The sequence below is a fragment of the Burkholderia sp. NLJ2 genome (genome assembly GCF_049487195.1).
Taxonomy (GTDB): domain Bacteria; phylum Pseudomonadota; class Gammaproteobacteria; order Burkholderiales; family Burkholderiaceae; genus Burkholderia; species Burkholderia pyrrocinia.
This window is the reverse complement of record NZ_CP137810.1, coordinates 57672-173014: the sequence shown is the minus strand read 5'-3', so window position 1 is coordinate 173014 and position 115343 is coordinate 57672. Positions and strand designations below refer to the sequence as shown.

97 protein-coding genes and 1 pseudogene (2 of these 98 cut by a window edge) are annotated in these 115343 nt (G+C 65.8%); 35 read left to right on the top strand and 63 right to left on the bottom strand.

Annotated elements, in window-relative coordinates:
* Both R9B84_RS23090 and R9B84_RS23085 read right to left on the bottom strand, forming a co-directional pair.
* Nucleotides 1-339: the start of a diguanylate cyclase domain-containing protein gene (locus R9B84_RS23090; protein WP_423762411.1), read on the bottom strand. Its footprint begins 930 nt before the window's first position; only the first 339 of its 1269 coding nucleotides appear in the window; it begins with the start codon at nucleotides 337-339; the stop codon falls past the left edge of the window.
* Nucleotides 336-1031, bottom strand: coding sequence for a YfiR family protein (locus R9B84_RS23085; protein WP_423762410.1), 696 nt, complete (start codon nucleotides 1029-1031; stop codon nucleotides 336-338). The genes R9B84_RS23090 and R9B84_RS23085 overlap by 4 nt, the downstream gene beginning before the upstream one ends.
* Nucleotides 1032-1628: 597 nt before the next feature.
* On the opposite strand from R9B84_RS23085, the gene R9B84_RS23080 reads away from it, so the two are divergent.
* The 4 genes from R9B84_RS23080 (at nucleotide 1629) to R9B84_RS23065 (ending at nucleotide 6924) form a co-directional block, all read left to right on the top strand.
* Nucleotides 1629-2516 (top strand): LysR family transcriptional regulator, encoded by an 888-nt coding sequence (locus tag R9B84_RS23080; RefSeq protein ID WP_423762409.1) that lies wholly within the window; start codon nucleotides 1629-1631, stop codon nucleotides 2514-2516.
* Between the two features lie 172 nt (nucleotides 2517-2688).
* The gene (locus R9B84_RS23075; protein ID WP_423762408.1) at nucleotides 2689-4143 is read left to right on the top strand and encodes an N-acyl-D-amino-acid deacylase family protein; all 1455 of its coding nucleotides are present in this window, start codon (nucleotides 2689-2691) and stop codon (nucleotides 4141-4143) included.
* Nucleotides 4144-4216: 73 nt separating this feature from the next.
* Nucleotides 4217-5557, top strand: coding sequence for an MFS transporter (locus tag R9B84_RS23070; RefSeq protein ID WP_423762407.1), 1341 nt, complete (start codon nucleotides 4217-4219; stop codon nucleotides 5555-5557).
* Between the two features lie 26 nt (nucleotides 5558-5583).
* Nucleotides 5584-6924, top strand: coding sequence for an amidase family protein (locus R9B84_RS23065; protein WP_423763559.1), 1341 nt, complete (start codon nucleotides 5584-5586; stop codon nucleotides 6922-6924).
* 78 nt (nucleotides 6925-7002) lie between these two features.
* On the opposite strand, the gene R9B84_RS23060 is transcribed toward R9B84_RS23065, so the two are convergent.
* Complete coding sequence (locus R9B84_RS23060) at nucleotides 7003-7500, bottom strand: PIN domain-containing protein (protein WP_423762406.1); 498 nt, start codon at nucleotides 7498-7500, stop codon at nucleotides 7003-7005.
* A complete protein-coding gene (locus R9B84_RS23055; protein ID WP_423762405.1) occupies nucleotides 7497-8669 on the bottom strand; it encodes an ImmA/IrrE family metallo-endopeptidase in 1173 nt (390 codons plus the stop codon). Before R9B84_RS23055 ends, R9B84_RS23060 begins: the two co-directional genes overlap by 4 nt.
* Nucleotides 8670-9085: 416 nt before the next feature.
* On the opposite strand from R9B84_RS23055, the gene R9B84_RS23050 reads away from it, so the two are divergent.
* Nucleotides 9086-10327, top strand: coding sequence for an NAD(P)/FAD-dependent oxidoreductase (locus R9B84_RS23050; RefSeq protein WP_423762404.1), 1242 nt, complete (start codon nucleotides 9086-9088; stop codon nucleotides 10325-10327).
* Here R9B84_RS23050 and R9B84_RS23045 read toward each other — a convergent pair.
* The gene (locus R9B84_RS23045) at nucleotides 10306-10857 is read right to left on the bottom strand and encodes a MarR family winged helix-turn-helix transcriptional regulator (protein WP_423762403.1); all 552 of its coding nucleotides are present in this window, start codon (nucleotides 10855-10857) and stop codon (nucleotides 10306-10308) included. The genes R9B84_RS23050 and R9B84_RS23045 overlap by 22 nt on opposite strands.
* A gap of 43 nt (nucleotides 10858-10900) precedes the next feature.
* On the bottom strand, nucleotides 10901-11347 hold the full coding sequence (gene mobB, locus R9B84_RS23040) for a molybdopterin-guanine dinucleotide biosynthesis protein B (RefSeq protein WP_423762402.1): 447 nt from the start codon (nucleotides 11345-11347) through the stop codon (nucleotides 10901-10903).
* 317 nt (nucleotides 11348-11664) lie between these two features.
* Here mobB and R9B84_RS23035 point away from each other — a divergent pair, with 317 nt between their 5' ends.
* The 9 genes from R9B84_RS23035 to R9B84_RS22995 all read left to right on the top strand — a co-directional run bounded on the left by R9B84_RS23035 (nucleotide 11665) and on the right by R9B84_RS22995 (nucleotide 24758).
* Complete coding sequence (locus tag R9B84_RS23035) at nucleotides 11665-12300, top strand: nitroreductase family protein (protein ID WP_423762401.1); 636 nt, start codon at nucleotides 11665-11667, stop codon at nucleotides 12298-12300.
* Between the two features lie 145 nt (nucleotides 12301-12445).
* Nucleotides 12446-13717: an MFS transporter gene (locus tag R9B84_RS23030; protein ID WP_423762400.1), complete on the top strand. Its 1272-nt coding sequence runs from the start codon at nucleotides 12446-12448 to the stop codon at nucleotides 13715-13717.
* 31 nt (nucleotides 13718-13748) lie between these two features.
* The gene (locus R9B84_RS23025; RefSeq protein ID WP_423762399.1) at nucleotides 13749-15128 is read left to right on the top strand and encodes a NarK family nitrate/nitrite MFS transporter; all 1380 of its coding nucleotides are present in this window, start codon (nucleotides 13749-13751) and stop codon (nucleotides 15126-15128) included.
* A gap of 215 nt (nucleotides 15129-15343) precedes the next feature.
* On the top strand, nucleotides 15344-19069 hold the full coding sequence (locus R9B84_RS23020; protein WP_423762398.1) for a nitrate reductase subunit alpha: 3726 nt from the start codon (nucleotides 15344-15346) through the stop codon (nucleotides 19067-19069).
* Nucleotides 19066-20619: a nitrate reductase subunit beta gene (gene narH, locus R9B84_RS23015; RefSeq protein ID WP_423762397.1), complete on the top strand. Its 1554-nt coding sequence runs from the start codon at nucleotides 19066-19068 to the stop codon at nucleotides 20617-20619. The genes R9B84_RS23020 and narH overlap by 4 nt, the downstream gene beginning before the upstream one ends.
* A 19-nt stretch (nucleotides 20620-20638) precedes the next feature.
* Nucleotides 20639-21286 carry a nitrate reductase molybdenum cofactor assembly chaperone gene (narJ, locus tag R9B84_RS23010; protein ID WP_423762396.1) on the top strand — a complete coding sequence of 216 codons (648 nt, stop codon included), beginning with the start codon at nucleotides 20639-20641 and terminating at the stop codon, nucleotides 21284-21286.
* A 40-nt stretch (nucleotides 21287-21326) separates the two neighbouring features.
* Nucleotides 21327-22013, top strand: a complete 687-nt coding sequence (gene narI, locus R9B84_RS23005; protein ID WP_423762395.1) for a respiratory nitrate reductase subunit gamma — start codon at nucleotides 21327-21329, stop codon at nucleotides 22011-22013.
* Nucleotides 22014-22088: 75 nt separating this feature from the next.
* Nucleotides 22089-24014 carry a type IV pili methyl-accepting chemotaxis transducer N-terminal domain-containing protein gene (locus R9B84_RS23000; RefSeq protein ID WP_423762394.1) on the top strand — a complete coding sequence of 642 codons (1926 nt, stop codon included), beginning with the start codon at nucleotides 22089-22091 and terminating at the stop codon, nucleotides 24012-24014.
* Between the two features lie 12 nt (nucleotides 24015-24026).
* Nucleotides 24027-24758 carry a response regulator gene (locus R9B84_RS22995; protein ID WP_423762393.1) on the top strand — a complete coding sequence of 244 codons (732 nt, stop codon included), beginning with the start codon at nucleotides 24027-24029 and terminating at the stop codon, nucleotides 24756-24758.
* A gap of 13 nt (nucleotides 24759-24771) precedes the next feature.
* Here R9B84_RS22995 and R9B84_RS22990 read toward each other — a convergent pair whose 3' ends face one another.
* The 9 genes from R9B84_RS22990 to R9B84_RS22950 all read right to left on the bottom strand — a co-directional run bounded on the left by R9B84_RS22990 (nucleotide 24772) and on the right by R9B84_RS22950 (nucleotide 34003).
* A complete protein-coding gene (locus R9B84_RS22990) occupies nucleotides 24772-25533 on the bottom strand; it encodes a FadR/GntR family transcriptional regulator (protein ID WP_047902565.1) in 762 nt (253 codons plus the stop codon).
* A 68-nt stretch (nucleotides 25534-25601) separates the two neighbouring features.
* Nucleotides 25602-26492: an amidohydrolase family protein gene (locus R9B84_RS22985; RefSeq protein WP_423762392.1), complete on the bottom strand. Its 891-nt coding sequence runs from the start codon at nucleotides 26490-26492 to the stop codon at nucleotides 25602-25604.
* Nucleotides 26493-26577: 85 nt separating this feature from the next.
* Nucleotides 26578-27519, bottom strand: a complete 942-nt coding sequence (locus R9B84_RS22980; protein ID WP_423762391.1) for an ABC transporter substrate-binding protein — start codon at nucleotides 27517-27519, stop codon at nucleotides 26578-26580.
* Nucleotides 27520-27590: 71 nt separating this feature from the next.
* Nucleotides 27591-28628, bottom strand: a complete 1038-nt coding sequence (locus R9B84_RS22975) for an ABC transporter permease (protein ID WP_423762390.1) — start codon at nucleotides 28626-28628, stop codon at nucleotides 27591-27593.
* A 19-nt stretch (nucleotides 28629-28647) separates the two neighbouring features.
* On the bottom strand, nucleotides 28648-30186 hold the full coding sequence (locus R9B84_RS22970) for a sugar ABC transporter ATP-binding protein (RefSeq protein WP_423762389.1): 1539 nt from the start codon (nucleotides 30184-30186) through the stop codon (nucleotides 28648-28650).
* A gap of 21 nt (nucleotides 30187-30207) precedes the next feature.
* The gene (locus R9B84_RS22965) at nucleotides 30208-30984 is read right to left on the bottom strand and encodes an SDR family oxidoreductase (RefSeq protein ID WP_423762388.1); all 777 of its coding nucleotides are present in this window, start codon (nucleotides 30982-30984) and stop codon (nucleotides 30208-30210) included.
* Between the two features lie 67 nt (nucleotides 30985-31051).
* A complete protein-coding gene (locus R9B84_RS22960; protein WP_243566799.1) occupies nucleotides 31052-32329 on the bottom strand; it encodes an L-fuconate dehydratase in 1278 nt (425 codons plus the stop codon).
* 23 nt (nucleotides 32330-32352) lie between these two features.
* Nucleotides 32353-33195, bottom strand: coding sequence for an ureidoglycolate lyase (locus R9B84_RS22955; RefSeq protein ID WP_423762387.1), 843 nt, complete (start codon nucleotides 33193-33195; stop codon nucleotides 32353-32355).
* 43 nt (nucleotides 33196-33238) lie between these two features.
* Nucleotides 33239-34003, bottom strand: coding sequence for an SDR family oxidoreductase (locus tag R9B84_RS22950; RefSeq protein ID WP_423762386.1), 765 nt, complete (start codon nucleotides 34001-34003; stop codon nucleotides 33239-33241).
* A gap of 663 nt (nucleotides 34004-34666) precedes the next feature.
* Between R9B84_RS22950 and R9B84_RS22945 the strand changes: the two genes are divergently transcribed.
* From R9B84_RS22945 to R9B84_RS22935, 3 genes are all read left to right on the top strand, one after another.
* Entirely contained in the window at nucleotides 34667-34957 is a 291-nt protein-coding gene (locus tag R9B84_RS22945; protein WP_423762385.1) for a DUF3331 domain-containing protein, read from the top strand.
* A gap of 138 nt (nucleotides 34958-35095) precedes the next feature.
* Nucleotides 35096-36082 (top strand): oxidoreductase, encoded by a 987-nt coding sequence (locus tag R9B84_RS22940; protein ID WP_423762384.1) that lies wholly within the window; start codon nucleotides 35096-35098, stop codon nucleotides 36080-36082.
* A 214-nt stretch (nucleotides 36083-36296) separates the two neighbouring features.
* Nucleotides 36297-36599: a DUF4148 domain-containing protein gene (locus tag R9B84_RS22935; RefSeq protein WP_047902558.1), complete on the top strand. Its 303-nt coding sequence runs from the start codon at nucleotides 36297-36299 to the stop codon at nucleotides 36597-36599.
* Nucleotides 36600-36798: 199 nt separating this feature from the next.
* Here R9B84_RS22935 and R9B84_RS22930 read toward each other — a convergent pair whose 3' ends face one another.
* From R9B84_RS22930 to R9B84_RS22905, 6 genes are all read right to left on the bottom strand, one after another.
* Nucleotides 36799-37995: a TauD/TfdA family dioxygenase gene (locus R9B84_RS22930; RefSeq protein WP_423762383.1), complete on the bottom strand. Its 1197-nt coding sequence runs from the start codon at nucleotides 37993-37995 to the stop codon at nucleotides 36799-36801.
* A gap of 22 nt (nucleotides 37996-38017) precedes the next feature.
* Nucleotides 38018-39010 (bottom strand): alpha/beta hydrolase, encoded by a 993-nt coding sequence (locus tag R9B84_RS22925; RefSeq protein ID WP_423762382.1) that lies wholly within the window; start codon nucleotides 39008-39010, stop codon nucleotides 38018-38020.
* A 29-nt stretch (nucleotides 39011-39039) separates the two neighbouring features.
* Nucleotides 39040-39528, bottom strand: a complete 489-nt coding sequence (locus R9B84_RS22920; protein ID WP_423762381.1) for a thioesterase family protein — start codon at nucleotides 39526-39528, stop codon at nucleotides 39040-39042.
* A 10-nt stretch (nucleotides 39529-39538) separates the two neighbouring features.
* The gene (locus tag R9B84_RS22915) at nucleotides 39539-40504 is read right to left on the bottom strand and encodes an L-carnitine dehydrogenase (RefSeq protein WP_047902554.1); all 966 of its coding nucleotides are present in this window, start codon (nucleotides 40502-40504) and stop codon (nucleotides 39539-39541) included.
* An 84-nt stretch (nucleotides 40505-40588) separates the two neighbouring features.
* Nucleotides 40589-41518 (bottom strand): 3-keto-5-aminohexanoate cleavage protein, encoded by a 930-nt coding sequence (locus R9B84_RS22910; RefSeq protein WP_423762380.1) that lies wholly within the window; start codon nucleotides 41516-41518, stop codon nucleotides 40589-40591.
* A gap of 79 nt (nucleotides 41519-41597) precedes the next feature.
* On the bottom strand, nucleotides 41598-42551 hold the full coding sequence (locus R9B84_RS22905) for a choline ABC transporter substrate-binding protein (RefSeq protein ID WP_423762379.1): 954 nt from the start codon (nucleotides 42549-42551) through the stop codon (nucleotides 41598-41600).
* Nucleotides 42552-43264: 713 nt separating this feature from the next.
* On the opposite strand from R9B84_RS22905, the gene R9B84_RS22900 reads away from it, so the two are divergent.
* Entirely contained in the window at nucleotides 43265-44845 is a 1581-nt protein-coding gene (locus R9B84_RS22900; protein ID WP_423763558.1) for an isocitrate lyase, read from the top strand.
* Between the two features lie 6 nt (nucleotides 44846-44851).
* Here R9B84_RS22900 and R9B84_RS22895 read toward each other — a convergent pair whose 3' ends face one another.
* From R9B84_RS22895 to R9B84_RS22860, 8 genes are all read right to left on the bottom strand, one after another.
* Entirely contained in the window at nucleotides 44852-45046 is a 195-nt protein-coding gene (locus R9B84_RS22895) for a hypothetical protein (protein ID WP_423762378.1), read from the bottom strand.
* Between the two features lie 113 nt (nucleotides 45047-45159).
* Entirely contained in the window at nucleotides 45160-46665 is a 1506-nt protein-coding gene (locus tag R9B84_RS22890; protein ID WP_423762377.1) for an aldehyde dehydrogenase family protein, read from the bottom strand.
* Between the two features lie 33 nt (nucleotides 46666-46698).
* A complete protein-coding gene (locus tag R9B84_RS22885; protein WP_423762376.1) occupies nucleotides 46699-47214 on the bottom strand; it encodes a c-type cytochrome in 516 nt (171 codons plus the stop codon).
* 32 nt (nucleotides 47215-47246) lie between these two features.
* Nucleotides 47247-47747, bottom strand: coding sequence for a c-type cytochrome (locus R9B84_RS22880; RefSeq protein WP_423762375.1), 501 nt, complete (start codon nucleotides 47745-47747; stop codon nucleotides 47247-47249).
* Nucleotides 47744-48292: a methylamine dehydrogenase light chain gene (locus R9B84_RS22875; RefSeq protein ID WP_423762374.1), complete on the bottom strand. Its 549-nt coding sequence runs from the start codon at nucleotides 48290-48292 to the stop codon at nucleotides 47744-47746. Before R9B84_RS22875 ends, R9B84_RS22880 begins: the two co-directional genes overlap by 4 nt.
* Nucleotides 48293-48331: 39 nt before the next feature.
* Nucleotides 48332-48958 carry a methylamine dehydrogenase accessory protein MauD gene (mauD, locus tag R9B84_RS22870; protein WP_423762373.1) on the bottom strand — a complete coding sequence of 209 codons (627 nt, stop codon included), beginning with the start codon at nucleotides 48956-48958 and terminating at the stop codon, nucleotides 48332-48334.
* Entirely contained in the window at nucleotides 48955-49509 is a 555-nt protein-coding gene (locus tag R9B84_RS22865; protein ID WP_423762372.1) for a MauE/DoxX family redox-associated membrane protein, read from the bottom strand. Before R9B84_RS22865 ends, mauD begins: the two co-directional genes overlap by 4 nt.
* A 7-nt stretch (nucleotides 49510-49516) precedes the next feature.
* Nucleotides 49517-50674 carry an amine dehydrogenase large subunit gene (locus R9B84_RS22860; protein WP_423762371.1) on the bottom strand — a complete coding sequence of 386 codons (1158 nt, stop codon included), beginning with the start codon at nucleotides 50672-50674 and terminating at the stop codon, nucleotides 49517-49519.
* A gap of 262 nt (nucleotides 50675-50936) precedes the next feature.
* Here R9B84_RS22860 and R9B84_RS22855 point away from each other — a divergent pair, with 262 nt between their 5' ends.
* The 5 genes from R9B84_RS22855 (at nucleotide 50937) to R9B84_RS22835 (ending at nucleotide 57099) form a co-directional block, all read left to right on the top strand.
* Complete coding sequence (locus R9B84_RS22855) at nucleotides 50937-51881, top strand: helix-turn-helix domain-containing protein (RefSeq protein WP_423763557.1); 945 nt, start codon at nucleotides 50937-50939, stop codon at nucleotides 51879-51881.
* 127 nt (nucleotides 51882-52008) lie between these two features.
* Nucleotides 52009-52953 carry a GlxA family transcriptional regulator gene (locus tag R9B84_RS22850; RefSeq protein ID WP_111018779.1) on the top strand — a complete coding sequence of 315 codons (945 nt, stop codon included), beginning with the start codon at nucleotides 52009-52011 and terminating at the stop codon, nucleotides 52951-52953.
* A gap of 477 nt (nucleotides 52954-53430) precedes the next feature.
* On the top strand, nucleotides 53431-55143 hold the full coding sequence (locus tag R9B84_RS22845; protein ID WP_423762370.1) for a peptidase: 1713 nt from the start codon (nucleotides 53431-53433) through the stop codon (nucleotides 55141-55143).
* Between the two features lie 79 nt (nucleotides 55144-55222).
* Nucleotides 55223-56461, top strand: coding sequence for a M20/M25/M40 family metallo-hydrolase (locus tag R9B84_RS22840; RefSeq protein WP_423762369.1), 1239 nt, complete (start codon nucleotides 55223-55225; stop codon nucleotides 56459-56461).
* 275 nt (nucleotides 56462-56736) lie between these two features.
* A complete protein-coding gene (locus R9B84_RS22835; protein WP_047902547.1) occupies nucleotides 56737-57099 on the top strand; it encodes a YbjQ family protein in 363 nt (120 codons plus the stop codon).
* A 6-nt stretch (nucleotides 57100-57105) separates the two neighbouring features.
* Here the strand turns inward: R9B84_RS22835 and R9B84_RS22830 are convergent, their stop codons facing one another.
* The 3 genes from R9B84_RS22830 to R9B84_RS22820 form a co-directional block, all read right to left on the bottom strand.
* Nucleotides 57106-58356: an MFS transporter gene (locus tag R9B84_RS22830; protein WP_423762368.1), complete on the bottom strand. Its 1251-nt coding sequence runs from the start codon at nucleotides 58354-58356 to the stop codon at nucleotides 57106-57108.
* A gap of 362 nt (nucleotides 58357-58718) precedes the next feature.
* Nucleotides 58719-59003 carry a cupin domain-containing protein gene (locus tag R9B84_RS22825; protein WP_423762367.1) on the bottom strand — a complete coding sequence of 95 codons (285 nt, stop codon included), beginning with the start codon at nucleotides 59001-59003 and terminating at the stop codon, nucleotides 58719-58721.
* 105 nt (nucleotides 59004-59108) lie between these two features.
* Nucleotides 59109-59936: an SDR family NAD(P)-dependent oxidoreductase gene (locus tag R9B84_RS22820; RefSeq protein WP_423762366.1), complete on the bottom strand. Its 828-nt coding sequence runs from the start codon at nucleotides 59934-59936 to the stop codon at nucleotides 59109-59111.
* A gap of 99 nt (nucleotides 59937-60035) precedes the next feature.
* On the opposite strand from R9B84_RS22820, the gene R9B84_RS22815 reads away from it, so the two are divergent.
* On the top strand, nucleotides 60036-60410 hold the full coding sequence (locus R9B84_RS22815) for a heavy metal-responsive transcriptional regulator (protein ID WP_423762365.1): 375 nt from the start codon (nucleotides 60036-60038) through the stop codon (nucleotides 60408-60410).
* A gap of 193 nt (nucleotides 60411-60603) precedes the next feature.
* Here the strand turns inward: R9B84_RS22815 and R9B84_RS22810 are convergent, their stop codons facing one another.
* The 3 genes from R9B84_RS22810 to betC form a co-directional block, all read right to left on the bottom strand.
* Complete coding sequence (locus R9B84_RS22810; RefSeq protein WP_423762364.1) at nucleotides 60604-61743, bottom strand: porin; 1140 nt, start codon at nucleotides 61741-61743, stop codon at nucleotides 60604-60606.
* A gap of 257 nt (nucleotides 61744-62000) precedes the next feature.
* Entirely contained in the window at nucleotides 62001-62966 is a 966-nt protein-coding gene (gene choX / locus R9B84_RS22805) for a choline ABC transporter substrate-binding protein (protein WP_423762363.1), read from the bottom strand.
* Between the two features lie 45 nt (nucleotides 62967-63011).
* The gene (gene betC, locus R9B84_RS22800; RefSeq protein ID WP_423762362.1) at nucleotides 63012-64562 is read right to left on the bottom strand and encodes a choline-sulfatase; all 1551 of its coding nucleotides are present in this window, start codon (nucleotides 64560-64562) and stop codon (nucleotides 63012-63014) included.
* A gap of 405 nt (nucleotides 64563-64967) precedes the next feature.
* Between betC and R9B84_RS22795 the strand changes: the two genes are divergently transcribed.
* Together R9B84_RS22795 and purU are read left to right on the top strand one after the other, a co-directional pair.
* Nucleotides 64968-65873 (top strand): choline sulfate utilization transcriptional regulator, encoded by a 906-nt coding sequence (locus R9B84_RS22795; protein WP_423762361.1) that lies wholly within the window; start codon nucleotides 64968-64970, stop codon nucleotides 65871-65873.
* Nucleotides 65874-66038: 165 nt separating this feature from the next.
* On the top strand, nucleotides 66039-66914 hold the full coding sequence (gene purU / locus R9B84_RS22790) for a formyltetrahydrofolate deformylase (protein ID WP_423762360.1): 876 nt from the start codon (nucleotides 66039-66041) through the stop codon (nucleotides 66912-66914).
* 158 nt (nucleotides 66915-67072) lie between these two features.
* Here purU and R9B84_RS22785 read toward each other — a convergent pair whose 3' ends face one another.
* The 11 genes from R9B84_RS22785 to R9B84_RS22735 form a co-directional block, all read right to left on the bottom strand.
* A complete protein-coding gene (locus R9B84_RS22785) occupies nucleotides 67073-68728 on the bottom strand; it encodes an APC family permease (RefSeq protein WP_423762359.1) in 1656 nt (551 codons plus the stop codon).
* A gap of 213 nt (nucleotides 68729-68941) precedes the next feature.
* Nucleotides 68942-69805 carry a glycine betaine ABC transporter substrate-binding protein gene (locus R9B84_RS22780; protein ID WP_423762358.1) on the bottom strand — a complete coding sequence of 288 codons (864 nt, stop codon included), beginning with the start codon at nucleotides 69803-69805 and terminating at the stop codon, nucleotides 68942-68944.
* 133 nt (nucleotides 69806-69938) lie between these two features.
* On the bottom strand, nucleotides 69939-71087 hold the full coding sequence (locus tag R9B84_RS22775; protein ID WP_423762357.1) for an FAD-binding oxidoreductase: 1149 nt from the start codon (nucleotides 71085-71087) through the stop codon (nucleotides 69939-69941).
* Between the two features lie 33 nt (nucleotides 71088-71120).
* Entirely contained in the window at nucleotides 71121-72362 is a 1242-nt protein-coding gene (locus R9B84_RS22770; RefSeq protein WP_423762356.1) for an aromatic ring-hydroxylating oxygenase subunit alpha, read from the bottom strand.
* A gap of 52 nt (nucleotides 72363-72414) precedes the next feature.
* The gene (locus tag R9B84_RS22765; protein WP_423762355.1) at nucleotides 72415-73200 is read right to left on the bottom strand and encodes an electron transfer flavoprotein subunit beta/FixA family protein; all 786 of its coding nucleotides are present in this window, start codon (nucleotides 73198-73200) and stop codon (nucleotides 72415-72417) included.
* On the bottom strand, nucleotides 73197-74363 hold the full coding sequence (locus tag R9B84_RS22760; protein WP_423762354.1) for an electron transfer flavoprotein subunit alpha/FixB family protein: 1167 nt from the start codon (nucleotides 74361-74363) through the stop codon (nucleotides 73197-73199). The genes R9B84_RS22765 and R9B84_RS22760 overlap by 4 nt, the downstream gene beginning before the upstream one ends.
* 8 nt (nucleotides 74364-74371) lie before the next feature.
* Entirely contained in the window at nucleotides 74372-76297 is a 1926-nt protein-coding gene (locus R9B84_RS22755) for a (Fe-S)-binding protein (protein WP_423762353.1), read from the bottom strand.
* A 2-nt stretch (nucleotides 76298-76299) separates the two neighbouring features.
* The gene (locus R9B84_RS22750; RefSeq protein ID WP_423762352.1) at nucleotides 76300-78363 is read right to left on the bottom strand and encodes an FAD-dependent oxidoreductase; all 2064 of its coding nucleotides are present in this window, start codon (nucleotides 78361-78363) and stop codon (nucleotides 76300-76302) included.
* Nucleotides 78364-78431: 68 nt separating this feature from the next.
* Nucleotides 78432-78965: a DUF5943 domain-containing protein gene (locus tag R9B84_RS22745; RefSeq protein WP_006488993.1), complete on the bottom strand. Its 534-nt coding sequence runs from the start codon at nucleotides 78963-78965 to the stop codon at nucleotides 78432-78434.
* Nucleotides 78966-79106: 141 nt separating this feature from the next.
* Nucleotides 79107-80078, bottom strand: a complete 972-nt coding sequence (locus tag R9B84_RS22740) for a dipeptidase (RefSeq protein ID WP_423762351.1) — start codon at nucleotides 80076-80078, stop codon at nucleotides 79107-79109.
* Nucleotides 80079-80118: 40 nt separating this feature from the next.
* Entirely contained in the window at nucleotides 80119-81393 is a 1275-nt protein-coding gene (locus R9B84_RS22735; RefSeq protein WP_174378571.1) for a serine hydroxymethyltransferase, read from the bottom strand.
* Between the two features lie 447 nt (nucleotides 81394-81840).
* Here R9B84_RS22735 and R9B84_RS22730 point away from each other — a divergent pair, with 447 nt between their 5' ends.
* Complete coding sequence (locus R9B84_RS22730; protein ID WP_423762350.1) at nucleotides 81841-82866, top strand: GlxA family transcriptional regulator; 1026 nt, start codon at nucleotides 81841-81843, stop codon at nucleotides 82864-82866.
* A gap of 84 nt (nucleotides 82867-82950) precedes the next feature.
* Here R9B84_RS22730 and R9B84_RS22725 read toward each other — a convergent pair whose 3' ends face one another.
* The 8 genes from R9B84_RS22725 to R9B84_RS22690 form a co-directional block, all read right to left on the bottom strand.
* Complete coding sequence (locus R9B84_RS22725; protein ID WP_423762349.1) at nucleotides 82951-85947, bottom strand: ATP-binding protein; 2997 nt, start codon at nucleotides 85945-85947, stop codon at nucleotides 82951-82953.
* A gap of 83 nt (nucleotides 85948-86030) precedes the next feature.
* Nucleotides 86031-86693 carry a response regulator gene (locus R9B84_RS22720; protein WP_423762348.1) on the bottom strand — a complete coding sequence of 221 codons (663 nt, stop codon included), beginning with the start codon at nucleotides 86691-86693 and terminating at the stop codon, nucleotides 86031-86033.
* Between the two features lie 154 nt (nucleotides 86694-86847).
* Nucleotides 86848-88026: a fimbrial protein gene (locus R9B84_RS22715; protein WP_423762347.1), complete on the bottom strand. Its 1179-nt coding sequence runs from the start codon at nucleotides 88024-88026 to the stop codon at nucleotides 86848-86850.
* Between the two features lie 44 nt (nucleotides 88027-88070).
* On the bottom strand, nucleotides 88071-90578 hold the full coding sequence (locus tag R9B84_RS22710; RefSeq protein ID WP_423762346.1) for a fimbria/pilus outer membrane usher protein: 2508 nt from the start codon (nucleotides 90576-90578) through the stop codon (nucleotides 88071-88073).
* Between the two features lie 122 nt (nucleotides 90579-90700).
* A complete protein-coding gene (locus tag R9B84_RS22705; RefSeq protein ID WP_423762345.1) occupies nucleotides 90701-91417 on the bottom strand; it encodes a fimbrial biogenesis chaperone in 717 nt (238 codons plus the stop codon).
* 54 nt (nucleotides 91418-91471) lie between these two features.
* Nucleotides 91472-92065, bottom strand: coding sequence for a fimbrial protein (locus R9B84_RS22700; RefSeq protein WP_423762344.1), 594 nt, complete (start codon nucleotides 92063-92065; stop codon nucleotides 91472-91474).
* 183 nt (nucleotides 92066-92248) lie between these two features.
* On the bottom strand, nucleotides 92249-92926 hold the full coding sequence (locus R9B84_RS22695) for a LuxR C-terminal-related transcriptional regulator (RefSeq protein WP_423762343.1): 678 nt from the start codon (nucleotides 92924-92926) through the stop codon (nucleotides 92249-92251).
* Between the two features lie 388 nt (nucleotides 92927-93314).
* Nucleotides 93315-94727 carry a discoidin domain-containing protein gene (locus R9B84_RS22690; RefSeq protein ID WP_423762342.1) on the bottom strand — a complete coding sequence of 471 codons (1413 nt, stop codon included), beginning with the start codon at nucleotides 94725-94727 and terminating at the stop codon, nucleotides 93315-93317.
* Nucleotides 94728-94994: 267 nt separating this feature from the next.
* On the opposite strand from R9B84_RS22690, the gene R9B84_RS22685 reads away from it, so the two are divergent.
* Together R9B84_RS22685 and R9B84_RS22680 are read left to right on the top strand one after the other, a co-directional pair.
* Nucleotides 94995-96416, top strand: a complete 1422-nt coding sequence (locus R9B84_RS22685; RefSeq protein WP_423762341.1) for a PLP-dependent aminotransferase family protein — start codon at nucleotides 94995-94997, stop codon at nucleotides 96414-96416.
* 262 nt (nucleotides 96417-96678) lie between these two features.
* On the top strand, nucleotides 96679-97437 hold the full coding sequence (locus R9B84_RS22680) for a hypothetical protein (protein WP_423762340.1): 759 nt from the start codon (nucleotides 96679-96681) through the stop codon (nucleotides 97435-97437).
* Nucleotides 97438-97658: 221 nt separating this feature from the next.
* Here the strand turns inward: R9B84_RS22680 and fdhA are convergent, their stop codons facing one another.
* On the bottom strand, nucleotides 97659-98855 hold the full coding sequence (gene fdhA, locus R9B84_RS22675) for a formaldehyde dehydrogenase, glutathione-independent (RefSeq protein WP_047902523.1): 1197 nt from the start codon (nucleotides 98853-98855) through the stop codon (nucleotides 97659-97661).
* 253 nt (nucleotides 98856-99108) lie between these two features.
* Nucleotides 99109-99300: pseudogene (locus R9B84_RS22670) on the bottom strand (hemolysin secretion protein D); the annotation flags it as partial.
* Between the two features lie 86 nt (nucleotides 99301-99386).
* On the opposite strand from R9B84_RS22670, the gene R9B84_RS22665 reads away from it, so the two are divergent.
* From R9B84_RS22665 to R9B84_RS22655, 3 genes are all read left to right on the top strand, one after another.
* Nucleotides 99387-99851 carry a PAAR domain-containing protein gene (locus R9B84_RS22665; RefSeq protein ID WP_423762339.1) on the top strand — a complete coding sequence of 155 codons (465 nt, stop codon included), beginning with the start codon at nucleotides 99387-99389 and terminating at the stop codon, nucleotides 99849-99851.
* Complete coding sequence (locus R9B84_RS22660; protein WP_027787261.1) at nucleotides 99824-101083, top strand: IS256 family transposase; 1260 nt, start codon at nucleotides 99824-99826, stop codon at nucleotides 101081-101083. Before R9B84_RS22665 ends, R9B84_RS22660 begins: the two co-directional genes overlap by 28 nt.
* 227 nt (nucleotides 101084-101310) lie before the next feature.
* A complete protein-coding gene (locus R9B84_RS22655; RefSeq protein WP_423762338.1) occupies nucleotides 101311-101943 on the top strand; it encodes a type VI secretion system amidase effector protein Tae4 in 633 nt (210 codons plus the stop codon).
* Between the two features lie 770 nt (nucleotides 101944-102713).
* Here R9B84_RS22655 and R9B84_RS22650 read toward each other — a convergent pair.
* The 7 genes from R9B84_RS22650 to R9B84_RS22620 all read right to left on the bottom strand — a co-directional run bounded on the left by R9B84_RS22650 (nucleotide 102714) and on the right by R9B84_RS22620 (nucleotide 111201).
* A complete protein-coding gene (locus tag R9B84_RS22650) occupies nucleotides 102714-103904 on the bottom strand; it encodes an efflux RND transporter periplasmic adaptor subunit (protein WP_423762337.1) in 1191 nt (396 codons plus the stop codon).
* Nucleotides 103904-105817, bottom strand: coding sequence for an efflux transporter outer membrane subunit (locus R9B84_RS22645; protein ID WP_423762336.1), 1914 nt, complete (start codon nucleotides 105815-105817; stop codon nucleotides 103904-103906). The genes R9B84_RS22650 and R9B84_RS22645 overlap by 1 nt, the downstream gene beginning before the upstream one ends.
* A gap of 8 nt (nucleotides 105818-105825) precedes the next feature.
* Nucleotides 105826-106764 carry a glycosyltransferase family 2 protein gene (locus tag R9B84_RS22640; RefSeq protein ID WP_423762335.1) on the bottom strand — a complete coding sequence of 313 codons (939 nt, stop codon included), beginning with the start codon at nucleotides 106762-106764 and terminating at the stop codon, nucleotides 105826-105828.
* A 10-nt stretch (nucleotides 106765-106774) separates the two neighbouring features.
* Complete coding sequence (locus R9B84_RS22635) at nucleotides 106775-108364, bottom strand: DHA2 family efflux MFS transporter permease subunit (protein WP_423762334.1); 1590 nt, start codon at nucleotides 108362-108364, stop codon at nucleotides 106775-106777.
* Nucleotides 108361-109644 carry a glycosyltransferase gene (locus R9B84_RS22630; RefSeq protein ID WP_423762333.1) on the bottom strand — a complete coding sequence of 428 codons (1284 nt, stop codon included), beginning with the start codon at nucleotides 109642-109644 and terminating at the stop codon, nucleotides 108361-108363. The genes R9B84_RS22635 and R9B84_RS22630 overlap by 4 nt, the downstream gene beginning before the upstream one ends.
* 17 nt (nucleotides 109645-109661) lie before the next feature.
* Nucleotides 109662-110231 (bottom strand): methyltransferase family protein, encoded by a 570-nt coding sequence (locus R9B84_RS22625; protein WP_423762332.1) that lies wholly within the window; start codon nucleotides 110229-110231, stop codon nucleotides 109662-109664.
* A 67-nt stretch (nucleotides 110232-110298) separates the two neighbouring features.
* A complete protein-coding gene (locus R9B84_RS22620; RefSeq protein WP_423762331.1) occupies nucleotides 110299-111201 on the bottom strand; it encodes an alpha/beta fold hydrolase in 903 nt (300 codons plus the stop codon).
* A gap of 719 nt (nucleotides 111202-111920) precedes the next feature.
* On the opposite strand from R9B84_RS22620, the gene betI reads away from it, so the two are divergent.
* The 3 genes in view from betI to betA are tightly spaced (at most 30 nt apart) and all read left to right on the top strand, a layout consistent with a single transcriptional unit that may run on beyond the window.
* Nucleotides 111921-112505 (top strand): transcriptional regulator BetI, encoded by a 585-nt coding sequence (gene betI / locus R9B84_RS22615; RefSeq protein WP_006480642.1) that lies wholly within the window; start codon nucleotides 111921-111923, stop codon nucleotides 112503-112505.
* Between the two features lie 30 nt (nucleotides 112506-112535).
* On the top strand, nucleotides 112536-114005 hold the full coding sequence (gene betB / locus R9B84_RS22610) for a betaine-aldehyde dehydrogenase (protein WP_423762330.1): 1470 nt from the start codon (nucleotides 112536-112538) through the stop codon (nucleotides 114003-114005).
* Nucleotides 114006-114028: 23 nt separating this feature from the next.
* Nucleotides 114029-115343 carry the 5' portion of a choline dehydrogenase gene (betA, locus tag R9B84_RS22605; RefSeq protein ID WP_423762329.1) on the top strand. Its footprint extends 386 nt past the window's final position, so 1315 of the gene's 1701 nt are visible here — the first part of the coding sequence; it begins with the start codon at nucleotides 114029-114031; its stop codon lies beyond the right edge, outside the window.

Genomic DNA, 115343 nt, shown 5'->3' with positions numbered 1-115343 from the left:
GGCAGGCAATTGCCACGTCGCGAACAGTTGGCCCTTGCTGTCCGTGACGACCACCTGCGCGACGTCCTCATCGCCGGCGATCAACCCGATCGCCTCGTTCGCCGCGACGCGGTCGCCGAACACGAGCGCCGCCTCGACCGTATAACCGAGCGATCGCGCCAGCAGGTTCAGGTTGTTGCCGGCATAGGCCCGCAACGCGATCACGGCGACCACGATCAACGACACGGCGGCCATCGCAACAGCGACGAACGCAAGGCGCAGGTGCGCACGGCGCAACACGCTTTGCAGCGTCGGGCGCGACACACGCGAGGGGGAAAAGTGAGGCGCGAACCGACTCATGGCGCCCCCGGCCGTCGCGCGAGATTGAGCACGTTCGGATGCACGCGTACGCCGCTGCGCGCCACGGCGTCGAGATTGATGTCGAACGACACGCGTTCGCCGTCGACGTTGAGACAGAACATGCTGCCTGCGGTGCAGGACGGATCGCGTTCCGAGATCGTCAGCACCGGATGGCCGGCCAACGCGGCTCTCACCCGCGTTCGCTCGACGTCGCTCAGGGTGCCGAGATAGACGACGTCGCAGGCCATGCCGAGCGAGGGATCGTCGAAGCGGACACGCTGCACGTCGAGCAGCGTCGAGCCGGCCTGCAGCGTGTCGGTCAGGCCGCGCGCGTAGTCGGGCCGGCCGGTGACGCACAAATGCAGGCGAACGGGCGTCGTCGGCCAGCGCGTGAAGCTGACGATGCCGAGCACGACCTGGCGCACGGCGGAGTCGTGTGACGAAACGGCGGGATCGGCGGGGCTCGCGGTGGCGACGATGCGCATGGTTTCGACCTGACCGTCCACATCGGCCGGAGCCCCGGCGAGCACGACGGGCGCCGTGCCCAGCAAGCAAACGATTGCGAGCAACGCGTGGCGCAGCGAAGCAGTACGGCCGAACCGGCCCGTCTTCGGCGCGGCGATCGCTGCCGCGCCCGTTGGCGTCGTTACAGTCGCAAGACTGACCGCCGCCGCGCACACTTTTGCATCCATGATGGCAACATCCGCTGGCGTTGCTCCGGCGCTGCCCCTGCCTCCCTCCGTACGCGAGCAGGCACCGTATCACGCGCACGATTGCTTCATCTTAGGTAAAAATTCGCATGACCAACCAGTGGGAAACACCCGCGAAAAACGTCGGAAAGTATGCTGAATCGGCGCTGTGCGCGACGATGCGGGCGAATGCGCAAACCACCGTCGATCGCGTTTCCGGCATCCGCGATTCGATCCGCGGACTGGACGCCCGATTCGCTCATACTTCATACCTTCTTCGGGAGACACCGAATCGTTTCCCAGCGCACGGTGCCCGCCATCCGTCAGGCGCTGCGATGTCCTTCCGCCCGCAACGACCGCCATTGCTCCGTCGCATCGACAGACCTGCCGATGCGGCGCCATGTTGCGCGCCCCGTTCTTGAACGCAATACTTTCGCCCTTCGGGAAACTCACCTCGGCCCGCCCGATCGGCAACGCGTATACGACGCTCGACCACCTGGCGGACAGCACCTGCGGTCGCGAACCGATATCGAAGAGAATATCCGCAAGTCCTGCCGCGCTACGCCGGATTGCCGCGGCAGGCACGCACATGGGAGCGTCATGAAAGTCGAAAACTCGGAACTCGAAGCGTTCGTTGCCGTCGCGGAACTCGGCACGTTTCATCGCGCCGCGGAGAAACTGCACCTGACGCAGCCGGGGCTGTCGCGCCGCATCCAGAAGCTCGAACAGACGCTCGGCGTCGAGCTGTTCCAGCGCACCACACGCAGCGTGACGCTGACGGGCGTCGGCCGCCAGTTCCTGCCGATGGCGCGCGAGCAGATCGCGCAGCTCGGGATGATGCTGTCGTCGATCCAGGAGATCGCGGAAAAGCGTTACGGCAAGGTGCGGCTCGCGTCGATCCCGACCGTCGTCGCGCAGGCGCTGCCCGACGTGCTGCGCCGCTATGCGGCGAAGTATCCGCACGTCGCCGTGCAGATCCTCGACGGCAATCACGACTTCGTGCTGTCGCAGGTGCGCGCGGGCATCGCCGAATTCGGCGTGAGCCTGCATCCCGGCGACGACGATGATCTCGCGTTCGACCCGCTCTTCACCGACCGTTACGTGCTCGCGGTCCACGAGAGCGACGCGCTTGCGCGCGCGGACGCCGTCACGCTCGGCGAATTGCGGCACGCGAAACTGATCATCGGCGGCCGCGACAGCGGCAACCGCCTGCTGCTCGAGATGTTGATGGGCCAGGAAGCCGTGCGTACGCGTTGGTTCTATGAGGTCGAGCACATCTCGTGCGTCGCGGCGCTCGTGGCGGCCGGCGTCGGCAGCGCGATCCTGCCGGAGAGCGCGCTGCGCGCGTATGGCTCGCCCGCCGTGCGCGCGGTGCCGATCGCAAGCCCGACGATCGAGCGCACGGTCGGTATCGTACGGCACCGCGCCATCTCGATGTCCAGCTTCGCGAGCGACCTCCATGCACTGGTGAAGGCGACGTTCACGTAACGCTGCGGGCCGCACGCCTGCGCGGCGTCGTTCGCATTGATGCCGGTTTCGCATGAATCGCGAGCCGAACGGCATTGGACGCCCGCAAAATGGCCGGAGACGATGGTGGCCGATACGAACGCCGGACCGGGGCCATGCCCCGCTCCGGATCGACTCCGGAGGAGCCACCACCATGCATTTCGACGTGATCCTGCGCCGCGGCGAGCTGATCGACGGCACCGGCGCGGCGCGCTTCGATGCCGATCTCGGCGTGACGGGCGAACGCATCGCCGCGATCGGCGACCTGGGCGACGCGACAGCCACGCACACGCTCGACGCCAGCGGCCTGATCGTCGCACCGGGTTTCATCGACAGCCACACGCACGACGACGCGTTCGTGCTGACCGATCCCGACGTCGAGCCGAAGGTCGCGCAAGGCGTCACCACCGTGATCGCCGGCAACTGCGGGATCAGCCTCGCACCGCTGCTCGCCGAGCGCGACGTGCCGCAGCCGCTCGACCTGCTCGGCGCGTGGCAGGCGTTCCGCTTCCCGTCCTTCCGCGCGTATCTCGACGCGCTCGACGCGACACCCGCCGCCGTCAACACGGCGGCCCTGGTCGGCCACTCGACGCTGCGCGTGCGGCACATGGCCGATCTCGAACGCGCGGCCAGCGCGACGGACATCGCGGCGATGGCGGCCGACGTGCGCGAAGCGATGGCGGCCGGCGCGTTCGGCGTGTCGTCGGGCACCTTCTATCCGCCCGCGGCAGCCGCGACCACCGACGAGCTGATCGACGTGTGCGCGCCGCTGCGCGACACGGGCGGCGTGTTCGCGACGCACTTGCGCGACGAAACCGACGCGATCATCGCGTCGCTCGACGAGGCGTTCTCGATCGGGCGCGCGCTCGACGTGCGCGTCGTGCTGTCGCATCACAAGGTAGCCGGCAAGGCGAACCACGGCCGCTCGGTCGAAACGCTCGCCCATATCGACGCGCAGCGGGCACGGCAACCGCTGTGCATCGACTGCCATCCGTACCCGGCCACGTCGACGATGCTGCGCGCGGACCGGATCCGCCAGTCGTCACGCGTGATCCTCGCGTGGTCGAAGCCGCACCCCGAACTCGCGGGCCGCGACTTCCGCGACCTGCTGCCGCTGTTCGGCGATTCCGTCGACGCCGCGATCGACGCGCTGCGCCCGGCCGGCGCGATCTACTTCGTGATGGACGAAGCGGACGTCGAGCGCATCATGCGCCACGAACTGACGATGGTCGGCTCCGACGGCCTGCCCAACGACATGCGCCCGCACCCGCGCCTGTGGGGCACGTTCCCGCGCGTACTCGGCGAATTCTCGCGCGAGCGCGGGCTGTTCCCGCTCGAAACCGCCATACGCAAGATGACGGGCCTCACCGCCGAGCAGTTCGGCATCGCGGAACGCGGCCGGCTTGCGGTCGGCCACTACGCGGATCTCGTCGTGTTCGACCCGGCGCGCGTGATCGACCGCGCGACGTTCGCGAACCCGACGCTGCGCCCCGAAGGCATCGAGCACGTGTTCGTCAACGGGCGGGCCGTGCTCGAGCATGGCCGGCACACCGGCGCGCGTCCCGGCCGCGCGTTGCGCCGCGCGATCCCGGATCGCGCCGGTCCATGACGCGCCCTTGCGTTGTCGCGGAAGCCACGGCGCACAAGGCTTCCGCCCCGGAGTCAACCTGCACGGAGTCACCATGACGAATCCCAACGGCGCCGCCACGACGCGCGGCATACAAGCCGGCTCGGACCCGCACGCGGAAGCCGCCACGCCCGGCATCGACGCGCTGTATGCGCGCCTGAGTCGACGCATCATCCCGTTGATCCTGGTCTGCTATTTCTTCGGGTATCTCGACCGCGTCAACGTCGGCTTCGCGAAGCTGCAGATGGTGACGGACCTCCATCTGTCGGAAGCGGCCTACGGCGTCGGTGCGGGATTGTTCTTCGTCGGTTACCTGCTGCTGCAGGTGCCGGCCGGCTGGCTGGTGCGGCGCATCGGCGTGAAGCGCTGCCTCGCGGGATCGATGCTGACCTGGGGCGTCGTGTCGATCGCCACGCTCGCGACCCGCGACACCGCCAGCTTCTACGCGCTGCGCTTCCTGCTCGGCGTGACCGAGGCAAGCTTCTTTCCGGCCGTGATCGCCTATTTCAGCGTATGGTTCCCGTCGCACCGGCTCTCGAAAGTCATGGCGATGCTGTTCCTCGCGATGCCGCTCGGCGTGATCGTCGGCGGCCCGCTGTCGGGCTGGATCATGGACGCCACGCACGGCGGCCTCGGCTTGCGCGGCTGGCAATGGATGTTCCTGCTCGAAGGGCTGCCGGCCGTCGCGCTCGGGTTCTACCTGCTCGCACGCGTGACCGAGCGGATCGACGACGCGACGTGGCTGACCGATGCGGAGAAGCGCGCGGTCCACGCGGAAATGGCACAGGAGGCGGCCGGCAAGCGCACGCAGCTCGGCGCCGCGCTGCGCGAGCCTACGCTGTGGATCCTGTTCGCGACGTCGTTCCTCTACAACGTCGGCAACTACGGGCTCGTGTTCTGGATGCCGACGATGATCAAGGCGCTCGGCGAACTCAGCAATCTCGCGATCGGCCTCGTCAGCGCGATCCCGTATCTGGTCGCATCTGTCGCGATGGTGGCAAACGCGCAGCATTCGGTGCGGACCGGCGAGCGCCGCTGGCACACGGCACTGCCCGTCGCGATCGGCGGCGGCGCGTTGCTCGCGAGCATCGGCATGCACGCGCACCCCGTGCTCGCGGTCGTTTGCCTGACCGTCGGCGTGGCCGGCATCATGAGCACGCTGGCGATGTTCTGGAGCCTGCCGTCGCGCATCCTGGCCGGCGAAGCCGCCGCGGGCGGCGCGGGGCTCGTGAACATCGGCGCGGCCGTCGCGGGGTTTGTCGGCCCGTCGCTGATGGGTTATGCCAAAAGCCTGACCGGCAGCACCGAACTCGGCGTCGCGCTGCTCGCGTTCACGTTGTTCGCGGCGGCCGCGCTGATCCTGACGATTCCTCGCCGGCTGATGAGGCGCGCATGAGCGCGACGCCTTCCGCGGTACCGTCGATGCGCAGCGCGCTCGCGTTGGCGGCCGAGGTTCGCGCGGGGCGCGTCAGCGCCGTGTCGCTCGTGCAGGCCGTGCTCGCCGACATCGCCGCGCGCGACGGCACGATCAACGCATGCGCGCGGACGTTCGACGAGCGGGCGCAACGCGACGCGCTGCGTATCGACCGGCTCGTGCGGGACGGGCGCAACCCGGGCCCGCTCGCCGGCGTGCCGTTTCTCGTGAAGTGGAATGTCGACGTGGCCGGCTACACGACGGTCGCTGGATCGCCGGCGCGCGCCATGTTGCCGGCGGCCGCTGCCGATGCGGCGATGGTCGCGCGACTGTGCACGGCCGGCGCGGTGCCGGTCGGCGCGACGCACATGGACGAGCTCGCGTGCGGCGCGACCGGCGTGAATCCGCACTATGGCGCCGTGCGCCTGCCGGCCGACCCGGCGCGCATGACGGGCGGCTCGTCGAGCGGCTCGGCCGCTGCCGTCGCCGCCGGCTATGTGCCGCTCGCGCTCGGCAGCGACACCAACGGCTCGATCCGCGCGCCGGCCGCGCTGTGCGGCGTGTGGGGTTTCCGGCCGGGCGACGGGCGGCTGTCGCGCGCCGGTTGCCTGCCTTATGCCGATTCGCTCGATACGGTCGGCGGTTTCGCGAACGATATCGACGATCTCGCGGTGCTCTACGACGTGATGCGCGATGCAGGCTCGTTGCGTCCGCAACCTGTGTGCGATTCGACTGCTCCGCTGCGTATCGCCGTGCTGACAGGCGACTTTGAACGCCATGCCGACGCGAATGCGCAACGCGCTGTCCGGCGCGCGGCGGCTTGCCTGCACGCGGGCGATTCGGTACCGGTCGATGGCGCCGAAGTCGCACGCGTGCGCGACGCCGCGGTGGTGATCTCGAATATGGAATTGGCCCGCGAGCATCGCAGTTTGGTCGATGCGCCGGCGTCGCTCGTATCGGAACGGCTGCGGACACGCATTGCAGCCGGCCTCGCAACGTTCGACGCCGCATACGGAGAGGCGATCGCATGTCGTGCCGCCTGGCGCACCCGCCTCGAAGCACTGTTCGCGCACTACGACGTGCTGATCGCAGCAGCAACGCCCTATGCCGCGCCGCGCTTCACCGACGCGACAGTCGATGTCAACGGCGTCGCGCTCGAGCCGGCGAAGACGCTCGGCCTGCTCACGCAGCCGATTTCGTTTGCGGGGCTGCCGGTCGTCAGCGCACCGTGTTTCCTGCCGGGTGAGTTGCCGGTCGGCGTGCAGTTGATCGGCGCGCGGGGAAGCGAGGCCGTTTGCTTCGCAGCCGCACGGCAGTTCGAGGCTGCGTGGCGCGATCGTCCCCGCTAGCGACTCGCCTGTTCGTACCCAGCGTCGCCACGAGGATGCTCGCATTCCGATGCTCTCGAACACGGGGCAGCGCTCCGGTCAGAACCGCCAATCCTGCTGGTGCATGAATTCCTCGAGATCAATGCATGGAATTTCGAAATGCGCACAGACGTTGGGAATTTTCGCCGCATGGGGTTTAGCCACGAGCCCTTCATTCGCGTGTAGCCATCCTTCCTCGGTCACGACCGCCCCTTGGTGGATCTTGGCACAGGCTATAACGAACGGGTCGGCCACCGGTGTTCCCTTGAGACGCTGCTGTTGCCCAATCAACGCCTGAAAATGCTTGACCCGCAAAATCTCGGCGACAAATCTCAGTTCATCCGTGTTCGGCGTCGTGAACAGTGTTCGATTGCCTTTCACCCATGCCAATACATCAACACTAACGGCTTGTCGCTCGATTTCGTTCAAGACTTCTCTGGTCGAAATCAAGCGTCGTTGGCCAACGAGTTTTTCGATACCGTCCCAGATGCTTCTGAACACACGCGGATAGAAATGCTGAAGTGATCGAATGGAGCTGGTGTCGAACACATAGATCATGCACCGGCCCCGTGAAGAACATGCTCTTCGAATCCGGCGAAGCTTTTCGGCTTGATACCAAGAAAATCTGCAGCCTGCTCAAGCGTGAGCTGATGCCGATAGTGGCGACCGACGACCTCCCGGGCAAAGCGGTCGCTCAGATAGGCGCCTTGATTCGCATAGTAGCTCCCGCCCGTCGCCTCTCGCTGCTGAGCAGACCAAGCCGTTGCCTTACGCTCATAGAAGGTCTGACCGACCCGCCCTTGATCCAACAGTCGCCGCAAGACGGCTTCTCGACTCACGCCAAAATGACTCGCCAGATCAGCGAATGCCTCGTCGGAGGCAGACTCGGCATCGACGGGAAGCCGTGCCACGAACTTTTCAAACGCTGCATGCGGGATCAGTACCTCCGCCGCTATCGCGTTGCAGAATCGCTCAATCTTCTTCTCGGCCTGAGGAAGCGCATCGATATAGCCCGGATTGAGCTTGCTCAGGCCGTTCATGCTGAGAAGCAGGTGCGCGAGTTCATGCAGCAGACTGAATATCTGGCGAGTCTTCGTTGTACTGTTGTTGAGATAGATAATCGGGAAGGCATCGTCCATCAAGCAGAACCCCGAAATCTCGCGCTGCTTGAACGACGACTTGAAGACAAAAACGCCGGCTTCCTCTACAGCCTTGCGCCATTGCCTGAGAGCAAGGTCATCGTTGCGCCACGATGTTTGCTCATCAAGCGTGGTGCCTAGCGCATCACGCACTCGCTCAGCTTGTATCGATACGGATTCCGACAACGAGAGGACCGATGACTTCCAGATCATGTCGCGCGCGGGATTACGTCCATCAAACACCTCGCGCAGTGATAGCTGAAATGCACGCGCCTGCCTGATCTGCAAATACGTGTCGCGCGCGAGCGACCGCATGTCGGTTTCGGGGAGTGTCCGAAATTCGCGCTGAGGCACTTGCTCGTCGGGCGGAGCAGGAAGAAAGAAAACGGCGAGCGGTCGCTTGAAAATCTGATATGCGAGCTTCTCGAGCTGAACGTAGGTCGGCGCACCGGCTCCAGCCTCCCAGTCGGCAACTTCACTGGGCGAAATCCGAAGCATGGTCGCGACTTCATCGATCGACAGCCCGACCGTTTCTCTCGCCCAACGCAACACCTCAGGCTGCACGCCTGCCACGGGTTCTCGTTTCATCGCTGTTTCTCTATCAATTCAAGAGGCCGACATCATCAGCATGATAGATGCAGGCCTCGCTCGCAGCCTGTGCGTCCATCATGCGCGAACTGCCCGAGCCAGGCCGCAGCCTGGAACGTCATCATCCACCGAAAATGCGAACTCATTTTAAATCATGGAGTTACGTGTGCGCGAGGCGACCGTTCATCATCGACCCGTTCCGGAAAGACAGGAATTCCACCCGAAACGTCGCGCATAAGCGAGGTTCGCAATGTCGCGAATCGTAAAGCGTGCATCCAGTAAGCCCCGACTGGATTCGGCAGATCGAACGATATCGAGAGTATCCTGACAGGCAGCCGCACATCGGCGAAACTTCGGGCATTCGTCCCGACCGATCATTGGCTTGCAACCGCCACCAATCGTCCTCACCACCACCCATGGACTTCGACGTCATCGTTCTCGGCGCCGGCATCGTCGGCGTCTCCGCCGCGCTGCATCTGCAGGATCGCGGCCGCAAGGTCGCCCTCGTCGATCGCGGCGCGCCCGGCGAAGGCACGAGCTTCGGCAACGCGGGGCTGATCGAGCGCTCGTCGGTCGAGCCGTATCCGTTTCCGCGCAGCCCGTTCACGCTGATGCGCTATGCGCTGAACCGCTCGACCGACCTCTACTGGCACAGCGCGTCGCTGCCCGCGTTCGCGCCGTGGCTCGCGCGGTTCTGGTGGGAATCGGCGCCGCTGCGTCACGCGGCGGCCTCGCGCGACATGCTGCCGCTGATCGAGCGCTGCCTCGTCGAACACGACGCGCTGATCGCGCGTGCCGGCGCCGGCGAACTCATCCGCGCGAACGGCTGGCTGGAAGCATTCCGTACGCCCGCCGCGTTCGAACGCGGCGTGGCCGAAGCGGGCCTCACCGCGCGCCGCCACGGGCTCGGCATCACGCCGCTCGATGCCGCCGCGCTGCTCGCGCACGAACCGAGCCTCGCGCCCGGCTTCTGCGGCGCACTGCATTGGCTCGATCCGAAAAGCGTCGTCGATCCGTCCGCGCTCGTCAAAGCGTACGCACAACTCTTCGTGCAGGGCGGCGGCACGCTGCTGACCGGTGACGCCGCGAGCCTCGACGCGCTGTCGCCCGGCTGGCAGGTCAGCACGCAGGACGGCACGGCCGCCGCGCCGGCTGTCGTCGTCGCGCTCGGCCCGTGGTCCGACACGGTATTCGGCAAGTTCGGCTACAAGATTCCGCTGCGCGAGAAGCGCGGCTATCACATGCACTACGCGCCGTCCGCGCGCGGCGTGCCGTCGGCGCCGATCGTCGATCGCGAATACGGTTACGTGATCGCGCCGATGCGGCGCGGGCTGCGGCTCACGACCGGCGTCGAGATCGCGCGGCGCGGCGTACCGCCGACCGGCGTGCAGCTCGACCGCGCGGAACGCGTCGCGCGGCCCGTGTTCGGTTTCGGCGAGCGGCTCGACCCGCAGCCGTGGCTCGGCTTCCGGCCGTGCACGCCCGACATGCGCCCGGTGATCGGCCCCGCGCCCGCGCATCGCGGGCTGTGGTTCTCGTTCGGGCACAACCATCACGGGCTGACGCTCGGCCCCGTCACCGGCCGCCTGCTGGCCGAGATGATGACGGGCGAGACACCCTTCACCGATCCGGCGCCCTATCGCGCCGACCGCTTCTGAACAAGCGCCGCCCTCTCCCCGGGAGCCACAACGGCGCGCGCGGCTTCCGGCTCGATCGGCCGGCGCGCCGGCAACCGCTCGAATGGCGGACGTTCCATGTCGAGATCCAACGTCGTGTCCTGAAAGTCGCCACCGATCGGCCACTCCCATGGGGTTACGCGGAGCAGCGCCCGATATTCCAGCACGGCTTTTGCCAATGCGTCTTCTCCTGTCGGCAGCAAATGGACCTCGATCTTGCGGCCATCGATCCTGCTGGCCCTGCGGCGCACCAAATCCAATGCTTCGCAGCGCGAAATCAGGGAAACCGCGCCATGCGGCAGTATTTGCAATCGTTCGGCCAGTTCGCCAACATAGGCCCAGCTTCGGCCACGAAACCCGACTACCTGAATCAGTAATTGCAGTTGAAGCGTCGAAACCCCTGACTTCCTGGCTGCAACCTCGAAGAGCCGGGAATAGCACCGTTCTCGATACTGCAACTCGGCAATTTGCTCGAAATCATCTTTATCCGGCAAATCTCCCGGCTTGCACATATCTCACTCGAAATCCTGATCAGCTTTTTCAAATAGATCAAAGTCAACCAAGACGAAAGAATCTCGATACAAACTCGGCGACTTTGTCCGGTTCATTCAATGGCAACGTGCAAACACCGGCCTCGATCGGGCTATCCGCAGCAACAGCAACGACACCCGGCATGAGCGGATGGCGTGTTCCGCAGTGGGTCGATGGACGCACAACCTCGATTCTCGGCATGTCCACATCTGAATAACCCTCCACCAGCGTAAGGTCGGAAGGCGTCAAACGGTGAACCAGTTGCGAGAACTCCGGTTCGGGCGCCCGGCGCAATTCGCGCACGATGGCATACCGATCGCGGGAAACGATCAGGACCTCGCTCGCGCCAGCCGCGCGAAAGCGGGCACTGTCTTTATGCACCGGCTCCAGTTCAAGCGGATGGTGACTATGCTTGACCACGTTGACCGTATGCCCGTTCGAACTGAACCACGGGAGCATCGCTTCGATCAAGGTCGTTTTTCCTTGTCCCGATCGACCGACAATTCCAAATACTCGATTCATACCTGCGCCCCCGGCAATGACATGGTGGACGATCACCTGACACCAGATGCTATCTGTTGCGACGCACATCGGTTATCCGACTCGCGAACGATGCGGCGATTGGTCACTGCGCGTCAAGAACCGGATCAATTGAGCTATCGCAAATTTTTCGATTTCAGAACAAAGTCCAGTGCGATCTTTGTTGCCGATGCCCGATCATAAAGATGACGTCGGCGCATCGAAACATCGCGTCCCCTTGAATCGATTTCCATTCAAAGAAATATCAAATGACATCCCATTCTCCGGATCACACCCTGGCGGCAGAATCGACGTTCGACGATACGCTTGGCATTCTCGAGCTTCCCGCCCCGGATATCGACGCGCGCATCTCGTTGAGGACGGCGCTGGAGCGCCGCTCGAGCACCCGCTCGTTCCGTCGCGAGCACCTGCCGATGCAGGCGATCAGCGAGCTGCTTTGGGCCGGCTCGGGCATCAATCGCATGATGGCAGGCGGCAGAACGGCTCCCTTTCGTCATCTGGCCGATGAGGTGGAGATCTATGCGGCATTTCCGAACGGTGTCTATCGTTACGAGGCGCTCGCACATCGCCTGATTCTCAGGCGCGCAATCGACATCCGGGCGCTGACCGGCACACAGGATTTCGTCCGGGACGCGCCGTTGAATTTGATCTATGTCACGTTGAAGCACGAAACCGCGTCGAGCCACACACGCTCCATTCCGATCTGCTCGATCGTATCGGCCGGCAGCATCGCGCAAAACGTCGCGTTGTACTGTGCGGCAACGGGCCTCGCATCCGTGGTACGCGAAACGCTGGATGTCGCGCAACTCGCGAACGCGCTGGGCCTTTCCGGGATCGAGTTCCCTCTTCTTGCACAAACAGTTGGCCTCCCGGTCAACGCATGACCGCGACCGGAATCGGGATTCACCACCAGTCCGTTCGCGATCCCCAAACCCAATATGACCAGTATGACTAGTTCGATCGGCGAATAGGCGTGGCGGCCTTGCGCCTCTACGCTTGGAGCGCATCCTTGATTCGAGAGAACGCTTCATGCATACCGCCCCTTCGCCCGGCGACCGACGCGCGATGTCCGTGCTGGCCTCCAGCACGTTCGCGTTCACCCTGTGCTTCGCCGTCTGGATGATGTTCGCCATCCTCGGCATCCCCCTCAAGCAGTCCCTTGGCCTCAATGACACCGAGTTCGGCCTGATCGCCGCGATGCCCGTGCTGAGCGGTTCGCTGATCCGCGTGCCGCTCGGCATCTGGACCGATCGCTACGGCGGCCGCATCGTGTTCCTCGTGCTGATGCTCGTCGCGGTCGTGCCCGTCTGGCTCGTCGCCGACGCCACCCGGCTCTGGCAGTTCCTGCTGCTCGGCCTCGCCGTCGGCCTCGTCGGCGGCTCGTTCTCGGTCGGCACCCCGTACGTCGCGCGCTGGTTCCCGAAGTCGCGGCAAGGGCTCGCGATGGGCGTGTTCGGCGCGGGCAACTCGGGCGCCGCGCTCAACAAGTTCATCGCACCCGCGCTGATCGCCGCGGCCGGCACCTGGACGATCGTGCCGCGCGTGTACGCGATCGCGCTGCTCGTCACCGTCGCGCTGTTCTGGCTGTTCTCCGCGACGAACCCCGCGCACGCGAGCGCCGGCGCCGTCACGCTGCGCGAGCAGTTGCGCGTGCTGCGCGACCCGCGCGTGTGGCGCTACTCGCAGTACTACTCGGTCGTGTTCGGCGGCTATGTCGGCCTGTCGCTGTGGATGACCCAGTACTACGTCGGCGAATACGGCTTCACGATCCAGGCGGCCGCGCTGCTCGCCGCGTGCTTCTCGCTGCCCGGCGGCGTGCTGCGCGCGATCGGCGGGTGGCTCTCCGACCGCTACGGCGCGTACCGCACGACGTGGTGGGTGATGTGGGTCTGCTGGGTCGCGTTTTTCCTGCTCAGCTATCCGCCGACCGATTTCGTCGTGCAGGGCGCACATGGCCCTCTCGCGTTCCATCTCGGCTTGTCGCCGCTCGGCTTCACGGTGCTGCTGTTCGTCGTCGGCATCGCGATGGCGATCGGCAAGGCGTCGGTGTTCAAGTTCATCGCCGACGAGTTCCCCGACCGGATGGGCGCGGTATCGGGTGTCGTCGGCCTGGCCGGCGGGCTCGCCGGATTCCTGCTGCCGATCCTGTTCGGCGCCCTCGTCGACCTCACCGGCGTGCGCTCGACCTGCTTCATGTTGCTGTACGGCAGCGTGAGCGTCAGCCTCGTCTGGATGTACTTCAGTTTCCGCGCCGAACGGGCCGCGCACGACCAGCGCGTACTCGCCGTCCGTTCGTCCTGAGCGTTTCCCGTCCTGCTATCCGGAGCTCGTCATGTCTACTCCCGTCCTCGTTCGCTGGGATCCAGAAGATCCCGCCTTCTGGAAAACCCAGGGCCGCCCCGTCGCGTGGCGCAACCTGCTGATCTCGATTCCCGCGCTGATGCTCGCGTTCGCCGTGTGGTCGTTATGGAGCGTCGTCGTCGTCAACCTCGACCGCGCCGGCTTCCACTTCAGCAAGAACCAGCTGTTCTGGCTCACGGCTTTGCCCGCGTTGTCCGGCGCGACGCTGCGGATCTTCTATTCGTTCCTCGTGCCGGTGTTCGGCGGCCGGCGCTTCACCGCGATCTCGACGGCCAGCCTGCTGATTCCCGCGCTCGGCATGGGGATCGCATTGCGCGATCCGTCCACCGGCTACCCGACGCTGCTCGCGCTCGCGTTGCTGTGCGGGCTCGGCGGTGCGAACTTCAGCTCGTCGATGGCGAACATCAGCTTCTTCTTCCCGAAGGCCGAGAAGGGGCTCGCGACCGGCCTGAACGCAGGCATCGGCAATCTGGGCGTATCGGTCGTGCAGTTCGTGACGCCGCTCGTGATCTCGGTCGGCCTGTTCGGCGCACTCGCGGGCGAGCCGCAGGCCACGCTCGGCGATGGCCGCGCGGTCTGGCTGCAGAACGCCGGTTTCATCTGGGTGCCGTTCATCGTCGTCGCGACCCTGGCCGCATGGTTCGGCATGAACGACATCGCCGACGCGAAGGCGTCGTTCGCCGAACAGGCCGTGATCTTCCGGCGCCTGCACAACTGGCTGATGTGCTGGCTCTACGTCGGCACGTTCGGCTCGTTCATCGGCTTCTCGGCCGGGTTCGCATTGCTGACGAAAGCGTTGTTCCCCGACGTCGACGTGGCGGCGTATGCGTTTATCGGCCCGTTCGCGGGCGCGCTCACCCGCCCCGTCGGCGGGTGGATTTCCGACCACCTGGGCGGCGCACGCGTCACGCTCTGGACCTTCGTCGGCATGATCGCGGCGGTCGCGGGCGTCGCCGTCTGCCTGCCGTCCGCCGACAGCGCCGGCAATTTCGGCGGCTTCCTCACGCTGTTCGTCGTGCTGTTCGCGCTGACCGGCGTCGGCAACGGCTCGACGTTCCGGATGATCCCGGTGATTTTCCTGACGTTGCACCAGCGCGCGACGCGCGGCAGCGGCGATGCGGAACGGCGCCAGGCGCTGGCCGAGGCCGGCAAGGAGTCGGCCGCGGTGCTCGGCTTTGCCGGTGCGATCGGCGCCTACGGCGGCTTCTTCATTCCGAAGTCGTTCGGCACCTCGCTCGACCTGACCGGCTCGGCCGTCCCCGCGCTCGCGTGCTTCATCGCGTTCTACATATCGTGCGTCGCGATCACCTGGTGGTGCTATGCGCGCCGCGGCGCATCGATGCCGTGTTGATGCGCGTCGGGTTGTCGAACAACGGGTGCGGTGTGATGTCGCGCCGCCCTGCCCTGCGACATCGCGTCCCAGTCCGTTCGACCCAGGCCATCTCCCGCGCACAGCCACGCCCGACGGCGCATGGGCAGCGCGCGAAACGACGCATAAGCTGAAACACGTCCCCTGATATCGGCCCGCGCGCTGTCTCGTCGCGCCGGCTACCGGAGAAAAACCGCATGAGTCATTTTCTGGATCGACTGAAGTTCATGTCGCGCGTGAAGTCGACGTTCGCCGACGGCCACGGCGCCGTGGTCGACGAGGACCGCCGCTGGGAAGACGGCTACCGAAGCCGCTGGCAGCACGACAAGATCGTCCGCTCGACGCATGGCGTCAACTGCACGGGCTCGTGCTCGTGGAAGGTCTACGTGAAGAACGGCCTCATCACGTGGGAATCGCAGCAGACCGACTACCCGCGCACGCGGCCCGACCTGCCGAATCACGAGCCGCGCGGCTGCCCGCGCGGCGCGTCGTACAGCTGGTACGTGTATTCCGCGCAGCGCATCAAGTATCCGATGATCCGCGGCCGACTGATGGAACTGTGGCGCGACGCGCGCAAGACACTGGATCCGATCGCCGCGTGGGAATCGATCAGCCAGGACCCGGACAAGGCCGCCCGCTACAAGTCGGTGCGCGGCCTCGGCGGCTTCGTGCGCGCCGACTGGGACACCGCCACCGAAATCGTCGCCGCCGCGAACGCGTACACGATCAAGCGCTTCGGCCCCGATCGCGTCGTCGGCTTTTCGCCGATCCCGGCGATGTCGATGGTGTCCTACGCGGCCGGCGCGCGCTACCTGAGCCTGATCGGCGGCACCTGCCTGTCGTTCTACGACTGGTACTGCGACCTGCCGCCCGCGAGCCCGCAGGTATGGGGCGAACAGACCGACGTGCCCGAGTCCGCCGACTGGTACAACTCGGGCTACCTGATGGTGTGGGGCTCCAACGTGCCGCAGACGCGCACACCCGACGCGCACTTCTACACCGAGGTGCGCTACAAGGGCACGAAGACCGTCGCGATCTCGTCCGACTACGGCGAGATGGTGAAATTCGGCGACATCTGGCTCGCGCCGCGCCAGGGCACCGACGCCGCGCTCGCGATGGCGATGGGCCACGTCGTGCTGACGGAGTTTCACGCGAACGGCCGCTCGACTTATTTCCGCGACTACGTGAAGCAGTACACGGACATGCCGATGCTCGTGCTGCTGCGCGAGCACGACGGGGGCCTCGTGCCCGATCACTTCATGCGTGCGTCGCATCTCGCCGGCGCGCACGGCGAGGCCAATCACCCGGAATGGAAAACGCTCGCGATCGACGCGGCGAGCGGCGACATCGTCGCGCCGAACGGGTCGATCGGCTTCCGCTGGGGCGAGGCCGACCACGATGGCGGCGCGAAGGTCGGCCGCTGGAACCTCGAAATGAAGGACGGCGGAAACGGCCGCGCGATCGACCCGCTGCTCACGCTCGTCGATGCACATGACGAGATCGTCGACGTCGGCTTCCCGTACTTCGGCGGCGAGCACGATGCGCTGCTCGCGCGCCGCGTGCCGGTGCGTCGCGTGACGCTCGCCGACGGCACGGTCGCACGGGTCGCGACCGTCTATGACCTGCAGATGGCGAACTACGGCGTCGACCGCGGCCTCGGCGGCGCGAACGTCGCGGCGAGCTTCGCCGACGACGTGCCCTACACGCCCGCATGGCAGGAAAAGCACACGGGCGTGCCGCCCGAACGGGTCGTGCAGGTCGCGCGCGAGTTCGCGGACAACGCAGACCGCACGCGCGGCAAGAGCATGATCATCGTCGGCGCGGCGCTCAACCACTGGTACCACAACGACATGATCTACCGCGGCATCATCAACCTGTTGATGATGTGCGGCTGTGTCGGCCAGAGCGGCGGCGGCTGGGCCCATTACGTCGGCCAGGAGAAACTGCGTCCGCAGTTCGGCTGGGCGCCGCTCGCGTTCGGTCTCGACTGGTCGCGCCCGCCGCGCCAGATGAACGGCACGTCGTTCTTCTACAACCACACCAGCCAGTGGCGTCACGAGCAGCTCGCCGTCGGCGAGATCCTCGGGCCGACCGCCGACGCGTCGCACTACGCAGGTATGACGCTCGTCGACCTGAACGCGAAGTCGGAACGGATGGGCTGGCTGCCGTCCGCCCCGCAGCTCGGCCGCAACCCGCTCGACGTGGTCGACGACGCGGCTCGCGCGGGCCGCGAACCGGTCGCCTACGCGGTCGAACTGCTGAAGTCGGGCGCGCTCGGCTTCGCATGCGACGACCCCGACAATCCCGCGAACTTCCCTCGCAACCTGTTCGTATGGCGCTCGAACCTGCTCGGCAGTTCGGGCAAGGGCCACGAGTATTTCCTGAAGTACCTGCTCGGCACGCAGAACGCGCTTTTCAGCGACGAGGCCGATGGGCTGAAGCCGTCCGAGGTCAACGTGCGCGACGCGCAGGAGGGCAAGCTCGATCTGCTCACCGTGCTCGATTTCCGGATGAGCACGACCTGCCTGTACGGCGACATCGTCTTGCCGACCGCCACGTGGTACGAGAAGGACGATCTCAACACGTCGGACATGCACCCGTTCATCCATCCGCTGTCCGAAGCCGTGCAGCCGCTGTGGGAAAGCCGCACCGACTGGGAGATCTACAAGGCGATCGCGAAGAAGTTCAGCGAGCTGGCCGGCCCGTATCTCGGCACGCGCAGCGACCTCGTCCTGACGCCGCTGATGCACGATACGCCGGGCGAGCTCGGCCAGCCGTTCGAACCGAAGGACTGGCGGCGCGGCGAGTGCGACCTGATCCCGGGCAAGACCGCACCGTCGATGACGGTCGTCGAGCGCAACTACGCGGACATCTACCGGAAGTTCACGTCGATCGGCCCGCTGCTCGACAAGCTCGGCAACGGCGGCAAGGGCATCAACTGGGACACGCGGCACGAGGTGGCGGAAATCGGCGCGCTCGGCGGCACGATCGCCGAGCCGGGCGTGAGCACCGGCAGGCCGAAGCTCGAAACCGCGATCGACGCGGCGGAAATGATTCTCACGTTCGCGCCCGAGACGAACGGCCATGTCGCCGTGAAGGCATGGGGCGCACTGTCGAAGATCACGGGCCGCGACCACACCCACCTCGCGGCCGGCCGCGAGCACGACAAGATCCGCTTCCGCGACGTGCAGGCGCAGCCCCGCAAGATCATCTCCGCGCCGACCTGGTCGGGCCTCGAATCCGAGGAAGTCAGCTACAACGCGGGATACACCAACGTGCACGAGTTGATTCCGTGGCGCACGCTGACGGGCCGCCAGCAGTTCTACCAGGACCACCGCTGGATGCTCGATTTCGGCGAGGGCGCGTGCGTGTACAAGCCCGCGATCGACACCAAGACGGTGGAACCCGTGCGCGAGCGGATGCCGAACGGCCATCCCGAGCTCGTGCTGAACTGGATCACGCCGCACCAGAAGTGGGGCATCCACTCGACCTACTCCGACAACCTGCGGATGCTGACGCTGTCGCGCGGCGGGCCGCACGTGTGGCTGTCCGAGGCACAGGCGCGCGAGGCCGGCATCCGCGACAACGACTGGGTCGAGGTGTTCAACACGAACGGCACGCTGACCGCGCGCGCGGTCGTCTCGCAGCGGGTACCGGCCGGCATGTGCCTGATGTACCACGCGCAGGAAAAGATCGTGAACGTGCCGGGCGCCGAGACGAGCGGCAAGCGCGGCGGCATCCACAACTCCGTCACGCGCACCGTGACCAAGCCGACGCACATGATCGGCGGCTACGCGCAGCAATCGTACGGTTTCAATTACTACGGCACGGTCGGGTCGAATCGCGACGAATTCGTGATCGTGCGCAAGATGAATCGCGTCGACTGGCTCGACGCGCCGCTGACCGAAGGAGAAGCGCAATGAAGATCCGCGCGCAAATCGCGATGGTGCTGAACCTCGACAAGTGCATCGGTTGCCATACCTGCTCGGTGACCTGCAAGAACGTATGGACGTCCCGCGACGGCGTCGAATACGCATGGTTCAACAACGTCGAGACCAAACCCGGCGTCGGTTATCCGCGCGAATGGGAAAACCAGGACAAGTGGCACGGCGGCTGGGCACTGAACGCCAAGGGCCGGCTGCAACCGCGCCAGGGCGGCAAGCTGAAGATCCTCGCGAACCTGTTCGCGAACCCGAACCTGCCGTCGATCGACGCGTACTACGAGCCGTTCACGTTCGACTACGCGCACCTGCAGAACGCACCGCTGTCGCAAACGCCGCCAACGGCGCGCCCCGTGTCCGCGCTGACCGGCCGGAAGATGGACAAGATCGAGTGGGGCCCGAACTGGGAAGACGACCTCGGCGGCGAATTCGCGTCGCGCAGCCGCGACCGGCTCTTCGACGACGTTCAGAAGGAGATGTATTCGACGTTCGAGAACACGTTCATGATGTACCTGCCGCGCCTGTGCGAGCACTGCCTGAACCCCGCGTGCGTCGCATCGTGCCCGTCCGGCTCGGTCTACAAGCGCGACGACGACGGCATCGTGCTCGTCGACCAGGACAAGTGCCGCGGCTGGCGCATGTGCGTGTCCGGCTGCCCGTACAAGAAGATCTATTTCAACTGGCAGTCGGGCAAGGCCGAGAAGTGCGTGTTCTGCTTCCCGCGCATCGAGGCAGGGCAGCCGACCGTGTGCTCGGAAACCTGCGTCGGACGCATTCGCTATCTCGGCGTGATGCTGTACGACGCGGACCGCATCGAGGCTGCCGCGTCGGTCGACGATCCGAAATCGCTCTACGACGCGCAGCTCGACCTGTTCCTCGATCCGGACGATCCGCAGGTGCGCGCGCAGGCGCTCGCCGACGGCGTGCCCGAAGCCTGGATCGATGCGGCCCGGCGCTCGCCCGTGTACCGGATGGCATGCGAATGGAAGATCGCCTTCCCGTTGCACCCGGAATACCGGACGTTGCCGATGGTCTGGTACGTGCCGCCGCTGTCGCCGATCCAGAGCGCCGCACAGGCCGGCCACATGGGCATGAACGGCGTCATTCCCGACGTGCGCAGCCTGCGTATTCCGCTGCGCTACCTCGCGAACCTGCTGACAGCCGGCGACGAGGCGCCGGTGGCGCTCGCGCTCGAGCGGATGCTCGCGATGCGCGCATACAAGCGTGCGCAGACCGTGCATGGCGAGCACGACGCGGATGTGCTCGCGCAGGTCGATCTCAGCGCCGAACAGATCGAGGACATGTATCGATTGATGGCGATCGCGAACTACGAGGACCGCTTCGTCATTCCGTCGTCGCACAAAGAGCTGGCCGGGGACAGCTTCGACGAAAAAGGCAGGTGCGGCTTCTCGTTCGGCAACGGCTGCTCGGGCGGCACGTCGGACGGCACGCTGTTCGGTCGCAAGCCCGCCGCCGCGGGCGTCGCGTACGCGCCGCTACCCACACCGCGCAAGAAGGCAAGCGCCGCCTGAAACCACACCGGAGAGTCACATGTCGCCCTATCCGCTGCTGTCCGTCCTGCTCACCTATCCCGAGGCGGACCTGATCGCCGCGCTGCCGGACATCCGCGCGGCGCTCGAACGCGATCCGTGCGCACACGCCGCGCTCGCGCCGCTCGTCGACCATCTCGGCGCGACGCCGCTGATCGACCTGCAGGAAGCCTACGTCGCCACCTTCGACCGCACGCCCGCGCATTCGCTGCACCTGTTCGAGCACGTTCACGGCGAGAGCCGCGAGCGCGGGCAGGCGCTCGTCGACCTGCTCGACGAATACCGCCGCTTCGGCTTCGAGCCCGCGGCCGGCGAATTGCCCGACTACCTGCCGCTGTTCGTCGAGTTCCTCGGCGCAATTGCCGCCGACGGCCATGCCGCCACCGCGCATCGCCTGCTCGGCGACGCGATCGACGTGATCGCCGCCATCGGCGAGCGGCTCGAGCGCGCGGGAAACCCGTACGCGAGCGCATTCGCACAGCTGCGCACGCTGTCGCCGGTGACGCCGCAACCTGTCGCCGAACCGCCGCCGCGCACGATGGACGAAGCCCTCGAGCGCTTCGGCCCCGGCGCGGACGGGGTCGAGCCGCTGGTCGGCGCGATGCGCGGCGACGTGCAGCCGATCCGCTTCCATTCGCGCCGCGCATGACGGCGGCGCATCCGTTTCCGTTCAGCCACAAGGTTTCGCCATGTCTTACCTGAACACCTTTCTCTTCGGCATCTACCCGTACCTCGCCGCCGCGCTGTTCCTGTTCGGCAGCCTCGTGCGCTTCGAGCGCGAGCAATACACGTGGAAGACCGACAGCTCGCAGCTTCTGCATCGCGGCGCGCTGCGCATCGGCAACATCCTGTTCCATGTCGGCGTGCTCGGCCTGTTCTTCGGGCACCTGGTCGGCCTGCTCACGCCGGTCGCGGTCTGGGACGCGCTCGGCGTGTCGCACCATGTCAAGCAGTACGTCGCGATGACAGCGGGTGGCATCATGGGCACGCTGTGCCTCGTCGGGCTCGCGATCCTGCTGCACCGCCGCCTGACACAGCCGCGCATCGCGGCGGTCACGCGCACGAGCGACAAGATCCTGCTCGCGTGGCTGCTGGTCACGCTGCTGCTGGGCCTGTCGACGATCGTCGCGTCGGCATCGCACACCGACGGCGCGATGATGGTCAGCCTGATGACCTGGGCGCAGCATGTCGTCACGTTCCGCGGCGACGCCGCCTCCTACGTCGCCGCTGCGCCGCTGGTGTTCAAGGCGCACCTGTTCATGGGCATCACGCTGTTCGCGATCTTCCCGTTCACTCGCCTCGTGCATGTCTGGAGCGGGTTCGCGTCCGTCGCCTACCTCGGACGCGCGTGGCAACTCGTGCGGGTGCGGCGTTAAGCCTCACGCGCGACCATGTCGCAGCCCCCGTGCGCACGCGCGGGGATAATCGATGCGGTTCCTTTCTGTCCGACCATGCCGCCCGAAATCCGCTCCGGCGCACCATTGCGCCACCGTCTCTCGACGCGCATCGCCGCGCTATCGGCGGTGGCGCTCGCGCTCGTGCTCGCGATGGTCGGCAGCACGCTGTGGCTGTCGTGGCAGCTCGAAGGCGCGGGCGCGGCGATCAACGACGCCGGCAGCCTTCGGATGCGCGCCACGCGCGCCTATGTCGACGCCGAGCTGCACCGGCGCGACACCGGCCTGCCGTCGGTCGACGCCGAACTGGCCGCGATCGACGGCACGCTCCAGCGGCTGCGCCACGGCGATCCTTCGCGTCCCCTTTTCCTGCCCGATACCGAATCGATCCGCCACCTGCTCGAAGCAGTCGATACACGCTGGGCGTCGGAACTCAAGCCGCTCGCGCTCGCGATGGTTTCCCGCCCCGATACGGACGCGGCACGTTCGGCCTACGGCGCCGCGCTGCCGGCGTTCATCGCCGACGCCGACCGGCTCGTCGGCGAGATCGAACTCGACAATGCGCGCAAGACGACGCTGCTGCGCCTGTCGCAAATGGGGCTCGGCCTGCTCGCGTGCGCCGGCGCCATCGCCGCGATCTACCTGCTCTATCTGTGGATCATCCTGCCGGTGATCCGGCTGCGCGACGGGCTCACATGCATCGCGTCGCGCGAGTTCGACGCGCGTTTGCCCACCGACACACGCGACGAATTCGGCGATCTCGCGCATGGCTTCAACCGGATGGCCGGCGAGTTGCAGGCAGCGTACACGGGCCTGGAAGAGCACGTGCGGCACAAGACCGCGCAGCTCGCGTCGCGCAATCGCGAACTGACCGCACTCTATGAAATCGCGGCGTTCCTGAACAGCCCGCTGGGCGTCGACGACATGTGCCGGGGCTTCCTGCAGCGCGCGATCCGGCAATTCGACGCCGACGCCGGCACGATCCGCGTGACAGATACCACCGGCAACAAGCTGCATCTGCTGCTATCCGAGGGCTTTCCCGATGCGCTCGCCGAGCCCGAACGCTGCATGCCGGTCGGCGATTGCCACTGCGGAGCGGTCGTGCGCGACGGCACGGCCGCCGTACTGCAGGATCTGCGCAACAGCGGCACGCCATGCGCGCGCGAGGGCCTGATGGGCGTCGCCGTGTTCCGCATCGTCACGCAGGACGCGACGCTCGGGACGTTCTCGCTGCATTTTCGCGATCCCGCGCGGCTGCCCGCCACCGAGCGGCGCGTGCTGGAAACGCTCGGCCGGCATCTCGGCATCGCGCTCGACCACGCGCGGCTGTCGGCCGGCGCACGCCAGCTCGCGGTCGCCGAGGAACGCAACCTCGTTGCGCAAGGGCTGCACGACAGCATCGCGCAGAGCCTGAATTTCGTGAACCTGCAGGCGCAGATGCTCGACGACGCCATCTCGCACGACAGGCTCGACGATGCGCGCGAAACCCTGCCGATGCTGCGCCAGGGCATCGAGCAAAGCTATGCGGATGTGCGCGAGCTACTCGTCAATTTCCGCACGCGGCTCGCGCAGGGCAACTTGCACGCGGCGATCGTCGAGACCATCGCGCGCTTCGAGTCGCAGACCGGTATCGGCATGACCCTCGACGAACACGACGGCGACGGCGCCCCGCTGCCGCCCGACCAGCAGCTCCAGGTGCTGTTCATCCTGCAGGAGGCGCTATCGAACGTGCGCAAGCACGCGCGTGCACGACACGTCGTCGTTACGGTCGAGAACGGTGCCGCATTCCGCCTGCGCGTCGACGATGACGGCTGCGGCTACGATCCTGCCGCGCTCGATACGACGGGCCATGCGCAGGTCGGCCTTGCGATCATGCGCGAGCGCGCCGCGCGACTGCGCGCGACCTTGTCGCTGTCGAGCCGGCCCGGCCACGGCGCGCAGGTCGAACTTCTGCTGCCCGCCGCGGTTCGGCAGGCAGCCTGACGAGTGAACGATATGACGATACGCGTACTCCTGATTGACGATCACACGCTGTTTCGCAGCGGACTCAAGCTGCTGCTGCAGCGCCAGCCCGATTTCGAGATCGTCGACGACGCGCCCGACGGCGTCGAGGGGCTCAAGCGCGCCAAGCAGCACCAGCCCGACGTGATCCTGCTGGACCTCAACATGCCGGGCCTGTCCGGGCTCGAGACGCTGCTGCTGCTCGTGCAGGACGTCCCGAACGCGGCCGTCGTGATCCTGACCGTGTCCGAGGATGCGGAGGAGCTGACCACCGCGCTGCGTGACGGCGCGATCGGCTACCTCGTGAAGAATGTCGACGCCGACACGCTCGTCGCCGGCATCCGCAAGGCGGCCGCGCACCAGCCCGTGATCGCGGACAGCATGACCGCGAAATGGATCGCGAGCCTGCGCACGACGCCGGCCGCAACGCCGACGCCCGCCGCCGCCCCGGCCCAACCGGCCGGTGCGACGCTTACGCCGCGCGAGCACGAGGTCGTACGCGCGCTTGCCTGCGGCGCAAGCAACAAGGAAATCGCGCGCACGCTGGATGTCGCCGAAAGCACGGTAAAGAACCACATCCAGAACATTCTGAAGAAATTCAACCTGGCGAGCCGCGTTCAGATCGCCGTCTATGCGGTCGAACACGGAATCGCCGACGTCGATCGTTCGCAAAGAACGCTTCACGCCGGGCATGCCGCGCCAAAGCCGTGCGTTATCGCGGGCTAGGGCCTGTTCACGCTCAATCGAGCGCCCGCCCGAAGATACGGATCACTTCGTCGAGATGCTCGGCCATCGCGCGGCGCGCGGCCTCCGGGTCGCGCGCGCGGATCGCGTCGAGGATCGCGCGGTGTTCCAGTTCCGACCGGTGCGGCATGTCGTTCGGCATGTACAGCGACTGCAGCCGCTGGAACATCAGGTCGTACTTGTGCGCGAGCAATTGCTTGATCATCAGCGCATACGCGGGGTTGTCGCTCGCTTCCGCGATGCGGATATGGAACAGCCGGTCGCCCGGATGCGTGAGCGAACCGCTGCGGTTGTCTTCCTGGTTGCGCAGGAACGCTTCGTGGATCCCTTCGATCTGCTCGTCCGAACCGTGCTTCGCGGCGAGCGACGCGGCTTCCGGCTCGATCAGCCGGCGCGCCTGCAACAGCGCGAACGGCGGGATTTCGGTGTCGAGGTCGAGCGCGATGCCGAGTTCGGGATCGATCTCGACGATCGTGAACGGCGCGGCCTTCGCATCGGGCTCGGGCTCGGGCGCGGCGGCCGTTTCGGGATGGCGCACCTTCACGCCGTCGCCGACGCGCACGCTGACGAGCCCGCTTACTTCGAGCGCGATCAGCGCTTCGCGCACCGACGTGCGCGACACGCCGAACTGTTCGGCCAGTTCGCGTTCGGGCGGCAGATAACTGCCCGGCGGGAAATCACCGGACTCGATCATCGCACTGAGCTTGTCGGCGATCTGCTGGTAAAGGCGGCGGTTCTGAATCGGCTGGATGGACATACGTTGATGCAGGTGATCGGTTTCGTTGCGGACGGTCCGACGAATCGCACAGGCCGTTCGCGCCTATTTTATATGCCGCGCTTCGTCGCGCCCGGAACCGCATAACAATGCGCGGCCGTGCCGCCCCACAGCGCGTTGCGCTCGGCGGCCGACAGCCGCGCTTCGGCCCAGCGCTCGACGATCGACGCCACTTCGTCATACGACGCGGCAAGCAGGCACACGGGCCAGTCCGACCCGAACATCAGCCGCTGCGGTCCGAACGCGTCGAGCGCCGCATCGAGGCACTGCTCGATATGCCGGATGTCCTGCGCGCGCAGGCCGCGCCGCCAGTCGGCTTCGGTCACGAGCCCCGACAGCTTGCACGCGACATGCGGCATCGCGCCCAGTTCGCGCAGCGCCGCGCGCCAGCGCGGCAGCGCGGTTTCGTCGCGCTCGAACTCGGCCAGCGCGGGCTTGCCGACATGATCGAGCACGAGCCAGTGCGCGTCGTGGCGTGCGCAGAACGCGCGCACGTCCGGTAACTGGCGCTCGAACACGAGCACGTCGTACACATAGCCGTTCGCCTGCAGCCACGCGACGCCGCGATTGAAACCGGCATTCGCGACGAATGCACCGACGTCGGCTTCGTCCTGCACCTGGTGACGAAAGCCGCGCAGCTTCGGGCTGCGCCATTCGGCGACACGGTCGGCAAGCTGCGGCGCGCCGAGATCCTCCCAGCCGACCACCGCCGCGATGCGCGCATCGTCGCGCGCGAGATCGAGCAGGAACGCCGTCTCGTCGCGCCCGGCGCGCGCCTGCACCGCGATCGACGCGCCGAGCGCCTGCGCATGCATCGGCGGCCACAGCGCGTCGGGCAGGTAATCGCGCGCCAGCACGCCCATCCCGGCGCCGATCCACGGATAGTCGGCCGCGCGATAACGCCAGAAGTGCTGATGGGAATCGATACGCACTGCGCCCATGGTGTCCTCGTGTTCCGCTTCGGCAAGCCATCTCGCGCCGCCGCACACGCTACCCGCCGCGTGCGGCGATGCCATGACACGCCAATCAGTCGTACAACGCCGCCGCGACCTTCGGATCGTCGATATTGGTCTTGTCGTACCAATAGAAACCGGTATCGATGACCTTCGGCACCTTCTCGCCCTTGATCGCCTTCACGGCTGCCTCGACCGTCTTGTAGCCGATCCCGACCGGGTTCTGCGTGATCGCGCCGGCCATCAGCCCGCTGCGGATCGCGTCCTTCTGCTGCTTGCCGGAATCGTAGCCGACGATCACGACCTTGCGCTTCATTTCGCGCACGCCGTTGACCACGCCGATCGCCGAGCCTTCGTTGGTACCGAACAGCCCCTTGAGCTTCGGATACGCCTGCAGGATCGACTTCGTCACCTCGGTCGACTTCAGCTGGTCGCCTTCGCCGTACTGCACGGTCACGACCTTCACCTTCGGGTGCGCCGCCTTCATCCGTTCGAGAAAGCCGTCGCGGCGGTCGATGCCGGTGCGGCTCGTCTGGTCGTGCGCGACCACGGCCACCTCGCCCTCGTCGCCGATCAGCGCGGCAAGCTTGTCGGCGGCGAGCGATGCGGCGGCCTTGTTGTTGGTCGAGGCCGTCGTCACCGGGATATCGCTGTCGACGCCCGAGTCGAACGCGATCACCGGGATCTTCTCGGCCTGCGCCTTCTTCAGCAGCGGCAGCGCGGCCTTGCTGTCGAGCGCCGCGAAGCCGAGCGCGGCCGGCTTCTTCGCGATCGCGGCGGACAGCATGTCGATCTGCTTGTCGACCATCGCCTCGGTTTCCGGCCCTTCGAACGTCACCTTCACCTTGTAGTCCTTCGCGGCCTGCAGCGCGCCCGATTTCACGGCCTGCCAGAACTGATGCTGGAAGCCCTTCGAGATCAGCGGGATGTAGGTTTCCTGCGCCTGCGCGCCGGCCGTGACGCCGACGGCGAACGTCAGCCCGACGATCGCGTTCAACACCTTGCTCCTGATCACTTCGCGTCTCCTTTTTTCGTATCGAATGGAATGCCGGCAGAAACCGGCGGTGAAGCCCATGCGTGCGTGTGTCAACGGCGCCGCCGGCGCAGGATGTCGACGTAGACGGCGAGGATGATGATCACGCCCGTCACGACCGTCTGCCATTCCTGCGCGACCGACATGATGCGCAGGCCGTTGGTCAGCACGCTCATGATGAACGCGCCGATGATGGTGCCGACGATGCTGCCCGCGCCGCCCGACAGCGACGTGCCGCCGATCACGACGGCCGCGATCGCATCGAGCTCGTAGCCCTGCCCGAGCGCGGGCTGCGCGGAATTCAGCCGCGACGCGATCAGGAGCCCGGCGATCCCGCACACCGCGCCGCTGAACGTGTAGACCGCGATCTTCCACGCGTCGACGTTCACGCCGGACAGCCGCAGCGCTTCCTCGTTGCTGCCGAGCGCGAACGTATAGCGGCCGAAGATCGTCCGGTTCAGCACGATCGATGCGCCGATCGCGACGAGAAACAGGATCAGCACTGCGTTCGGGATTGGCAGCGCGGGGATCAGGTTGCCGATCAGCGAATCCTGCGCGATCGACGTGAAGCCCGGCGTGTCGTTGAAGTAGATCGGCCGCGTGCCCGAGATCACGAGCGACAGCCCCTTGAGCAACATCATCATGCCGAGCGTCGCGATGAACGGCGGCACCTTCATCTTCGCGATCACGAAGCCCGACACGCAGCCGGACAGCGCGCCGAACAGCAGCGCGGCCAGGATCCCGAGCGGCAGCGGCATCCCCCACTTCGTCAGCACGACGCCCGCCATCACCGCGCAGAACGTCATCAGCGTGCCGACCGACAGGTCGATGCCCGACGTGATGATCACGTAGGTGCAGGCGACGGCCAGCACGCCGTTCACGGCGGTGGCCTGCAGGATCGTGACGAGGTTGTCGACTTCGAGGAAGTTCGGCGACGCGATGCTGAAGAACACGATCAGCAGCACGAGGCTCGCTAACGCGAGCAGCTTTTGCCGCGCGGCCGGGTTGAAGAAGCGGGCTCGGAAGCCGGCGGCGCCGGCCTGCGAATCGCCGGAAGCCATGGGCGGGACGGGATGCGTATCGTTGGGCATGATCGGGTAAGCGTCTGAATCAGGACAATACGGTCGACTCGCGCTGCGTCGCGAGCTGCATGATCTTTTCCTGCGTGGCATCGGCCGCGCGCAATTCGCCGGTGACGCGGCCTTCGCACATCACGAGAATCCGGTGGCTCATGCGCAGCACCTCGGGCAGTTCCGACGAGATCATCACGATCGCCTTGCCGTCGGCGGCGAGCGCGTCGAGCAGCTTGTAGATCTCGCTTTTCGCGCCGATGTCGATGCCGCGCGTCGGCTCGTCGAAGAACAGGATGTCGCAGTCGCGCAGCAGCCACTTCGCGATCACGATCTTCTGCTGGTTGCCGCCCGACAGCAGCCGTGCGGGCTGCGCGACCGACGGCGTGCGGATCGCGAGCTGCCGCACATATGCCTGCGCGGTGTCGCGCATTCCGCGTGCATCGAGGAACAGGCCGCGGCGCACGAAGCGGCGCATGCTCGACAGCGCGATGTTGTTCTGCACGTCCATCCCGACCGCGAGCCCGAAGTGCTTGCGATCCTCGGACAGGTAGCCGATGCCGTGCGCGACCGCGTCGGCCGGCGTGCGGATCGTCACGGTCTTGCCGTGCACGCGAATCTCGCCCGCGTCGACCGGGTCCGCGCCGAACACCGCGCGCGCGACCTCGGTGCGACCCGCGCCCATCAGCCCCGCGAAGCCGAGGATCTCGCCGCGCCGCAGCGTGAAGCCGACATCGCGGATCGTGCGGCCGCGCGACAGCCCTCGCACTTCGAGCGCGACGTCGTTCGCGGACGTGTCGGGCGGCGTGCGGTGCTCCGTATCGAGCTGGCGGCCGACCATCATCGCGATGATCGCGTCCATCGACGTGCCGGCCATCGGCACGGTCGCGACGTACTTGCCGTCGCGCATCACGGTCACGCGATCGGCGATCTGGCGCAGCTCGTCCATCTTGTGCGAGATGTAGACGATGCCGACGCCGTGCGTACGCAGGTCGCGGATGATGCGGAACAGTTCGGCGATCTCCGCGTTGTTGAGCGCGGCGGTCGGCTCGTCCATGATCAGCACGCGCGAGTCGAACGACAGCGCCTTCGCGATCTCGACCATCTGCTGCTTCGCGACCGTCAACCGGCCAACCGGCGTGCGCGGGTCGAGATCGAGCCGCATCCGCTGGAAGATCGCGGCGGCGTCGCGATTCAGTTTGTCTTCGTCGACGAACACGCCGAAGCGGCCGCGCGGCTCGCGGCCGATGAAGATGTTCTGCGCGACGCTCAGGTGGTTCATCAGGTTCAGTTCCTGATGGATGATGCCGATCCCGAGCGCCTGCGCGGCGCGCGGGTCGGCGATCTCCACCGCGCGGCCGTCCATCAGGATCTCACCGTCGTCGCGCTGGTACACCCCGGCGAGGATCTTCATCAGCGTCGACTTGCCGGCGCCGTTCTCGCCCATCAGCGCATGCACTTCGCCGGCATGGAGGTCGAAACGGCAGTCGTCGAGCGCCTGCACGCCCGGAAAGCGCTTGCCGATGCCGCTCAACGCAATCAGCGGCGGCGCGGCGTTCAGGTTCGGATCGGATTGCATGGGGTCGAGGTTCCGCTGCATTCAGCCGATCGCGCGGTCGAGATGCGTATAGCCGCCATCGACGAACAGCCACTGGCCCGTCGTGTGCGATGCGCGCGCCGACAGCAGGAACACGGCCGTGTCGGCGATCTCGTCGGCCGTCGTGAAGCGCTGGCCGAACGGCACCTTGCTTGCGATTTCGGCGAGCTTCGCATCGGGATCGTCGAAGCCGGCGAGCCAGTTCTTGTAAAGCGGCGTCATCACCTCGGCCGGAATCACTGCGTTCACGCGCACACCGTCGTCGCGCAACGCGACGGCCCATTCGCGCGTCAACGCGAGCTGTGCGCCCTTCGACGCGCAATAGCCGCTCGTATTGCCCTGCCCGGTGACGGCCGTCTTCGACGAGATGTTGACGATCGCGCCGCGCGTCGCCTTCAGGTGCGGCACGCAGTAATGCGCCATCACGTAGTAGTGGACGAGATTGCGCTCGAGCGACGCGACGAACGCGTCGCGCCCGGCGTCGAGGCCGATGCTGTCGTTGATGCCCGCGTTGTTGACGAGGCCGTCGATGCGGCCGAAGCGTGCGACGGTCTGCGCGACCGCATCGCGGCACTGCGCGTCGTCCTGCAGTTCGACCGACACGCACGCGGCGCGCGGCTGCTTCTGCTCGAGTTCGCGCCAGAATGCGTCGTGGGGCGCGTGGCGCGCGAACACCACCGGAATCGCACCTTCGCCGGCGAGCCGCATCGAGATCGCGGCGCCGATGCCCGATGCACCGCCGGTCACGATCACGACCTTGTCTTGCAGGTTCAAATCCACTTCGCGTCTCCGTCGTTCATGTTGTCGCCGCGCACGACGCGCATCGTGCGTCGTGCATCGCCGTGCTTCAGCCGCGGAACAGGTACTGCTCCAGCGATTCGGGCTTCATCTCGATCGAGAAACCGGGCGCCGTCGGCGGCATGTATGCCGCGCCGCGCACCACGCACGGCTCGACGAAATGCTCGTGCAGGTGATCGACGTATTCGGTCACGCGCCCTTCCTTCGTGCCGGAAATGCACACGTAGTCGATCATCGACAGGTGCTGCACGTATTCGCACAACCCGACGCCGCCCGCATGCGGGCACACCGGCAGCCCGTACTTCGCGGCCATCAGCATCACCGCGAGAATCTCGTTCACGCCGCCGAGCCGGCACGCGTCGATCTGCACGACGTCGATCGCGCCGCGCGCGATGAACTGCTTGAACAGCACGCGGTTCTGGCACATCTCGCCGGTCGCGACCTGCACGGGCGCAATCGCCTTGCGGATCTTGCGATGCCCTTCGACATCGTCGGGACTCGTCGGCTCCTCGATGAACCACGGCCGCGCGAACGCGAGCTCGCGCACCCAGTCGATCGCCTCGTCGACTTCCCACACCTGGTTCGCGTCGATCATCAGCTTGCGGTCCGGGCCGATCACCTCGCGCGCGATCGTCACGCGGCGGATGTCGTCCTCGAGGTTCGCGCCGACCTTCAGCTTTACGTAATCGAACCCCGCATCGACGGCTTCGCGGCACAGCCGGCGCAGCTTGTCGTCGCTGTAGCCGAGCCAGCCGGCCGACGTCGTGTAGCACGGGTAGCCGTCGCGCTCCAGCGTCGCGATCCGCGCGGCCTTGCCCGGCGCCTGCCGGCGCAGCAGGTCGAGCGCTTCGTCCGGCGTCAGGCAGTCGGTCAGGTAGCGGAAGTCGATCGTACGCACCAGCTCCTCCGGGCTCATGTCGGCGACGAGCCGCCACAGCGGCTTGCCCACCGCCTTCGCCCACAGATCCCACACCGCGTTGACGACGGCGCCCGTCGCCAGGTGGATCGCGCCCTTGTCGGGGCCGATCCAGCGCAACTGGCTGTCCGACGTGACGTGCCGCCAGAAGCGGCCCATGTCCTCGCGGATCCAGTCGAGGTCGAGGCCGACGACGAGGTGGCGCATCGCGTCGATCGCCGCGCAACAGATTTCGTTGCCGCGCCCGATCGTGAACGTGAGCCCGTGACCTTCGAGCCCGTCGCGGTCGGTTTCGAGCACGACGTAGGCGGCCGAATAATCGGGGTCCGGATTCATCGCATCGGAGCCGTCGAGCTGCTGCGAGGTCGGAAAGCGCACGTCGAGGACGCGCATCGATCGAATGATAGGCATGACGAACCGTCCGTTAAAGGAAATCAGGCCTGCACGGTGCGCTGGCGCTGCTCGCCGAGCCCGTCGATGCCGAGCGTGATCACCTGCCCGGCGCGCAGGTAGACGGGCGGTTTCTGCCCGAGGCCGACGCCCGGCGGCGTGCCGGTCGAGATCACGTCGCCTGGTTGCAGGCTCATGAAGCGGCTCAGGTAGCTGATCAGGTGCGGCACGCGGAACACCATCGTCGCGGTCGAGCCGTTCTGGTAACGGTGGCCGTCGACGTCGAGCCACAGCCGCAGCGCCTGCGGATCGGGCACTTCGTCGGCCGTCACGAGCCACGGGCCGAGCGGCCCGAACGTGTCGTTGCCCTTGCCCTTGTCCCACGTGCCGCCGCGTTCGAGCTGGTATTCGCGCTCCGACACGTCGTTCACGACGCAGTAGCCGGCGACGTGCGACAGCGCGTCGGCTTCGTCGATATAGCGGCCGCCCTGGCCGATCACCACGCCGAGCTCGACCTCCCAGTCGGTCTTCTCCGAGCCGCGCGGAATCTCGACATCGTCGTTCGGCCCCGAGATCGCGCTCGTCCACTTGCCGAACACGACGGGCTCCTTCGGCACCTCCATCCCCGATTCGGCCGCGTGATCGGAATAGTTGAGCCCGATGCAGATGAACTTGCCGACGCGGCCGACGCACGCGCCGAGCCGCGGCGTGCCTTCGACGAGCGGCAGCGACGACGGCGGAATGTCGCGCAGCCGCGCGAGCGAGGCCGGCGACAGCGCGTCGCCGGCAATGTCGTCGATCACGCCGGACAGGTCGCGGATGTGGCCCTGCGCATCGAGCAGGCCCGGCTTTTCATGGTGTTTGTCGCCAAATCGCAGCAGTTTCATGGGGTTGTCTGAACGGAAACGGAAAGTGAATGGGAAGGCGCGGTCAGTTTGACCAGCCGCCGTCGATCAGGTGAATCGCGCCGGTGGTAAATGCCGACTCGTCGGATGCCAGATAGGTTGCCAGCGCGGCGATCTCGTCCGCCGTACCGACGCGCCCCATCGGCTGGCGCGCGACAAAGGCGGCGCGCACCGCGTCGATGGTCGTGTTCTGCGTCAGTGCCTGCTCGGCAATACGGGCCTCAAGCGAAGGCGACTCGACCGTGCCGGGGCAGACCGCGTTGCAACGAATGCCTTGGCCGACGAAATCGGCGGCCACCGCCTTGGTCAGGCCGATCACGGCCGCCTTGGTCGTGCCGTACACGAAGCGGTTCGGCACGCCCTTCACGCTCGACGCGGCCGACGCCATGTTGATGATCGACGCGCCGCCCGCTTCGAGCATCGCGGGCAGCAGCGCGCGGATCAGCCGGTACATCGACGTGACGTTCAGGTTCAGCGAGAACGCCCACGCGTCGTCGTCGCAGTCGAGGATCGAGCCGTGATGCACGTAGCCGGCGCAGTTGAACAGCACGTCGAACGCGCGTTCGCTCGCGGCGAGCGCGGCGACGTCCTGCGCGTCGGTGACGTCGAGCCGCCGCGTGGTCAGCCGGCCGCCCGCGCGTTCCGCGTCGGCTTCGAGCCGCGCGAGCGCGGCTTCGTTGATGTCGGTCGCCAGCACGTCGGCGCCCTCGCTTGCGAACCGCAGCGCGGTCGCGCGGCCGATGCCCTGCCCGGCCGCCGTCACCAGCGCACGCTTGCCCTGCAATCTCATGAGTACCTCTCCCGGAAAAGCCGGCCGCCAGACGGCCGATTGGCACAAAGGACTAAAGGTCCAACCAATCATAGGGAGTGATCGCCCGTTTGTCACGAATTTGGGATTCAGTATTTACCCAGGCAGGTAAATCCGGCGGGTGGACAAAAATCCGGCGCTCGCCTGGCCCCGGCAGCACGTTTGGGGATTCGCGCAAACCCAATGCCGGCGGGCCTCTCGGCCGGTTTTCCGCGCACGCCCGGCACGGCGGCCACGCCAAACTGACGAAAAAGTCATGTTCGCGTCAGGGTCTCAACGGGATGCACGCGCGATCATGCATTGCCGGACCGCGCTTCCGGTACATCGCCTCACCGCCCGCGTTCGATCCCCGCGGGCACTCCGTCCCCCGGCGATGTACTCCGTGACTGGGCGAGCAGACACGGCGCGCGGGCCGATTTTCCGCCCCGGACTTTCCGTCCGGGGCGTTTTTGTCCATGGATCCCAAGAAAATAAGCCTGGATTGTTTCTAAATCGGCAAAAGGTAATTTGAGCCAGACAGGATGTTTTTTCCGGTCACAGACGCTTACATTTAGCGCACCACTCATGGAAACCGCTACGGATTCGCCATCGGGTAGTGACATCCACTGCCACGGCCGAAACCGCACGAGCTTTAGGAAACGGCAAATGAAGGCCTCCACATCCCTGCCTGCGCTCGATCCCGCCGACGTCCACGTCGAAATCCTCGAACGTTCCGATACGCTGCTCGTCGTCCGCTGGGTCGAACCCGGCCGCTGTCACTACGGTGAACAGCGCTGGCGCCGCCGCTTCGCGCAACGCACGGGCACCTGCGCACTGTCGCGCCAGGTCATCCACCGCGGCGACGAAGTCTTCCGCCCGGCCGAACGCCCGGCGCCCGCGAATGCGGCCGCGATGATCTCCGCCGCCGAAGTGCTCGGCCTCGCCGGGGGCAGGTAAACCTCCTCGCCGCGCGCCGGCCCTAGAAGTACCGGTCTAATTCCCCCGCTTGCCTGCCACGCCTGCCCGCACTATCGTTACACCACTCAATGTAACGATTAGGTGCACGGCCGACCGGTCGCGCCGATGGAGGCTGACATGCATGCATGGAGCGCGCGCCACGTACCGGCGCAGGGCGGCAAGGTCGCGGTCGTGACCGGCGCCAACAGCGGCCTCGGCTGGCAGCTCGCGGAAACGCTGGCCGCGAAAGGCGCGACCGTCGTGATGGGCTGCCGCGACGCCACGCGCGCCGTGCAGGCCGCCGATGCGATCCGCCGGCTCCATCCCGATGCACGCGTCGAAGTCGACGCGCTCGACCTCGCCGATCTCGCGTCGATCGAACGCTTCGCGGCCGACGTCTCCGAACGCCACGGGCGCGTCGACATCCTCTGCAACAACGCCGGCGTGATGTTCCTGCCGCTGCGGCGCACGCACGACGGCTTCGAGATGCAGTTCGGCACCAACCACCTCGGCCATTTCGCGCTGACCGGCCATTTGCTGCCTGCATTGCGCGCCGCCCGACGGGCGCGCGTCGTGACGATGTCGAGCGGCTTCAACCGCGGCGGCCGGATTCGCGTCGACGACTTGCGCGCCGAGCATCGCTACAACCGTTATCTCGCCTATTGCGACAGCAAGCTCGCGAACCTCGTGTTCGCGATCGAACTGCAGCGCCGCTTCGAGCGCGCCGCGTTCGCCGGGATCAGCGTCGCCGCGCATCCCGGCTATGCGGCCACCAATCTGCAGTTCGCGGGCCCGACGATGGACAGCTCGCCCGCCCGCGCCGCGCTGATGCGTGCCGCGAACCGTTATCTCGCGCAGCCGGCCGACCAGGGCGCGCTGCCCGCGATCCACGCGGCGACCTCGCCCGATCTCGCGGGCGGCGCGTACATCGGGCCGTCCGGCTGGTTCGAATCGCGCGGGCTGCCGGCGCCCGCGAGCGTGCCGCGCGCAGCACGCGACGTGGCTTCGGGGGCGCTGTTGTGGGAAGCATCGGAAGCCGCGACCGGCGTGCGGTTCCTCAGCTCGGGCGCGCCGGCCGGGCGCTCGCCGGGCCGGCCGTTCGACACGGCGGCCCAGGCGCGCTGAACCGCGCGCCGCCATTCGCAATATTCTTCACACTTATTACATCAACCGAAAAGAAAGCCGGTTGAAAGACTGATTCGGCGCATCATTGTTACCGCTCAGAAAACAATTTATCGTCAAAATCAGCGTTTACCCTCAACCATCCGGTGACTAAGATTGGGTCAATCGCTTAAGACATGGTGTCGACAGCGAACTCAATAAAACACCGGAGGTCATCATGAAATCGCTCGTTTCCGCAGTCGTTGCCGCTGTCGCCCTGTCCGCTTCGTTTGGCGCATTCGCCCAAAGCACCGTGACCCGCGCGCAAGTGAAGAACGAACTGGTCCAGCTCGAACAAGCCGGCTACAAGCCGGGCGTGTCGAGCCCGTACTACCCGAACGACATCCAGAGCGCCGAAGCGCGCGTTCATGGCGCCGACGCCAGCGGCTACGGCGCGCAACCGGCTCCGCTCGTCCACTCGGGCGCCCCGGTTGCCGCAGCGTCGTCGAACGCACGCGACTCGATCTTCTTCGGCCAGTAAGCCGATGCGCCCCCGGCGGGCGCCGCGCGTCGCGCGATGAAGCAAGGAAAAGACGAGTCTCCTTTGCGGGGCTCGTCTTTTTTATGAAACGCATACCTCCGCCGCCCGGCAGCGGGTGGCTTCGCCCGGGCGCTTGGCGTCCGGGTGCTTTTTCGCCTGCGACGCAGGCGTGTATGCGCGAAGAAGCCGTGTGCGCCGGTCAGCGCGCCGCGGCTGCGGCAGGCACCGACCGGGACAACACGCGCCACCGCGACAGCAGTTCGTCGCGATCGACGTAGCAGCCCTGCAGATGCCGGCGGCCCGTCGACGGATCGAACTCGGTACGCGCATGCAATACGCGCCGGTTGTCGAATGCCCACATGTCGCCCGCCCGCAGCCGGCGCTGCACGCGAAAACGCGGCTCGCGCGCGAGCGCGAGAAACCGCCGGTACGCGCGATAGACGGCCGCGACCGATCCGGCCGGCGCATCGAGCGGCCCGCGCAGGAAATTCGCGACGCGCACCTCGGTCACGTTGCCGCGCGCATCGAGCCCGATCACCGGCGCCGAACAGCGGTAATCGCTGTTCGCACTCTTGTTCCAGAACTCGAACGGCGTCGACGCAAGTTGCTCGAAATCGGCCGGATGCTCGCGACGCAGCGCGTCCGCGAGCGCGAAGCCGTCGAGGAATACGCTGTCACCGCCTGTCGCGTCGTTCGCGAGGCAATGCAGGAACTGCACGCCGGGCTGCAGCTCGCGCGTCGGCAGATCCGTGTGCGGCGGCAGGTTGAGCGACGTATACGCATTGCTGTCCGGACGCGGCTTCGATTCGACGTCGAACAGCACGCCGAAATTGCTTTCGCGGATCAGGCCGACGCGGCGCGCGATCTCGTCGACGCGGCCACGCTCGGCCGGCACGCCTTCGACGAGCGTCAACCCGGTGCGCTGCAACGCGGCGAGCCACGCGAGCAATGCGCCGTCGTCCTCCATCACGTCGCGCCACGCGAACACGCCGATCGCCGACGCATCGTCGCCGGCCCACACGTGCCGCCCGTGCGCGGCCTGGCGCTCCGCGCGCGACGCGTCGTCGTACGCATGCGCGCGCAACCAGCCCGGCGACCACGCGCTGCGATGCCCGTCGTTCCACTCGACATGCAGCGCGCCGTCGGTTTCGACGTGCACGGTGAGCGCCGACAGGTCCTCGCGTGCATCCGCAATCTCGAACACCTGTTCGCGTGTGACCGCATGCACGCACGCGGAACACGCGCAGTTGTCGCGCAGCCAGTCGAAGTGGAACGGCGATCGTCGCGTGTCGCTCCACTCGACGTCCACCGCTCCGTCGCCGATCGCTACCGCTGTAATGGCCGCGTCGGCCGAAAACGTCCGCCAGTCCTCGATACGGTGTTGCGCTGCCTGCATCGTTGCCTCCCGGAAACGCCCGCTACGCGTGTGGTGCGAGCAGAAACCCGCCGATCGTCCGGTGCATCCGTGCCGCCTGCGGGCTCGTCCCGAGCGCGCGCCAGCAGCCGTGCACCAGCCCCTCTCCCATCCAGTAGTGCGCAGCCCCGCCTGCCGCGCGAATCCGTTCGACATACACGCGCGCATCGTCGCGCAGCGGATCGTGTTCCGCGCCGATCGCGAGCACGGGCGGCAGGCCGTCGAAACGCGAAGCGGCGAGCGGCACCGACGCGCGCAGCAGCGGGTTGCCGTCCAGCTGTGCATCGGACAGGGTGCCATTCAACTGGCCGTCCAACTGGCCGTCCAACTGGCCGTCCCAGTACAGCGCGCGATAGCGATGAACGTCGTCGAGCGTCAGCATCGGCGCGTGCGCTTCCGTTTCGCGCGCGGGCGATTGCGGTTCGAACCCGAGCATCGGATAGACAAGCGCGATGCCGTCGATGCCGCCTTCGCCCGCATCGCGCAGCGCAGTCGCGACGGCCGCCGCGAGCATGCCGCCCGCGCTGTCGCCCGCAAGCGTCAGCGGATGCGCACACGGCCCGAACGGCCAGCGCGCATCGCGCGCGGCACGCGTGACCGCGAGGCAATCGTCAAGCGCGGCCGGTGCGCGGTGTTCAGGCGCGAGCCGGTAGTCGACCGCGATCACGTCGAGCCCCGTGTCGGCCGCCAGTTGCGCGGTGATCAGCGCATGACTGTCGAGCGAGCCGACGACGAAGCCGCCGCCATGAAAAAACAGCACCGTGCCGCGCGGCGTACCGTGCGCGGCCGTGTAACGCCGCAGCGCGATTGCGCGTCCGTCCGGTGCGTGCCACACGGCATCCTGCTGCACAATGCCGGCCGGCAGCGCGGCCGGCGTCCATTCGGCCGCGAAGCGGTCGTAGAGGCGGCGCTGCTCGTCGGGCGAGCGCGCCGCCGCATCGGCCGGATACCACGCGTCGACGGCTGCGACGAACGCCGCGATTTCCGGTTCGAGCATCGTGTGCGCTCCGCGATTGAAGATTGACGCTACCGGCGCGGCGGCAGCCCGATCACGCGGCCTGCATAAGCAGGCGCCGCGCAATCGCGCTGCAACGCATGAAGCTCTGTGACGCGCGCGGCGACGTCTTCGTCGAACGGCGCCGACTTCGCGCCGTCGCGCGTATCGACGTGCAGCAGCATCTGCTCGCTCGCCGATACCGCGTCGTCGTGCCCATCCGCGAACAGTTCGAGATACAGGTGCAGCCGCTTCGCGTCGTGCGCAAGCACACGCGCATCGACGCGCACCTGCGTACCCTCCTTGATCTCGTGCAGGTAGTTCACGTGCGCTTCGAGCGTGTAGACCGAGCGGCCCCGCTCGCGACGCGCGGCGTCGTCGAGGCCGATGCGATCCAGCAACGCATCGGTCGCGAAGCTGAAGATCAGCAGGTAGAACGCATCGCGCAGGTGGCCGTTGTAGTCGACCCATTCGGGCCGCACCACGTCGCGGTAAATCGTCAGCGGGGTATCGCCCGTCATCGCCTGTCCTTTAGTCCTCGAATCGCATCCCGTGCCGCGCCTTCACTGCGGCGATCGACTTCAGCACCTCGGTGATGCACTCGTCGCGATAGCGTTCGAGTTCCTTGATGCTGCGCGTGCCCTGCTGTTCGGTCGTGCCTTCGACGACGCTGTCGATCAGCGCGTCGGTCAGCGTCGGCGCGACCAGCTTCGTCCACGGCAGTTCGAGCGCGGGGCCGAACTGCTGCATGAAGTGTCGCATGCCCGCGTCGCCGCCGGCCAGCGTGTAGGTCAGGAACGTACCCATGAACGACCAGCGGATGCCCGCGCCGAAGCGGATCGCGTCGTCGATCTCGCCGGTCGTCGCAACACCTTCGTTGACCAGGTGCAGCGCCTCGCGCCACAGCGCTTCGAGCAGCCGATCCGCGATGAAGCCCGGCACTTCCTTGCGCACATGCAGCGGCCGCATGCCGAGCTTGCGGTAGATCGCCATCGCCGCCTCGACCGCTTCCGGCGACGTGCGCTCGCCGCCGAGCACCTCGACGAGCGGCAGCAGGTAGACCGGATTGAACGGATGGCCGACCACGCAGCGCTCCGGATGCGTCGCACGCGCGTAGAAATCCGTCGGCAGCAACCCGGACGTCGACGACGCGATGATCGCGTCGGGTTTCGCCGCGCGGCTGATCTGCTCGTGCAGTTCGAGCTTCAGCGCCTCGCGCTCGGGCGCGCTTTCCTGGATGAAATCCGCATCGGCGACGCACGCTTCGATCGTCGACACGAAACGCAGCCGCGCAGGATCGGCGCCCGGCGCGAGGCCGACGCGTTCGAGCGCGGGCCATGCGTTCGCGACGTTCGCGCGCAGCCGTTCTTCCGCGCCCGGTGCGGGGTCCCATACGACCACGTCGAGACCATGCGCGAGCGCGCGGGAAATCCACCCGCTGCCGATCACGCCGGTGCCGATGGCGGCGAACGTCTTGATGTCGGTCTTCACAGCCATGTCAACGCATCCTTCGAATCAGGGGAAATCGGTGGGCGGCCACGCTCGTGCGCGCCGCCGTTTCGTATCGGTCAGGGAAATAACTCACGCGAATTCGGCGATCGCGCGGCGTTCGAGCGGACGCTCGCCGCGTGCGGGCAAGCCGAGCTTGCGGCGGCCCTCGGCCGGCGTCAGCACGCGGCCGCCGAGCCGTTCGACGATCTCGCGGGCGCGCTCGACGAGCGTGCCGTTGGTCGCGTGTACGCCGCGGTCGAGCCAGATGTTGTCTTCGAGGCCGACGCGCACGTGGCCGCCGAGCAGCATCGCCTGCGCGACCATCGGCATCTGCATGCGGCCGATCCCGAAGCCGGCCCAGTGCGCGCCCGGCGGCAGGTTGTCGACCATCGCCTTCATCGTGCCCGTATCGGCCGGCGCGCCCCACGGAATGCCGAGGCAGAGCTGGAACAGCGGCGGATCGTCGAGCAGCCCTTCCTTCAGCAACTGCTTCGCGAACCACAGATGGCCCGTGTCGAAAATCTCCAGCTCCGGCTTCACGCCGAGTTCCTGGATGCGCTTCGCGCCGGCGCGCAATTGCGCGGGCGTCGACACATAGATGTAGTCGCCGTCGCCGAAATTCAGCGTGCCGCAGTCGAGCGTGCAGATCTCGGGCAGCAGTTCCTCGACGTGCGCGAGCCGCGTGAGGCCGCCGACGAGATCGGTGCCCTTGCCGAAACGCATCGGATCCTCGCCGGAGCCGATCTCGAGATCGCCGCCCATGCCGGCCGTCAGGTTGATGATCACGTCGACGTCGGCCGAGCGGATGCGATCGACCACTTCGCGGTACAGGTTCGGGTCGCGGCTGCCGCGCCCGGTGTGCGGATCGCGCACGTGGCAGTGCGCGACGGTGGCGCCGGCCTTCGCGGCTTCGATCGCGGCGGCTGCGATCTCCTTCGGCGTGACCGGAATCGCCGGATGCTTGCCGACGGTATCGCCCGCGCCAGTGACGGCGCAGGTGATGATGACTTCATGGTTCATGCTGTTTGCCTCGCTTGACTCTGGTTATTTCGCATTGCTGATATTCATTCGGTGCGCGTGTCGTTCAGCGCACGGGCCATTACAGGCCGAGATACGCCTTTACAGCGGGCAAGCCATCCTTGCCGTCGAACGTCTTGACGCCGGCGAGCCACGGATCGAGCACCTGCGGGTTCTTCTTCAGGTAGGCCTTCGCGGCGTCGGCCGGCTTCGTCTTGTTCATCACCGACTGCATCAGCTGGTTCTCGAGCTGCGTCGAGAAGCGCAGGTTCGTGACGAGCTTGCCCGCGTTCGGGCAGCGCGCGATGAAGTCGGGCGCCGTCAGCGTGTACACGCGCGCTTCGCCGTAGTTCGGGCCGAACGACGCGTCGCCGCCGGACAGGTAGTTCATGCTGAGCTGGATGTTCATCGGATGCGGTTCCCAACCCAGGAACACGACCCACTTCTTCTCGCGGATCGCGCGCTCGACCGTCACCAGCATCCCGGCCTCGCTCGATTCGACGAGCTTGAAGCCGCCGAGCCCGTACTGGTTCGTGTCGATCATCTTCTGGATCGTCGCGTTCGCGCTGCTGCCCGGCTCGATCCCGTAGATCTTGCCGTCGAGTTCCGCGCGGTGTTTCGCGATGTCCTCGAAGGTTTTCAGGCCGGCCTGGTATTCGTAGCTCGGCACCGCGAGCGTCGCCTTCGCGCCCGACAGGTTCGGCGTGTCGACGACGTTGATCGACTTGCTGTCGAGGAACGGCTGGAGCTGCTTCTGCTGCACGGGCCACCAGTAGCCGAGCGATACGTCGAGCTGCTTGCTCTTCAGGCCGGCGAACGAGATCGGCACCGACGCGATCGTCGTGGTCGGCTTGTAGCCGAGCGCCTCGAACACGGTCGACGCGAGCGCCGTGGTCGACGTGATGTCGGTCCAGCCGATATCCGCGAAACGCACGGTGCGGCAGGTCGCGGCTTCCGTTTCGGCCAGCGCCGCGTTCGTGAACGCGCCGCTCGCCAGCACGGCCGCGACAAGCGCGGCGATCTTGGTCGATTTCATGGTTCGGTTCCTCCCGGTGGGACTCGTGGCAGCCGGTGCGCGGGGTGTGCGCCGGCCTGCATCGTGGGAGTAAAAGTAACGAGCCATATTGGCCGCGAGAAGACCGGCGGCGACCTGTTCTTGACTATTTGCGACTATGAGTGGAAACCACTAGGGTTTTGTAGAGGCTTGATGGGCGGGGTTTTCGCGTGTGTTTTGGATAAAACGGGCTTGTCCACATGCGGCGCGAGGCTTTCGACTCCATCGGGAGGGGGCGGGATGCCGATATGGCTTCGAGCTCGGGGCGCTGGAGCCGCACGGATGAATTGGCCGGGTCGGCCTGGCAGCTTCCGCAGCGTGATGGATCGCTCGCGGGAAAGTCGTCCGTTCGTTCGTCAAAACAGGCGGCTACACACTCATCCCGCCAGCCGTCGTTGCTCGAACCGTCGTGCTTGCCCTTCCTCCAGCAGCCGAAAGAACATTTCACATTGCGAAACTCGCCGCGAATTCCCTCAGCATCCCTTTTTCGCCGCTTGAAAACTTGTTTTGCATCGCAAAAATCGCTGCGTATCTCATTGAAAAACAACAGAAATTTATGTCTTATGTCTTATATAAGACATCGCCAAAAGCGCATCGAGCGGCGTTACTATTCAGTCATGCAGTTCGCTTCTTCGGCAGACGGGGCGACATGCCGAACCCTCTACTCAAACGCGCTTTGTTCCCAGGAGATTGACATGGCCCAGTACCAAGACGACATCAAGGCAGTTGCCGGTTTGAAAGAAAACCACGGCAGCGCGTGGAATGCCATCAGCCCCGAGTACGCCGCCCGCATGCGTGCGCAGAACAAGTTCAAGACCGGTCTGGACATCGCCAAGTACACGGCAAAAATCATGCGCGCCGACATGGCCGCCTACGATGCCGACCCGGCGAAGTACACGCAGTCGCTGGGTTGCTGGCACGGCTTCATCGGCCAGCAGAAGATGATCTCGATCAAGAAGCACTTCAACAGCACCGAACGCCGCTACCTTTACCTGTCCGGCTGGATGGTGGCCGCGCTGCGCTCCGAGTTCGGCCCGCTGCCGGACCAGTCGATGCACGAAAAAACCTCCGTCAGCGCGCTGATCCGCGAGCTGTACACGTTCCTGCGCCAGGCCGACGCCCGTGAACTGGGCGGCCTGTTCCGCGAGCTCGATGCCGCCGAAGGCGCCGCGAAGGCCGCCATCCAGGCAAAAATCGACAACCACGTCACGCACGTCGTGCCGATCATCGCCGACATCGACGCAGGCTTCGGCAACGCGGAAGCAACGTACCTGCTGGCCAAGCAGTTCATCGAAGCGGGCGCATGCTGCATCCAGATCGAAAACCAGGTGTCCGACGAGAAGCAGTGCGGCCACCAGGACGGCAAGGTCACCGTGCCGCACGAGGACTTCCTCGCGAAGATCCGCGCGATCCGCTACGCGTTCCTGGAACTGGGCGTGGACGACGGCATCATCGTGGCCCGTACCGACTCGCTGGGCGCCGGCCTGACCAAGCAGATCGCCGTGACCAGCACGCCGGGCGACCTGGGCGACCAATACAACTCGTTCCTCGATTGCGAAGAACTGTCGGCCGACCAACTGGGCAACGGTGACGTCATCATCAAGCGCGACGGCAAGCTGCTGCGTCCGAAGCGCCTGCCGAGCAACCTGTTCCAGTTCCGCGCCGGCACGGGCGAAGCACGCTGCGTGCTGGATTGCGTCACCGCACTGCAAAACGGCGCCGACCTGCTGTGGATCGAAACCGAAAAACCGCATATCGCACAGATCGGCGGCATGGTCAGCGAGATTCGCAAGGTCATCCCGAACGCGAAGCTGGTGTACAACAACAGCCCGTCGTTCAACTGGACGCTGAATTTCCGCCAGCAGGTGTATGACGCGCTGAAGGCCGAGGGCAAGGATGTGTCGGCATACGACCGCGCGCAGCTGATGAGCGTGGAATACGATCAGACCGAACTGGCGACGCTCGCAGACGAAAAGATCCGGACGTTCCAGGCCGACGCATCGCGCGAAGCGGGTATCTTCCACCACCTGATCACGCTGCCGACGTACCACACCGCCGCGCTGTCGACCGACAACCTGGCCAAGGAGTACTTCGGCGACCAGGGCATGCTGGGTTATGTGGCCGGCGTGCAGCGCAAGGAAATCCGTCAGGGCATCGCCTGCGTGAAGCACCAGAACATGTCCGGCTCGGACATCGGCGACGACCACAAGGAATATTTCAGCGGCGAAGCGGCGCTGAAGGCGGCGGGTAAGGACAACACGATGAACCAGTTCTGATACCGGTCATACCCGAAGCGAAACGCCAGCCCATCCGGGCTGGCGTTTTTTTTCGGGCAGTCCGGCCTCGGCGGAACCCGCCTTCGCCACGCTCCTGTCCTGCCTGCGGGTCGTTGCCGCCAGCATCAGCGTGGCGTTGCGGCAGGTACTCAACGCATGCGCGCCCTGCGTGACGCCGAGCGGCGTCGCCTGATCCTTCATCGATCGTCCTCCCTGATGCGTCGTATCCGTGTCGCAACCATGTGCCGGAGCCCGAACGCGCCGGCAGGTTGGCGCGAGCGTTGCCGGCGCCCCGGCCACGCTCGCATCCGCGCTCACGCGTAGTTCATCATCACCGACTTGCTTTCCGTGTACTGGTCGATCACCGCACGACCGAGTTCGCGGCCGAAACCCGACTGCTTCATCCCGCCGAACGGCATCGCGTTGTCGAGCAGCGAATGGCAGTTGACCCACACCGTGCCGGCCGCAATACGCGGGATCAGCTTGTGAATCGCGGAAAGATCGTTCGACCAGATGCTCGCGCCGAGACCATACGGTGTGTCGTTCGCGAGTTGCACGGCCGTGTCGACATCGTCGAACGGCATCGCGACGAGCACCGGCCCGAAGATCTCCTCGCGCACGACGCGCATCGCCTGCGTCGTATCGACCAGCACGGTCGGCTCGACGAAGAAGCCGGGGCCGTCGATCGCGCGGCCGCCCGCGGCAGCGCGTGCGCCTTCTCCGAATCCCGAGTCGATATAACCGCACACGCGCTCGCGCTGCTTCGCCGACACGAGCGGGCCGATCTGCGTCGACGGGTCCATCCCCGGGCCGATCTTCAGGCTCGCGGCGATCTTCGCGACGCGCTCGATCACACCGTCGAACACCTTCGCATGGATGTACGCGCGCGAACCGGCCGTGCACACCTGCCCCTGGTTGAAGAAGATCGCATTCGCGACGCCCAGCGCGGCCTTGTCGAGATCGACGTCGGGCAGCACGATCACCGGCGACTTGCCGCCGAGTTCGAGCGACATCCGCGTCATGTTGTCGAGCGCCGCGTGACCGATCGTCTTGCCCGTTTGCGTCGAGCCCGTGAACGCGATCTTGTCGATGCGCGGATCGCGCGACAATGCGGCGCCTGCCGTGTGACCGTAGCCGGTGACGATATTGACGACACCGTCCGGGAAGCCGGCCTGCTGAATCAGCTCGCACAGGCGCAGTGCGCTCAGCGGCGTATCTTCGGCGGGCTTCAGCACGATCGTGCAACCGGTCGCAAGCGCCGGAGCGATCTTCCACGCCGCCATCAACAGCGGGAAATTCCACGGAATGATCGCGCCGACCACGCCGACGGGCTCCTTGCGCGTATAGGTGAAAACTTCGCTGTCCGGCATAGTCGGCATGCCCGCATCGATCACGCTGCCTTCGATCTTCGTCGCCCAGCCGGCCATGTAGCGGAAGCACTGCGCGGCCATCGCGACGTCGAGCCCCTGCGCCACCATCACCGGCTTGCCGTTGTCGAGCGATTCGATTTCGGCAAGCTCGCGCGCATTGGCTTCGATCAGGTCGGCGAGCACGAGCAGCAGGCGCTCGCGGTCGGTGGTCTTCGCGGTACGCCACGGCCCTGCATCGAATGCGCGCCGCGCGGCGGCGACTGCCTGTTGCACGTCGCGTTCGTCCGCTTCGGGCACGCGTGCGATCACGGTGCCGTCGGCCGGGTTCACGACGTCGATCTGCCGGCCCGACGCGGCGTCGGTCCATTCCGCGCCGATCAGCATCTTCTTCGGCTTCGCGAGAAACGCGCGTGTTGCGTCGAGCAACGGAAATGTTTCGTTCGTCTCCATGTTCATTCTTCCTCGATTTCTTGAATGGGTCGGTCAGTAGCGATCCGTCACGCCGTCGATCCCGCGTTCCTGCAACGCGCGGACGAGGCCGGCGCGCACGGTCGCGACGTCGGAAAAAGCAGGACGGCGGTGCACGGCGACTTCGGCGGCCGTATAAGGCTTGAAGTCGCGCGGCAGCGCATCGCGGTTCATCGTCGTGAGCACCCAGTTGAGTACGTCGGCCAGATCCTGATCCGACAGCGCCGAGTTCGACGCGCCGGGCACGCGCATCACGTATTCGCGCCCGGCTGGCAGATGCGTGAAATAGCCGAGCGAGTTCGCGAGCGGCGGCACCTTGCCGGGAATGCCGCCGCCCGTCGCCGTGTGGCAACCCATGCAGTTGACCACCCAGTGCTGCCGCGCAAGCGATGCATCGGCCGCACCGTCGGCATGCGCTGGCGTTGCGGCCAGGCATGCAACTGCGCCGGCAAGCAGCAACAGCGACGACAGACGGTGCGACAGGCCACCGGTCCGCGATGCCGCCTTCGACGTGCGCCGTGCGCGCCGCATCGGCTCGCCAACGCGCGATGCACAGGCGACGTTCACAGGCCCAGCCCCGTGATCACCACGGCGCGTTGCGCATGAACGGCCGTGCCGTCCATCTCCTTCGCGCGCGCCGTACGGATATCGGCCGCCGTGAACGGCTTCGCGTTGCCGTGCTGCGCATTCAGGTCGAACACGACGTAGTTGAGCACGTGCGCGATATCGTCATCGCTCGCGCTCGCAAACGACGGCATCTTGAAGTTGTAGCTTTTGTCGTGCACCTTGATCTCGCCGAACATCCCGTGCAGCAGCGTCGCGACCAGTTGCGCACGCCCGGCTTCGGCCGCCGCGTACTTGCCCGGATACTCGGTCAGCGGCGGCGCGAGGCCATCCTGCCCCTTGCCGCCCGCCTGGTGGCACACCGCGCACTGCGCGTCGAACAGGCTCTTGCCGGCCGGGTAATGCACGGCCTGCTGCGCGCCCGCGATGCCCGGCAACGCGATTGCCGCGGCGGTCGCCACGCACGCGACGACGATTTTTCCCGCTTGCTTCACTTTCATTGCTTCGCCGCTCCGAGCAGAACCGAAACCGAACAGTGGTAATTCGAATTACCGTTCGCCATGCACCAGTTGATGTCGTTGTTCAACGACAGCTTGTACAGCGGCTTCTCGCGCTCGTTGCGATTGCAAAAGCACTTGCCGCACGACGTCTTTCCGCAGCAATCGTTGTACGACACGATGTAGTCCGAACCGTCGTGCGGGTTGCGGCACGTGCCGATCCACGTGATCGGCGAAGGCGTCGTGCCCGGCGGGCAACTGCTCGACGTGCCGCCGCAGCAGCTGCACAGCCAGCCGTCGATCGCGCAGTATTTCCAGTAGTCGCAGCTCATCGGATCGTCGCTGGCCGCCGATGCGGCCGCACCACCGGACGCAGCGGATGCGGCCGACGCCGCATCGGCCGCATACGCGGTGCGATCGACGGGCAGCAGCGGCAGCATCGCCGATCCCACCAGCACCTTGCCGAGCTTCGCCATCGCGCTGCGCCGCGAACTGTGCTGCGCGACGCCGCGCGCCGATCGCTCGAACCATGAATCAAACAGGCCCATGTCGTTGTTCTCCAATGACGTTGAAAGAGGTTCGGCCGGTCATGCGTGCTGCGCGTGGGCGTCGTGGCTGTGATCGCCATGCACGAACTGCTGCAGCGACGCGACGCCGCGCTCCATCGCCTCGAACAGGCTCTCGAGATGCTCGCGCGTGTTGACGAGCCCCTTCGCGCGCACCGTGCCGGTTTCGTCGAGCAGCACCGCATACGGCAGCTTGCCGATCTGGTACGCGAGACCGAGCTCCTGCGACAGCACGTACGGGAAGCACCCGAGGTCGTGCTTCTGCGCGAAACGCGCGTGCTCGTCGACATCGCCGTCGCTCGCGAGCACGATGTTCACCGGCGTCGATTCGCTCGCCTGCAACGACGGCAGCAGCGGCAGCAGCTTCTTGCAGACCGGGCACGTCGGCGACAGGAAGAACAGCAGCGTCGCCTTGCCCGACGCGTCGATGCCGCCGACCTTCACCTGCGAGCCGCGAATGTCGGTCAGCTCGAACGTCGGTGCGATCGCGCCGACCGCGGGCCCCTTGTCGATCATCAGCGCGCCGGCCGGCATGATGCGTTCGTACAGGATGCCGATCTGGCGCACCAGCGCGAGGCAGATCGCGCCGAGCGCGAGAACGGCAACCCACAGCAGTGCGGTGGAAACGGTGAGAGCGGTTTGCATCATGAATTCCTCAGATGGGAAAGGCGCGGTACGTTGGCGAGCAGCACGTCGACGGTGAGCAGCGCACAGACGGTCAGCAATACGGAGAAGAACAGCGTCAGGTAGTCGAACCACACGACCGCGCGCGCACCCGGTTCGACGAGCGCAGTCGCGGCCAGCGCGGCGAGCAGCAGCACGCGGCCGACATGCAGCCAGCCGATGCCACACGGCGCATCCGCGCGCGCAGCGGTGAAGCCGGAACAGCCGCAGTCGATGTCGGTGTGGCCGCGCAGCAGGTTGATTGCGAGCCCGGCGGCGAACACCACGAGCAACACGATCAGGCCGATCGCGCCGGCCACGCGCGTATCGGGAAACAGCAGCGCCGCGGCGCCGACGGCTTCCGCGAGCGGGATCGCGAACGCGACGGGCGCGGTGAGCGCGTCGGGCAGCAGCCGGTAACCGGCAAGCGCGTGGCGGAACGCGGTGGGCCGGCGCATCTTCGCGAAGGCGCCGAGCAGCACGACGACGGCCGCGCCGGCCTGCGCGCTGGTGGCGAGTACGGGATCGAGGGTCATCGCGGCCTCACGGGTTGACGAGCAGCGTCGACGTATTGCCGATCTGCTTCTCGACGTTGTGCAGCTTGCCGGTTTGCGCGTCCATCACGACGAGGTCGGACGTCGCCGTCAGCCCGTAGAACAGCGGCTTGTCGTCCTCGCTGACCTGGATCGACACGAGCGGATCGACCTTCTGCTGCGCGAGATCCCAGCGCGCGACACGTTGCTTCGATTTCAGGTCGACCACCCACACCTGCGTGCCCGGATCCTTGTGCGAGCCGTCGCCGCCCTTGTGCATCAGCACGTAGTAGCGGTTCTGCTTCGCCTGCACGGCCGTCTGCTGCATGCCGCCCGGGCGCCAGCCTTCGGCGCGCTCGGCGTCCGTCAGCAGCGGCCACGACTTGCCGAACGCCGGCTTGTCGCCGCTGAAATCGGCGCTGCGCACGTTGCCGCCGTACGTCGTGAACAGATAAGCGCCCTTGTACGGCGACGCGTTCACGAACGCCGGGTCCTTGTCAACGTCGATGAATGCATCCGACATCGTGCGCTTCGTTTCCTTGCCGTTCGCATCGAGCGTGACGGTCAGCGCCTTGCCGCTTTCGCACAGCGCAGTGAAACGGTCGTTCCCCGATGGATACGCGAGCACGCACGCGGCCGTGTCGATCTCCGACAGCACCTTCTTCGAGACGGCATCGATCACCGTCACCGACGCGGCCGGCGTGATGTTCGCGACGTACAGCCGCTTGCCGTCGGTGCTGAACGCGGTGTTGTACGGCGACGGCACATGCTGCCCGTGCTTCGGCGGGATCACGATCTCGCCCGCGTGATCGAGCGTCGTGTTGTCGGTCATCTCGACGACGTCGGTGCGCGTGCCGTGCGAGCCGCGCGAGAAGTAGGTCGTCGCGACGAAGCTCGTCTTGTGGTCGGGCGAAATCGCGAAGCCGGGGCCGAAACCGCCGTCGATCTGGCCGAGCAGTTTCTTCGCGTCGGCGTCGTACACGTAGATGCGCCCGTCGGTCATCGACGGCATCGAGATGTCGACGATATAGACCTCGTGCGGATGCCACGGCGGCATCTTCTGCACGACCAGCTCCTCGGGTTTTTCCGTCGCGTATGCGCTGCCGACCCATGCCGCCGCGAACGCCAGCGTCGCCGCGAGCGCCGCGGTTCGTCGCCTTGTCCTCATGTCGCCTCCAGTTGGGGATTCACTTGATGTGGGGCGACTGTAGTTCGACAAAAAATCCGGTCAGCACCCGGACCGGCAACGCGTGCGTGCCGATTCGGGATATTGGAAATGCGCGTGAAAGCCGCGTGCGGACGCGGCTTCCGACCCTCTGACGAATGCGCGCGGAATAGCGCTCGACCTTATTGCGCCGACCGCTCGGTCGGTTTAATCTTGCGCGGTCCTGCTCGACCCCACCGGAGGCGCTGTGTTCGTGTTTCACGAGATGTTCGACGACGCGGACCGGCATGCCGAGGCGTTGCGCGGCTGGAACCAGCGCTACGACCAGATCGGTCCGGGCGCGTATCGCAGTGCGGTCAAGCACGCGGTGCTCGACGGCATGCAGTTGTTCCAGGAAGCCGCGAACGTACGCATCATCCAGCGCGGACGGTTGCCGCCCGGTTACACGGTGTTCGGCATGCCGCTCACCGGCGCGGGTGCGTTCGCATTCGGCGGCGCGCGCATCGAACGCGGCACGATGGTGATAGCGCGCGGCGGTGCGCCGTTCGAACTGCATTCGCCGGACGACATGTCGCTGATCGGTGTCGTCGTCGATGCCGACCTGCTGCTGCAGGTCGAGGATGCGGCCGATGTCCGGCTCGACGCAGCGACGCTGCGGCGCGGCGTCGTCGACTTGCCGACGGCCGTGCTGATGCGCGCGAGCGTGCAGATCGCGACGCAACTCGAACGCGTGCTGTCCTCGCCCGACACGTTCGGCGACCCGCGCGCGCAACGCGAGCTGCGCGGCGATATCGGCAACGTGCTCGTCGATCTCCTCACGTACCGGATGCCCGAGCCGTCGAACCGGCTCACGCAAGCGTGCCGCGCCGACATCGTGCGCCGCGTGCACGACCATGTGATCGAGCACCCCGAGGCGCCTGTCGACATCCTGAGCCTTTGCGCGCAACTGCGCGTGAGCCGGCGCACGATGCAAAACAGCTTCCAGTCGGTCGTGCAGACCAGCCCGCTGAACTACGTGCGCTCGCTGCGCCTGTCGCAGGTGCGGCGAATGCTGCTCGACACGCGCCAGGCCGACCTGCCGATCAGCGACGCGGCCGCGCGCTGGGGCTTCATCCATCTCGGCCATTTCGCGAACGCGTACAAGGCGCAATTCGGCGAACTGCCGTCGACCACCGCGCGCCGGTCCGTGCGCAGCGCAAAAACGCGCTGAAGCCGGGCAAAACCCGCGATAATCTCCCGCTGACCGTTCGGCACCTGCGAGTCGGCCGCGGCGTGTGCCCGTCCGTCCGCAATCCCGAGCGATGTGCGACGACCACCGGATTCCATCCCCTGCCCCGATGCCCGAGGATTTCCACTTCCTGTTGCTGCCCGGCTTCTCCGCACTCGGCTTCATGTCCGCGGTCGAGCCGTTGCGCGTCGCGAACCGCTTCCGCACCGAGCTTTACCGCTGGCACGTGATCAGCGCCGACGGTGCGCCGGTCGCCGCGAGCAACGGCATTCCGGTCGCCGCCGAAGCCGCGTGCGCGGACGTCGCGCAGGTCGATACGGTGTTCGTCGTCGCGGGCTTCGATCCGCTCGTGTGCTACACGCGCGCGATCGGCGACTGGCTGCGCCGCCAGCACCGGCACGGTGCGACGCTCGGCGGCATCGATACGGGCAGCTTCGTGCTCGCGGAAGCCGGGCTGTTCGACGCGTCGCAACCGCTGACGCTGCACTGGGAAGCGCTGGCCGCGTTCCGCGAACGCTATCCGGGCCTGAACGCGACGCAGGAGCTGTTCGAGATCGACGACCGGCGCATCACGTGTGCGGGCGGCACAGCGTCGATCGACATGATGCTCGACCTGATCGGGCGCCGGCACGGTGCCGATCTCGCGGCGGCGATCTCCGAGCAGTTCGTCGTCAGCCGCATCCGGCAGCGCTCGGACAGCCAGCGGCTCGAGATCGCCGCGCGCTACGGCGTGCACAACCGCAAGCTGATCCAGGTGATCGGCACGATGCAGCGGCACATGGAAAACCCGCTCGGCTCCGATGCACTTGCGCAGGACGTATCGATCACGCGGCGCCAGCTCGAACGGCTGTTCAGCGCGACGCTGAACGACACGCCGACGCACTTCTACCTGAACCTGCGCCTCGATCGTGCTCGCGAACTGCTGCAGCAGACCGACATGAGCATCACGTCGGTGTGCGTCGCGTGCGGGTTCGAATCGCCGTCGCATTTCTCGCGCACGTATCGCGCACGGTTCGGCTTGAGCCCGCGCAGCGACCGTCGCGCAACACGCTGACCGTCGCGGGTTTTAATCACAATCCTGCGCGGAATTGCGCGTTCCGGCGGCGTTTCCCGTCGCTCGCTGAACAATGCCGGCGATTGATCGACGGACTGAAGCGACCGTCGAAAATAAATTGCAATGTCGCTGAAAATGTTCTGTAACATACCTCGCAATTAGATAGGCAGCCTAACGACACGAGAGGCTGGATTCGACGCACGTCGAACCGCGCAGGCTGCCGACCGATATCGATATCGATCCGAGGGGTATGACATGACGATGCTCGCTTCGCCGTCGCCGCACCTGCCTGCCGTTTGCTTCCCCACCCCTGCTCCCGCCTGTTTCTTTTCGACCTGACATTTAGGTTTCCTTAGTCAGTCGACGCTCCCAACACCGCTTCGCCGCACCGGTTCCATCGAACCGGCGCACGGGCCGTGTCGTGCCTGCGCGCCACGAGCGCGCGGGCGTGTCCAACCGTTGAGATGAGGATCACGTATGCAGACATCACGCAAAGCATTGCCGCTCGCCCTGGGTCTTGCGCTCGGTTTCGGCATCGTCGGTGGCGCCGCGGCCGATACGAAGGTCTCGAATCCGCAGGCAGCCAGCCTGCGCGAAAGCCTGACGCGCGGCGTCGCGCCGCCCGCAGCGAAAGCCGATACGGCTGCCGGGCAGTTCCGCGCGGACGGCGTCGCCGTCACGCTGTACAACCCCGCGTATCGCGTGAAGAAGGCCGCCGCGACGCCCGCCGCAACCGCGCGCGACTTCATCGCCTCGCAGGCCGCGCAGCTCGGGCTCGACGCGACCGCGCTCGCGAGCCTCGTCGTCACGTCGGAACGCAACGATGCCGACTTCACCATCGTGCGGCTGCAGCAGCAGGCCGCCGGGCTGCCCGTGTACGGCAGCGACATCGCGGTGACGGTCGCGAAGGACGGCCGCATCCTGTACGTCGCGAGCAACACGATCAACGGCGTGGTCGCGACGTCGCGCAAGTCGCAGGCCGTCGACCAGCAGCAGGCGCTCGATCGTGCCCGCGCGTATCTCGGCGTGAGCGGTTTCACGAATCTCGACGCGCAGCTCGTCGCGTTCGTCGACAAGGCCGGCACGCACACCGCATGGAAGGTGCGCGGCCGCCCGCAGGACGGCCCGAAAGGCGACTGGGAACTGCTGATCGACTCGGGCAGCGGCGAAGTGCTGCGCGCCGAGGACAAGGCGTTCTATGCGACCGACGGCACGGGCTTCGTGTTCCGCCCGGATCCGCTTTCGCCGACCAAGAGCAGCTACGGCAGCACCGGCTACAAGGACAACAACGACGCCGATTCGACCCAGCTCACGGCCGCACGCGTGCGCGTGACGCTGAAGGATCTCGGGCAGTCGGGCGGGCGCTACGCGCTGTCCGGTCCGTATGCGGTCTGCGTCGACTTCGACGCACCGCTCGACAAAGCGTGCCCGCTGCAGTCGACGCCCGCGTTCGAGTTCACGCGCGGCAACCTGTATTTCGAGGCCGTTAACGTGTACTACCACATCGACACGTTCCTGCGCTACGTGAACCAGACGCTCGGCATCAAGGCGCTGCCGTACCAGTACACGGGCGGCGTGCAGTACGACCCGCACGGCGAATCGGGCGACGACAACTCGTCGTACTCGTCGAGCAGCGGCCGGCTGACCTTCGGGCAAGGCGGCGTCGACGATGCGGAAGATGCGGACGTCGTGATCCACGAACTCGGCCACGGCATCCACGACTGGGTGACCAACGGCGGCCTGTCGCAACAGGAAGGTCTTTCGGAAGGCACCGGCGACTATCTCGCCGCCGCTTACAGCCGCGACTTCAACCAGTGGAGCCCGACCGACGCGCAGTATCACTGGGTCTACAACTGGGACGGCCACAACGAATACTGGGGCGGCCGCGTGACCAACTGGAACGTCGGGCGCACCTATGCACAGGCGCGTGGTGCGGAAATCCATACGGCCGGCCAGTACTGGGCATCGTGCAACCTCGTCGCGCGCGACGCGATCGGCGCGCAGGCGATGGACAAGGCATTCCTGAAAGGCCTGTCGATGACCAACAGCTCGACCAACCAGAAGGCCGCCGCGCAGGCCGTGCTGACGGCCGCCTCCGCGCTCGGCTACAGCAACGCGCAACTCACGGCGATCGGCAATGCGTACAACAAGAGCTGCACGTACGGCGTGACCGTGCCGCAGAAGTCGTAATTCCGCAGCAGGCGGGGGCGCATCGCACGACCTGCGGCGCGCCCTCCTCCTCGACATCGTTACCCTCGCGAGATCGAACATGCCTACTCTGAAACTGACTCATCTGAGCGCCGCGCTGGGCGGCATGCTGTTGACCGCCGCCGCGCATGCGGCCCCCGTCTGGATCACGCTCGGCGATGCGGCGTTCCGCCAGCTTCAACGCATCGATGCGAGCGCAACCACGCAATACAGCACAACGGTCGATGCCGGCAAGACGGCCGACGGCGCCGCGCGCCGCGAAACGGTTCACGTCGTCGAGATCGACGATTCACGACTCGGCGAACTGGCCCATGCCGTCCACCACACGCGCGGCCACGGGCCCGGTTATGTCGTGCACGACTCGTTCGACGAAGCGCGCCAGGCGCTTCAGCCGTTGCCGGCAACGCTCGCGAAGCAGGCCGCGGCACCTGCATACAAGGTGTCGAACGCCCCGCAGATCGGCACCTGGATCCAGCAGTTGCAGGCTAGCAACATCGTCGGCACGATCACGTCGCTGTCCGGCTTCACGAACCGCTACTACACGACGTCGCACGGCGTTGCCGCGTCGGACTGGCTCGCGCTGCAGTGGAAGCAACTGGCGGGATCGCGCGCCGACATTAGCGTCGAGCAGTTCGCGCACGCAGGCTTTCCGCAAAAATCCGTGATCCTGACGATTCGCGGCAGCGATCCGGCCGCCGGCACCGTCGTGCTGGGCGGCCACCTCGATTCGACCGTCGGCCGCACGACGGAGAACACGCGCTCGCCTGGTGCGGACGACGACGCATCGGGCATCGCGAGCCTCACCGAAGCGCTGCGCGTGCTGCTCGCGAACAACTACCGGCCGAAGCGGACGATCAAGTTTGTCGGATACGCGGCCGAGGAAGCCGGCCTGCTCGGCTCGAAGGCGATCGCGAAGCAGTTCCGCGCGCAGAACGCGAACGTGGTCGGCGTGCTGCAGCTCGACATGACGAACTACAAGGGCGATCCGAAGGATATCTACCTGATCACCGACTACACGAACGCATCGCAGAACACCTACCTGACGAACCTGGCGAAGACCTACCTGCCGGAACTCGCGATCGGCACGTCGCAGTGCGGGTATGCGTGCTCGGATCATGCATCGTGGAATGCGCAGGGCTATCCGGCGTCGTTCCCGTTCGAGGCCGACCAGAACGACAGCCCGTATATCCATACCGTGAATGACACGCTGGAGAACTCGGATCGTCAGGCGAATCATGCGCTGAAGTTCGGGAAGCTGGCACTGGCCTATGCGGTCGATCTTGGCGGGGTGGCTCCGTAGCCGTGAAGCCTTGACGGCGCGCGGCCAGGTCGTTCGACTGTCCGCCCGGAAATGACGGAAGCGTGTGCTCGCGGTCCGCACACGCTTCCTCCCGGACGACTTTGATCGGACCATCTCGTCCAGCGTCCCGCAGAGACGCATGCCCAAAGCCAGCGCGACCGCCACGGGGGCTTCACGGCGCGACACGTGCCGCGCGATTGACTCGGTCGAACCGGACGCACGCGCCCATCCGGATAGAATCGTCACTCGACCACTCCGCTATACGCTTCCCTGCCATGACCGACACTACCCGCTCCGTCGACGATCTGTCGCCCGCCCGCGTCACGACCGCATTCGACCTGCCCGGCCATACGACCGTCCGCTCGCTCGGCGTCGCACAGGGCATCGTCGTGCGTTCGCGCTCGATCGTCGGCTCGTTCGGTGCATCGCTTCAAACAATCTTCGGCGGCAACATCACGCTCTATACGTCGCTGTGCGAAAAAGCACGCCAGCAGGCATTCGACAAGATGCTCGCCGATGCGCGCAAGCTCGGCGCGAACGCGGTCGTCGCGATGCGCTACGACTCGACCGAGATCGGGTCGGGCGTCACGGAAGTGATCTGCTACGGCACGGCCGTGCGCGTGACGCAGGACGCGTGACGCGCGTCACACGTCGCGCTCGAGCGACCTCATGTTGGTGAGCTGAGGAAACAACCGCATCCACGCGAGCGCGACGGCAATCGTCGCGGCACCGCCGACGACGATCGCCGTCGGCGCGCCCCACCATGCGGCCGTCACGCCCGATTCGAATTCGCCGAGCTGGTTCGACGTGCCGATGAACAGCGAATTGACCGCGCTCACGCGCCCGAGCATGTCGTCGGGTGTACGAAGCTGCACGAGCGACAGGCGCACCACGACGCTGACCACATCCGATGCGCCAAGCGCGGCCAGCGCCACGAGCGACAGCGCGAAGTGCCGCGACAACCCGAACACGATCGTCGCGATGCCGAACGCGATCACGCCGCCGAACATCGCTCGGCCCGGCCGCCCTTTCAGTGGGAAACGCGTGAGCCACAGCGTGCCCGCGAGCGCGCCGACCGCGGGCGCCGCGCGCAATGCGCCGAGCCCCCACGGGCCGACCTGCAGGATGTCGCGCGCGTAGATCGGCAGCAGCGCGGTGGCGCCGCCGAACAACACCGCGAACAGGTCGAGCGACAGCGCGCCGAGGATCGCCGGTTCGCGCCGGATGAACGCGATCCCCGAGAACACCGAGCGCAGCGTGACCGGCTCGCGTGCAGGCGGCGCGCTGCGCAGCGGAATCGTGCCGCTCAGCACCGCCGCGATCGCGAATGCCACGACGCTCGTGCCGAACGCGACGGGCGCACCGACACCGTAAAGCAGCCCGCCGAACGCGGGACCGAGGATCTGCGCGGCCTGGTTCGCGGACGTCGACAGCGCGGTCGCGCGCGGCAAGTCGGTGCGCGGCACGACGGCCGGCAGCAGCGACGAAACCGACGGCGACTCGAACGCGCGGGCCGTGCCGACGATCGCCGCGAGCGCATATACGGCCGGCGCGGTCAGCCACCCTTGCGCGGCGCCGAGCAGGAACACGCCGGCGGCCAGCGCCTCGACGCCCTGGCAGATCGTCGCGATGCGCCGGCGGTCGTAGCGGTCGGCCACCTGCCCGACGACGAGCGTCAGCGCGAACATCGGCACGAACTGCGCGAGACCGACCAGGCCGAGTGCGAACGCGCTGTGCGTGAGCGCGTACACGTACCAGCCGATCGCGACCGACAGGATCTGGAAAGCCAGGGACGACATCACGCGTGTGCCCCAGAAGCGCTGGAACGGGGCGTGACGGAACAGGTTCGCGGGTAACGGGGAGGAAGGAGCGGGTTCGGGTAAAGGGGCGGTCATCGGAGTCTCGGCGATCGGCGGCGCGTGACGCAACCGCTCAACGAGCGGCTACCTGCGCATGTGCGTGCTTGCGCAACGACTTGCCCATCGCGACGCGATATCGGTCCCCGGTCGTGGAGACGGTCGGCTGGACAGCGCAGACGCGGCCAGACCGCGATGATATGTCAACCACGACAAACCGGCCGTTCGATCGGCCGAGGCAGGAGCGCACGACACCGGCGCACCCGTCCCGCACCGCAAAGAAAGTTCGTCGTGGATTTCCGGGGAACGCGGGGCAGACTGTCGGAGATCGGCCACAAGCCGTCAGTCGGCTGGGCCGCTTCGAAGCGGCCGTTCGTCCGTGCTTCCTCTCAAGCGCTGCCTTAGCGAATCTCCACCTCGATGAATACCACCTCGCGGTCCGTCTCGTTGACGACGTTATGCTCCACCCCCTTCAACCCAGCGTAACTTTGCCCTGCGCGCAGTTGCGACTCCCGGTTGCCTTGCGCTGTCTCGAGGAGAAGTTGGCCGTCCGTTTGCGGCACCACGACATAGTCATGCCCGTGAACATGCCAGCCGGTCTCGGCGCCGGGTGCAAATCGCCACTCGGTAACGATCACGCGTTCATTGGATACCTGCTGCGTTGGAACTGCCTGCGGACGATCCATCAGTGTTTCCTCAGCGAAGTGGACAACGAGGTTGGTCGGGTTATCCGCCGAAGATGATCTGCGGATCGCAACGTCGAGAGACTACCATGTGGAAACAGCGCAACCCTACGCGTTGAGATCGGTTGTCGCGCGATACTGAACTTCTCTTGGGCGAAGGATTTTTTCAACGAGCCGAGCCGACATCTGGCGGCTCAGTAGTCTCTGCAAGTTCGCAAGCAGTCGATTTCGCACCCCCACAACCCGATAGCTCAGATTGCGATCGAGCGCCCACAAGGCATCCTGCACCACGTTCGAGACCGGCATCGGCACGCCGACTGCAGCCTCCTTCGCGCCAACAACGTCGAAAAAGGCCGTTTGCGTTGCGCCTGGACATAGCGCGACGACCCGGATGCCCCGATGCCGGTTCTCTGCCCAGACAGCTTCCGAAAACGACAGGAGAAAGGCCTTCGTCGCGCCGTAGACGGCCATATACGGATCAGGCTGGAATGCCGCGGTTGACGCGACGTTGATGACTGCGCCATCGGATCGCGCTTGCATCCCCGGCAACAGAAGATGAGTCAGCTCGATCGCGGCGATGCAGTTCACCAGAACTTCATCGCGCTGGCGTGTCGACGGAATCGTTTCAAAGCGCCCGTACGCTGCGAAGCCCGCATTGTTGATCAGCACATCGACGGACATGCCGGTCCCCTTCAGATGACGATCGATCGTGTCGACGGCGTCGGCCGCGCTCAGGTCGACCGTCAGAAAATCGGCGTCGCACGCATAGTCGCGTCGCAGTTCTGCGGCCAGATCGCGCAGCTTGTCGTGAGAGCGTGCGACCAGCAGGAGTCTCGCACCTCGTTTGGCCAACGCATAGGCAAACGCGCGCCCGATGCCCGACGATGCACCCGTGACGAGTGCTGTTTTTCCGCCAAAATCAAACGATTTGCTCATGGCCTGCTGATGGAGTGGAACGGGAGTTGCACTCTAAACCGTTGACTATAGGCAACGGTCAAGCGTAAATGACGCTCCACGACATTGATTGGAGGCATCATGCGCATCGGCGAGCTATGCAAGCGGGCGGGTGTATCGCGCGACACCGTCCGTTACTACGAGCGTATGGGTCTGCTGGACAAAGCAACACAACCTAACGTGACGAACACTTACAAGCACTATTCCGAACTTTCGTTACAGCGGATACGGCTGATCGTTCACGCGAAGGCGTTGGGCTTCACGCTGGCGGAAATTGGCGACGTTGTCCATGTATGGGAAAGTCCGACGTTCGGCGTTGAGCAAAAGGTCGCGTGCCTGCAAGCAAAGCTCGCCGAACTCGATGCAAAGAGTCTCGCGTTGATCACGCTGCGAACAGGGTTGCTGAATGCGCTGGCCAAAGTTGGCGGCGATTGTGTCGAAGAAGAAATCGCGTGATGAGTCGCGACCGTGCATGTGTCGTGCTGCATCGAACAGGAACGTCAATGGCCGCTTTGATCGCGCGCGAGCGTCCGTTCGGGGTCGGACAGCGACACCCCGGCAATCCGCGAACAAACAAAAAAAAGCGCGAACGGGAGTTCGCGCCAAAGAGAGATCTCGCTGAGGACGTTGCTGCCCTACACCACCCCGCTCAGAACGAATGCCGCATCCCGATCCGCACGTCGGCCTGCGTCTGCGTCGTCGACGGCGTGAAGCTGTAGCCGACCACCGCATCGACGCCTTGCGACGCGCGCAGGTAATCGCCGGAGATATACACGTCGGTGCGCTTCGACAGCAGGTAATGCAGGCCCGCCGTGCCCTGGTTCCAGTGATGGCCTTCGAAGCGCGTGTGCTGGTAGCCCGCGATCAGGCTCAGCGCCGGCGTGAACTGGTACAAGCCGCCGCCTTCATACACCTGCATGTGCGACGACTGGCCGAAACCCTTGATCGTCGTGTACGAGAAGTTGGCGTCGAGCGTCAGCTTGCCGATCGTGTAGCTGGAGCCGATGCCGAACGTGCCCTGGCTGTCGACGTCCATCGCCGTGTTCGCGAACAGGTCGGTGCGCGCGCCGGTCGCCGGATCGACGGTGACGGTCTGCTGGCCGAGGAACGTGTGCGTGCCGATCATCGCGTACGGGTCGAACGCGTAGATGCCGTTCGGGTTGTTCAGGCGCGTGTACGCGGCGCCGATCGAGAAGTCGCCCTTCGTGAAGCTCGCGCCCGCGCTCCATGCGCTGTTGCGATGGAAGTTGCCGGCGACGTTGCCGAACGAGTACATCGCGCCGAACTTGAAGCCGCTGAGGTCGCTCGACAGGAATTTCACCGAATTCGGCAGGCGGTCGCCGTTGAAGCGGTCGAAGTCGCCCTGGTGGATCGCATAACCGCTGCCCCACGCCGAGATGTTGTAGATCGAGACAAGTTCGTTCGTGATGTCGAGCTGGTTGCCGAACGACAGCGTGCCCCAGTCGTTCTGCAGGCCGACATACGCTTGCCGGCCAAACTCGGCGCCACCGAAGCCGAGTTGCCCGTTACTGAGGTGGAAGCCGCTCTCGAGGGTGAACACGGCCTTCAGGCCGCCGCCCAGGTCTTCCGTGCCCTTCAAGCCGAAGCGGTTCCCGTATGAGACGCCGTCGTCGAACTTGACCACGTGCGAGCCACCGGTGTTGTTCACATACGTGATGCCCGCGTCGAGAATCCCGTACAGCGTCACGCTGCTTTGCGCGTGCCCGATGGCGGGAATACAGGCCGCGCATGCAAGCGCGGCGGCTACGGCGACTTTCGTGTGCTTCATTATCGACCACCCTCCCTGAACCGTTCGTTGGAAAGAATCTCGTCCCGGCGCGTGCCGCGATACGCCGGCGGATTCGAATTCAATTCGCCCGCTGGCTTCGGCATTTCGTTTTTCGCAATAACGCAGCCATTGGCGAAAAATACAAACCCATATTTCCGGTCACCCGTCTGAAGGCGACACCAAATGGTCACGATGCGACTGGTCGGGAAAACACGTAGACGGGCGGCACGGCAAAAACCGGCCGCCCGGAGGCAGGGTCAGCGGCCGTCGAGGGCCGCGCGCACGGCCGGCAGGCCCGGTGCGCCGGCGGCCGTCGTCACGCCTTCCAGCCAGCCGGCGACCAGCGCCGGGTCGACCTTCAGCGCATGCTGCGCCGCGAGCGCGGGCGACGTTTTGTTGTCGAGCATGTCGGCGATCATCCGGTTCTCGACGTCGACGGAGAACGTCATCTGCCGGAACAGCCGCGCAAGGTTCGCGCACTGGCCGGCGAACCCGGCGCGCGTGACGGTGTTGACCGTCGCGCCGCCGTAGTTCGGGCCGAAATACGCATCGCCGCCCGACAGGTAGGTCAGATGGAACTTCGTGTTCATCAGATGCGGCTCCCACGCCAGAAACACGATCCAGCGCTTGTCGCGCACCGCGCGCTCGACCTGCGTGAGCATGCCCGTCTCGCTCGATTCGACGAGCGACCAGTTGGCCGTGCCGAGCGCGTGATCGGACAGCATCCGCTTGATGTTCTGGTTCGCCGGCGCGCCGGGCTCGATCCCGTAGATCTTGCCGCCGAAGCGGTCCGCGTAGCGCGCAAGATCGGCGAACGTATGCACGCCCGCCGCCGCGACATAGTCGGGCACCGCGAGCGTGAACTTCGCGCCGCTCAGGTTCGCGTGCAGCACGTCGATCGATTTTTCATCGACGAACGGCTTCACGAGCGGCGCCTGCGCGGGCATCCAGTTGCCGAGGAACACGTCGACCTGCCCTTTCTTGAGCCCCTGGTACGTGATCGGCACCGACAGGTTCGCCACGTCCTGCCGGTAGCCGAGCGCCTTCAGCACGACGCCCGCCATTGCGTTCGTCGCGTCGATGTCGGTCCAGCCGGGCGCCGCCATCTTCACGTCGCTGCACGTCTGCGGGTCGGCCGCGTGCGCGCCCTGCGCCACCATCAGGCAGGCCGCCGCGGCGAGCGCCGCGCCGATCCGGATTGCTGCATTGCATTGCCGTTCCATCGCCAGCTTCCTCCGTCGTTCGTTTATGTTCGCGTTGCGGGACGCTCAGCGCCCGACACGCGGAAAACGCGCCATCGCCTCGAGCGTGTCGAGTTCGATGTGATTGCGCATGTAACGCTGGCTCGCGTCGGTGAACGGCTGCCAGTCCCACGCGTGGATGCGGCCCTGCGTCGTCGCCGCGTAATGGAAGCGCCGGCGCCGCTGGCTCGCGCGCACCTGCCGGTCGAGTTCGGGCAGGTTCCAGCGCTGCGCGGCTTCAACGCGAAACGCCGCGAGCACGTCGGCGGCTTCAGGCAGGCCGGCGAGGTTCGTCAGTTCGCGCGGATCGTCGGCGAGGTTGTAGAGCTGGTCGGGATCGGCCGGGCAATGCACGTACTTCCAGTCGCCGCGGCGGATCATCACGACCGGCGCGACCGCGCCTTCCGCGAGGTATTCGCCGAGCGCGACATCGTGCGCGGGCATGCCGTGCAGGTGCGGCACGAGGCTTGCGCCGTCGACGGGGTCCGGCCATCCGGGGGCCGGCCAGCCGCCGGCCGGTGCGGCGCCGGCCAGGTCGACGAGCGTCGGCAGCAGGTCGACATGCGACACCGGCCCGCGCACGCGCGCGGCGCCGAAACGGCCCGGCGCATGGACGATCAGCGGCACGCGGCAGCCGCCTTCGAAGAACGTCATCTTGTACCAGAGCCCGCGCTCGCCGAGCATGTCGCCGTGGTCGGACGTGACGATCACGATCGTGTCGTCGGCGAACCCGCACTGCTCGAGCGCGGCGAGCACGCTGCCGAACTGCGTGTCGACGTAGGACGTCGCGCCGTAGTACGCGCGGCGTGCGGCGCGAATCTGCGCGTCGGTCGGCGGCGTGCGGTCGTTCTCGCAGACGAAGCGCAGCCGCTGCGAATGCGGGTCGCTGTCCGCCGCATCGAGCCGCACGGCCGGCATGTCGATCTCGTCGTCGCGATACAGATCCCAGTATTCGCGCGTGATCGCATACGGGTCGTGCGGATGGGTCAGCGACACGACCATGCAGAACGGCCGCGCATCGTGCCCGGCCGCGCGTTCGCGCGCGACGTCGTACAGCTTCTGCTTCGCGGCGAACGTGACTTCGTCGTCGAAATCGAGCTGGTTCGTGCGCACGCACGGGCCCGCGTCGAGCACCGAACTCATGTTGTGATACCAGCTCGGCCGCTCCGTCGGGCTGTCCCAGTCGGGCACCCAGCCGAAATCGGCCGGATAAATGTCGGTCGTGAGCCGCTCCTCGAACCCGTGCAACTGGTCGGGCCCGCAGAAATGCATCTTGCCGGACAGCATCGTCCGGTAGCCGCCCGCGCGCAGGTAGTGCGCGAACGTCAGCGTTTGCGCCGGCAATTCGGCGGCGTTATCGTAGGCGCCGATCCCCGACGGCAGCTTGCCGGTCAGCAGCGAGAAACGCGACGGCGCGCACAGCGGGCTCGCGCAATACGCGGCGTCGAACACCACGCCTTGCGCGGCAAGCCGGTCGAGCGTCGGCGTGCGCGCGACGCGGTTGCCGTACGCCGGCAGCGCGAACGGCGTGAGCTGGTCGGCCATCAGGATCAGGATGTTGGGTGTCGGGTTCGTCATCGGCGATCGTGGGGAAAACGGTGTTCGAATGGAACGGTGCGCCGCTCGGGCGGCGAGTTGTCCGGCATGACGGATGCGGTCCGCAGAAAGTGCCGCGCGTGCCCGCCGCGACTGGTTCGTGTAGTGTTCGGTGCTAAGCGGTGCTTATGGGCCTGCGGATTCGCGTTCGTGGCAAGGTGCAAACCGCAGCGATGCCCAGTGTGGCATCGCGAGGATTTGCAACACCGCCACGGGCGCGAAGGCGCGGCTCATAAGTGCCGATTAGCGCCGAACACTGCACTCAAATCGCGGAAAGGCCTGGTGCGGCGGCCGTGAAGCGCGTGTGCCGTACCGTCCGATGCACTATCGCCCGCCCGAATTCGGGCGGGTAGGCGTCCTGCCCTTATGGGGCCATTAGAAGGACTTATGTCGAAATCCGAACCGTTACCGTCGATGCAGGCGCTGCGCGCATTCGAATCGGCTGCCCGGCTCGCGAGCTTCACGGCCGCCGCACGCGAGCTCGGCTCGACGCAGCCGGCCGTGAGCCAGCAGGTGTTCCAGCTCGAGGCCGAGCTGGGCGTGCCGCTGTTCGAGCGCAGCCCGCGCGGCGTCACGCTGACGGCCGACGGGCAGTGCCTGTACGAAGCCGTGCGGCTGAGCCTCGACACGCTGCGCGGCGCCACCGCGACGCTGCGCGCGCGCCGCGAGCACGGCGCGCTCACGATCGTCACCGACTTCGGCTTCGCGACCTACTGGCTGATGCCGCGCCTCGCGGGCCTGAAGCGCGTGATGCCGGATGTCGACGTGCGCGTCGTCACGTCACAGGATTACGACGCGCAGCGCGACCACGGCGACATTGCGATCCTGTTCGGCGACGGCCACTGGCCGTCGTGCACGGCCGCGCGGCTCTTTCCGGAATCCGTCACGCCCGTGTGCTCGCCCGCGTTTCGCGACGCGCATCCGCACGTCGCGCGGGCCGACCACCTGCTCGCGCTGCCGCTGCTGCACGTGCAGCCGACGCGCCCCGAGCGCTGGCTGTCGTGGTCCGGCTGGTTCGACGCGCACGGCCTCGACACGACGGCCGCCGCGCGCGGCGTGACCTTCAACAGCTATGCGCTCGTGATCCACGCGGCGCTGCTCGGCGAAGGCGTCGCGCTCGGCTGGTCGCCGCTCGTCGACGAGCTCGTCGCGTCCGGGCAGCTCGTGAAGCTCATCGACGCGCCCGTCGTCACGTCGCGCGGCTACTTCCTGGTGCGGCCGCCGCAGCGGCCCGAGCCGGACGCGACCCACGTGTTCCGGCGCTGGCTGCTCGACGCGTGCGCGAGCGCCTGACCGGCCCGCCCCCGCGCGCTGGCGCGCCGATACCAGCCACACGGCGCGTTGGTTCTATCCTCCCCAAAATCGTCCTGATTTACTTGAGTCTCCCGCAACCCGCGCGGCGCGGCGCTTTCGTGCGCTGCCGCACGGCCATGCGCCCCATGCCAACCGAGGAGTCTCATGAACGCCGAGCACCGCCCCGATCAATTCGTCCTGACGCTGTCGTGCGCGAGCGCGGCCGGCCAGGTCGCCGCCGTCGTCGGCTTTCTCGATCGCCATCGCTGTTATGTCGATGCGCTGAACGTGTTCGACGACGATCTCAGCAACCGCTTCTTCGTGCGCTGCGTCTTTCATCCGACGGATGAAACGCTGCAGATCGACGCGCTGCGCCAGGAGTTCGCGCCGATCGCGGCCGGCCTCGGCGGCGACATGCAATGGGCGATCCACGACGTGAACGCGCGGCCGAAGGTCCTGATCATGGTGTCGAAGCTCGAGCACTGCCTCGCGGACCTGCTGTTCCGCTGGCGGATGGGCGAACTGAAGATGGACATCGTCGGCATCGTGTCGAACCACCCCGATTTCGAGCCGATGGCCGCGCAGCACGGGCTGCCGTTCCGGCACTTCCCGATCACGGCCGATACGAAGGCGCAGCAGGAAGCGCAGTGGCTCGACTTCTTCGAATCGAGCGGCGCCGAGCTCGTGATCCTCGCGCGCTACATGCAGGTGCTGTCGCAGGAGACGAGTGCGAAGCTCGCGAATCGCGCGATCAACATTCATCACTCGTTCCTGCCCGGGTTCAAGGGCGCGAAGCCGTATCACCAGGCGCATGCGCGCGGCGTGAAGCTGATCGGCGCGACTGCGCACTTCGTCACCGACGATCTCGACGAAGGCCCGATCATCGAACAGGTCGTCGAGCGTGTGGATCACGCGCTGCGTCCCGAGCAGCTGCTCGCGGTGGGGCGCGATGTCGAAAGCATCACGCTTGCGCGCGCGGTGAAGGCGTTCATCGAGCGGCGGGTGTTTTTGAACGGGGATCGGACGGTGGTGTTTTCGTAGGCGGGCGGCGCGCTCGTTCGAACGCGAAGAACACGAAAAAAGGCCCGACGGGTGAACCGTCGGGCCTTTTTGCTATCTCGTTGCATCTGACGCTTCGCGTGACGGCCCCGTGTGCGGATTCCGCGGCCATCGCGCGCAGCGATGCACGCATTACCTCGTCACTTCACCCATGCAAGGTAATACGACAACCAGATCGTCAGCCCCGCGCCGATCAGCGCCGCGTAAGGCATCAGATTCAGCCACATCGCGCGCTTCGGCACTTCGAGCTCCATGTCGCGCTGCATCTGCTCCGGGAACCGGCCACGGTCCTGCCAGTAGTGGCGATACAGGAACACCGGCACGATCAACAACATCGCGATCAAGCCGTTGCGCAGCGTACCTTCGCCCTGCAGGTTCGCGCCCGCGCCAACATACACGAGGTTCGCGTACCCGCAGATCGCACCGCCGACGAGCAGCCATGTCGGGCAACGGAACGGCCGATCCCAGTTGCCGCGATCCATCCGGTGGATCCAGCCCGACTGAAGATTCAGGAATACGAACAACATGTAGCAGACGTTCGAGATCGACAGCACCGTCATGTAGTCCGACATCATCAACAACACGAGGTTGAAGCCGAGATCGGTCCACATCGCACGCGTCGGCGAGCCGTGCTCGTTCACGTGCGACAGGTACTTCGGCAGCCAGCCGTCGACCGATGCCTGGTACAGCGTGCGCGACGAGCCCATCATCGACGTCATCACGATCAGCAGGATCGACAGCATCAGCATCACGACGACCGCATTCGCAACCCACGCGCCGCCGCCGACGATCTTCGCCATCGCGGCCGCAACGCCGGTGCCGTCGCCGATCGCCGGATCGAGCATCGCCTGCGTGCCGAGCGCGCCCTGGAACGCCAGCGGCACGAGCGTCATCACGACGAGACACAGCGCGCCCGACCAGAAGATCGCCTTCGCGGTGTCGCGGCGCGGATCGCGGAATTCGCGCGTGTAGCAGACGGCCGTCTCGAAGCCGTACGACGCCCAGCCTGCCATGAACATCGCACCGAGCGCCATCGTCACACCCTGCCCGTTCCACGAACCAAAGGTGGCGGCCGTGACGTTGCCTTGCGCGTCGTGACCGAGCGGCAGCAGCGGGAGCAGGTTCGACATCGGCACGTCGCCGGTGACGAACGGCACAATGCCGACGATCAGAAGCGGCGTGAGCGATGCAATGCCGAGAATGCGCTGCGTGCGTGCAGCCTTCGATGCGCCGCTGTGCTGAAGCTTGAACGTGATGAGAAGCAGGATCGTCGCGATGATGAACGTCGCGTTGATCCGCAGGGACAGACCTGGCTTGATGAACCCGAGATCCGCAACCTTGAGCTGCCAGTGCAGCACCGCCGCGTCGGCGGGAAAGAGACTCGTGAGCGCGTAGCTCGCCGCGAGGCCGCAGCCGAGTGCAAGCATCGGCGACCACGCGAGCCAGTTGCACCACACGGAAACCGGGGCAATCAGCTTGCTGTAACGGACCCAGCCGATCGCGCCATATACGGACGCGCCACCCGATTTATGAGGAAATAGCCCCGATATTTCCGCATAAGTCGCGCTTTGGATCAGCCCCATCGTGATCGCGGCGATCCAGATCGCCCACGCGGGCTGGCCGATCGTCACGCATACACCGCCGATCGTGAACAGCACGCCTGCCGGCACGCCGCTCGTTACCCAGAATGCGTCTTTCCAAGTCAGGCCACGATGCAGCGTGTGGCCCGTCGAATCATGTGAGATGGTTGCCTCGACATCACTGGTGCTGTTCGCACGCAGTCCTGCTTGACTCATCCAATTCCTCCTCTCGATCAGAGTTAGCGCTTCAGCGCTTACTCTGGTCCGATGCAAAGCAGATGACTCCGCACAAGGACCGTAGTGTAGCAATTTACGGTCTTTCTTGCAGAATCAGAAAAAAAGGCCGGGGTATGGCCGCATAGAAACCCAATTACTTCGGAATCCTGCAAACCATCCCCGACCGCTTGTTTTAGTCTTTCCTGCTGCGAATTACTGCGCGCCTTCCGTCCACGCATTCACACGGTCGCCATGCGCCGCAATCCACGCGTCGGCGGCCGCTTCCGGCTTCGAACCGTTCTGGATCGCCAGCATCACGCTGTCGATTTCGCCCGGCTTCCACTGGAATTTCTTCAGGAACGCGACGACCGGTTTCGCTTTCGCTTCGAGGCCCGGATTCGCGACGCTGTCAACGTGCTCCGCGCCGCCGAACACCTTCTTCGGATCCTCGAGGAAGCGCAGCTTCCACTTCGCGAACATCCAGTGCGGCGCCCAGCCCGTCACGATGACCGGCTTGTTCGCGTTGACCGAGCGCGCGAGTTCGGCCGTCATCGCACTGCCCGAACTCGGCATCAGCGAATAGTTGAGACCATAGTTCTTGATCGCCTCGTCGGTCTTGCGCATCACGCCAGCACCCGCGTCGATCCCGACGATGCGGCCGCCGAAGTCGGCCTTCTCCGCGTTCAGGTCGTCGATGCTTTTCGCCTTCACGTACGCGGGCACGATCAGACCGATCTTCGCATCGTTGAAGTTCGCGCCGAGATCAACCACCTTGGTCTTGTACTGATCCCAGTACGAACCGTGCGTGACCGGCAGCCACGCGGACAGCGTCGCGTCGAGGTCGCCGCGCGCGACGCCCTGCCACATCACGCCGGCCGCGACCGGCACGAGTTGCACCTGGTAGCCAAGCTTCTTCTCGATGATGCGCGCGGCGACGTTCGTCGTCGCGACGCTATCGTCCCAGCCTTCGACGTAGCCGAGCTTCAGTGTCGGCTTGGTATCGGCAAGCGCCGATGCGCTCAGTGCCACCATCGCCGACAGTGCGCCGGTCCACAACAGTTTTCCGAACAACTTCATGGTCGATCTCCTTGATATGCGCCAGCGCGCGTTGCCTCTCTAGGTTCTTCAACCACAAATCCGCGGTATCGTTGTTTTCCGACGGATGCTTGTCCGGGCGCGACGCGTCCGGACAGCCGATGGCGCGATTTGACTACTTGTCGATCACGAGATCGGACAGCGGCTTGCTGCAGCACAGCAGCACCATCCCCTGGTCGATCTCGCGCTGGCGGATACCGCCGTTGTGTTTCATCTCGACCTGCCCCGACACGAGCTTCACCTTGCAGGTGCCGCACATGCCCTGCGTGCACGAGGCCGGCAGCCGCACGCCCGACTGGCGTGCCGCGTCGAGCACGTGCTGCTCCGAGCCGCACGCGATCTCGCGATTGCTCTTCGCGAAGCTGACCGTGTACTGCTTCGTCCCGGCGTCGCCGCCTTCGGCCGGCGGCTCGAGATCGGCGAGCAGCTCGTCGCTCGCGGTCTGCGCGAGCGTTTCGAACGAGAAGCTCTCCTCGTGATACTGCTTGCGATCGAACCCGGCTTCGTCGAGCAGATCGCGCACGGCCTTCATGTACGGCGCGGGGCCGCACGTGAAGATTTCGCGTTCCATGAAATCCGGCGCGATCAGCTTCAGCAGCGGCAGCGTCAGGAAACCCGTGACGCCCGGCCAGTTCGTGCGCGCGCCCAGGCGCTCGACGACGAACGACGTGCGGAAATTCGTGTGATTCGACGCGATCAGGTCGAGCTCGCGCGCGAAGATGATGTCGTCCGGCGTACGCGCGCTGTGCACGAACAGGATGTCGCGATCTTCCGCGAGATCATGGTGCGCGCGGCTCATCGACATCAGCGGCGTGACGCCCGAGCCGGCCGACAGGAACAGGTACTTGCGCGCCGGATGCCGCGCGCACGTGAATTCGCCGGCCGGGCCGAGCACGCGTACCGATGCACCCGGCTGCAGGTTGTCGTGCAGCCAGTTCGACACCTTGCCGCCCGGCACGCGCTTGACGGTGATCGACACCGTATGCGGCCGCGCCGGCGACGACGAGATCGTGTAGCAGCGGTTGATCGTTTCGCCGTCGATGTCGAGCTCGAGCGTAAGGAACTGCCCGGGTTCGAACGAGAACGAACGGCCCTGCGGCGAACGGAAGAAGAAACTCTTCACGTCGTGCGTTTCCTGCCGCACCTGGCAGCACACCAGCGTTTCCTCGACGTCGCTTGTCCAGCGCTCGGGAAGCGCGTTCCAGAACGCCGGGCGCGTCACCCGGCTGTCCGTCGGCTCGAAATTGGCCGCATCTCGCATCATGTCTTGCTCCGCTTGTCCGCTGCTATGTACTGACTATTCGCCGGTTTTTTCGGCGAGCCGGCCGATGTACCAGGCCGAGAATTTTTCGACGAGACCTTCCGTGTACGGCGAATACGGACCCGGCTCGTACGCGCTGCTGGTCGCGCCGCGCTGCGAGAATTCGACGAGCGCGCGATCCTGGTCGTTGGTCGCGTTCCACACGGCCGTGAGGTTCTTCACGTCGTAGTCGACGCCTTCCTTCGCATCCTTGTGCACGAGCCACTTCGTGCGCACCAGCGTCTTGCCGGCCGACAGCGGGATCACCGAGAACGTCACGATGTGATCGCTCATGAAGTGGTGCCACGAGTTCGGCTGCGTCCAGAACGACAGCCCGCCGAGATCGGCCTTGTCGAATCCACCCAGCAGCTTCTTCGACGCGACCTTCGCATCGAGCGTCTGCGATTCGCCGTGGCGATCGAGCGGCAGGCGCTGCGTACGGAAGCCCGTCACATCGTGCAGCTTTTCGATCTCGGCGGATGGCAGGCCCATCTCGGCCCACTCCTTCCCGCGCCGGATGCACGTCTCCGCGAACGCGTCCATGCCCTCGGCGTTGGCGTCGGAACGCTGGTAGCCGAAACCGTATTCGTACAGCGAGATCGTCAGCTCCGGATGGTTCGCGACGCAGTGATAGCACTCGCGGTTGTTCTCCATCGTGAGCTTCCAGTTGCCTTCCTCGATGATGTCGATCTGCGCGGCGATCTTCGTGCTCGGCAGGTCGTGCGGCAGCAGGTACGGCTCCATCTCCGCGCGCATCGTCGCGAAGTCGACCGGCGGCTCGTCGGCGAGGCAGATGAAGATCAGGCCCGCGAGGTTCTCGACGTGCACCGACTTCAGGCTGTGCTTGCAGCGGTCGAACTTCTCGCCCATGTGCTCGGCGAACATCAGCTGGCCCGTCAGGTTGTAGGTCCAGCTGTGGTACGGACACACGATGTTGCCGACCGAGCCCTTGTCCTCGTTGCACAGGCGCGCGCCGCGGTGACGGCACACGTTGTGGAACGCGCGGATCGCCATGTCGTCGTCGCGCACGATCAGGATCGAATCGCTCCCCAACTCCACGGTCACGTAGTCGCCCGGCTCGGGAATGTCCGGCTCGACCGCCACCTGGATCCAGTGCTGGCGAAAAATCGCCTCCATGTCGAGCGCGAAAATGTCCTCGCTCGTGTAGAACGGTGCGTCGAGGCTGTGCCCTTCCTTGCGCCGCTCGATCAATGCACGAATGTCTGCCGATACTTTCATCGTTTGCTCCGGATTCCTTGCATCCCTGGGTTCTTGCCGACAGGCATCAAAATCAGTAGTCGATGAGCTGATGCTCGCGCAAATACGCGAGGATCACTTGTGCTTTTTCGACCGAACTCCCTTCATTTACGACGTTGCCGCCACGGCTTTCGGTCGTCGTCGCGGACAGCATCCGGGCATGCCCGGAGCGCTTCTCGGCGGCGACCAGTTTTACGGGTTTACGCTCGACCGGACCGACCGTCCACGCGGCCGCGTCGGCGTCCGCACCGGGCGCCGCGAGCGCCGGCCGGATCGCACCGGCACGCAGCCGCGCATACGCGTAGCGCGGCTCGGCATTGGCGAGCGGATGGACGGCGACGACGGCCGGCAGCACCGCATCGACGCGCCGCCGCAGCCCCTTCGGCAAGAATTGCCGGACGGCCGCGCGACCGTCTTCGATCGTCACGTCGACGGCCGAGCCGACGAGCGGATAACCGAGCGCGGCGGCGACGCGATACGGCAGCATCCCGGTGTCGTACGCGCCCTCGGCGCGCGTGCCGGTCAGCACGAGGTCGTAGCCTTCGATGCGCGCGGCGAGCGCGTGCACGGCGTCGGCGTCGTCGCGGCAGGCCAGCACCTCGACCTCCCGCGCGCCGAGCGCCAGATATTCGGCAAGCGCCGCATTCGCGGGGTCGCCTGCATGGATCACGTCGAGCTGCGCGCGATGCCGTTCCGCGAGCTGGCGGCCGGTTTCGAGCGCGGCCGCATCGTTGCGGCTGTAGCGTGCGACGCCGCTGACCGGGTGCCGGCCGACGGACACGAGCACCGCGATGCGTTGCAACTGGCGAGGGGCGTTCATGCGGCGACTCCTTCCGGTTCACGGTTGCCGACCGCGGCCGGCGATTGTCCGCGCGCGACCCGCGCGGCCTGCACCTGTTCGATCAGCGCGGCGATCGTCGCCTGCGCATCGCCGACTACCGTCAGGTTCGCGCGCTTCGCGATCGGCGCGCTGCCGTCGAGGTTCACCGCGATCACGTGGCGGCAGTCCTTGATCCCCTGCAGGTGCTGCACCGCGCCCGAGATGCCGAACGCGATATACACGCTCGCCTCGACCGTCTTGCCGGTCGCGCCGACCTGCTTGTCGCGCGTGAAGTGGCCGTTGTCGACCGCGACGCGGCTCGCGCCGATCGCCGCGCCGAATGCGCCGGCCAGCCGCTCGAACGCGCCGATGTCGGACACGCCGTTGCCGGCCGACACGATGAAGTCGGCTTCCTCGAGCGCGACCCGCGCCGCATCGATTTCCTCGAGGCCCAGATCGCGATACGGCTGCGCGGCGTCATGGGCCGGGCGGATGAAGTCGGCGGCCAGGCGTTCGCCCGCGCCGACGAACGGCAGCTTTGCGTCGACCGCGTTCTGCGCGAGCAGGATCACATCGGGCAGCGCGCGCGTCGCGAACGCGCGGCCGGCCTGCGCATACGCGCCGACATGCTTCGCGTCGATCTCGACGACGTTGGTCGCGACGCTCGCGCCGGCAGCCGCCGCGTAACGCCGGCCGAGATCGCCGTCGCCCGTTGCGTTGTCGGGCACGAACACGTGTTTCGGTGCGAGTGCTGCGACACACGCCTGCAATGCCTGCAATTCGCTTTCAGGATCGAATGCGCGGCGATCGAAGCCGCCGAGTTCAACCAGCTTGTCGACGCCGAGTTCGGCCACGTCGTCCTTCAGTTCGCCGAATGCGAGCAGCGCGACTTCGGTCTGGGCATCGGCGAGCAGCGCGGCGGCGGCGATCGCCTGCCGCGCATGATCGTCGAGCGCGCCGCGTTCGCCGTGCGCGACCACCAGCATCACGTGCTTCGGCTCCTGCACCGCGCGGCGCGGCTTCGCGGCAGCCGCGTGGCCGTGCGCGGACCAGTGCGCGGCGCTCGCGTCGGCGCTGCCTTCCTCGCCGAGCGTGATGCGCTTCAGGCCCGCGGCCGTGATGATGAACGGCCGGCGCGGATCGATTCGTTTGATCGTATTCATCGATTCACTCACTCCAGCGACGCAGCAACGAGTTCGGCCACGTCGAGCACGTCGGGGCGCGGGCCCACGACGCCTTCGAGCATCGCCGTGCAGTTCGGGCACGCAACCGCGACCACGTCCGCGCCGATCGTGCGTGCATCGGCGATGCGGATGTCCGGAATGCGCTGCTTGCCGGGGATGTCGGTCAGCGGCGCACCGCCGCCACCGCCGCAGCAGCGGCCACGCATGCCGTTGCGCTCCATCTCGACGACCTGGATGCCGATCGTCTTCAGCAGCTTGCGCGGTGCTTCCGTCTCGCCGTTGTAGCGGCCGAGATAACACGGGTCGTGATAGGTCGTGCGCTTATCCTGCAGCGCTTCGACGGCCTTCGGCGCGATCTTGCCGCTGTCGGCCAGTTCGGCCAGATAGGTCGTGTGGTGCTTGACCGTCACGCGCAGCCCGAGCGCACGGTATTCGTTGCGCAGGCTGTGCATCACGTGCGGGTCGGCCGTCACGATCTGCTGGTACGACAGCGTGCCGAGCGTGCCGATCAGGCGCTTCGCCATCTGCTGGAATGTCGCCTCGTCGCCGAGCCGGCGCGCGACGTCGCCCGTATCGGTCTCGGTCGAACCGAGCACCGCGTAGTCGACGCCCGCCTTGTTCAGCACCTTGACGAACGCGCGCAGCGTGCGCTGGTAGCGCATGTCGAACGCGCCTTCACCCGCGACGAACAGTACGTCGACCGGCTTGCCCGGCTGCGCGACGGGCGCGCTCAGGTCGACCGACCAGTCGTAGCGCGCGGCCGTGTCGTAGCCGCCCATCGTGCCGGTCTCGCGCAGGTTCGCGAGCACTTCCTGACCCTTGCCCGGCACCGAGCCGTGCACGAGCGTGCGGTTGCGGCGCATGTCGACGATCGCGTCGACGTGCTCGATCAGCATCGGGCATTCCTGCACGCACGCGCGGCAGGTCGTGCACGACCACAGCGTCTGTTCCTCGATCAGGCCCGACACGATCGGGCCATTCGGCTCGCCGCGATGCTGGCCGACCGCGATGCCCGGTGACGGGCTGCCCGCGTACGCCGCATCGGTGCCGCCGGCCATCCCGACCACGAGATCCTGGATCAGCTTCTTCGGGTTCAGCGGCTGACCCGACGCGAACGCGGGGCACGCGGCTTCGCACTTGCCGCACTGCACGCACGCGTCGAAGCTCAGCAACTGGTTCCAGCGGAATTCGACCGGCTTCGCGACGCCGTACTCCTGATGCTCGATGTCCGGCAGCTTCAGTGCGGTCGGCGGCGTGGCCGTGCCGTTGCCGGTGAACGATTCACGCGTGGCCGCGAAGCGCTCCTGGCGCGGGTGGAATGCAAGGTGCAGCAGGCCGGCGATCGCATGCTTCATCGGGCCGCCCTTCGCGGCGCCGACCGTCATCGTGAATGCGCCGATGCCGATCAGCAGCGCGCAGAGCACCGCGAACGCACCCGACATCGCGCCGGTCGGCACCAGCATGAACAGCACGAGGCCGAGCGCGAACGAACCGAGCAGCCAGGGCAGCGTATTCCACGGGCCGCGCGACAGACGGGCGGGCACGTCCTTCGCCGCGCGCCGGCGCCACACGAACACCGCGCCGACCAGCATCGCGAGCGCCGCGAGGAAGATCAGCTTGTCGAGCCACGGCGAGTAGATCGCGAGGCCGTAGTTGACGAACACCAGCGCGAGCGCGCCGATCGCGCCGCCGGCGGTCGCGACGTGGGTCTTCGCGATGTACGGATCGCGGGCGACCACATGGTGCAGGTCGACGAAATAACGCTTCGGAATCGCGAACAGGTTCGCGACGCCGAACGAGCCGGGCGCCGTGGCCCGGCCGAGACGCCAGTAAGACGAGCGCTTCGCGACCGCGAACGCGAGCCCCGCCACCGACAGCCACAACAGTGCGGTAATGAGGAGGGACGGATTCATCTTCAGAAATCCTTCACGAGACGCAGCGAGTCGTAGATCGCGCCGTGGACGTTGTGCATCGAGATGCAGTCGCCGACACGGAACAGCAGGAAACGGCCGTTGCCGAGTTCTTCCGACAGGCACGGCTGCGGCTCGGCCGCAAACAGCGTGTGCGGATCGATCTGGCCGCGGTTCAGCGATTCCGGCTTGAGCTTCCAGTACAGCTCGTCGTTCGGCGACGAACCGTTCTCGATCACCACCTGGTCGACCGCGCGCTCTTCCAGTTCTTCCGTGTATTCGTTGCGCAGCACGGCGATCTTCTTGCCGTCTTCTTCATAGACGCGGTCGAGCATGGTGTTCGGCGTCGGGATCACGCCGAGCGCGTACAGGCGGCGATAGAAGATCGGGAACGTCGTGCCGCCGCAATCGTCGGCCACCTTCACGTCCGGCGTGACGACCTCGACCTTCGAGCCGCGGCTCGCCATGAAGTCGGCCACGCCCGCGCCTGCATGGGTGCTCACGCCGTCGAACAGCAGCACGTTCTGCTTCGGCTCGACCTTGCCGGTCAGGATGTCCCACGAGCTGACGGCCAGGCCTTCGGCCACGCCCCAGCCCGGCACCTGCCACGTAAAGCTCGAACCGCCCGTCGCGAGCACGACGATGTCCGGCTTCTCGGCCATGATCATCTTCTCGTCGGCGGCGACGCCGAGGCGGCGGTCGACGCCCAGGCGCTTGGTTTCCATGTCGAACCAGCGGATGATCCCCGACATCTGTTCGCGCTGCGGCGCCTTCGCGGCGATCATCACCTGACCGCCCACTTCCGTATTCTTCTCGAACAGCACGACGTCGTGGCCGCGCAGCTTCGCGACGCGCGCCGCCTCGAGGCCCGCCGGGCCCGCGCCCACCACCACCACCTTGCGCTTCGGGCCGCGCGATTTCTCGACGATGTGCGGCATCGTCGCTTCGCGCGACGTCGCGGCGTTTTGAATGCAGAGCACGTCGAGGCCGTTGTACTGGCGGTCGATGCAGTAGTTCGCGCCGACGCACTGCTTGATTTCATCCTCGCGGCCGTCGCGGATCTTGATCACCATGTGCGGATCGGCGATCTGCGCGCGCGTCATGCCGACCAGGTCGATCATGCCGGTGGCGAGCAGGCGCTCGGCCTGGCCCGCATCGCGGATGCTCTGCGCGTGCATCACCGGAATCTTCACCACCGACTTGATGCCGGCCGCGAGGTGCACGAACGGCTCCGGCGGCAATGCCATCGGCGGCATGCAGTTGGCGATCGTGTTGTGCGTATCGCCGCCCGAACCGACCACGCTCAGGTAGTCGATCAGGCCCGTCTCCGACATCGCCTGCGCGATTTCCTTCAGCGCTTCGTGATCGAGGCCGTCCTCGTGGAATTCGTCGCCGCACATCCGCAGGCCGACGCAGAAATCCTTGCCGACCGCCTCGCGCACCGCCGTCAGTACCTCGATGCCGAAGCGCAGGCGGTTCTCCAGGCTGCCGCCCCATTCGTCGGTGCGGTGGTTCGAACGCTTGCTCCAGAACTGGTCGATCAGGTGCTGGTGAGCGGCCGAGATCTCGATGCCGTCCATGCCGGCGGCCTTCACGCGCTTCGCGGCCGCCGCGAAATCGCCGATGATGCGGCGGATTTCCTCGATCTCGATGATCTTCGCGTTGCCGCGGTGCACCGGCTCGCGCACGCCCGACGGCGACATCAGGTGCGGCCAGTGCTCGCCGTGGAACGACGAGCGGCGGCCCATGTGCGTCGCCTGGATCATGATCTTCGCGCCGTGCTTGTGCATCGTGTCGGCGAGACGCGTGAGCGGATCGATGATCTTGTCGGTCGACAGGTTCACCGATTTCCACCAGCCCTGCGGGCTGTCGATCGACACCGGGCTCGACCCGCCGCAGATCGCGAGGCCGACGCCGCCCTTCGCCTTTTCTTCGTAGTAGCGGATATAACGGTCGCCCGGCAGGCCGCCCGGCTCGGCATACACCTCCGCGTGCGCGGTGCTGACGATCCGGTTGCGCAGCGTCAGCTGGTTCAGCTGCATGGGTTTGAACAGGTGGGGATAACGCATCGCTGGCGACCTCTGGCGTTCGAATGTCTCGTGTTGCGGGTGTTGTTGTGTAGCGGTGGATCAGTGCATCAGTGCGCGATCGGCGACACTTCGAAGACGCAGTGGTCGTGATGCTCGGCCGCGCACTGCACTTCCTTCGATTGCGCACGCGGCGCGCCCTTGCCTTCCGGCGTCGTGTCGTTGACCCAGTCCATCGCACCGGCGAACCAGCCGGCGAACATGTAGCAGAGCTTGCCTTCCTTGCCCGGCTGCTGGAGCACGAACGACGAGTGGCGCAGCTCGATCTTCGCGCGCGCGCTGGCCGGATCGGCCTCGATGATCGAGAACAGGCCCCAGCCGCGCTGCGACAGGCGCTTCAGGTAGTGCTCGAACACGGCCATGCCGGTCAGGCCGTGCAGCTTCGCTTCCTTGTCGCACCAGTGGTACGCGGACTTGTAGCCGGCCTTGTAGAGGATCTCGGCATACGCTTCGACGCCGAGCGCTTCCTCGACGGCGACGTGGTTGTTCGTGAAGAAGTGGCGCGGCACGTACAGCATCGGCAGCGCGTCGGTGGTCCAGACGCCGGTATCGGGATCGACGTTGATCGGCAGTTGCGGTTGCATCGTGGTGACTCCGTGAGGAAATTGGCCGCGCGTCTCGGCGCGCAGGCACGACATCGTCCGCGTGCCCGCGCGGCTTGCACGGGCACGTCCCGATATTTTTCTAGTGTTGAATCTCTGGAAGCGGTTCGGCCGGCGTAGCGCTTACGCGCCCCACACGTCCTTGAACACACGCACCCAGTTCTCGCCCATGATCTTGCGGATGCGCGACTCCTTCCAGCCGTGGCGTTCCATCGCCGCGGTCAGGTTCGGGAATTCGCCGATCGTGCGGATGCCGTCCGGGTTGATCACCTTGCCGAAGTTCGTCAGCTGGCGATAACGACCCTTGTCGTGCGTCAGCATGTCGAAGAATTCCTTTGCGAAATCCTGCGTGAAGTCCGTGCCGATGCCGACCGCGTCTTCGCCGATCAGGTTCACGACGTAGTCGATCGCCTCGATGTAATCGTCGATGTTCGCCTCGATCCCGCGCTTCAGGAACGGCGCGAACATCGTCACGCCGACGAAGCCGCCCGCATCGGCGATCTCCTTCAGTTGCGCATCGCTCTTGTTGCGCGGATGCTCCTTCAGGCCCGACGGCAGGCAGTGCGAATAGCACACCGGCTTCTTCGAGAACGCGATCGCTTCCGACGACGTGTTGCCGCCCACATGCGACAGGTCGACCATGATGCCGACGCGGTTCATCTCGGTGATCACTTCGCGGCCGAAATCCGACAGACCGCCGTCGCGCTCGTAGCAGCCGGTGCCGACCAGGTTCTGCGTGTTGTAGCAAAGCTGCACGACGCGCACGCCCATGTCGTGGAACGCCTCGATGTAGCCGAGGTTGTCCTCGAACGCGTGCGCGTTCTGGAAGCCCAGGATGACCCCGGTCTTGCCTTCCTTCTTCGCGCGGAAGATGTCGTCCGTCGTGCGCACCAGCGACAGCAGCTCGCCGTTGTCGCGGATCTTCTTCTTCATCACGCCGATGTTGTCGACGGTCTTGGTGAAGTTTTCCCACACCGACACCGTGCAGTTCGCGGCCGTGATGCCGCCCTTGCGCATGTCTTCGAACACCGGCTTCTCGAACTTCGAGATGTTCAGTCCGTCGATGATGATGCTGTCCTGATGCAGCGTGCTCATATCTGCCTCTCGCTTGAGTCTCTGGTCTTGTCGGTGTCGATCAGTAAATCGGGAAGCGTTCGCAAAGCGCGAAGATCTCGCGGCGCACGCGCTGTTCGGTCGCGTGGTCGCCTTCCGGGTTCGCGCGCAGCGCGTCGAACACTTCGAGAATCAGGCGGCCCACTTCGCGGAACTCCGCGACGCCGAAGCCGCGCGTCGTGCCGGCCGGCGTGCCGAGGCGGATGCCCGACGTGACGGTCGGCTTCTCGGTGTCGAACGGGATGCCGTTCTTGTTGCAGGTGATGCCCGCGCGCTCCAGCGCCTGTTCGACCGGCGCGCCCTTCAGGCCCTTCGGGCGCAGGTCGACCAGCAGCAGGTGGTTGTCGGTGCCGCCCGTGACGAGATCGACGCCGCCGGCCTTCAGCACTTCGCCGAGCGCCTGCGCGTTCGCGAGCACGTTGTCGATGTAGGTCTTGAAGTCAGCGTGCAGCACTTCGCCGAACGCGACGGCCTTGCCGGCGATCACGTGCATCAGCGGGCCGCCCTGCAGGCCGGGGAACACGGCCGAGTTGATCTTCTTCGCGATGTCCTCGTCGTTGGTCAGCACGAAGCCGCCGCGCGGGCCGCGCAGCGTCTTGTGCGTGGTCGACGTGACGACGTGCGCGTGCTCGACCGGGTTCGCGTGGCGGCCCGCGGCGATCACGCCCGCGATGTGCGCCATGTCGACCATCAGCTTCGCGCCGACGCTGTCGGCGATCGCACGGAAGCGCGCGAAGTCGAGCGCGCGCGGGTACGCCGAGAAGCCGGCGATGATCAGGTTCGGCTTGTGCTCGTGCGCGAGCGCCTCGACCTGGTCGTAATCGATCAGCATCGTGTCGCGGTTCACGCCGTACTGAACGGCGTTGAACCACTTGCCCGACAGCGCCGGCTTCGCGCCGTGCGTCAGGTGGCCGCCCGCATCGAGCGACATACCGAGCACCGTGTCGCCCGGCTTGGCCAGCGCGAGCATCACCGAGCCGTTCGCCTGCGCGCCCGAGTGCGGCTGCACGTTCGCATAACCGGCGTTGAAGATCTGCTTCACACGCTCGATTGCCAGCGCCTCGACTTCGTCCGCGAATTCGCAGCCGCCGTAGTAGCGCTTGCCGGGATAGCCTTCCGCGTACTTGTTGGTCAGCACCGAGCCCTGCGCTTCGAGCACGGCGCGCGACACGATGTTTTCCGACGCGATCAGCTCGACCTGCGACTGCTGACGCTCGAGTTCCTTCAGGATGGCGCTGCGCACCGGCGCGTCGCGCTCGGCAAGGGGCTGCGAGAAGAAAGGCTGGGAGTTCGACATAGTGCGTCCGTGACGAAGAATAAAGGGCTGAAACCGAAGCTCAAGGCCCGCCCTGCCTGGGTTTCCTGCTTGCCCGGTGCAAGGCTGCCGACGGCTCTATTCTTGTCGTTCGGATTTTCGGCGGATTGATGAATTTAGACGCGTTCTTTGCCTTTTCCGCCATGCGCGTCCGTTTTATACAAGTGACCGGTCGTGCTTTTTCGGATGACCGATGAAATTCGCGGCACCCGTTCACCTATGAACAGGCACGTCGGCGGTGCCACCGCCGCCCGGCGCAGGTGCAACGCGTCACGGGTTCGGTGCAGTGCAGCATGCCTTTGAGCCAAATCAACGAAAGCGGCTAGGGTTTAGCCGTATGGCACGCTTGTTGCACTCGCTCACACAATACCGTAGCCCGATCCGTGCTCTCCGGGCATAAAGCTATTAGAGATTCAAGGAACGCTCCCCATGTCCCCCGACCGCACAGCGTCGCTGTCCCACTTCGCGTTCATGCCTTTACCGAACTTCACGATGATCGCGTTCACCAATGCGATCGAGGTGCTTCGGATGGCGAACTACCTGAGCGGCCAGCCGCTCTACCGCTGGTCGATCATCAGCCCGGACGGCGGCCCGGTCACGGCGAGCAACGGTCTCACGGTCGACACGGGCCCGGCCGAATGCGTCGGGCAGCCCGACATCGTGTTCGTGTGCGGCGGCGTCGACGTGCAGCGCGCGACCACGCCTGCCCATCTGTCGGCGCTGCGCCGCTTCGCGCGCCTGGGGCTGCCGCTCGGCAGCCTGTGCACGGGCACCTATGCGCTCGCGAAATCGGGGCTGCTCGCGGGCTACGCGTGCGCGATCCACTGGGAGAACATGTCGGCGCTGAAGGAAGAGTTTCCGGACACGCGCTTCCTGAAGGAACTGTTCGTGATCGACCGCGACCGCATCACGTGCACGGGCGGCGTCGCGCCGCTCGACATGATGCTGAACCTGATCGCCGCGCGCGTGGGCACCGCGCGCGTCACGCAGATTGCCGAACAGTTCATCGTCGAACACGTGCGCGACACGAGCGCGCAGCAACGCATGCCGCTCGTCGCGCGCCTCGGCTCGGCGAACAAGTCGCTGTTCGAAGTGATCTCGCTGATGGAGAACAACATCGAGGAGCCGCTGTCGCGCGAGGAACTCGCGCGGCTTGCGAACATGTCGCAGCGGCAATTGCAGCGGTTGTTCCGCGAACACCTCGGGATGACGCCGACGCACTACTACCTGACGCTGCGGCTGCGCCGCGCGCGCGAGCTGCTGCTGCAGACCGACATGTCGATCATGCACATCACGATGGCATGCGGCTTCCAGTCGGCGTGCCACTTCAGCAAGAGCTATCGCGACTCGTTCGGCGTCGCGCCGACGAGGGAGCGCCGCAAGCAGGTCGCGCCGCTTTCGCAGGGTGCGGCGAGCGCAGGCCCGGCGTTTCCGACGCATGTGCTGCATGCGTGAAGCGCGAATTGCATCGCATGGTCAGTCAGGCAACTGAACCGCATTTTTGCCGACGGCATAGCGGATGCACTGAACCCGCCTGACTTACGGTGCCGGCGGGTCGCCTTCGTGGGTCTCCCGGCCCAACGCATCGGCATGCACGAGCACCTGAAGCGCGGCCGTCAGCTCGCCCCGCAGCGCCGGCCATAGCTCCGCAAACACCGACAACCCTTCGTCGCGCACGACCTGCTGCAATCCGGAGCACAGCTCGCCGAGCACGCGCTGGCCTGTCGCGACAAAACCTCCGCTCAGCGAATGCAGTTCGCGCTCGACCGTGTCGACATCCTGCCCCATCAGCGCGCGGTCGATCGACACGAGCGACGCCTGCGTGACTTGCTGCATCGCGGATAAAACCGCCGTCGGCAACGCGGCAATCTCGGCATCGTCACCCGCCTGCTCGCCAGTCGGCTCGACGTGCGTGTCGACATTCAACGCCTGCGATAACGACGTGAGCGTCACCGGCTTCGCCAACAGCGAGCGAATCCCGGCATCCGCACATCGCTGCTGTTCGTCCGGACCGGCGTGTGCCGTCATCGCGACGATCGGCATCTGCGCATTCCGCTCGTGTATCGCCTCCGCAAGGTTCCAGCCATCGATATCGGGCAACCCCAGATCCGTCAACACGGCATCGAAGCGCGCTCCATCGAATGCAGCCAGCGCCTGCTCGCCGTTCGCGACGATCGTCGCGTCGACACCCAGCTCGCGGAACTGGTCGGCCAACAACAAACGGCTTGCAGGATGGTCCTCGACGGCCAGCACACGCAGCGGCGCGCCGTCCGCGTTGACCAGACCGTCGCTTTCGCTCACCGCGCGCTGCACGTCGTCGGCGCGATTTTCGGCCGGCACGCGCCCTGTTACCGGCAAAGCGATATCAACGCGAAACTCGCTACCCTTACCTGGTTCGCTGCGCACCGAAATCTCGCCGCCCATCGCGTCGACCAGACGCCGACACAACGCGAGGCCAATCCCCGTTCCGCCATACCGGCGATGAATCGAATCGTCCGCCTGCTGATACAGCGAGAATATCGTCGCTTGCGACGTCTCGGGAATGCCGATTCCGGTATCGATCACACGAATGTCGACATGTTCGCGCCCGGCGGCTTGGCGCCCGCGCGCGGTGATCGTCACGTTCCCCGCCCCGGTGAACTTGATCGCATTGCTCAGCAGGTTCGATACGACCTGCCGAATGCGAATCGGGTCCCCGACACGATAGCGCGGCCAGTCCGACGTGACGTCGCAAATCAGCCGCAGCCCCTTGGCCGTCGCCAGCGGCCTGAACGACTCGGCAACCGCGTTCAGCAACGCGACGCAATCGAACGGCACCGCATCGATGCGCAACTGCCCCGCCTCGACCTTCGACAGATCGAGCACGTCGTTCAGGATGTGCAGCAGCGAAGAAGAAGACGAATCGACGATCTCCAGGCGCCTGCGCTGTACGTCCGGCAGCGTCCCGCGCTTCATTAGCTCGAGGTTGCCGATCACCGCGTTCAGCGGCGTGCGGATCTCGTGGCTCATCGTTGCGAGGAACACCGACTTCGCCTTGTTCGCCTGATCCGCCGCACGCCGTGCCTCCTCCAGCGACTGCTCGGTCAGCTTGCGTGCGGTGATGTCGCTGACGGTTGCGAGCAGTGCTTCCGCGCCGCGATACCGGACGCGCGCGATGTTGACGAGCAGATGCGTGTCGGCACCCGTTCCGGTGAATGTGATCTCGCGATCGACGATCGAACGCCACCTCACCGGCGCGGGTGCATCGGGTAACTGCGCGAACGTCTGCCAAATCAGCTGTGGCAGCCGTTCGCCGTCGGCCGCGCCGGCGCCGTAGTTCGCCATCGCCGCATTCTGCAGCAGCACCGTACCGCCCGCCTCGCCGATCAGCGCGAGACCGACCGGTGCCGTGCGAATCAACGTGCGATTGAGCTGCTCGCTTTCCTTCAAGCGCGCCGCTCGGAGATAGGACGGCACAAGAATACGGCGGTTGATCAACACGATGCCGGCAAGCAGGAACAAGAAGCCGAACAGCGCGAGACCGCCGATCTCGAGCAAGCGCGGCACGACGTCGCGAAGCACGACGCCCATCGGGTAGACCTGCAGAAGCGTCCAGTCGGTGCCGGGAATCGCGTCGCGGATCACGAATTGTCCGTCGTAAAAGCGCTGCGCGATCGCTGTCGCACGATCGCGCGCCAACGCGCGTGCGACGGACGCGATATCCTCGCTACGCGCCGACGCCGACAGCAGCACGCGCCCCTCACGATCGACCACCGCGAGCGCCCCGCCCAGGGGACTGGTGTCGAGCGCGCCGAGAAAGCGTTCCGGGCGCATCTCGTGGATGGCCAGCGTCACCGGCCGAGCGTCGCGGCCCACCACCCAGCTCGCGATGCGAAACACACGATCTCCCGTGATGGGATCGGCGTCCGGCGGCAGCCAGAACACGACGTCGTCCGGCACATGCTCTGGATGGAGAGCCGCATCGCGCACGATCGTCGCGACGTCGGGCCACGTCTGCAGCAGCAGCGCCGGCAACCGAGCGATCCGCTCGGGCGGCGATATGCCCGACGGCACACGCTGCGCCATCGCGACATAGCGGCCGTCTACGCTGATCATGTAGAGCCCGCTTGTCAGCGGCTGCGCCATGTTGATCCATTTGCCGCTTTCAAACAGCTGCTCGCCCATCGCGAGCAATGGCCCGTAAGCGCTTGCCGGGTGTGTGGTGTCGATGAGGCCCCGTACCGCGTACGTCCGGTTCACGTCGCGGCGCGCTTTAATCAGCAAGCCGTCCCGCGCGGCGAACGCGTCCGACAACACGCGCGTTGGCTGCGCGTGCGCGTCCCACAAACCCTCCGACATCGCGACGAGTTGCCTGAGCAGCACACTGTTTTCAGACATACGGACCAGCAGGTGCGACTTCGTCGTCAGAAAGTGCGCGCGCATCGCGGCCTGATGGTCGCCGAATTCGGTGCGCGCAACCGCGCCCGCGCACAACAGGATGAAGGCGCCGAGAACCGTGCCGCCGCCATACAGCAAGCGTCGCTGGTAGGCGCGCATCCAGTCGGGATCGAATTGCCTCCGGCTCGCCCGACGATTCGTGCGTGGCAGCCAGTTGCGGAACCAGCGCATGCCGATGCGGCTCAGGGGACCGCTCCGGAGCCGTCCTGTTCCGGCGCCTCGAGCGGACCTTCATGCTTGATCAGGTCGGCGTCCCGCGTGATGCCGAGCTTGCGCATCGCGGCGAGCTTCTGCGCGCTGATGGTCTTCTTGCTGCGATGGAGCCGCTCCGCGATCTCGGTCACCTTGTACCCTTCGCGGAACAGCCGGACGATTTCGGATTCGCGCCGCGTCAACGGGTTGCCGCCCGCTTGGTCGGCGTTGTCGAGCAGCGACGCGATCGTCGGCGACAGGTACTGGCCGTGGGCAAACGCCGCATGCACGGCGGCGACGAGATGGGACATCGCATCGGATTTGCTGCAGATGCACCGCACGCCGAGCGTCTGCAGCGCGCGAAACAAGGCGGGAGAGTTGAGCATCGTGACGGTCACGAAGCGCAGGTCGGGATAACGACGGTGCAGATAGCCGATCAGCGCCTGACCGTCGCCGTGTTCGCTGGACGGCATCACGTAATCGAGCACGAGCACGTCGCACGGCGACGCATCAAGCGCCTCGATCAAGGCGCCGGCACTCGGAACGACCGCGACGATCTCGATCGTCGGCATGTCGTTCAGCGTCTGCGCAATGCCGTGACCGGTCACCGGATGGTCGTCCGCGACGATCACACGCACCGAGAACTCGTCCATTGAGAGCCCGTGGAGTCGCCGCAATGCGGCGCCGAAAAAAGCTTTCTGTGAGTACCGTAATCGGCCTCCATTCTATCTCAATAAAGACGGCTTCCGGCATGCAGGCCGGCCGGCACACTCGCCACCGCGACAGCGTCCCGCTTGTCGATCCGTCTCAGTTGTACTGGATGACGAAGTTCAGCGTGGCATCGCCTTTGCCGGCAGTGATCGCCCCCGTCGTGGGCGCGTACTTGGCTGTGGCCGTGAAGCGGTAAACCTCGCCATCCGGGCTGGAGCGGTTCCAGTCCATCGTCAGCGCGTTGGCCTGAGTGAACGGCAGCTTGACGCCCTTGTCGCTTGTCAACGCGATGCCGACACCGGCGGCGACGCCAGGCGTACCGCTTCCGGACAAACGCAACAAGCCTGTTGCCGCGTTGTCGCCTTCGAAATAGACCTTCACCGGCAGCGGATTGCTCGGCTTGTTGCTTCCGCAAGCGACTTCGAGCGAGAACGAATGCTCCGCCACCTGGCCGCTCTTTATCTGCTGGATGCCCTCCTTGCCCATTTTTACATTGGTGACAGGCGTCGTGGTCTTGCAACCGCCGAAGTAGACGTTGTTCGTCACCTGCGTCGTGCCTTGCCCATTGATATAAAGTCGGAGCACGTTGCCGGCCGAATCCTTGTCGGCATCGTAGACCGCGCTGAATGCGAGCGATACGGTACCGCCGGACGCCACGCTCGTCGCCGTTCTGACCAGTTCCACTCTCACCTTGCTCGGTACGTACCAAATGGGGGCGCCCCCGCCAGTATTAGACGACCCGTAGTATGTCAATGGCGGAATCAACTCTGTATTGCCGAAGCCGGAAAACGTGAATCTCACGCCAATGCCGTCCACATTGGTCTTGTAAACGCCTTTGTATCCGGGGACCAGTTGGCCATCCGGCACCGTGATCGAAAAATTGAGATTGCTGTTCCAACACGCGGTGTAGGCCAAACCATCCCAGGACACGTATTGAACCTCGGAACTAGCCAGCACTCCGCCCACCGGGGCTGCCGCAACGTTCATCGTGGCAGGAAATGTCACGTTATAAGTACGGCCGGCCCAGTTACCACTATTTACGCAGTAGCCGAACGCGGCTCCCGACCAAATCAACGAGCCGGCAACGATTGCCGCCCGGACCCAACGCAGCTTTTTTTCAGACGTTTTCTTCATGTCGATAAATTCCATCAGGGGCAAGCGTGTAACGTGCGTCGCGCGGCGGTTGATGAGCGACGGCATGACCGCACGAGACGAAACGACGTTCCGCCTCGACACGACAGAGAGGGAGCCGGAACGAGCCTGACGAAGCAACATCGTGTTTCGTCTCTCCGGATCGGGACGCGTCATCCGAATGCAGTTCAGCGCACACCGACAACCGTGCCGGCGCGCATGCAGCTCACCGCCTGCCGCTCGTAGGCCAGCTCCTTGTTCTGCGGCTTCAGCGCATAGCCGATCCTGCATTGCTTGTCGCCCCACCGCACATCGATGCTGCCTTTGTCCTCGATACCGAACACCAGCAGGCGCGACCGGTTGTCCACCATGCCGAGCAGCTTGCCCTTCGCGTCGTACGCCTGCGCGCCGAACGGCACCTTGCCGCCTTCGTCCGTACTCAGCTCGAACTGCACGCGCCGGCCCGACTCCGCTTCGAAGCGGGTCTTCACGATGGCGCCACGCGTCGGCACCACCATCTTCGCGTTGTCGGTGATCTCCGTATGCGTGCCGACGCTCGACGGATCGATGTTCAGCCAGTTCTGACGGTACGGCTGCAGATACGGCACGACCGCGTAACCGCGCCAGTCGGTGCGCACCGTCGGCGATCCGCCGAACGTCACGTCGCGCACCTTCGGCACCTGGACCACGGCGAACGTCTCGCCGAGCGGCTGGCCGAGCGTGACGCCGCCGCCATGCACGACGACGGAGCCCGACGCGCCCGCATCGAAATGCCGGCCTGAACGGTCCTGCGTAAAGTTGCCGGTCAGCTTCGCGTTCGGCGTATCCCAGCCCGCGCTGACGCCGCCCGAGCCGCCGCCGTCGCGGCTGTAGCCCGCCTGCACGCCGTAGTTGACGGTGTTGCTCTCGTTCAGGTAACCCGACACGCCGGTCTGCACGTTGAAGTCGCCGCGCGTCGACGACACCGCGTTCGCGTACAGGCGATGCGAGCTCGACGCCTTGCCCAGCGGAATGCTCACGGACACGCTGAACTGCGTGTCCGGCCGCCCGAACGGCCCCGACTCCTGGATGTGCGATGCCGACACGCTGTAGCTGACGTTCCTGTAGCTGTTGCTGTAGCCGACCTGAAAACGCCGGCTGCGTCCTTCGCCGTTCCAGTAGGTCGTGTCGCCTACGCCGGCGAACAGCGAGCCGCTCCCGAGCGGCTGGTTGACGTTCACGTCCAGGCGGCTCTTCTGACGCATGAGGCGCGGCCCATACGTCCGATCCGTGTCTTCGACGTGCTGGCTCAACGTACGGTAGCCGTCCGTCGAATAGCGGTAGCCGACCATCGTGAACGTCGTGTTGGTCGGATACAGCGTCTTCGAATACAGGAACCGCAAGCTCTGCCCTTGCCGGGTGCCCGCCGACGTGCGCGACCGGCTGCTCGTGACGTCCAGCGACATGCCACCGATGCGCGTGTTCACGCCTATGCCGAGGGCGGCCGCCACGTAGTTGTCCGCGGCGATAACGCCGCCGTAGCCGGTGAAGTTGTCGGACACACCGTATACCAGCGTGCCCTGCGTGAACTTCGGGCTCGACTGGCCCCGGACGCGATACTGGCCGGCGGCAAACGAATACCGCAGGCTGCCGCGCCGAACCATCACCGGCAGGTACGAGTACGGCTGGGTGAATCGGCGCACGCGCCCGTCCGACTCGGTGATCCGGATCTCGAGGTCGCCGTTCGAACCGCTCGGATAGATATCGGTGATCTCGAACGCGCCCGGCGGCACCGGCGTCGAGTAGATCACGTAGCCGTTCTGACGCACTTCCACGATCGCATTGCTCTCGGCGATCCCGCGCACGACCGGCGCGAAGCCGACTTCGCTGTCGGGCAGCATGCCGAGGTCGGTGCCGATCTGCGCGCCGACGAAGCGCACGCTGTCGAAGATGTCGCCGGACGTATATAGCTCGCCGGCCGCCACCTTGCTACGCAGGCGGCGGATATCACGCTCGACGTAGGTGCGGTTGCTGGTGAAGCGGCTGCCTGCACCCGTGGTGCCGGTGAGCGTCGATTCGTTGCGGAAACGCCAGCCGCCGGCATTGAAGCCGTTGCGCAAACCGACGAAGTAATACTCGTTGCTGTTGCCGTGGCTATCGTTGCGGCTGTAGCTGGCCTGATAGTCGCTGTACAGCGCGGGGATGCCGTCGTCCCACAGCGACGGGTCCACGTAGCCGCGCGAGGTTCGGGACACGTACAACTGCGGAAAGCTGATGTTCAGCGACAGCGTATTGGATTCGAACTCCACCGCAGCGCCGTCCGCCACGGCGGGCAGGTCCACGATCGTCGCGTCGTCCGCACCCACAGCGATGCGCCCGTCCTTCTCCAGCCGCGCAACGTTGACGCCTGCGGTGCGCAACAGCCCGAGGGTCACCGCCGGCTTGACGGCGCCGTCGGCGTCCGCGCGGAACACAACGTCCTGGCGCTTGACCAGCGTATGGTTCAGGTAGACGTCGACGTCATAGCTGCCGGGCAGCACCGCGCTGCCCTTCTCGAAATAGCTCAGCTCGACCGGCCCTTCGCCCTTGCGCAGAAAGGATTCGTTGAATTCCACCGCATGGCCCTGCGCCGGCAACACCAGGCCGAGCAACGCAAGGCACGGCGCACCGATCTGCGCAGCCGTCCAGATATCCCCTTCCTTTCTGACGTTCTCCATACCCTTTCTCTAAGTTGATTCACCTCCCGCGCGGAATCGCAAGCGCGAACACGCCCCGCCCCACGGCATTGGCCCGGGGATCACGAAGATGAATAGGAATACGACGTGTCGAACTGGTTGCGTCAACCAGCGGTGGTGCCGTCGTGCGGTTCGACGGCGCCGTAGTCGTTGATCGATTCGAAGTGAACCTTGACGCCCGCCGCGGCGACGCCGGCCGGCAAATCCTTGACGGCAAAATGGCGCGTAGCGGACGGCGGCACCATCTCGGCGGTCGCGGCATAGTTCCGGCCGCCGCTTTGCACGTTGACTGACGCCAGCGAGACGAAATAAGCCGACGGATTGCTGACTTCGAGCTGCGCCTGACCGTCGCGTTGCACGAGCTTCCAGCGGAGCTGCGCAGGCGCCTCCTCGACCTTGCCGGGCAGGCCGGCGGGCCGGTAGAACAACTTGATGCGCTGACGCACGGCAATCTGCAGCGTGTTGTCGTCCTTGGCTTTCTGCGGGATCTCCTGCACGTTGAGCCAGAACGTCGACTCGCGATCGGCCGGCAAACCCTGGCCGTAATAGAGGATCCGCAACGTCTGCTGCCTCTCCGCGCCGAGACGGCCGAGCGCCGGCGTGATCGCGAACGGCACGTCCGCCTTCCCGTCGCTCGCGTCCATCCATGTCTGGATCATGACGTCGGCCGGCGCGCGGTTGCGGACCAGAAGTGACGCCTCCTTGCTCGGTGCGGCCAGCACGACGCGGGTTCCGTCGAGCGTGATGCCGGCGAACGAAGTGCCCGAGGACAACAGCAACGAACTGGCCAGGGCCAGCCCGGCAAAATGGAATCGTTTCATATCGAATGAAATGTCGAGGGATGGGCAGGGAGCGCCTCCCCGCCCCGAGGTGGATTACTCGTAAGTCAGCGTGAAAGGCAGCGTGCCGTTAGCGATACCTGCTTCGACCGCGTTGCCGTTCTTGACGTAGCCGGCGCGCATGGCAAGGTTGGCCGTGTAGGTCGGCGCTTCGGCCGTGCCGCCCTGAACCAGCGGTGCGTCGAACGTTTCGTTGGCGTTCAGGTTCAGCAGCGTGCCCGCTGTGTCGTAGATGCCGATGCCCACGCCCTTGGCCGTGCCGGTGGTCTTCAGCAGCTTGTTGTTGGTGCCGTCCACGCCCGAACCGCTGGCCGGGTCGAAGCGCACCTTGACCGTGTTCAGGCCCTTGCCGGTCGCACCGCAATCGAGGTTGAGGTTGATCGCGGTACCGGCCGCGATGCCGCCACCGGCGGTGCTGCCCAGCGCGTCTGCACTGACTTTGCCGAGCTTGACGTCGATCGACTGCTCACCCTTGCCACCGCTCACGGACGTGCCGTTGCCGCCCGTGATGCCGCACGATGCCGCCACGATTTCGCCCGTGAAGTTGATCGTGCCATCCGCAGCATGCGCGGTGTTCATTGCCGCAAATGCGAGACCGGCAGCCGACATCATCATTGCAATCTTTTTCATTTCTAGTTCACTCAATCGTTAAAAGAGAATCTCAAGCGCCATCCTTCCGATCGGATACGCTCCTCCACATCTTTAGTAAGACTAAACCAATCACGTTTTACAAACTCTTCACCACCTCCCCACGCTGAAATGAATGAATGGAATCCCTGCCCGTCAGGCAGGACCGGCGTTCCGACCGTACGATTACCGGATCTCGAACTCGCCGATCCCCGTGTCGTTGATCAGATCAAGACAAACCGCATACTTGAGCAGCTCGATATCATTCTTTGCGCCGAGCTTCTTCATCGCGCTGATCTTCTGCGCGCTGACCGTCTGCTTTCCCTTGTTCAGTTGCTTCGCGATCTCGTTGATCGACAATCCGGACAGATAGAGCTGGATCACTCCGATCTCGCGCGGCGACAGCTTCCGATCGCGTCGGTCGCCACGTTCCTCCATCTCGGCGAGCATGCGCTTGATCGTCGGAGACAAATAGTTGCCGCCCCCGTAACTCGAATGAATCGCTGTGACGATGTGGCCGATATCGTCGAACTTGCTGACGATGCTCGACACACCCTGCGCAAGAATTGCGCGAATGATCACCGGGTTTTCGTACGTGACCAGAACCGCGATGCCCAGCTTCGGGAACGTGCGCCGCAGGTAGCCGAGCAATGCCAGCCCCTCCATCTGGCCCTTCCCGCGCATCGAATAGTCGATGAGTGCTACGTCGCAGGCCTGCCGGCCGAGCGACGCAATCAGTTCATCGGGGCTCTTGTACACACCGACCAACTTGATTGCATTCGTGCAGCTTGCGACAAATTCCATCCCCGCCAGCGCCAAAGGCCTGTCATTGGCGAAGATGGTCTGAACGCTGAACCTCTCCATGTGCGTACCCCCGCTTCGCTGCACTTTCGGCCCTGGTCATCGGCACGTCACCCTGCTTCCCGGTTTCCGGAAGACATCGAGCAGCGATATCGATATCTTGTATGCAATTGTAAGAATCGCCCTCTTCGCGAGATATGAGACGCCATCTTGATCTGCCGGCTCGGTAATAAGACTCGTCCTATATTTGACATGTTTTGACAGTTTTCCCGTACCAGTTCGAACAAATTCGATGTTCACTTCGGTCTTGAACGATGTTTTGATTGAGGTTTTCTCGTTCAGGCGGCCGCAACTTTCTTCCGACAGCGCGATTCCGGTCGTCAAAACAAAAATGCCGTTCAGTCGGTTGACTGAACGGCATCATGTTTATCGAACTACCTTTTCCTTGCGCTTACGATCCCCACACCTGCATCTCGTAGAGCGAATAACCCCACTGCGTCGCGCGCTGCGTGCCGAGCATCCGCACGTAACGACCGCTGCCGTTGAGATTCGGCAGTGTGACGTGGGTATATGAACCACCGTTGCTCGTCGAATAGATCGTCGTCCAGTTCGCGTTGTCGTTCGACGTCTGGATCTGATAGACGAGCGCGCCCGCATCCCAGTACAGATCGACGTGATCGATGTGCTTCACCGCGCCGAGATCCACGGAGATCCATTGCGAACCGACACCGGCGCCTTCCGGCGAATCCCAGCGCGTGCCCGTCGTGTTGCCGTCGAACGCCTTGTCGGGCGTGAGCGACGCGTTGTAGCTCGCCGACGCGGCGGCCGGACGCCCTTGCGACAGCAACGTCGGCTGCGCGGTGGCCGGGCCGCCGTAGTAACTCGACCCGAGCTTGGCCTTCGTCGTATCGGCATTCACGCCGAACTGCGACAGGCTCCAGCGCTGGCCGGTCGTCACGTCGCCGACGTAGAGCTGATAGCCGCCCGCCGTCGTCGACGAGAAGAACAGGTAGTTCGTACCGCTAACCGGTGCCGGGTCCGAGTTGTTGCTGATGCAATCGTTGATCGCCAGCTGGTTCGGCGTCGATGCCGGGTCCGCGGTCTTCGAATAGATCTGGTCGGCCGCGCCACTGTCTTTCCAGCGTGCGTAGAACACCGTGCCGTCCGCGCGCACGATCGGGTAGTACGTCTGCAGACCGGCCGGATGATCGAACACGGCGGTCGCGCCGGTCGCGATCGTGCGCTTCATCAGCCCCATGTTCGAGCCGGTGCCGGTCGCGTAGTACACGGCGCTCGAATCCGGCGCGAGAAACGGCATCGAGTATTCGGCGCCGGCCGGCGCGTTCGTCAGGCTCACGACCGACGTGAACACCGGGCCCGCGCTCGTGTACGACAGCGTGGCCTGCTTGACGTCGCCGTTCTGCTTGAACACGAGGGTCTTGCCATCCGTGCTGAATTTCGGATCCTCGTTGCGCGTGGCGCCCGTGCTGTTCGTCATGTTGACGGGCGGCGTGCCGGCGCCGAGCTGCAGCATGAACACGTTCCATGCGCCGTTGCTAATGCCCATGAACGCGAGCCACTTGCCGTCGGGGCTGAACACGCCGTTCATCGGATCGGTGATGCCCCACGTGCTCTTGCTCAGTTGCGTCAGCGTATGGGCCGAGAAGTCGTAGAGGAACAGCTGGCTCGTGCCGTCTCCGTAATTGACGTAGCTGTGATAGACGAGCTTGCCGGTCAGCGCGGCGGGAAACGTCGCGTTCGGCTGGGCCGCGGGATTGCTGATGCAGGCCGCCGTGGCGGCGCCGCTGAACAGGTTGAGGGCGATGCCGGCCACCAGGCCCGCGATGAGGGTCTTCGATTTCACGCTGAATGATTCCGGGTTAGGTAAGGACGCCGCAGACAAGGTCGCGTGCAGGACGCGCAAGGGTCACGGATCAGCCGCCGGGCAGCTTGGACTCCTTCATGGTCAGACGTCGGGAACAGAACTTGCGAAAGGATGCCCGCTCGTCAGACGAAAGAAAAGGATCAAAGTCCATCAAAAACTTGCGGATCAGCGATTGGGGCGCAATGGCGCGTGACGGGTGCCGTGCTACTCTTTTTTCAGCAAGGCCCGAGCGGCCGGAGGGCTGGCATGAAGCGATATGCAGCGCTGGCACAGACGATCGCCGATGCGATCCGGCGCGGCGACCTGGCGGCCGGCGCGCGCATCCCCACCGTGCGTGCGGCCTGCCGCGCGTATGGCGTGAGCCCATCCACCGTATTTCGCGCGTACTACGCGCTCGAAAGCGAGGGTCTGATCGTCGCGCGCCCGCGGTCCGGTTATTTCGTTGCGAACCTCGAAGACAAACACGTCCGGTTCGGCCACGATCCGCCGCGCAAGCCGGCCGCTGCGCAAACCAGCGGCGACGATCCGCTGTTCCGCCTGCTCGACTCCGTCAAATGCGAAGACATTGTCCCGCTCGGCTCGGCATTCGCCAGCTATTCCCTGTTCCCGATGAGCAGCCTGTGGCGCTACGTGGCGTCGGCGGCCCGCAGCATGGACCACACGAAACTGCTGTCCGGAATGCCGCCCGGCAACGACGCGCTGCGTCGCGAGATCGCGTTGCGCTATCTGAGCGCGGGTGCGGCCTTGCCGATGGACGAGATCGTCATCACGACCGGCGCGCTCGAAGCGCTGACGCTCAGTCTGCAGGCGCTGACGCACCCCGGCGACATCGTCGCGATCGAACGACCGGCATTCCATGCGGTGCTGCAGGCCGTGCAGCGCCAGCATCTGAAGGCCGTCGAGATTCCGGTCGACCCGCGCACCGGCCTCGACCTCGATGCGCTCGCCGAAGCGCTCGACACGCATCCGGTGCGCGCCTGCTGGTTCATGACGTCGTTCCACAACCCGACCGGCGCGACGTTGACCGACGAGCGCAAGCGCGCGCTGATCGACCTGCTCGCGTCGCGCGGCGTGCCGCTGATCGAGGACGACGTGTACGGCGAACTGCATTTCGGATCGGCACCCACGCGCCCCGCGAAACTGTATGACCACAGCGGGCTCGTCCTGCATTGCGGTTCGTTCTCGAAATGCCTCGCGCCCGGGTTCCGGATCGGCTGGGTCGCAGCCGGACGCTACGTGCGGCAAATCCGGCAGGCGAAAGGCGCGAGCGCGCCGTCGGCGGACGTGCCCGCGCAGATGGCGATTTCGAGCTACCTGCGCGACGGCACATACGACCGGTTCCTGCAGAAACTGCGGCGCAATCTCGCCGCGCACCAGGCGCAGATGCTCGCCGCCGTTCGCGCATATTTTCCGGCCGGCACCGAAGTGTTCACGCCCGGCGGCGGATATTTCCTGTGGATCGAACTGCCACCGCGCGTGGATGCGATGCACCTGTTCGGCGATGCGATGGAAAACGGCGTCAGCATCGCGCCGGGGCCGATCTTTTCCGCGACCGGCGGATTCCGCCGTTATCTGCGGCTCAACTACGGCCGGCCGTGGACACCGGCCGTCGAGCGCGCGATGCAGACCATCGGGACACTCGCGGCCCGGCAGCGGCACGACGGTTAACGCAGAACGTGCGGATCGCGACGACCGACATGCGCCTTGCGTTTCGCGCACGAGCGACAAAGAATGAAACGGAAGGCAGTCACGGACGAACGTGTTCCATGCGTCCGATGTTATGGAGAATCACATGAGCACCGCATGCGAACGACAGTCGACGACGCGCGCTCCGCTGGATGCCGGCACGCGTGGATCGATTGCCTCGTACAAAAAAGTCACGGTCGCCGGCGATCGTTCGTCTCGTTGACGGCGCCTGCCACTTCGAACGATGCGAGTCCTCCCCAACCGGAACGTTCGCGCACACGATGCCTGGCGCGCCGTGCTGATCACGCGCGCCGAATCGCGGCATGCCGCTTGCTGCCGCTGCAGGGAATGCGGCTTCGTTGCGTTCCGCGCACTCGAGCACTGCCCTGTCTGCGGCCAGTGGAACTGGCCGTTCGATCCGATTCGCCGCGCGTCGGACGATGCGCTCGCGACGCATGTGCCGCAGTCGTTCCACACGTGGTCGTCGCGCGTCGCGCGTACGCTGCGCAACGCGGCCTTCCGGCAGCCACGCGCATCGAGCGCACCGGTCCTGAGCATCCTGACGCTCGTGCTGCTGGTCGGCGGCTACGTGATGGTCGACCGGACATGCAAGGCCGATCCCGTTTGTCGCGACTCCGGTACGCCTGCTGCGTCAGCGACCGAGCCCGCCCTGCATGCATCGACCGATCCGGTGCTGCCGGTGTTGCCGGTACCTGTCTACCCGTTTCATTCGACTGACGGAACGCAACTGGCGGCCGATCCACAACACGGCGCCCCAAGCGCCGGCGAACCCGCAAACCGGATGCCGGTTGCGCAGGCCGCGCCGTCGATTCGCGAGCCTGGTCGGACGCACGGCGGGACAGTTCGCCTCGCGGGCTGGCGACACAGTCGCGATCCCGTGCATCGCACGCACGCAATCCGCCGGGTTGGCCTGCACGCCGGCAATGTGCGGCGCACCGCAACCGGCAACGCCGACGGCACGAAGCTCTATCGCGGCCACTGAGCGCGCTGTCCGGCGGTTCTCGCGCCCGCCACTTCAATTTTCCAAACCGGTACTCGAAGAAAACCGTTTGCGTCGCGACGGACGCGCGACGTTCAATGGGTCATTCGCCGGCGCATGCCCCGCCCGCCTCGCCGCCCCCGCAATGAAAACGGGCGGCCCGTTTCAGGAGCCGCCCGTTTCGCGTTTCGCGTTTCGCGTTTCGCGTTTCGGAGACTAGCGCATCAGGCCGCCAGCAACCCGTGCGGGTCGATGACGAATTTGCGCGGTGCGCCGCCGTCGAACTTCTTGTAGCCTTCCGGCGCCTGGTCGAGCGAGATCACTTCGACGTTGACGATCTTCGCGATCGGCAGACGGTCGAACAGGATCGCCTGCATCAGGTTGCGGTTGTACTTCAGCACCGGCGTCTGGCCCGTGAAGAACGAATGCGACTTCGCCCAGCCGAGGCCGAAGCGGATGCTCAGGCTGCCGTGCTGCGCGGCCTTGTCCTTCGCGCCCGGATCGTCGGTCACGTACAGGCCCGGGATGCCGATCGCGCCGGCCGGCCGCGTGATTTCCATCAGCGAGTTCAGCACCGTCGCGGGCGCCTCTTCCGAGTGGCCCGACGAACCGTGGCCGTGCGCCTCGAAGCCGACGCAATCGACCGCGCAGTCGATCTCGGGCACGCCAAGAATCTGCTCGATCTGTTCGCCGAGCGATGCGTCCTTCGACAGGTCGACCGTCTCGAAGCCCATCGCCCTTGCATGCGCGAGGCGTTCCGCGTTCATGTCGCCGACGATCGTCACGGCCGCGCCGAGCAGGCGTGCCGAGGCCGCCGCCGCCATCCCGACCGGGCCCGCACCCGCGATATAGACCGTCGAGCCCGGCTTCACGCCCGCGCTCACCGCGCCGTGATAGCCGGTCGGCAAAATGTCGGACAGGCAGGTCAGATCGCGGATCTTCGCCATCGCCTGATCGCGGTCGGGGAATTTAAGCAGGTTGAAATCGGCATACGGCACGAGCACGTATTCGGCCTGGCCGCCGATCCAGCCGCCCATGTCGACGTAGCCGTATGCGCCGCCGGCACGCGACGGGTTCACGTTCAGGCACACGCCCGTATGCGTGTCCTTGCACATCGCACAGCGGCCGCACGCGACGTTGAACGGCACCGACACGAGATCGCCGAGCTTCAGCGTCTCGACGTCGCGGCCCACTTCGACCACTTCGCCCGTGATCTCGTGACCGAGCACGAGGCCGACCGGTGCGGTCGTGCGGCCGCGCACCATGTGCTGGTCGGAACCGCAGATGTTCGTGCTGACCACCTTCAGAATCACCCCGTGGCCGATCGCGCGGCCGCTCGGATCGACCATCTTCGGATAATCGATGCTCTGGACTTCGACCTGGCCCGGTCCAAGATAGACGACACCTCGATTGCTGCTCATCGTATTGTCTCCATGTCTCGTTGGATGGCGCGGCGGCACGCCGGCGAATGCGGCGCGCACGCAACGTGCTGTTCGAGAGTAGTCCGGGAGGCAGGGGCGCCGATGTCTCAAACGCGACATGCGTTTGAACGGCGCCGACATCGATGGCGGAAATACGAAAGCCGGGCGGGAAACGACGGGAGGCGGCGTGCGGCGGGACACGCCGGGGGCCGGACCAACCCTGGCGGCCGGCCCGCCCCTTTTTCGGCAGGCGTTACCCGCCCTGATGCTCGCGAATGACCGCCGCGGCGGCCGCATCGGCCTCGCTCGCGACACCGTCGTGCACGCGCGTGCTGACGGCCGGCGTCGGCGGCTCGCTGTCGAGCGCGTGGCCGTTGCGATCGTGCGTGTCGACCGTCGCGCGCATCGACAGACCGACACGCAGCGGGTGTGCGGCGAGATCGCGCGTCTTGAATCGTACTGCCGACAAAATTGAGATGGCCTCGGGCATCGTGACGCTAGGATTATGGCTTTCCGGGGGAGACTCAAAACATGATGCGACGAATCGCAGTAGTAGGCGACACGCTGTCGAGCGGCGGTCAGATAAGCACATATAGCGGGCCGGCGTTCAAGATGGGCAGCCATCAAGCCGCCCTGATCGGCGGACAGGCTTTCTGTGCCGCATGCAAGCGTCCTGGAGTTATCGCCAAGTCAGGCGGGCCATATCGAATAAAATTCATGGGCGAAGTCGCGCTAGATGGCGACATCGTGATTTGCGCGTGCCCGACACCCCCACACATCGTCGCATCGCTCGGTGGCGAAAAATGGTGCGATGACCGAGTAGAAGGCAGCGGGAGGGTGATTTCGAGCCTCACTACAACTGGCGGCGTCGCGTCGATCAAAAAAGGGGCCTTCGACGAGCAAGTGAGGGCGAGCCTATCCGAAACTTTGTGTGCGAGGCATAAACTGGCGACCAAGGAGCCACTTTTATGCCACGCAAACGCAAGGAAGAAGTGACGATCGAACCGGGCAAGGGCTTGAACCTGGACCCGGAACTGATCAAGCAACTGGTGCCCGGAACGCTGGACCGGGCGACGATCAACGAGCAGCTTGCCGCGCTCAAGAAGGCGATCTTCGAGCGGGCGCTGGGCGGCGAACTGACCCACCATCTCGGCTACGAGAAGGGCGAGGCCAAGCCGTCGGACAGCACGAACCACCGCAACGGCACCAGTCGCAAGCGCATCACGACCGACGACGACCTGCTCGACGTCGAGATTCCGCGTGACCGCGAAGGAACGTTCGATCCGGTGCTCATTGCCAAGGGCGAGCGACGTTTTACCGGCTTCGACGACAAGATCATCGCGATGTACGCGCGCGGCATGAGCGTGCGGGAGATTCAGGGGTTCCTGCTGGAGATGTACGGCATCGAGGTATCGCCGGACTTCATCAGTACAGTGACCGACGCGGTGATCGACGAAGTGCGTGAATGGCAGCAGCGGCCGCTCGAGCCGATGTATCCGGTCGTGTTCTTTGACGCCTTGCGCGTCAAGATTCGCGACGAAGGCGTGGTCCGCAACAAGGCGATCTACTTGGCGCTCGGCGTGCGCCGCGACGGCACACGTGATGTGCTCGGCCTCTGGATCGAGCAGACCGAGGGCGCCAAGTTCTGGCTGCGGGTCGTCAACGACCTGAAACTGCGTGGCGTGCAGGACATCCTGATCGCCGTGGTCGACGGCCTGAAGGGCTTCCCGGAAGCGATTAACACCGTGTTCCCGGAAACGACGGTTCAGACCTGCATCGTGCATCTGATCCGCAACTCGCTGGACTTCGCGAGCTGGAAAGATCGCAAGTCGGCTGCCGCCGCGCTCAAGGAGATCTACCGGGCACCGACGGCCGAGGCGGCCGCCGTGGCGCTGGACGCGTTCGACGCTGGACCGTGGGGCACGAAATACCCGCCAATTGCCGCGCTCTGGCGGCGAGCCTGGGAGCAGGTGATTCCCTTCTACGCGTTCGCGCCGGACATCCGGAAGATCATTTACACCACGAACGCCATTGAGTCGCTGCACATGCAGCTTCGCAAGATCATCAAGGCGCGCGGCCACTTCCCGTCGGACGAGGCCGCGCTGAAGCTGATCTGGCTGGCGCTGCGCAACGTCGTTGCCAAGTGGACCGGCTCCCGGCACGATTGGAAGAGCGCGATGACCCAGTTCGCGCTGCTTTACCCAGAGCGCTTTAGTATCGGAATCTGAGTTTTAACCCGCCTCACACACGAAATTCCGGATACCTCCGTGAGGGCAACCGAACATCAGGTGGATGGCTTACCCTACTACATCGAAACGGCAGACGGGCGCGTGCATTCCGGCCGTCTTGGTACGGACGGAGTCTTGCCGCGAATCCATACCGGAGACAACCCTGACCACTACACAGTCTTCTGGGGCGACGATGCACTTGCGAAGCAACACGGGGACGAATAACAATGCCGCATACCAAACCGTCAAAGGTCCGCTCAAACGACACACCACGATCTCAGAAGTCGATTCCTGTTCCTGCAATCACGTTCAAAGAGCTGTGGGATAACTTCCCTTCCGGCAACCCGTACGACGATCCGGCATACAAGAATCAATGCGCCATCCGCTTAAGTGTCACGTTGCATCGTGTCGGCGTCGATATGAAGTCGTTCAATTCAAAAACGGTCAAGCCGATATCAGGTGCAAAGACAATCGGACGCATCATGCTTGACGGAAAGTCGACAGCGACACGCGCCGATGAACTAGGCGAATGGTTGCAGTTACAACCATTTTCCGGTCTTCCAAAAGCCGAGAACATCACAGGACCAGATTGGGAATCTAAGGTCAAGGGCCGTACAGGTATCATTCAGTTCTCAAAGTATTGGACACGGGACGGCGAATCCGCATCAAGTGCGACAGGCGGACACATAGATCTCTGGAACGGCTCACGCTTAACAGTTAGTAGCTTTTGGAATGGCTTCGCGACATGGGGACGATACTTCGGGACTTCGTCGTTTCGACAGGGAGAAACCTTGTTTTCGCAAGCCGCGTATTCCGACCTTGGCGGATCGAAGAAAATTCTATTTTGGGAAATCAAGTGAAACGAATTGCGATATCGCTATGCGGCTTGCTGTTCGGATTGCTCGTCACATGGACTTTCTTCTACACGTTCAGTCATGTCCACGGGTCCGCAAGACCTGACCGCATCGCGACTGGCTGCAACGAGCTAGGCAAATGCGCGACTCCTTGGTGGGTTGCACCGGTATTGATTTCGTATCTTTGCGGCCCCGCTATAGCATTCTGCGCACTTAACGCGGTTGCTTGGAAGCGATGGCCGGTCAGAAAGTGGGCGCTATGGGGCATCGCAATTCTTGTCGTTACCAGCACCCTTTACCTTGCCGATCACTTCGCGAAGTAATCACGCGGCCCGATCGACGCGGGCCACTTTCATTATTCTTCTGTGTGCACATCGCACCACAAACGCACCGAGCGATCGCTGCGTATCAAGTTGAGTGCGATTGTCACCCTCAATGATTTGTCGACTCGCGGAGTAATGCACCTATCGATTTCGCCCAGGCAAGCCCAAAAATATCATGGGCCGGGATTGACAGAGCAAGTTTAACGAACGAATCGGCATCATCTATTTTTTCGTCTGCTGCCGGCAGGATGGCGACTCCGCCCGTCCATCGCTTTCCCCATACTCAACGCCATCGCGGATCAGCGATGGTCTGCGCACAAGTGGGGAATCGTGTTCGATTGCGCGCCCCTCTTCGTCATACTGTTTCATCTCGCAACGTACGCAATACCTGCGTTAGGGCTTGTCGGCTGATACGTTGTCCGATTGCCCGCGGCCAATCGAGCGCCAAAGCCCTCACCCGCCCTGATGCTCGCGAATGACCGCCGCGGCGGCCGCATCGGCCTCGCTCGCGACACCGTCGTGCACGCGCGTGCTGACGGCCGGCGTCGGCGGCTCGCTGTCGAGCGCGTGGCCGTTGCGATCGTGCGTGTCGACCGTCGCGCGCATCGACAGACCGACACGCAGCGGGTGTGCGGCGAGATCGCGCGGATCGATCGCGATCACGACCGGCACGCGCTGCACGACCTTGATCCAGTTGCCGGCCGCGTTCTGCGACGGCAGCATCGAGAACGCACTGCCCGTGCCCGCCGAGAAACCCTGCACGCGACCGCGATAGGCCACGCGCGTGCCGTACAGGTCCGACACGACCTCGACCGGCTGCCCGACGCGCATGTGGCGGATCTGCCCTTCCTTGAAATTCGCCTCGATCCACAGCCGGTTCAACTGCACGACCGACATCAGCGGCACGCCGGGCCCGACCTGCTGGCCGACCTGCACCGAGCGCTGCCCGATCGTGCCGTCGACGGGCGCGACGATCGTCGTGCGCTTCAGGTTCCGGTACGCGAGCTTGAACTGCGCGGCTGCCTGCACGACGGCCGGGCTTTCGTCGACCGGCAGCTTGCTGCCGAGCGCGCGCGCGGCATCGAGCTGCGCCTGCGCGGCAGAGAGATTCGCCTGCGCGCCGGCCACCGCCGCGCGCGCACGCGCCAGTTCCTCGGGCGCGACGATCTCGACCGATGCGCCCGAGCGCGCCGCGAACGCACGCTGCGCGAGCGACAGGTCGGCACGCCGCGCGTTCACGGCCTCGACGTACATCGTGTTCGAAATCTTCGCGTTCGCGACCTGCCGCACGGCCTGCGCGAGCTGCGCCTTCGCCTGTGCGAACGCGACGGACGCCTCGGTGTCGTCGAGCCGCACGAGCGTCTGTCCGGCGCGCACGGCCTGCGTATCGGCGACCAGCACGTCGGTCACGGCGCCGGGAACCTGCGCGGCGACCTGCACGATGCTGCCCGCGACATACGCGTCGTCGGTGTCTTCGTAATAGCGGTCGCTCAACAGCCAGTACGCGATCCATGCGAGCGCGGCCACCAGCACGACCGCGAAGAACACGGTGAAGCGCTTGCGGCGCGTCGCGCGGCGCGCATCGAGAGCCGGGTCGTTCAGCGCGGCCGGCTGCGCGGCGGTATGAAGGTTGTCGTGGTGCATCAGTCGCTTTGCGTAACGATCAGACGATCGTGCTGGAAGACGGGGATCGCCGGCGTGACCGACGGGCCCGGCGCCGGGCTCGCCGATGCCGTGCGCGCGAGAACAGGCGTACCGCGAGGCGTCGCGCCGGGGTGGGTCGCACCGATCGTCGACGGATGCACCGCGTCGTCGCGCGGTGCGGGTGCAGGTGCAGGTGCAGGTGCAGGTGCAGGTGCAGGTGCAGGTGCAGGTGCAGGTGCAGGTGCAGGTGCAGGTGCGGCACTCGCCGTGCCGGTAGCCGGCGGCACGACACTGCGTCCCTGACGCGCATCGGCGGAAACAGCTGCCGCCGCCCGATTCGCGACCGCAGCCGCCCCAGCGCTCGCCGCACCGCGCCGTGCCGCTCCGCTGCGCGCCTGATGCACGGCCGGTGCCTGCGCAACCGTTGCGCCCGCATCGAACCCGCCGCCCAGCGCGCCGATCAACCCGACGCGCAGCGTCCGTTGCCGGCCGAGCAACCCGATCATCTGCGCGCGCTCGTCGATCAGCGTGAGATCCGCGACATCGACATCCTTCTGCATCAGCACGCCGCGCCGGTGGCGGTCGGCCGCGATCTGCACGATCTTCTGCGCGGCCGCCACCGCGTCCTGCTGCTGCGTGACGAGCGTCTGCGAGGTCTGCAGCGACGTGACGATCTGCGCGACTTGCCCGAGCGCATCGTCGACGGTCTTGTTGTACAGCCCGATCGCGACGTCGGCCTGCGCGACATCCGCACCGAGCTTCGCTTTGAGCCGGCCGCGATCGAAGATCGGCAGCGAGATCGCGGGGCCGACGGAACCTGCGAGCGAGTCGCGCGAGAACAGCGACGCGGGCGTCAGCGCGAACACGCCGCCGAGCGCGACGAGGTTCACGTCCGGATAGAACTGCGCACGCGTCGAATCGGCATTCGCGAACGCGGCTTCGACGCGCAGCCGCGCGGCGACGATGTCGGGCCGGCGGCCAAGCAGGTCGGCCGGCAGCCGCGACGGCACGGCGTTGCCCGCGAACGCGCCGACGCGCGGCCGCTGCAGCGCGAGCCCGCGCTCGGGGCCGCGCCCCGACAGCACGCCGAGCTGCAGTTGCGCGAGCTTGATCTGCTCGTCGTTCAGCGCGATCTGTTCGAGCAGGCGGGTGCGCTTGATCGATGCGTCGCTCGCGTCGTACGCGTTGTCGAGGCCGCGCGCGGTGCGCTCGCGCAACACCGCCGTCACGCGCTGGCTGATCTTCAGCTTCTGCTGCAGCAGGTCGCGCACCGCGTACGCCTGATCGAGCTGGCAGTACACGGTGACGATCGCGACGGCGAGCGTGAGCCGCACCTGTTCGGCCTCGACACCCGCCGCGTCGCGCAGCGACATCAGGCTCTTCGTCGCGGCGCGGTTCTTGCCCCACAGGTCGAGCTGGTAGTTGAGCCCGACGAACACCGACGACGGCGATACGTTCGGATCGCCGAAGATCTCGACCGGCACGCGATAGCCGCCGACCGACACGTTGGCGACGTCGTCGCCCGGCTTCGGCATCCGCGCGCGGCTGACCGTGGCACCGGCCGTGCCCGTCAGCCCCGTCAACGAATCGAACTGCTGAAGCTGCGCCTGCGCGATCCGCAGCCGCGCCTGTGCGACCTGCAGATCGGGGTTGTTCTGCGAGGCCTCCGCCACCAGTGCGTCGAGCTGCGGATCCTGCAACTGCTTCACCCAGTCGGGCGCCGGCCATGCGCCGTTCGCGCCGGGGCCGGCCGTGTGCGCGAGCGCATCGCCGGCCGGCGCGCGCAGCAACAGCGAAGGCAGGAAGCCCGACGGCACGCATCCGCCCAACGCCAGCAACACGGCCATCGCCGCGACCATCGAGCCGCGTTGCACGCCACACGCCAGACCCGCCGCTTTCTTCACACGCCGCATCGCGCCCCTCACCCCTGCTGAATGCGCTGCGCGCGTGCGGCCAGCCGTGGCCGTGTGCGTTCGAGCGGACCGAGCCGGCCGAACAGGCCATCGGCGACACCGAACAAGATGCCGGCGAGCTTCGCGCGCTTGTCGCGCTCGACGAGCGCGATCTGCACGACCTGCCACACGGTCAGCAGGTTCGGCACGATCGCCACCGGAAAGCGCAGCCCGTACTGCATCCCGAGCTGCACCGCATTGCGCGCGCTGTAGTAGCGCCGTTGCCACGAGTGATTCATCGACGTCATTTCAAAAGGGCCGATCGTGTGACGCTGCTTCGCGCCGATCCGGTGCGGCAGCACCAGCGACGGCACGACATAAAGCGGCACGTTGCGCGACAGCGCGCGGAAGCTGTATTCGGTATCGACGTGATCGATGAACAGCGTCTCGTCGAACCGGCCGAGCACGTCGAACGCGTCGCGCGATACGACGCAGCCCGACGAGATCAGGAATGCGCAGCGCTGCAGCGACGCGCCCGGCTCGATGCGCAGGCGGCGCAGCCCGATCCCGTTGGTCGACAGTTCGGGCAGGAAGCTGCGCGCGTTCTCGTCGAAGATGCGCGGGCCGGCCAGGAACGCGCGCCCCGCGAGCCCCGCGCAGACATCGCGCATCGTCGGGAAATACGCGGCCGGCACCGAGGAATCCTGATCGAACAGCGCGACCGCATCCATGCGATCGCGAAACAGCGCCGCGAGCCCCGCGTTGTATGCGCCCGCGATCCCGCCACGATTGCCGTGATGCAACAGCGCGATGCCTTCGCGCGCGCACAGGTCGCGCGCCCGCGCATCGGGCTGCGGCGTGTTGTCGACGACGAGCAACGCGTCGCACGCATGCCGCCACGCACCAAGCGCTTCGAGCTGCGCGTCGCTCGGGTGATACAGGATCACGAGTGCGCCGAGTGTCGTCATGTTCCTCTCCTCAATGTCCGAAGGACGCCGCCGCGCCGCGCTTCGGCCGCGTCAGCCACATCATCGCGGCGAGCACGAGGCAGGTCATGCTCGCCATCCAGAACATGTCGTTCGTCGCCATCATGTATGCCTGCTGCATCACGACCTGGTGCAGCGTCGTCAGCTCGCGCACGCCGTCCACGCCCATCGCGTTCAGCGCATGCACGAAGCGCTGCGTGTTCGCCGACGCATGCGTGACGGATTGCGACACGACGTCGTAGTGATAGGTCGCGCGGTTGTCCCACAGCGTCACGCTCATCGCGGTGCCGAACGCGGCCGACAGCGTGCGCAGGAAGTTCGACAGGCTCGACGCGGCGGCGAGCCGGTCGTCCGGAATGCGCGACAGCGTCGCGGCGGTCAGCGGAATGAAGAAGAGCGGCAGCCCGATCCCCTGGATCAGGCCGGGCGCGGCGATCTGCGCGAACGTCATCTTCAGCGTGAAATGCGCGTCCCACGCGAGCACGCCCGCGAACACGAGGAAGCCCACCGTCGCGAGCACCCGCGCGTCGAAGCGATGCGCGTACAGGCCGACGAGGATCGAGAACACGAGCGCGAGCACGCCGAGCGATGCCGTCGCGAGCCCGGCATGAAACGCGTTGTAGCCCATCACGGCCTGCATCCACAGCGGGAACACGACGCCGACCACCGAGAAGCTCATCATCCCGAGCGAGATGATCAGTACGCAGAACGAGAACGTGCGATCGCGAAACAGGCCGAGATCGACGACCGGATGCGCCTCGCCCGCCTCCCAGATCAGCAGCGATACGATCGAGAGCCCCGCGACCACCGCGAGCGTGACGATCAGCGGCGAATCGAACCAGCCGCGATCGTGGCCGAGATCGAGCATCGCCTGCAGCGAGCCGACGCCGATCACGAGCAGCACGATGCCCGGCACGTCGATCGGGCCGGCCGCGCCGCGCTGCGCGTCGGGGCGCAGCATCGCGGTGCACACCGCGAACGAGAACAGCCCGATCGGCAGGTTGATCAGGAAGATCCATGGCCACGAGAAGTTGTCGACGATCCAGCCGCCGACCACCGGCCCGAAGATCGGCGCGAGCAGCACCGTCATCGCCCACAGCGCGAGCGCGATCGTGCGCTTGTCCGGCGGGAACGTGCGCAGCAGGATCGTCTGCGACAGCGGCACCATCGGCCCCGAGCACAGCCCCTGCAGCGCGCGGCAGATCACCAGCACATGCAGGTCGCGCGCGAGCCCGCACAGCAGCGACGTCAGCGTGAACAGCAGCACCGCGCCGACGAACAGCCGCAATTCGCCGACGCGGCGCGCGAGCCAGCCCGTCAGCGGCACCGCGATCGCGGCCGCGACCGAATACGAACTGATCACCCACGTGCCCTGGCTGTTCGATACGCCGAGACTGCCGGAGATCGCCGGCACCGCGACGTTCGTCACGGTCGAGTCGAGCACCTCAATGAAGGTCGCGAGCGACAGCGCGAACGTCAGCAGCGCGAGCCGGATGCCGCGCACCGGCTGCGCGGCCGGTGCCGGCGCGTCGAACGCGGACGGCGCGACGGGCCCGTCGTGAAGCGGCGACGCGGTGCTCATGCGCCGGCCGCCGCGACATCGGCCCGCGCGGGCGCCCGCCTGCGCTTCGGCGCGAACCATTCGATGAAATCGGCGGCCGCGTGACAGCCTTCCGGCGCGGCGGCGAGCAGCGCACGGGCGCGCTCCGCATGCACCGCGAATGCGGGTTCGTCGAGCACGTGCGCGAGCGCCGCGCCGAGACGCGCGCCGTCGACCGGGCCGTCGACGCGCACGCCGCAGCCGCTCGCCGCGACGCGTTGCGCGTTGTCGAACTGGTCGTGCGCGAACGGCGTCACGACCTGCACGATCCCGGCCTCGTACGCGAGCGCCGCGGTGCCGATCCCGCCGTGATGCACGAGCGCGCGGCAACGCGGCAGCAGCGTGCGCATCGGCACGAAGCGGCGCACGAGCAGCCGGTTGCCGTCCGGCGCCGCATCGTGCGGCGTCAGCAGGATCCCGCGCGCGCCGGTCGCGCGCAGCGCGTCCGCCACCGCGCGCGCGTATGCCGCGTGATCGACGCGTGTCGAACCGGCCGTGAACACGACCGGGGGCTCACCGGCCGCGAGAAACGCATCGAGTGCCACATCATCGTCAGGTGTCGCGATATCGTTGAACAGCGGAAAGCCGCTTTGCAGATGATTCGACGGCCAGTCGGGCTGCGGCGGCGCGAACCAGCCGGGAAACAGGCACAGCACGCCGTCGGTCGAATGCAGCCAGCGGCCGAGCACGCGCCGCGCGGGCGCAAGCCCGAGATCGCGGCGAACTGCGTCGAGCGCGGGGCCGCACACGCGGTCGAGCACCTGCCGCTCGATCAGCGTCATCAGCGCCGATTTCACCGCCAGCGGCCAGCGCGCGGGAATCGTCAGGCGCGGGTGCGTCGGCGGCGCATGCGCGGACAGCAGCGTCGACGGCGATACCTGCACCGACACGTACGGCGTACCGTGCAGCTCCTGCATGAAGCGCGCGGAGAACGCCCACAGCGTGCCGACGAGCACCGTATCGTCATCGGTCAGCGCACGCAGCGCGTCGTAATGCGGCCGCAGCATCGGCGCGATCACCTGCCAAAGCGTGCGGAACGACGTGCGCGGGTCCCACAGCGCGGGATTCGCCATCGCGGCCTCGTATTCGGCCGCGGTGCCGACCGGCACGAATGCGAAACCGCAGCGACGCACGGCCGCCTCGAACGGCGCGTGCGTGCAGAACACGACGTCGTGACCGCGCGCCGCGAGCGTGCGCGCGACGCCGAGCAACGGATGCACGTCGCCCGCCGAGCCGATCGCGGTCACGATCATCTTCGCCATCGCGCGCCTCGCGGGTGTCAGTAGAAACCGGGAATCAGCGCCGCGACCTCGCGGCGGTACTGCGCGTACGCCGGCCCGAAATACCCGGTCAGCCAGTTCTCCTCGACGCGCACCTTGTACGCGAGCGACGCGAACACGAGCAGCACGCCGATCACGCCGCGCCATTCGCCGCCGATCAGCGCGGCGCCGACGAGCGCGAGCAGGCAACCCGTGTAGATCGGGTGACGCACGAGCGCGTACGGCCCCGTGCGGACGAGTTCGTGGTCTTCCTTCAGCGTGACGGACACGCTCCAGTTCGTGCCGAGATGCAGCCGCGCCCACACCGAGAACAGCAGGCCCGCGACCAGCACCGCGAGCCCGCACTGCGCCTGCAGGCCGAAGCGCTGCCAGTCGGGAATCAACGCCTGCCATGACGGATCGGGCAGGATGATCAGCGCGCCGCCGACGATCAGCGGAATCGACTGCAGCGTGCGCGAGCGCGACGCTTCCTTGCGCACGGTCGTCTTCACGCCCTGCGACGTGGCGATCCAGTACGCGAGCCATGCGGCCCAGGGAACGACGATGGCGATGGTCTGAACGATATTCACGGCTGGCCTGCCTCGTTGGGATGGGAATTCGGATGCGCGGGGCGGGCCCGCGGCACGACGTGCGGCGTCACGACGACAGCGCGTGCATCGGCGCGGGCGCGCACGCATGCGCGGCGGCGCGCGCGAGGCCGGCCGCGACCGGCGACCCGTCGCAGAAGAAATCGAGCAGCGCCGCACGCGTGTATTCGCGCTGCGCGCGGCCTTCGATGTCGAGGAAATGGCCGGCGTCCGGCACCGTCGCGAACCGCGCGCGCGGCACGTGCGCGCCGAGCTGGCGGACGTCGGCCGGCGTCGTGTATTCGTCGCGCTCGCCGTTCAGGAACAGCAGTTCGCAGCCGATGTTCGAGAATTCGCTGAAGTAGCGCTCGGGCTGCAGCGACAGGATCTGGTCGACGTGGAACGCGACCTGGTCCTGCTCGTCGCGCGGCAAGCGCGTGAGATACCGGTAGTTGTACAGCTTCATGATGCGCGGCAGGTAGCGGCCGACGGTGTCGTTCAGCAACTGCGCGGCCTTCAGGTTCTCGCCGGCCGCGATGTGGTCGCGTGCGCGCGTCACGTAGTCGACCATCGCGTCGTTCAGGAACGGCGAGAACGAGCAGATCGCCGCACGCCGCACGCTCGGGCAGCCGCGGGCGAGCGCGAACAGCGATGCGACGCCGCCCCACGACACCGACACCAGGAACGCCGGCGCGAAGCGCTCGACCAGATGCTGGAGGATCGCAGCTTCGTCGTCCTTGGTCAGGATGAAGCAGCCCGGGTTGTGCTGGCGCGACTGCCCCGCGTACGGCAGGTCGAAGCAGATCGTATTCATCCGCTCGCCGAGATACTGGACGGTCTGCCCGAACGACGCGGTCGTCGCGAGCGCGCCGTTGACGAGCATCGCCGTGTCGAACGCCGGGTCGAACACGTTCCGTTCGACGTAGACCTTCAGACCATTCGGCAGCGGGACCACGTGTTTTTCGGTCGGCATCGTCGTTCTCCGGTGGATGCGGCGTCTCGGCGTCGCGGCATGCTGCAGGTGCACAATGGCTGGCGCGGGCCCGGTCGCGGCCGTTTTCCGCGCCCATGGCCGACGCACCGCGGCAAATGCCGGCGGCGCCGATTCATTCCTCGCAGTGCGGCGCCATATTAATACGGACAATATTACTTACTCAAGTCACCCAACGATCATTTCCATTAGACCTCCAAATACACTGAATCCGAATTTTTTTCGTAATTTTCGTGGTATGAGGAATCTCACGGGAGGCCATGGCAATCGTTTGCGCCAGATTCCGGAAAGCCGTGAAGAATCGAACAAATTTCCATAATATTCAATACCTTATACCACTTCAATCATTCGATTTAAACGCATTTCATGAAATCGTCACCCCACACGATCGTCTCCCGTTTTTTTCACATCGCGGAGAATATCAAGAACCTCAACAATCCTTCATTCCGTAATGAAAACGAAGACCTGGAACGCTCCGAAGTATTGCACCGCCTTTTAGAATCCGTTTTAAACAAACTTCTCTTTATTTAACCTTCTTTCAAACGTTTTTCCGCAGTTGCACAATCGCCCAAGGCAATCGATCCCTTTTTCTGACACACCTCATCGGTCCCTACCCCGATTTTTTATTGATTGATCGTTCAATAAAAAACCACTAAGCTCTCGACTTCCATGGATAGCCCGTCCGGGCGAACGGAGTCGCGATGCCGAAAGTCGGAATGCGGGAGATTCGCCGCGCACAGTTGATCGACGCCACGCTGCGTTCGATCGACGAAGCGGGCCTGCCCGGCACGACGCTCGCATCGGTCGCGCAACGCGCGAACATCTCGACGGGCATCGTCAGCCACTATTTCGGCGACAAGGACGGCCTGCTCGAAGCGACGATGCGGCACGTGCTGCGCGACTTGTGGTCGGCCACCACGCGCCGCCGCGTGGCGGCTCGCAAGGATCCGCGTTCGCGGCTGCGTGCAGTCGTCGCCGCGAACTTCGACGACACACAGGTCAGCGCGCCCGTGATGAAGACGTGGCTCGCGTTCTGGTCGCAGAGCATGCACGACCCGATGCTCAAGCGCCTGCAGCACGTCAACACGCGGCGCCTCCATTCGAACCTGTGCGCCGAATTCGCGAAGGCATTGCCGCTCGCGAAGGCGCGCGAAGCCGCCAGCGGCCTCGCCGCGCTGATCGACGGCCTGTGGCTGCGCGGCGCGCTCGCCGGCGGCCCGATCGACACCCGGGCGGCATTGAAGCTCGCCCACGATTACATCGACCTGCTGCTCGCGTCCGACTGACGCTACTCAGTCGCCCTCAAGGAGATACTCATGTCCGTATTCGGTTTGCAGCGCCTCTACATCGGCGGCGGTTACGTCGACGCCACGAGCGGCAAGACTTTCGACACCTTCGATCCCGCCACCGGCGAACTGCTCGCACAAGTGCAGCAGGCGAGCGCGGCCGACGTCGACCGCGCGGTTGCGTCCGCACAGGAAGGCCAGCGCGAATGGGCCGCGATGACCGCGATGCAGCGCTCGCGCATCCTGCGCCGCGCGGTCGACCTGCTGCGCGAGCGCAACGACGAGCTCGCGGCGCTCGAAACGCGCGACACGGGCAAGCCGATCGGCGAAACGCTCGCGGTCGACATCGTCACCGGCGCGGACGTGATCGAGTACTACGCGGGCCTCGCGACCGCGATCGAAGGGCTGCAGGTGCCGCTGCGCGCCGATTCGTTCGTCTACACGCGCCGCGAACCGCTCGGCGTGTGCGCGGGCATCGGCGCATGGAACTACCCGATCCAGATCGCGTGCTGGAAGACGGCGCCCGCACTCGCCGCCGGCAATGCAATGGTGTTCAAGCCGAGCGAAGTCACGCCGCTGACCGCGCTGAAGCTCGCGGAAATCTATACGGAAGCCGGCGTGCCGGCCGGCGTGTTCAACGTCGTGCAGGGCGACGGCTCGGTCGGCGCGCTGCTCACCGGCCACCCGGACATCGCGAAGGTGTCGTTCACCGGCGGCGTCGAAACGGGCAAGAAGGTGATGTCGCTGGCCGGCGCATCGTCGCTGAAGGAAGTGACGATGGAGCTCGGCGGCAAGTCGCCGCTGATCGTGTTCGACGATGCGGACCTCGACCGCGCGGCCGACATCGCGGTGACCGCCAACTTCTTCAGCTCGGGCCAGGTCTGCACGAACGGCACGCGCGTGTTCGTGCACCGCTCGATCAAGGACGCGTTCACGCAGCGCGTGCTCGAACGCGTGAAGCGCATCCGCGTCGGCAAGCCGACCGATGCCGATACCAACTTCGGCCCGCTCGTGTCCGCCGCGCAGCTCGACAAGGTGCTCGGCTTCATCGACAGCGGCAAGGCCGAAGGCGCGAAGCTGCTCGCCGGCGGCATGCGCCTGACCGACGGCCACTTCGGCAGCGGCCAGTACGTCGCGCCGACCGTGTTCGGCGATTGCCGCGACGACATGAAGATCGTCCGCGAGGAAATCTTCGGGCCGGTGATGAGCATCCTCGATTTCGAATCGGAGGACGAAGTAATCGCCCGCGCGAACGACACGCACTTCGGCCTTGCGGCCGGCGTCGTGACCGAGAACCTGTCGCGCGCGCACCGCACGATCCATCGCCTCGAAGCCGGCATCTGCTGGATCAACACGTGGGGCGAATCGCCGGCCGAGATGCCGGTTGGCGGATACAAGCAATCCGGTGTCGGACGCGAGAACGGCATCACGACGCTCGAGCACTACACTCGGATCAAGTCGGTGCAGGTCGAGCTCGGCCGCTACAACCCGGTGTTTTGATTCTTGAAGGAGGAGAACCCGTCATGACGACACGCGAATACGACTACATCATCTGCGGCGCAGGTTCCGCGGGCAACGTGCTCGCAACGCGCCTGACGGAAGATCCGGACGTCACGGTGCTGCTGCTCGAAGCGGGTGGCCCCGACTACCGCTTCGACTTCCGCACGCAGATGCCGGCCGCCCTCGCCTATCCGCTGCAGGGCCGCCGCTACAACTGGGCGTACGAGACCGACCCCGAGCCGCACATGGACAACCGCCGGATGGAATGCGGCCGCGGCAAGGGGCTCGGCGGCTCGTCGCTGATCAACGGGATGTGCTACATCCGCGGCAACGCGCTCGACTATGACAACTGGTCGACGCACAAGGGCCTCGAGAACTGGACGTATCTCGACTGCCTGCCGTACTTCAAGAAAGCCGAGACGCGCGACGTCGGCCCGAACGACTATCACGGCGGCAACGGCCCCGTGTCGGTCACGACCAGCAAGCCGGGCGCGAACCCGCTGTTCGAAGCGATGGTCGACGCGGGCGTGCAGGCCGGTTATCCGCGCACCGACGACCTGAACGGCTATCAGCAGGAAGGCTTCGGCCCGATGGACCGCACCGTCACGCCGCGCGGCCGCCGTGCGAGCACCGCGCGCGGCTATCTCGACCAGGCGCGTGCACGGCCCAACCTCGAGATCGTCACGCACGCACTCGCCGACCGCATCCTGTTCGACGGCAAGCGCGCATCGGGCGTTACGTACCTGCGCGGCAGCGAGCGCGCGACCGCGCATGCGCGCCGCGAAGTGCTCGTGTGCAGCGGCGCGATCGCGTCGCCGCAACTGCTGCAGCGCTCGGGCGTCGGCCCCGGCGCGTGGCTGAAGGAACTCGACATTCCCGTCGTGCTCGACCTGCCCGGTGTCGGCCAGAACCTGCAGGACCATCTGGAGATGTACATCCAGTACGAGTGCAAGGAGCCCGTGTCGCTGTACCCGGCGCTCAAGTGGTGGAACCAGCCGAAGATCGGCCTCGAATGGATGCTGAACGGCACCGGCCTTGGCGCGAGCAACCACTTCGAGGCGGGCGGTTTCATCCGCACGCGCGACGACGATCCCTGGCCGAACATCCAGTATCACTTCCTGCCGGTGGCGATCAACTACAACGGCTCGAACGCGATCGAGATGCACGGCTTCCAGGCGCACGTCGGCTCGATGCGCTCGCCGAGCCGCGGCCGCGTGAAGTTGCGCTCGCGCGACCCGAACCAGCATCCGAGCATCCTGTTCAACTACATGGCCGAAGCGCTCGACTGGCGCGAGTTCCGCGATGCGATCCGCGCGACGCGCGAGATCATGCGGCAGC

Bases quoted from the DNA above. Each gene is read 5' to 3' on its own strand.
- R9B84_RS23085 (WP_423762410.1), bottom strand. From the start codon at position 1,031: ATGGATGCAAAAGTGTGCGCGGCGGCGGTCAGTCTTGCGACTGTAACG.
- R9B84_RS23080 (WP_423762409.1), top strand. From the start codon at position 1,629: ATGAAAGTCGAAAACTCGGAACTCGAAGCGTTCGTTGCCGTCGCGGAA.
- R9B84_RS23075 (WP_423762408.1), top strand. From the start codon at position 2,689: ATGCATTTCGACGTGATCCTGCGCCGCGGCGAGCTGATCGACGGCACC.
- R9B84_RS23070 (WP_423762407.1), top strand. From the start codon at position 4,217: ATGACGAATCCCAACGGCGCCGCCACGACGCGCGGCATACAAGCCGGC.
- R9B84_RS23065 (WP_423763559.1), top strand. From the start codon at position 5,584: ATGCGCAGCGCGCTCGCGTTGGCGGCCGAGGTTCGCGCGGGGCGCGTC.
- R9B84_RS23060 (WP_423762406.1), bottom strand. From the start codon at position 7,500: ATGATCTATGTGTTCGACACCAGCTCCATTCGATCACTTCAGCATTTC.
- R9B84_RS23055 (WP_423762405.1), bottom strand. From the start codon at position 8,669: ATGAAACGAGAACCCGTGGCAGGCGTGCAGCCTGAGGTGTTGCGTTGG.
- R9B84_RS23050 (WP_423762404.1), top strand. From the start codon at position 9,086: ATGGACTTCGACGTCATCGTTCTCGGCGCCGGCATCGTCGGCGTCTCC.
- R9B84_RS23045 (WP_423762403.1), bottom strand. From the start codon at position 10,857: ATGTGCAAGCCGGGAGATTTGCCGGATAAAGATGATTTCGAGCAAATT.
- R9B84_RS23035 (WP_423762401.1), top strand. From the start codon at position 11,665: ATGACATCCCATTCTCCGGATCACACCCTGGCGGCAGAATCGACGTTC.
- R9B84_RS23030 (WP_423762400.1), top strand. From the start codon at position 12,446: ATGCATACCGCCCCTTCGCCCGGCGACCGACGCGCGATGTCCGTGCTG.
- R9B84_RS23025 (WP_423762399.1), top strand. From the start codon at position 13,749: ATGTCTACTCCCGTCCTCGTTCGCTGGGATCCAGAAGATCCCGCCTTC.
- R9B84_RS23020 (WP_423762398.1), top strand. From the start codon at position 15,344: ATGAGTCATTTTCTGGATCGACTGAAGTTCATGTCGCGCGTGAAGTCG.
- narH (WP_423762397.1), top strand. From the start codon at position 19,066: ATGAAGATCCGCGCGCAAATCGCGATGGTGCTGAACCTCGACAAGTGC.
- narJ (WP_423762396.1), top strand. From the start codon at position 20,639: ATGTCGCCCTATCCGCTGCTGTCCGTCCTGCTCACCTATCCCGAGGCG.
- narI (WP_423762395.1), top strand. From the start codon at position 21,327: ATGTCTTACCTGAACACCTTTCTCTTCGGCATCTACCCGTACCTCGCC.
- R9B84_RS23000 (WP_423762394.1), top strand. From the start codon at position 22,089: ATGCCGCCCGAAATCCGCTCCGGCGCACCATTGCGCCACCGTCTCTCG.
- R9B84_RS22995 (WP_423762393.1), top strand. From the start codon at position 24,027: ATGACGATACGCGTACTCCTGATTGACGATCACACGCTGTTTCGCAGC.
- R9B84_RS22990 (WP_047902565.1), bottom strand. From the start codon at position 25,533: ATGTCCATCCAGCCGATTCAGAACCGCCGCCTTTACCAGCAGATCGCC.
- R9B84_RS22985 (WP_423762392.1), bottom strand. From the start codon at position 26,492: ATGGGCGCAGTGCGTATCGATTCCCATCAGCACTTCTGGCGTTATCGC.
- R9B84_RS22975 (WP_423762390.1), bottom strand. From the start codon at position 28,628: ATGCCCAACGATACGCATCCCGTCCCGCCCATGGCTTCCGGCGATTCG.
- R9B84_RS22970 (WP_423762389.1), bottom strand. From the start codon at position 30,186: ATGCAATCCGATCCGAACCTGAACGCCGCGCCGCCGCTGATTGCGTTG.
- R9B84_RS22960 (WP_243566799.1), bottom strand. From the start codon at position 32,329: ATGCCTATCATTCGATCGATGCGCGTCCTCGACGTGCGCTTTCCGACC.
- R9B84_RS22955 (WP_423762387.1), bottom strand. From the start codon at position 33,195: ATGAAACTGCTGCGATTTGGCGACAAACACCATGAAAAGCCGGGCCTG.
- R9B84_RS22950 (WP_423762386.1), bottom strand. From the start codon at position 34,003: ATGAGATTGCAGGGCAAGCGTGCGCTGGTGACGGCGGCCGGGCAGGGC.
- R9B84_RS22945 (WP_423762385.1), top strand. From the start codon at position 34,667: ATGAAGGCCTCCACATCCCTGCCTGCGCTCGATCCCGCCGACGTCCAC.
- R9B84_RS22940 (WP_423762384.1), top strand. From the start codon at position 35,096: ATGCATGCATGGAGCGCGCGCCACGTACCGGCGCAGGGCGGCAAGGTC.
- R9B84_RS22935 (WP_047902558.1), top strand. From the start codon at position 36,297: ATGAAATCGCTCGTTTCCGCAGTCGTTGCCGCTGTCGCCCTGTCCGCT.
- R9B84_RS22930 (WP_423762383.1), bottom strand. From the start codon at position 37,995: ATGCAGGCAGCGCAACACCGTATCGAGGACTGGCGGACGTTTTCGGCC.
- R9B84_RS22925 (WP_423762382.1), bottom strand. From the start codon at position 39,010: ATGCTCGAACCGGAAATCGCGGCGTTCGTCGCAGCCGTCGACGCGTGG.
- R9B84_RS22920 (WP_423762381.1), bottom strand. From the start codon at position 39,528: ATGACGGGCGATACCCCGCTGACGATTTACCGCGACGTGGTGCGGCCC.
- R9B84_RS22915 (WP_047902554.1), bottom strand. From the start codon at position 40,504: ATGGCTGTGAAGACCGACATCAAGACGTTCGCCGCCATCGGCACCGGC.
- R9B84_RS22910 (WP_423762380.1), bottom strand. From the start codon at position 41,518: ATGAACCATGAAGTCATCATCACCTGCGCCGTCACTGGCGCGGGCGAT.
- R9B84_RS22905 (WP_423762379.1), bottom strand. From the start codon at position 42,551: ATGAAATCGACCAAGATCGCCGCGCTTGTCGCGGCCGTGCTGGCGAGC.
- R9B84_RS22900 (WP_423763558.1), top strand. From the start codon at position 43,265: ATGGCCCAGTACCAAGACGACATCAAGGCAGTTGCCGGTTTGAAAGAA.
- R9B84_RS22895 (WP_423762378.1), bottom strand. From the start codon at position 45,046: ATGAAGGATCAGGCGACGCCGCTCGGCGTCACGCAGGGCGCGCATGCG.
- R9B84_RS22890 (WP_423762377.1), bottom strand. From the start codon at position 46,665: ATGGAGACGAACGAAACATTTCCGTTGCTCGACGCAACACGCGCGTTT.
- R9B84_RS22885 (WP_423762376.1), bottom strand. From the start codon at position 47,214: ATGCGGCGCGCACGGCGCACGTCGAAGGCGGCATCGCGGACCGGTGGC.
- R9B84_RS22880 (WP_423762375.1), bottom strand. From the start codon at position 47,747: ATGAAAGTGAAGCAAGCGGGAAAAATCGTCGTCGCGTGCGTGGCGACC.
- R9B84_RS22875 (WP_423762374.1), bottom strand. From the start codon at position 48,292: ATGGGCCTGTTTGATTCATGGTTCGAGCGATCGGCGCGCGGCGTCGCG.
- mauD (WP_423762373.1), bottom strand. From the start codon at position 48,958: ATGATGCAAACCGCTCTCACCGTTTCCACCGCACTGCTGTGGGTTGCC.
- R9B84_RS22865 (WP_423762372.1), bottom strand. From the start codon at position 49,509: ATGACCCTCGATCCCGTACTCGCCACCAGCGCGCAGGCCGGCGCGGCC.
- R9B84_RS22860 (WP_423762371.1), bottom strand. From the start codon at position 50,674: ATGAGGACAAGGCGACGAACCGCGGCGCTCGCGGCGACGCTGGCGTTC.
- R9B84_RS22855 (WP_423763557.1), top strand. From the start codon at position 50,937: ATGTTCGACGACGCGGACCGGCATGCCGAGGCGTTGCGCGGCTGGAAC.
- R9B84_RS22850 (WP_111018779.1), top strand. From the start codon at position 52,009: ATGCCCGAGGATTTCCACTTCCTGTTGCTGCCCGGCTTCTCCGCACTC.
- R9B84_RS22845 (WP_423762370.1), top strand. From the start codon at position 53,431: ATGCAGACATCACGCAAAGCATTGCCGCTCGCCCTGGGTCTTGCGCTC.
- R9B84_RS22840 (WP_423762369.1), top strand. From the start codon at position 55,223: ATGCCTACTCTGAAACTGACTCATCTGAGCGCCGCGCTGGGCGGCATG.
- R9B84_RS22835 (WP_047902547.1), top strand. From the start codon at position 56,737: ATGACCGACACTACCCGCTCCGTCGACGATCTGTCGCCCGCCCGCGTC.
- R9B84_RS22830 (WP_423762368.1), bottom strand. From the start codon at position 58,356: ATGACCGCCCCTTTACCCGAACCCGCTCCTTCCTCCCCGTTACCCGCG.
- R9B84_RS22825 (WP_423762367.1), bottom strand. From the start codon at position 59,003: ATGGATCGTCCGCAGGCAGTTCCAACGCAGCAGGTATCCAATGAACGC.
- R9B84_RS22820 (WP_423762366.1), bottom strand. From the start codon at position 59,936: ATGAGCAAATCGTTTGATTTTGGCGGAAAAACAGCACTCGTCACGGGT.
- R9B84_RS22815 (WP_423762365.1), top strand. From the start codon at position 60,036: ATGCGCATCGGCGAGCTATGCAAGCGGGCGGGTGTATCGCGCGACACC.
- R9B84_RS22810 (WP_423762364.1), bottom strand. From the start codon at position 61,743: ATGAAGCACACGAAAGTCGCCGTAGCCGCCGCGCTTGCATGCGCGGCC.
- choX (WP_423762363.1), bottom strand. From the start codon at position 62,966: ATGGAACGGCAATGCAATGCAGCAATCCGGATCGGCGCGGCGCTCGCC.
- betC (WP_423762362.1), bottom strand. From the start codon at position 64,562: ATGACGAACCCGACACCCAACATCCTGATCCTGATGGCCGACCAGCTC.
- R9B84_RS22795 (WP_423762361.1), top strand. From the start codon at position 64,968: ATGTCGAAATCCGAACCGTTACCGTCGATGCAGGCGCTGCGCGCATTC.
- purU (WP_423762360.1), top strand. From the start codon at position 66,039: ATGAACGCCGAGCACCGCCCCGATCAATTCGTCCTGACGCTGTCGTGC.
- R9B84_RS22785 (WP_423762359.1), bottom strand. From the start codon at position 68,728: ATGAGTCAAGCAGGACTGCGTGCGAACAGCACCAGTGATGTCGAGGCA.
- R9B84_RS22780 (WP_423762358.1), bottom strand. From the start codon at position 69,805: ATGAAGTTGTTCGGAAAACTGTTGTGGACCGGCGCACTGTCGGCGATG.
- R9B84_RS22775 (WP_423762357.1), bottom strand. From the start codon at position 71,087: ATGATGCGAGATGCGGCCAATTTCGAGCCGACGGACAGCCGGGTGACG.
- R9B84_RS22770 (WP_423762356.1), bottom strand. From the start codon at position 72,362: ATGAAAGTATCGGCAGACATTCGTGCATTGATCGAGCGGCGCAAGGAA.
- R9B84_RS22765 (WP_423762355.1), bottom strand. From the start codon at position 73,200: ATGAACGCCCCTCGCCAGTTGCAACGCATCGCGGTGCTCGTGTCCGTC.
- R9B84_RS22760 (WP_423762354.1), bottom strand. From the start codon at position 74,363: ATGAATACGATCAAACGAATCGATCCGCGCCGGCCGTTCATCATCACG.
- R9B84_RS22755 (WP_423762353.1), bottom strand. From the start codon at position 76,297: ATGAATCCGTCCCTCCTCATTACCGCACTGTTGTGGCTGTCGGTGGCG.
- R9B84_RS22750 (WP_423762352.1), bottom strand. From the start codon at position 78,363: ATGCGTTATCCCCACCTGTTCAAACCCATGCAGCTGAACCAGCTGACG.
- R9B84_RS22745 (WP_006488993.1), bottom strand. From the start codon at position 78,965: ATGCAACCGCAACTGCCGATCAACGTCGATCCCGATACCGGCGTCTGG.
- R9B84_RS22740 (WP_423762351.1), bottom strand. From the start codon at position 80,078: ATGAGCACGCTGCATCAGGACAGCATCATCATCGACGGACTGAACATC.
- R9B84_RS22735 (WP_174378571.1), bottom strand. From the start codon at position 81,393: ATGTCGAACTCCCAGCCTTTCTTCTCGCAGCCCCTTGCCGAGCGCGAC.
- R9B84_RS22730 (WP_423762350.1), top strand. From the start codon at position 81,841: ATGTCCCCCGACCGCACAGCGTCGCTGTCCCACTTCGCGTTCATGCCT.
- R9B84_RS22725 (WP_423762349.1), bottom strand. From the start codon at position 85,947: ATGCGCGCCTACCAGCGACGCTTGCTGTATGGCGGCGGCACGGTTCTC.
- R9B84_RS22720 (WP_423762348.1), bottom strand. From the start codon at position 86,693: ATGGACGAGTTCTCGGTGCGTGTGATCGTCGCGGACGACCATCCGGTG.
- R9B84_RS22715 (WP_423762347.1), bottom strand. From the start codon at position 88,026: ATGTTGCTTCGTCAGGCTCGTTCCGGCTCCCTCTCTGTCGTGTCGAGG.
- R9B84_RS22710 (WP_423762346.1), bottom strand. From the start codon at position 90,578: ATGGAGAACGTCAGAAAGGAAGGGGATATCTGGACGGCTGCGCAGATC.
- R9B84_RS22705 (WP_423762345.1), bottom strand. From the start codon at position 91,417: ATGAAACGATTCCATTTTGCCGGGCTGGCCCTGGCCAGTTCGTTGCTG.
- R9B84_RS22700 (WP_423762344.1), bottom strand. From the start codon at position 92,065: ATGAAAAAGATTGCAATGATGATGTCGGCTGCCGGTCTCGCATTTGCG.
- R9B84_RS22695 (WP_423762343.1), bottom strand. From the start codon at position 92,926: ATGGAGAGGTTCAGCGTTCAGACCATCTTCGCCAATGACAGGCCTTTG.
- R9B84_RS22685 (WP_423762341.1), top strand. From the start codon at position 94,995: ATGAAGCGATATGCAGCGCTGGCACAGACGATCGCCGATGCGATCCGG.
- R9B84_RS22680 (WP_423762340.1), top strand. From the start codon at position 96,679: ATGCGAGTCCTCCCCAACCGGAACGTTCGCGCACACGATGCCTGGCGC.
- fdhA (WP_047902523.1), bottom strand. From the start codon at position 98,855: ATGAGCAGCAATCGAGGTGTCGTCTATCTTGGACCGGGCCAGGTCGAA.
- R9B84_RS22665 (WP_423762339.1), top strand. From the start codon at position 99,387: ATGATGCGACGAATCGCAGTAGTAGGCGACACGCTGTCGAGCGGCGGT.
- R9B84_RS22660 (WP_027787261.1), top strand. From the start codon at position 99,824: ATGCCACGCAAACGCAAGGAAGAAGTGACGATCGAACCGGGCAAGGGC.
- R9B84_RS22655 (WP_423762338.1), top strand. From the start codon at position 101,311: ATGCCGCATACCAAACCGTCAAAGGTCCGCTCAAACGACACACCACGA.
- R9B84_RS22650 (WP_423762337.1), bottom strand. From the start codon at position 103,904: ATGCACCACGACAACCTTCATACCGCCGCGCAGCCGGCCGCGCTGAAC.
- R9B84_RS22645 (WP_423762336.1), bottom strand. From the start codon at position 105,817: ATGCGGCGTGTGAAGAAAGCGGCGGGTCTGGCGTGTGGCGTGCAACGC.
- R9B84_RS22640 (WP_423762335.1), bottom strand. From the start codon at position 106,764: ATGACGACACTCGGCGCACTCGTGATCCTGTATCACCCGAGCGACGCG.
- R9B84_RS22635 (WP_423762334.1), bottom strand. From the start codon at position 108,364: ATGAGCACCGCGTCGCCGCTTCACGACGGGCCCGTCGCGCCGTCCGCG.
- R9B84_RS22630 (WP_423762333.1), bottom strand. From the start codon at position 109,644: ATGGCGAAGATGATCGTGACCGCGATCGGCTCGGCGGGCGACGTGCAT.
- R9B84_RS22620 (WP_423762331.1), bottom strand. From the start codon at position 111,201: ATGCCGACCGAAAAACACGTGGTCCCGCTGCCGAATGGTCTGAAGGTC.
- betI (WP_006480642.1), top strand. From the start codon at position 111,921: ATGCCGAAAGTCGGAATGCGGGAGATTCGCCGCGCACAGTTGATCGAC.
- betB (WP_423762330.1), top strand. From the start codon at position 112,536: ATGTCCGTATTCGGTTTGCAGCGCCTCTACATCGGCGGCGGTTACGTC.